The organism is Capilliphycus salinus ALCB114379, assembly GCF_047276495.1.
Taxonomy (GTDB): domain Bacteria; phylum Cyanobacteriota; class Cyanobacteriia; order Cyanobacteriales; family Microcoleaceae; genus Capilliphycus; species Capilliphycus salinus.
Window position 1 is genome coordinate 3,271,347 of record NZ_CP178543.1, and the last position, 114,923, is coordinate 3,386,269.

At 42.6% G+C, this 114,923-nt stretch carries 121 protein-coding genes and 2 pseudogenes (2 of these 123 cut by a window edge); 60 read left to right on the forward strand and 63 right to left on the reverse strand.

The features are described 5' to 3' along the window. On the forward strand, positions 1-1,269 hold the 3' portion of the coding sequence (locus ACL6C3_RS13475) for an AAA family ATPase (protein WP_413168321.1). The gene continues 240 nt to the left of window position 1, outside the view; only the last 1,269 of its 1,509 coding nucleotides appear in the window; its start codon lies off the left edge, out of view; it ends in the stop codon at positions 1,267-1,269. Beyond that, positions 1,239-1,739 (forward strand): ATP-binding domain-containing protein, encoded by a 501-nt coding sequence (locus tag ACL6C3_RS13480; RefSeq protein WP_413167691.1) that lies wholly within the window; start codon positions 1,239-1,241, stop codon positions 1,737-1,739. Before ACL6C3_RS13475 ends, ACL6C3_RS13480 begins: the two co-directional genes overlap by 31 nt. A gap of 384 nt (positions 1,740-2,123) precedes the next feature. Here the strand turns inward: ACL6C3_RS13480 and ACL6C3_RS13485 are convergent, their stop codons facing one another. Together ACL6C3_RS13485 and ACL6C3_RS13490 are read right to left on the reverse strand one after the other, a co-directional pair. Next, on the reverse strand, positions 2,124-2,294 hold the full coding sequence (locus ACL6C3_RS13485) for a hypothetical protein (protein ID WP_413167693.1): 171 nt from the start codon (positions 2,292-2,294) through the stop codon (positions 2,124-2,126). 2 nt (positions 2,295-2,296) lie between these two features. After that, positions 2,297-2,845 (reverse strand): hypothetical protein, encoded by a 549-nt coding sequence (locus ACL6C3_RS13490; protein WP_413167694.1) that lies wholly within the window; start codon positions 2,843-2,845, stop codon positions 2,297-2,299. A gap of 543 nt (positions 2,846-3,388) precedes the next feature. Between ACL6C3_RS13490 and ACL6C3_RS13495 the strand changes: the two genes are divergently transcribed. After that, the gene (locus ACL6C3_RS13495) at positions 3,389-3,943 is read left to right on the forward strand and encodes an HNH endonuclease domain-containing protein (protein ID WP_413167695.1); all 555 of its coding nucleotides are present in this window, start codon (positions 3,389-3,391) and stop codon (positions 3,941-3,943) included. Between the two features lie 28 nt (positions 3,944-3,971). On the opposite strand, the gene ACL6C3_RS13500 is transcribed toward ACL6C3_RS13495, so the two are convergent. Next, positions 3,972-4,307, reverse strand: a complete 336-nt coding sequence (locus ACL6C3_RS13500) for a hypothetical protein (protein ID WP_413167696.1) — start codon at positions 4,305-4,307, stop codon at positions 3,972-3,974. A gap of 27 nt (positions 4,308-4,334) precedes the next feature. Then, positions 4,335-4,595 (reverse strand): hypothetical protein, encoded by a 261-nt coding sequence (locus ACL6C3_RS13505; RefSeq protein WP_413167697.1) that lies wholly within the window; start codon positions 4,593-4,595, stop codon positions 4,335-4,337. Positions 4,596-4,678: 83 nt separating this feature from the next. Here ACL6C3_RS13505 and ACL6C3_RS13510 point away from each other — a divergent pair, with 83 nt between their 5' ends. Beyond that, positions 4,679-4,819, forward strand: a complete 141-nt coding sequence (locus ACL6C3_RS13510; RefSeq protein ID WP_413167698.1) for a hypothetical protein — start codon at positions 4,679-4,681, stop codon at positions 4,817-4,819. 448 nt (positions 4,820-5,267) lie between these two features. Here ACL6C3_RS13510 and ACL6C3_RS13515 read toward each other — a convergent pair whose 3' ends face one another. The 5 genes from ACL6C3_RS13515 to ACL6C3_RS13535 form a co-directional block, all read right to left on the reverse strand. Beyond that, positions 5,268-5,555 (reverse strand): hypothetical protein, encoded by a 288-nt coding sequence (locus tag ACL6C3_RS13515; protein WP_413167699.1) that lies wholly within the window; start codon positions 5,553-5,555, stop codon positions 5,268-5,270. Between the two features lie 281 nt (positions 5,556-5,836). Further along, positions 5,837-6,292: a signal peptidase I gene (gene lepB / locus ACL6C3_RS13520; protein WP_413167700.1), complete on the reverse strand. Its 456-nt coding sequence runs from the start codon at positions 6,290-6,292 to the stop codon at positions 5,837-5,839. 54 nt (positions 6,293-6,346) lie between these two features. Continuing rightward, a complete protein-coding gene (locus ACL6C3_RS13525) occupies positions 6,347-6,871 on the reverse strand; it encodes a hypothetical protein (protein ID WP_413167702.1) in 525 nt (174 codons plus the stop codon). Positions 6,872-7,003: 132 nt separating this feature from the next. Beyond that, the gene (locus ACL6C3_RS13530) at positions 7,004-7,339 is read right to left on the reverse strand and encodes a hypothetical protein (protein WP_413167703.1); all 336 of its coding nucleotides are present in this window, start codon (positions 7,337-7,339) and stop codon (positions 7,004-7,006) included. Positions 7,340-7,624: 285 nt separating this feature from the next. After that, positions 7,625-7,951 (reverse strand): hypothetical protein, encoded by a 327-nt coding sequence (locus ACL6C3_RS13535; RefSeq protein ID WP_413167704.1) that lies wholly within the window; start codon positions 7,949-7,951, stop codon positions 7,625-7,627. Positions 7,952-8,322: 371 nt separating this feature from the next. On the opposite strand from ACL6C3_RS13535, the gene ACL6C3_RS13540 reads away from it, so the two are divergent. From ACL6C3_RS13540 to ACL6C3_RS13555, 4 genes are all read left to right on the forward strand, one after another. Continuing rightward, the gene (locus tag ACL6C3_RS13540; protein WP_413167705.1) at positions 8,323-8,538 is read left to right on the forward strand and encodes a hypothetical protein; all 216 of its coding nucleotides are present in this window, start codon (positions 8,323-8,325) and stop codon (positions 8,536-8,538) included. Positions 8,539-8,601: 63 nt separating this feature from the next. Beyond that, positions 8,602-8,751 carry a hypothetical protein gene (locus ACL6C3_RS13545; protein ID WP_413167706.1) on the forward strand — a complete coding sequence of 50 codons (150 nt, stop codon included), beginning with the start codon at positions 8,602-8,604 and terminating at the stop codon, positions 8,749-8,751. 68 nt (positions 8,752-8,819) lie between these two features. Beyond that, the gene (locus ACL6C3_RS13550; protein ID WP_413167708.1) at positions 8,820-9,302 is read left to right on the forward strand and encodes a GUN4 domain-containing protein; all 483 of its coding nucleotides are present in this window, start codon (positions 8,820-8,822) and stop codon (positions 9,300-9,302) included. 124 nt (positions 9,303-9,426) lie between these two features. Further along, positions 9,427-9,651 carry a hypothetical protein gene (locus tag ACL6C3_RS13555; RefSeq protein ID WP_413167710.1) on the forward strand — a complete coding sequence of 75 codons (225 nt, stop codon included), beginning with the start codon at positions 9,427-9,429 and terminating at the stop codon, positions 9,649-9,651. A 181-nt stretch (positions 9,652-9,832) separates the two neighbouring features. Here the strand turns inward: ACL6C3_RS13555 and ACL6C3_RS13560 are convergent, their stop codons facing one another. The 8 genes from ACL6C3_RS13560 to ACL6C3_RS13595 all read right to left on the reverse strand — a co-directional run bounded on the left by ACL6C3_RS13560 (position 9,833) and on the right by ACL6C3_RS13595 (position 19,462). Next, positions 9,833-10,279 carry an Hsp20/alpha crystallin family protein gene (locus ACL6C3_RS13560; RefSeq protein ID WP_413167712.1) on the reverse strand — a complete coding sequence of 149 codons (447 nt, stop codon included), beginning with the start codon at positions 10,277-10,279 and terminating at the stop codon, positions 9,833-9,835. Between the two features lie 216 nt (positions 10,280-10,495). Next, positions 10,496-11,287: a calcium-binding protein gene (locus tag ACL6C3_RS13565; protein ID WP_413167714.1), complete on the reverse strand. Its 792-nt coding sequence runs from the start codon at positions 11,285-11,287 to the stop codon at positions 10,496-10,498. Positions 11,288-11,654: 367 nt separating this feature from the next. Next, positions 11,655-15,674 (reverse strand): Calx-beta domain-containing protein, encoded by a 4,020-nt coding sequence (locus ACL6C3_RS13570; protein WP_413167715.1) that lies wholly within the window; start codon positions 15,672-15,674, stop codon positions 11,655-11,657. 62 nt (positions 15,675-15,736) lie between these two features. Beyond that, positions 15,737-16,846: an FG-GAP repeat protein gene (locus ACL6C3_RS13575; RefSeq protein WP_413167716.1), complete on the reverse strand. Its 1,110-nt coding sequence runs from the start codon at positions 16,844-16,846 to the stop codon at positions 15,737-15,739. A gap of 68 nt (positions 16,847-16,914) precedes the next feature. After that, positions 16,915-17,175 (reverse strand): transposase, encoded by a 261-nt coding sequence (locus tag ACL6C3_RS13580; protein WP_413167717.1) that lies wholly within the window; start codon positions 17,173-17,175, stop codon positions 16,915-16,917. 35 nt (positions 17,176-17,210) lie between these two features. After that, positions 17,211-17,381 (reverse strand): hypothetical protein, encoded by a 171-nt coding sequence (locus ACL6C3_RS13585; RefSeq protein ID WP_413167718.1) that lies wholly within the window; start codon positions 17,379-17,381, stop codon positions 17,211-17,213. 217 nt (positions 17,382-17,598) lie between these two features. After that, complete coding sequence (locus ACL6C3_RS13590; RefSeq protein WP_413167719.1) at positions 17,599-18,813, reverse strand: CPBP family intramembrane glutamic endopeptidase; 1,215 nt, start codon at positions 18,811-18,813, stop codon at positions 17,599-17,601. A gap of 496 nt (positions 18,814-19,309) precedes the next feature. Further along, positions 19,310-19,462: a hypothetical protein gene (locus tag ACL6C3_RS13595; RefSeq protein WP_413167721.1), complete on the reverse strand. Its 153-nt coding sequence runs from the start codon at positions 19,460-19,462 to the stop codon at positions 19,310-19,312. A 47-nt stretch (positions 19,463-19,509) separates the two neighbouring features. Here ACL6C3_RS13595 and ACL6C3_RS13600 point away from each other — a divergent pair, with 47 nt between their 5' ends. After that, positions 19,510-19,935 carry a DUF6932 family protein gene (locus ACL6C3_RS13600; RefSeq protein ID WP_413167722.1) on the forward strand — a complete coding sequence of 142 codons (426 nt, stop codon included), beginning with the start codon at positions 19,510-19,512 and terminating at the stop codon, positions 19,933-19,935. Positions 19,936-20,004: 69 nt separating this feature from the next. Beyond that, on the forward strand, positions 20,005-20,508 hold the full coding sequence (locus ACL6C3_RS13605) for a DNA-binding protein (RefSeq protein ID WP_413167724.1): 504 nt from the start codon (positions 20,005-20,007) through the stop codon (positions 20,506-20,508). 151 nt (positions 20,509-20,659) lie between these two features. On the opposite strand, the gene ACL6C3_RS13610 is transcribed toward ACL6C3_RS13605, so the two are convergent. The 3 genes from ACL6C3_RS13610 to ACL6C3_RS13620 form a co-directional block, all read right to left on the reverse strand. Continuing rightward, positions 20,660-21,256 (reverse strand): DUF6940 family protein, encoded by a 597-nt coding sequence (locus tag ACL6C3_RS13610; RefSeq protein WP_413167725.1) that lies wholly within the window; start codon positions 21,254-21,256, stop codon positions 20,660-20,662. A 94-nt stretch (positions 21,257-21,350) separates the two neighbouring features. Then, entirely contained in the window at positions 21,351-22,040 is a 690-nt protein-coding gene (locus ACL6C3_RS13615; protein ID WP_413167726.1) for a histidine phosphatase family protein, read from the reverse strand. Positions 22,041-22,123: 83 nt separating this feature from the next. Beyond that, positions 22,124-23,509 carry a cytochrome P450 gene (locus tag ACL6C3_RS13620; protein WP_413167728.1) on the reverse strand — a complete coding sequence of 462 codons (1,386 nt, stop codon included), beginning with the start codon at positions 23,507-23,509 and terminating at the stop codon, positions 22,124-22,126. A gap of 186 nt (positions 23,510-23,695) precedes the next feature. Here ACL6C3_RS13620 and ACL6C3_RS13625 point away from each other — a divergent pair, with 186 nt between their 5' ends. The 7 genes from ACL6C3_RS13625 (at position 23,696) to ACL6C3_RS13655 (ending at position 31,122) form a co-directional block, all read left to right on the forward strand. After that, a complete protein-coding gene (locus ACL6C3_RS13625) occupies positions 23,696-24,460 on the forward strand; it encodes a hypothetical protein (protein WP_413167729.1) in 765 nt (254 codons plus the stop codon). After that, the gene (locus ACL6C3_RS13630; RefSeq protein ID WP_413167730.1) at positions 24,438-25,295 is read left to right on the forward strand and encodes a hypothetical protein; all 858 of its coding nucleotides are present in this window, start codon (positions 24,438-24,440) and stop codon (positions 25,293-25,295) included. Before ACL6C3_RS13625 ends, ACL6C3_RS13630 begins: the two co-directional genes overlap by 23 nt. 262 nt (positions 25,296-25,557) lie before the next feature. Further along, the gene (locus ACL6C3_RS13635; protein ID WP_413167731.1) at positions 25,558-25,689 is read left to right on the forward strand and encodes a hypothetical protein; all 132 of its coding nucleotides are present in this window, start codon (positions 25,558-25,560) and stop codon (positions 25,687-25,689) included. A gap of 401 nt (positions 25,690-26,090) precedes the next feature. Then, complete coding sequence (locus ACL6C3_RS13640; RefSeq protein WP_413167732.1) at positions 26,091-28,619, forward strand: GTPase; 2,529 nt, start codon at positions 26,091-26,093, stop codon at positions 28,617-28,619. A 12-nt stretch (positions 28,620-28,631) separates the two neighbouring features. After that, on the forward strand, positions 28,632-29,594 hold the full coding sequence (locus ACL6C3_RS13645; RefSeq protein WP_413165976.1) for a GTPase: 963 nt from the start codon (positions 28,632-28,634) through the stop codon (positions 29,592-29,594). A 3-nt stretch (positions 29,595-29,597) separates the two neighbouring features. Further along, complete coding sequence (locus ACL6C3_RS13650; protein WP_413165977.1) at positions 29,598-30,398, forward strand: LeoA/HP0731 family dynamin-like GTPase; 801 nt, start codon at positions 29,598-29,600, stop codon at positions 30,396-30,398. Positions 30,399-30,456: 58 nt separating this feature from the next. After that, a complete protein-coding gene (locus tag ACL6C3_RS13655) occupies positions 30,457-31,122 on the forward strand; it encodes a hypothetical protein (RefSeq protein WP_413167733.1) in 666 nt (221 codons plus the stop codon). A gap of 138 nt (positions 31,123-31,260) precedes the next feature. Here ACL6C3_RS13655 and ACL6C3_RS13660 read toward each other — a convergent pair whose 3' ends face one another. After that, on the reverse strand, positions 31,261-31,572 hold the full coding sequence (locus ACL6C3_RS13660) for a nucleotide pyrophosphohydrolase (protein WP_413167734.1): 312 nt from the start codon (positions 31,570-31,572) through the stop codon (positions 31,261-31,263). Between the two features lie 185 nt (positions 31,573-31,757). Here ACL6C3_RS13660 and ACL6C3_RS13665 point away from each other — a divergent pair, with 185 nt between their 5' ends. From ACL6C3_RS13665 to ACL6C3_RS13690, 6 genes and pseudogenes are all read left to right on the forward strand, one after another. After that, positions 31,758-32,222, forward strand: coding sequence for a hypothetical protein (locus ACL6C3_RS13665; protein ID WP_413167735.1), 465 nt, complete (start codon positions 31,758-31,760; stop codon positions 32,220-32,222). Between the two features lies 1 nt (position 32,223). Next, a complete protein-coding gene (locus ACL6C3_RS13670) occupies positions 32,224-33,075 on the forward strand; it encodes an RNA-guided endonuclease InsQ/TnpB family protein (RefSeq protein ID WP_413167736.1) in 852 nt (283 codons plus the stop codon). Between the two features lie 624 nt (positions 33,076-33,699). After that, positions 33,700-35,487: pseudogene (gene ltrA, locus ACL6C3_RS13675) on the forward strand (group II intron reverse transcriptase/maturase). Between the two features lie 98 nt (positions 35,488-35,585). Next, positions 35,586-36,036, forward strand: a pseudogene (locus ACL6C3_RS13680) (RNA-guided endonuclease InsQ/TnpB family protein); the annotation flags it as partial. Positions 36,037-36,063: 27 nt separating this feature from the next. Further along, complete coding sequence (locus ACL6C3_RS13685) at positions 36,064-36,204, forward strand: hypothetical protein (RefSeq protein WP_413167737.1); 141 nt, start codon at positions 36,064-36,066, stop codon at positions 36,202-36,204. A 100-nt stretch (positions 36,205-36,304) separates the two neighbouring features. Further along, entirely contained in the window at positions 36,305-37,465 is a 1,161-nt protein-coding gene (locus tag ACL6C3_RS13690; RefSeq protein WP_413167738.1) for a hypothetical protein, read from the forward strand. On the opposite strand, the gene ACL6C3_RS13695 is transcribed toward ACL6C3_RS13690, so the two are convergent. The 17 genes from ACL6C3_RS13695 to ACL6C3_RS13775 all read right to left on the reverse strand — a co-directional run bounded on the left by ACL6C3_RS13695 (position 37,421) and on the right by ACL6C3_RS13775 (position 49,532). Then, on the reverse strand, positions 37,421-37,999 hold the full coding sequence (locus ACL6C3_RS13695; protein WP_413167739.1) for a DUF6884 domain-containing protein: 579 nt from the start codon (positions 37,997-37,999) through the stop codon (positions 37,421-37,423). The two genes, ACL6C3_RS13690 and ACL6C3_RS13695, sit on opposite strands and share 45 nt — an antisense overlap. A 281-nt stretch (positions 38,000-38,280) precedes the next feature. Next, positions 38,281-38,670 (reverse strand): 6-pyruvoyl trahydropterin synthase family protein, encoded by a 390-nt coding sequence (locus tag ACL6C3_RS13700; RefSeq protein WP_413167740.1) that lies wholly within the window; start codon positions 38,668-38,670, stop codon positions 38,281-38,283. Between the two features lie 751 nt (positions 38,671-39,421). Beyond that, entirely contained in the window at positions 39,422-40,669 is a 1,248-nt protein-coding gene (locus ACL6C3_RS13705; RefSeq protein WP_413167741.1) for a hypothetical protein, read from the reverse strand. A gap of 34 nt (positions 40,670-40,703) precedes the next feature. Then, positions 40,704-42,698: a hypothetical protein gene (locus ACL6C3_RS13710; RefSeq protein WP_413167742.1), complete on the reverse strand. Its 1,995-nt coding sequence runs from the start codon at positions 42,696-42,698 to the stop codon at positions 40,704-40,706. Positions 42,699-42,801: 103 nt separating this feature from the next. Continuing rightward, entirely contained in the window at positions 42,802-43,440 is a 639-nt protein-coding gene (locus tag ACL6C3_RS13715) for a hypothetical protein (RefSeq protein ID WP_413167743.1), read from the reverse strand. Positions 43,441-43,585: 145 nt separating this feature from the next. Further along, a complete protein-coding gene (locus ACL6C3_RS13720) occupies positions 43,586-45,124 on the reverse strand; it encodes an ATP-binding protein (protein WP_413167744.1) in 1,539 nt (512 codons plus the stop codon). Beyond that, a complete protein-coding gene (locus tag ACL6C3_RS13725; RefSeq protein ID WP_413167746.1) occupies positions 45,112-45,402 on the reverse strand; it encodes a hypothetical protein in 291 nt (96 codons plus the stop codon). The genes ACL6C3_RS13720 and ACL6C3_RS13725 overlap by 13 nt, the downstream gene beginning before the upstream one ends. Positions 45,403-45,668: 266 nt before the next feature. After that, positions 45,669-46,208: a hypothetical protein gene (locus ACL6C3_RS13730; protein WP_413167747.1), complete on the reverse strand. Its 540-nt coding sequence runs from the start codon at positions 46,206-46,208 to the stop codon at positions 45,669-45,671. 353 nt (positions 46,209-46,561) lie between these two features. Continuing rightward, positions 46,562-46,723, reverse strand: a complete 162-nt coding sequence (locus tag ACL6C3_RS13735) for a hypothetical protein (protein ID WP_413167748.1) — start codon at positions 46,721-46,723, stop codon at positions 46,562-46,564. A 52-nt stretch (positions 46,724-46,775) separates the two neighbouring features. Further along, positions 46,776-47,231, reverse strand: a complete 456-nt coding sequence (locus tag ACL6C3_RS13740; protein WP_413167749.1) for a hypothetical protein — start codon at positions 47,229-47,231, stop codon at positions 46,776-46,778. A 31-nt stretch (positions 47,232-47,262) separates the two neighbouring features. Beyond that, a complete protein-coding gene (locus ACL6C3_RS13745) occupies positions 47,263-47,517 on the reverse strand; it encodes a hypothetical protein (protein WP_413167750.1) in 255 nt (84 codons plus the stop codon). 99 nt (positions 47,518-47,616) lie between these two features. Next, positions 47,617-47,811, reverse strand: a complete 195-nt coding sequence (locus ACL6C3_RS13750; RefSeq protein WP_413167751.1) for a hypothetical protein — start codon at positions 47,809-47,811, stop codon at positions 47,617-47,619. After that, on the reverse strand, positions 47,808-47,933 hold the full coding sequence (locus ACL6C3_RS13755; protein ID WP_413167752.1) for a hypothetical protein: 126 nt from the start codon (positions 47,931-47,933) through the stop codon (positions 47,808-47,810). The genes ACL6C3_RS13750 and ACL6C3_RS13755 overlap by 4 nt, the downstream gene beginning before the upstream one ends. A gap of 133 nt (positions 47,934-48,066) precedes the next feature. Beyond that, positions 48,067-48,222, reverse strand: coding sequence for a hypothetical protein (locus ACL6C3_RS13760; protein ID WP_413167753.1), 156 nt, complete (start codon positions 48,220-48,222; stop codon positions 48,067-48,069). Continuing rightward, the gene (locus ACL6C3_RS13765; protein WP_413167754.1) at positions 48,219-48,536 is read right to left on the reverse strand and encodes a hypothetical protein; all 318 of its coding nucleotides are present in this window, start codon (positions 48,534-48,536) and stop codon (positions 48,219-48,221) included. Before ACL6C3_RS13765 ends, ACL6C3_RS13760 begins: the two co-directional genes overlap by 4 nt. Positions 48,537-48,901: 365 nt before the next feature. Continuing rightward, on the reverse strand, positions 48,902-49,306 hold the full coding sequence (locus ACL6C3_RS13770) for a hypothetical protein (protein WP_413167755.1): 405 nt from the start codon (positions 49,304-49,306) through the stop codon (positions 48,902-48,904). Beyond that, positions 49,254-49,532 (reverse strand): hypothetical protein, encoded by a 279-nt coding sequence (locus ACL6C3_RS13775; RefSeq protein WP_413167756.1) that lies wholly within the window; start codon positions 49,530-49,532, stop codon positions 49,254-49,256. The genes ACL6C3_RS13770 and ACL6C3_RS13775 overlap by 53 nt, the downstream gene beginning before the upstream one ends. 348 nt (positions 49,533-49,880) lie before the next feature. Between ACL6C3_RS13775 and ACL6C3_RS13780 the strand changes: the two genes are divergently transcribed. Together ACL6C3_RS13780 and ACL6C3_RS13785 are read left to right on the forward strand one after the other, a co-directional pair. Further along, positions 49,881-50,267, forward strand: a complete 387-nt coding sequence (locus ACL6C3_RS13780; RefSeq protein WP_413167757.1) for a hypothetical protein — start codon at positions 49,881-49,883, stop codon at positions 50,265-50,267. Further along, positions 50,242-50,934, forward strand: coding sequence for a hypothetical protein (locus tag ACL6C3_RS13785; protein WP_413167758.1), 693 nt, complete (start codon positions 50,242-50,244; stop codon positions 50,932-50,934). The genes ACL6C3_RS13780 and ACL6C3_RS13785 overlap by 26 nt, the downstream gene beginning before the upstream one ends. 299 nt (positions 50,935-51,233) lie before the next feature. On the opposite strand, the gene ACL6C3_RS13790 is transcribed toward ACL6C3_RS13785, so the two are convergent. Continuing rightward, positions 51,234-51,428 (reverse strand): helix-turn-helix domain-containing protein, encoded by a 195-nt coding sequence (locus tag ACL6C3_RS13790; protein WP_413167759.1) that lies wholly within the window; start codon positions 51,426-51,428, stop codon positions 51,234-51,236. Positions 51,429-52,519: 1,091 nt separating this feature from the next. Here ACL6C3_RS13790 and ACL6C3_RS13795 point away from each other — a divergent pair. The 5 genes from ACL6C3_RS13795 to ACL6C3_RS13815 all read left to right on the forward strand — a co-directional run bounded on the left by ACL6C3_RS13795 (position 52,520) and on the right by ACL6C3_RS13815 (position 56,554). Next, on the forward strand, positions 52,520-53,401 hold the full coding sequence (locus tag ACL6C3_RS13795) for a hypothetical protein (protein WP_413167760.1): 882 nt from the start codon (positions 52,520-52,522) through the stop codon (positions 53,399-53,401). A gap of 342 nt (positions 53,402-53,743) precedes the next feature. Then, complete coding sequence (locus tag ACL6C3_RS13800; RefSeq protein WP_413167761.1) at positions 53,744-53,977, forward strand: hypothetical protein; 234 nt, start codon at positions 53,744-53,746, stop codon at positions 53,975-53,977. Next, positions 53,943-54,983: an AAA family ATPase gene (locus ACL6C3_RS13805; protein ID WP_413167762.1), complete on the forward strand. Its 1,041-nt coding sequence runs from the start codon at positions 53,943-53,945 to the stop codon at positions 54,981-54,983. Before ACL6C3_RS13800 ends, ACL6C3_RS13805 begins: the two co-directional genes overlap by 35 nt. A 175-nt stretch (positions 54,984-55,158) precedes the next feature. After that, positions 55,159-55,992, forward strand: a complete 834-nt coding sequence (locus ACL6C3_RS13810) for a hypothetical protein (RefSeq protein ID WP_413167763.1) — start codon at positions 55,159-55,161, stop codon at positions 55,990-55,992. Next, on the forward strand, positions 55,982-56,554 hold the full coding sequence (locus tag ACL6C3_RS13815; RefSeq protein ID WP_413167764.1) for a vWA domain-containing protein: 573 nt from the start codon (positions 55,982-55,984) through the stop codon (positions 56,552-56,554). Before ACL6C3_RS13810 ends, ACL6C3_RS13815 begins: the two co-directional genes overlap by 11 nt. A 344-nt stretch (positions 56,555-56,898) precedes the next feature. Here ACL6C3_RS13815 and ACL6C3_RS13820 read toward each other — a convergent pair whose 3' ends face one another. After that, positions 56,899-57,177 (reverse strand): helix-turn-helix domain-containing protein, encoded by a 279-nt coding sequence (locus ACL6C3_RS13820; RefSeq protein WP_413167765.1) that lies wholly within the window; start codon positions 57,175-57,177, stop codon positions 56,899-56,901. Between the two features lie 177 nt (positions 57,178-57,354). Between ACL6C3_RS13820 and ACL6C3_RS13825 the strand changes: the two genes are divergently transcribed. From ACL6C3_RS13825 to ACL6C3_RS13885, 13 genes are all read left to right on the forward strand, one after another. After that, the gene (locus ACL6C3_RS13825) at positions 57,355-57,561 is read left to right on the forward strand and encodes a hypothetical protein (RefSeq protein ID WP_413167766.1); all 207 of its coding nucleotides are present in this window, start codon (positions 57,355-57,357) and stop codon (positions 57,559-57,561) included. 322 nt (positions 57,562-57,883) lie between these two features. Further along, positions 57,884-58,147 carry a hypothetical protein gene (locus ACL6C3_RS13830; RefSeq protein ID WP_413167767.1) on the forward strand — a complete coding sequence of 88 codons (264 nt, stop codon included), beginning with the start codon at positions 57,884-57,886 and terminating at the stop codon, positions 58,145-58,147. Between the two features lie 88 nt (positions 58,148-58,235). Continuing rightward, on the forward strand, positions 58,236-58,385 hold the full coding sequence (locus tag ACL6C3_RS13835; RefSeq protein WP_413167768.1) for a hypothetical protein: 150 nt from the start codon (positions 58,236-58,238) through the stop codon (positions 58,383-58,385). A gap of 62 nt (positions 58,386-58,447) precedes the next feature. After that, on the forward strand, positions 58,448-58,684 hold the full coding sequence (locus ACL6C3_RS13840; RefSeq protein ID WP_413167769.1) for a hypothetical protein: 237 nt from the start codon (positions 58,448-58,450) through the stop codon (positions 58,682-58,684). Positions 58,685-58,778: 94 nt separating this feature from the next. Continuing rightward, on the forward strand, positions 58,779-59,033 hold the full coding sequence (locus ACL6C3_RS13845; protein ID WP_413167770.1) for a WGR domain-containing protein: 255 nt from the start codon (positions 58,779-58,781) through the stop codon (positions 59,031-59,033). Positions 59,034-59,342: 309 nt separating this feature from the next. Beyond that, the gene (locus ACL6C3_RS13850; RefSeq protein WP_413167772.1) at positions 59,343-59,801 is read left to right on the forward strand and encodes a hypothetical protein; all 459 of its coding nucleotides are present in this window, start codon (positions 59,343-59,345) and stop codon (positions 59,799-59,801) included. A gap of 187 nt (positions 59,802-59,988) precedes the next feature. Beyond that, positions 59,989-60,414, forward strand: coding sequence for a hypothetical protein (locus ACL6C3_RS13855; protein ID WP_413167773.1), 426 nt, complete (start codon positions 59,989-59,991; stop codon positions 60,412-60,414). A 335-nt stretch (positions 60,415-60,749) separates the two neighbouring features. Beyond that, the gene (locus tag ACL6C3_RS13860) at positions 60,750-61,172 is read left to right on the forward strand and encodes a hypothetical protein (RefSeq protein ID WP_413167774.1); all 423 of its coding nucleotides are present in this window, start codon (positions 60,750-60,752) and stop codon (positions 61,170-61,172) included. Positions 61,173-61,302: 130 nt separating this feature from the next. Next, on the forward strand, positions 61,303-61,632 hold the full coding sequence (locus ACL6C3_RS13865) for a hypothetical protein (protein ID WP_413167775.1): 330 nt from the start codon (positions 61,303-61,305) through the stop codon (positions 61,630-61,632). Between the two features lie 356 nt (positions 61,633-61,988). Next, complete coding sequence (locus ACL6C3_RS13870; protein WP_413167776.1) at positions 61,989-66,566, forward strand: CHC2 zinc finger domain-containing protein; 4,578 nt, start codon at positions 61,989-61,991, stop codon at positions 66,564-66,566. A gap of 562 nt (positions 66,567-67,128) precedes the next feature. Continuing rightward, complete coding sequence (locus ACL6C3_RS13875; RefSeq protein ID WP_413167777.1) at positions 67,129-68,031, forward strand: DEAD/DEAH box helicase; 903 nt, start codon at positions 67,129-67,131, stop codon at positions 68,029-68,031. After that, positions 68,009-68,668, forward strand: coding sequence for a DEAD/DEAH box helicase (locus ACL6C3_RS13880; protein ID WP_413167778.1), 660 nt, complete (start codon positions 68,009-68,011; stop codon positions 68,666-68,668). Before ACL6C3_RS13875 ends, ACL6C3_RS13880 begins: the two co-directional genes overlap by 23 nt. Positions 68,669-68,699: 31 nt before the next feature. After that, positions 68,700-69,041: a hypothetical protein gene (locus tag ACL6C3_RS13885; protein WP_413167779.1), complete on the forward strand. Its 342-nt coding sequence runs from the start codon at positions 68,700-68,702 to the stop codon at positions 69,039-69,041. Between the two features lie 158 nt (positions 69,042-69,199). Here ACL6C3_RS13885 and ACL6C3_RS13890 read toward each other — a convergent pair whose 3' ends face one another. Continuing rightward, positions 69,200-70,759 carry a tetratricopeptide repeat protein gene (locus ACL6C3_RS13890; protein ID WP_413167780.1) on the reverse strand — a complete coding sequence of 520 codons (1,560 nt, stop codon included), beginning with the start codon at positions 70,757-70,759 and terminating at the stop codon, positions 69,200-69,202. A 68-nt stretch (positions 70,760-70,827) separates the two neighbouring features. Between ACL6C3_RS13890 and ACL6C3_RS13895 the strand changes: the two genes are divergently transcribed. Continuing rightward, on the forward strand, positions 70,828-71,439 hold the full coding sequence (locus ACL6C3_RS13895) for a hypothetical protein (protein ID WP_413167781.1): 612 nt from the start codon (positions 70,828-70,830) through the stop codon (positions 71,437-71,439). Between the two features lie 991 nt (positions 71,440-72,430). Here ACL6C3_RS13895 and ACL6C3_RS13900 read toward each other — a convergent pair. Next, positions 72,431-73,219 (reverse strand): hypothetical protein, encoded by a 789-nt coding sequence (locus ACL6C3_RS13900; protein ID WP_413167782.1) that lies wholly within the window; start codon positions 73,217-73,219, stop codon positions 72,431-72,433. A 190-nt stretch (positions 73,220-73,409) separates the two neighbouring features. Next, positions 73,410-73,973: a hypothetical protein gene (locus ACL6C3_RS13905; protein WP_413167783.1), complete on the reverse strand. Its 564-nt coding sequence runs from the start codon at positions 73,971-73,973 to the stop codon at positions 73,410-73,412. A gap of 212 nt (positions 73,974-74,185) precedes the next feature. Between ACL6C3_RS13905 and ACL6C3_RS13910 the strand changes: the two genes are divergently transcribed. Beyond that, positions 74,186-77,731, forward strand: coding sequence for an NB-ARC domain-containing protein (locus ACL6C3_RS13910; protein ID WP_413167784.1), 3,546 nt, complete (start codon positions 74,186-74,188; stop codon positions 77,729-77,731). Between the two features lie 293 nt (positions 77,732-78,024). Here the strand turns inward: ACL6C3_RS13910 and ACL6C3_RS13915 are convergent, their stop codons facing one another. Both ACL6C3_RS13915 and ACL6C3_RS13920 read right to left on the reverse strand, forming a co-directional pair. Beyond that, positions 78,025-78,267, reverse strand: a complete 243-nt coding sequence (locus ACL6C3_RS13915; protein WP_413167785.1) for a hypothetical protein — start codon at positions 78,265-78,267, stop codon at positions 78,025-78,027. Between the two features lie 132 nt (positions 78,268-78,399). Beyond that, positions 78,400-78,762 (reverse strand): hypothetical protein, encoded by a 363-nt coding sequence (locus ACL6C3_RS13920; protein ID WP_413167786.1) that lies wholly within the window; start codon positions 78,760-78,762, stop codon positions 78,400-78,402. A gap of 460 nt (positions 78,763-79,222) precedes the next feature. Between ACL6C3_RS13920 and ACL6C3_RS13925 the strand changes: the two genes are divergently transcribed. The 6 genes from ACL6C3_RS13925 (at position 79,223) to ACL6C3_RS13950 (ending at position 89,997) form a co-directional block, all read left to right on the forward strand. Continuing rightward, entirely contained in the window at positions 79,223-80,947 is a 1,725-nt protein-coding gene (locus ACL6C3_RS13925; protein WP_413167787.1) for a hypothetical protein, read from the forward strand. A gap of 46 nt (positions 80,948-80,993) precedes the next feature. Beyond that, positions 80,994-81,203, forward strand: a complete 210-nt coding sequence (locus ACL6C3_RS13930; protein WP_413167788.1) for a hypothetical protein — start codon at positions 80,994-80,996, stop codon at positions 81,201-81,203. 139 nt (positions 81,204-81,342) lie between these two features. Next, positions 81,343-82,053: a tyrosine-type recombinase/integrase gene (locus tag ACL6C3_RS13935; RefSeq protein ID WP_413167790.1), complete on the forward strand. Its 711-nt coding sequence runs from the start codon at positions 81,343-81,345 to the stop codon at positions 82,051-82,053. Between the two features lie 182 nt (positions 82,054-82,235). Next, positions 82,236-83,396 (forward strand): metallophosphoesterase family protein, encoded by a 1,161-nt coding sequence (locus ACL6C3_RS13940; RefSeq protein WP_413167791.1) that lies wholly within the window; start codon positions 82,236-82,238, stop codon positions 83,394-83,396. Positions 83,397-83,402: 6 nt separating this feature from the next. Continuing rightward, positions 83,403-85,970, forward strand: coding sequence for an AAA family ATPase (locus tag ACL6C3_RS13945; protein ID WP_413167792.1), 2,568 nt, complete (start codon positions 83,403-83,405; stop codon positions 85,968-85,970). A gap of 334 nt (positions 85,971-86,304) precedes the next feature. Further along, positions 86,305-89,997 (forward strand): WD40 repeat domain-containing protein, encoded by a 3,693-nt coding sequence (locus ACL6C3_RS13950; RefSeq protein ID WP_413167794.1) that lies wholly within the window; start codon positions 86,305-86,307, stop codon positions 89,995-89,997. A 31-nt stretch (positions 89,998-90,028) separates the two neighbouring features. On the opposite strand, the gene ACL6C3_RS13955 is transcribed toward ACL6C3_RS13950, so the two are convergent. After that, positions 90,029-90,994: a hypothetical protein gene (locus tag ACL6C3_RS13955; RefSeq protein ID WP_413167795.1), complete on the reverse strand. Its 966-nt coding sequence runs from the start codon at positions 90,992-90,994 to the stop codon at positions 90,029-90,031. 245 nt (positions 90,995-91,239) lie between these two features. Further along, complete coding sequence (locus ACL6C3_RS13960) at positions 91,240-91,536, reverse strand: hypothetical protein (protein ID WP_413167796.1); 297 nt, start codon at positions 91,534-91,536, stop codon at positions 91,240-91,242. Positions 91,537-91,788: 252 nt separating this feature from the next. Between ACL6C3_RS13960 and ACL6C3_RS13965 the strand changes: the two genes are divergently transcribed. Continuing rightward, positions 91,789-92,889 carry a CHAT domain-containing protein gene (locus ACL6C3_RS13965; protein ID WP_413167797.1) on the forward strand — a complete coding sequence of 367 codons (1,101 nt, stop codon included), beginning with the start codon at positions 91,789-91,791 and terminating at the stop codon, positions 92,887-92,889. Positions 92,890-93,010: 121 nt separating this feature from the next. Here ACL6C3_RS13965 and ACL6C3_RS13970 read toward each other — a convergent pair whose 3' ends face one another. Beyond that, positions 93,011-93,907, reverse strand: coding sequence for a C39 family peptidase (locus ACL6C3_RS13970; RefSeq protein ID WP_413167798.1), 897 nt, complete (start codon positions 93,905-93,907; stop codon positions 93,011-93,013). Between the two features lie 527 nt (positions 93,908-94,434). Here ACL6C3_RS13970 and ACL6C3_RS13975 point away from each other — a divergent pair. Beyond that, entirely contained in the window at positions 94,435-94,812 is a 378-nt protein-coding gene (locus tag ACL6C3_RS13975; protein ID WP_413167799.1) for a hypothetical protein, read from the forward strand. A gap of 17 nt (positions 94,813-94,829) precedes the next feature. Here the strand turns inward: ACL6C3_RS13975 and topA are convergent, their stop codons facing one another. From topA to ACL6C3_RS14010, 7 genes are all read right to left on the reverse strand, one after another. Continuing rightward, positions 94,830-96,776, reverse strand: a complete 1,947-nt coding sequence (gene topA / locus ACL6C3_RS13980) for a type I DNA topoisomerase (RefSeq protein ID WP_413167800.1) — start codon at positions 96,774-96,776, stop codon at positions 94,830-94,832. Positions 96,777-96,912: 136 nt separating this feature from the next. Next, positions 96,913-97,233 (reverse strand): hypothetical protein, encoded by a 321-nt coding sequence (locus tag ACL6C3_RS13985; RefSeq protein WP_413167802.1) that lies wholly within the window; start codon positions 97,231-97,233, stop codon positions 96,913-96,915. Between the two features lie 134 nt (positions 97,234-97,367). Continuing rightward, complete coding sequence (locus tag ACL6C3_RS13990) at positions 97,368-97,799, reverse strand: hypothetical protein (RefSeq protein WP_413167803.1); 432 nt, start codon at positions 97,797-97,799, stop codon at positions 97,368-97,370. 546 nt (positions 97,800-98,345) lie between these two features. After that, on the reverse strand, positions 98,346-100,313 hold the full coding sequence (locus tag ACL6C3_RS13995) for an ATP-binding protein (protein ID WP_413167805.1): 1,968 nt from the start codon (positions 100,311-100,313) through the stop codon (positions 98,346-98,348). 37 nt (positions 100,314-100,350) lie between these two features. After that, positions 100,351-100,563: a PAS domain-containing protein gene (locus tag ACL6C3_RS14000; RefSeq protein ID WP_413167806.1), complete on the reverse strand. Its 213-nt coding sequence runs from the start codon at positions 100,561-100,563 to the stop codon at positions 100,351-100,353. Beyond that, positions 100,475-101,401 carry a DAHL domain-containing protein gene (locus ACL6C3_RS14005; RefSeq protein WP_413167807.1) on the reverse strand — a complete coding sequence of 309 codons (927 nt, stop codon included), beginning with the start codon at positions 101,399-101,401 and terminating at the stop codon, positions 100,475-100,477. Before ACL6C3_RS14005 ends, ACL6C3_RS14000 begins: the two co-directional genes overlap by 89 nt. An 18-nt stretch (positions 101,402-101,419) precedes the next feature. Next, positions 101,420-102,478 (reverse strand): cytochrome-c peroxidase, encoded by a 1,059-nt coding sequence (locus ACL6C3_RS14010; protein ID WP_413167808.1) that lies wholly within the window; start codon positions 102,476-102,478, stop codon positions 101,420-101,422. 260 nt (positions 102,479-102,738) lie between these two features. On the opposite strand from ACL6C3_RS14010, the gene ACL6C3_RS14015 reads away from it, so the two are divergent. The 3 genes from ACL6C3_RS14015 to ACL6C3_RS14025 all read left to right on the forward strand — a co-directional run bounded on the left by ACL6C3_RS14015 (position 102,739) and on the right by ACL6C3_RS14025 (position 105,176). Further along, positions 102,739-103,845, forward strand: coding sequence for a response regulator (locus ACL6C3_RS14015; protein ID WP_413167809.1), 1,107 nt, complete (start codon positions 102,739-102,741; stop codon positions 103,843-103,845). Between the two features lie 69 nt (positions 103,846-103,914). Further along, complete coding sequence (locus ACL6C3_RS14020) at positions 103,915-104,586, forward strand: response regulator (RefSeq protein ID WP_413167810.1); 672 nt, start codon at positions 103,915-103,917, stop codon at positions 104,584-104,586. Between the two features lie 356 nt (positions 104,587-104,942). After that, complete coding sequence (locus ACL6C3_RS14025; protein WP_413167811.1) at positions 104,943-105,176, forward strand: DUF4278 domain-containing protein; 234 nt, start codon at positions 104,943-104,945, stop codon at positions 105,174-105,176. A gap of 194 nt (positions 105,177-105,370) precedes the next feature. Here ACL6C3_RS14025 and ACL6C3_RS14030 read toward each other — a convergent pair whose 3' ends face one another. Continuing rightward, positions 105,371-105,625 (reverse strand): hypothetical protein, encoded by a 255-nt coding sequence (locus ACL6C3_RS14030; RefSeq protein WP_413167812.1) that lies wholly within the window; start codon positions 105,623-105,625, stop codon positions 105,371-105,373. Between the two features lie 126 nt (positions 105,626-105,751). Between ACL6C3_RS14030 and ACL6C3_RS14035 the strand changes: the two genes are divergently transcribed. Continuing rightward, positions 105,752-106,066: a hypothetical protein gene (locus tag ACL6C3_RS14035; protein ID WP_413167813.1), complete on the forward strand. Its 315-nt coding sequence runs from the start codon at positions 105,752-105,754 to the stop codon at positions 106,064-106,066. Positions 106,067-106,581: 515 nt separating this feature from the next. Here the strand turns inward: ACL6C3_RS14035 and ACL6C3_RS14040 are convergent. Then, positions 106,582-107,400 carry a hypothetical protein gene (locus tag ACL6C3_RS14040; RefSeq protein ID WP_413167814.1) on the reverse strand — a complete coding sequence of 273 codons (819 nt, stop codon included), beginning with the start codon at positions 107,398-107,400 and terminating at the stop codon, positions 106,582-106,584. Between the two features lie 628 nt (positions 107,401-108,028). Between ACL6C3_RS14040 and ACL6C3_RS14045 the strand changes: the two genes are divergently transcribed. Next, positions 108,029-109,057, forward strand: a complete 1,029-nt coding sequence (locus tag ACL6C3_RS14045) for a calcium-binding protein (RefSeq protein WP_413167815.1) — start codon at positions 108,029-108,031, stop codon at positions 109,055-109,057. Positions 109,058-109,071: 14 nt separating this feature from the next. Here ACL6C3_RS14045 and ACL6C3_RS14050 read toward each other — a convergent pair whose 3' ends face one another. Then, on the reverse strand, positions 109,072-109,239 hold the full coding sequence (locus ACL6C3_RS14050; protein ID WP_413167816.1) for a hypothetical protein: 168 nt from the start codon (positions 109,237-109,239) through the stop codon (positions 109,072-109,074). A 600-nt stretch (positions 109,240-109,839) separates the two neighbouring features. Between ACL6C3_RS14050 and ACL6C3_RS14055 the strand changes: the two genes are divergently transcribed. Further along, the gene (locus ACL6C3_RS14055) at positions 109,840-109,992 is read left to right on the forward strand and encodes a hypothetical protein (protein WP_413167817.1); all 153 of its coding nucleotides are present in this window, start codon (positions 109,840-109,842) and stop codon (positions 109,990-109,992) included. A 62-nt stretch (positions 109,993-110,054) separates the two neighbouring features. On the opposite strand, the gene ACL6C3_RS14060 is transcribed toward ACL6C3_RS14055, so the two are convergent. From ACL6C3_RS14060 to ACL6C3_RS14080, 5 genes are all read right to left on the reverse strand, one after another. Beyond that, complete coding sequence (locus tag ACL6C3_RS14060; RefSeq protein ID WP_413167818.1) at positions 110,055-112,205, reverse strand: S8 family peptidase; 2,151 nt, start codon at positions 112,203-112,205, stop codon at positions 110,055-110,057. An 84-nt stretch (positions 112,206-112,289) separates the two neighbouring features. Next, entirely contained in the window at positions 112,290-112,448 is a 159-nt protein-coding gene (locus tag ACL6C3_RS14065) for a hypothetical protein (RefSeq protein WP_413167819.1), read from the reverse strand. Positions 112,449-112,481: 33 nt separating this feature from the next. Further along, positions 112,482-113,702: an RNA-guided endonuclease InsQ/TnpB family protein gene (locus ACL6C3_RS14070; RefSeq protein WP_413168322.1), complete on the reverse strand. Its 1,221-nt coding sequence runs from the start codon at positions 113,700-113,702 to the stop codon at positions 112,482-112,484. Positions 113,703-113,788: 86 nt separating this feature from the next. Then, entirely contained in the window at positions 113,789-113,989 is a 201-nt protein-coding gene (locus tag ACL6C3_RS14075) for a DUF5615 family PIN-like protein (RefSeq protein WP_413167820.1), read from the reverse strand. Next, a complete protein-coding gene (locus ACL6C3_RS14080; RefSeq protein ID WP_413167821.1) occupies positions 113,970-114,200 on the reverse strand; it encodes a DUF433 domain-containing protein in 231 nt (76 codons plus the stop codon). Before ACL6C3_RS14080 ends, ACL6C3_RS14075 begins: the two co-directional genes overlap by 20 nt. Before the next feature lie 200 nt (positions 114,201-114,400). Here ACL6C3_RS14080 and ACL6C3_RS14085 point away from each other — a divergent pair, with 200 nt between their 5' ends. Then, on the forward strand, positions 114,401-114,923 hold the 5' portion of the coding sequence (locus ACL6C3_RS14085; protein WP_413167822.1) for a CHAT domain-containing protein. 2,654 nt of this gene lie beyond the right edge of the window; only the first 523 of its 3,177 coding nucleotides appear in the window; it begins with the start codon at positions 114,401-114,403; the stop codon falls past the right edge of the window.

Consider the following 114,923-nt stretch of genomic DNA (forward strand, 5'->3'; position numbering starts at 1 on the left):
TACAAATTAGCCGAGGATATTTATGGCATCGGTTTTATCTCTGCCGATACAATTGCTCGAAATGTCGGTATTTCCCCTTGGTCAAAATTTCGCTACAAAGCCGGAATTCTCCATACTTTAACTCAAGCGACCGCCGATGGACATTGTTTTCTGCCCTTAAGTGAACTGGTCGAACAGGCGGAGAAACTGCTGACCAAAGACGGACACGAAGCCGAAGCCTCACCCATCTTAAAAGTCGTTGCCGAGATGCAAGCCGATGTGGATGTGATTGGCAATGGGGAAGCCATTTATAAACCGAGCATCTTTCATACCGAGCAGAACTTGGCGCAACTGCTCAAACAACGGTTAAGCCAGACCGTTCAAGGCGATATTCCCCGTGTGAAAAACTGGATAGAACGCTTCACCCAAAGCCGGAAAATTCAGCTATCGGACCAACAACGGCAGGCGGTAGAAAAAGCGGCGTACTCGAAAATTCTGATTTTGACGGGCGGCCCGGGCTGCGGTAAAACCTTCACCACCGCCACGATTGTTGAACTGTGGAAAGCGATGGGCAAAACGATTCTCTTGGGGGCACCCACCGGACGGGCGGCTCAACGGTTGGGGGAGATGACGAAACTTCCGGCAAAAACCCTGCACCGATTGTTGGAATTTGACCCCAAAACAATGGATTTTTCACGCGGTAGGGATCATCCCCTCGACTGCGATGCGCTCATAGTTGATGAAACTTCGATGCTGGACATTTTTCTGGCTTACTCGTTGGTGAAAGCCCTGCCGGACGGGGCTTCACTTCTGCTGATCGGCGATAGCGACGGGCTTCCTAGTGTGGGGCACCGAAGCGTTCTCAAAGACTTGATCGATTCGGGTCAAATCCCCGTAGTCAAGCTAACCCAAGTGTTTCGGCAGGCAACTCAAAGCGCAATTGTCAAGGGCGCCCACCAAATTAACCGGGGGCAGTTCCCCCAACTCGAACCGATTTCCAATTCCCCTCAAACCGACTGCTTGTGGCACGGCGGAGGAACTCAACCGGAGCATGGGGTTCAAGCAATATGCGATTTGGTCGAACAGTTTATCCCCCGTCTGGGTTTTATTCCCACTTCGGACTTGCAAGTGCTTTGTCCGATGACGAGAGGATTGTTGGGAACCCGCAACCTCAATAGAGTTTTGCAAGAACTGATTAATCCTCCCTCACCCCATAAAAATGAGGTGGTTCGGGGCGCGAGTATTTTTCGTGAAGGCGATTGCCTGACGGCACGCTCCGCGAACGCGTAATTCAACTAACGAACGATTATAAACGGGAAGTCTTTAACGGGGATTTGGGAATTATTCAAAGTATTGATACCACCGAACAAGAAATGGTGGTTGGTATTGGCGATCGCATTGTCACCTACGACTACGCCGACTTAAATGAGATTGCTTTGGCTTGGAGTATTTCAATTCATAAGAGCCAGGGTAGCGAATATCCGGTGGTAATTCTTCCTCTGTTTATGCAGCACTATAGCAATGCTGAATCGGAACCTGCTCTATACCAGATTGACCAGGGCGAAGAAATTGGCAATTGTGGTTGGAAGCGCTTAAAGCCATATCCATTGCTGTTCGCAACGAAGGTCAGCGACGTTATACGAAACTGCAAGAGAAACTTGTTGAACTTCGGTGCGGGAAGGAATACTGGGCAGAATAGCCCAATGTTTGGAGATCAACAAGGCTCGTTCCGGGCTATAGCACTACGCGCTAGGCAATAGGCAACAGGTGAAGCAGTGTGGTGAGTTTTCGATCGCGGTGTCAGTTTCTGTCCCACCAAAGTAGCGTAGCTTGCTTCTGCGTAGCAGTACCCGGAGGGTCTTGGTGGTTTCCATCAAGGAGCAACTGCTGTAAAGCCTACGGCATAGCTCCGCGTACCGCGCAGCGTCTCCACAAGAGATACCCGAAGGGCAACAGCAGACTCTGAAAGCGGTGCGACCCTGCTGCAAAGCAGCGCAGCTAAGGAATGCGTACCAAGAGAGGATTCTAGGATTTAGAAATATCCTAACCCAATTTTGTACTGCTATAGTTCTGGTTTCTTTCCACTGCTTAATTCCCCGCAAGGGGATTGAAACTTTGATGTGTTTCGCTTGGTCAATAGGCATTTAAGCGTCAGTTAATCTGTCCAGAATGCTTTGAGGATTAAGCCGTTGGGCGTTGGGTTTCTTTTTCTGCAATCGGCAATAGTTAGCAAGAAATCCGTACTCAATAGAAGTTAAATAAGAATCAATCAAACCCTGATGCAATGTTTGAATTACGGAGATCATAATTTTCATAGCTAGTTCTCCTGATACTGTTCGATAATCCGTTTCAAATCTTCTTCAAGTTGGGGAGAATATTTGAGCTTCTCAATTTGCTTAACTAAATTTTCAATTGAATGCTTGAATCTAAATTTCTCCAAGTTTTTTTCATTTTCAAATACCATCAAGTTATCTTCACCATAGCCCCAATTATAATTATGGCAAGAAACCGTAAACTTATCTTTATCAATCCAACAGGAAGTGCGAGAACGTTTGGTAATCTCAGCCTGATGTAAATCAAAAATTTGACCATTCTTAATGCGAGCAACTATAACGGAATCGCCAATATTACAACATTTGTATTGAGTCTCGTTGTCATTATTTTCGATTTCAAGAACTGAGGCTTTTCCTTTAGCCGATAAAAATTTGTAATTTCTATCCAATGCGTTCAATCCACCGGAATAGGTCTTCCATTTTGCTGCATCTTCGAGTAATGTTGAGGCTGGAAGTAAAAACTTTTTCCCCAAGCTCGATACCCACACAGCATACCAGGTCTCATTTTCAGTTTGAACTTGAATAACGTACATGAGCGTTGTCCCTTGCCAAGCGTTTTTGTTTATGTTAAAAACCAAAATCTCCTTATAATTTATGAAACTTGCTGTTTAACATTTCGGCAGTAAACCCATCCATATAGGGAATCGGAAGACCCAGAAGAATATACTCAATAAAGTTCGACTGATGCTCCTCATCCCAAGAAACATTTTGATATTCATTACTAAAGTATTGTAGTCAACCCGTTTTTGGTTTTCTCGAATCTGTTCTTCTGCTCAATCAACTTGTGAGTTCATCGCTGTCTCCTGATAATAAGTATTGTTCCCAGTTTTGATCAAATATTAACTAGCTTTCTCTTTAAACCTTTGCTGATGCCATGCCAGAGCATCAAGTCTGGGATAATAATTTTCTCGGCTAGGTAAAAAAATCTGTTGACCTTGAAAGGCTATCATCGATACAATATTGGGAGAATCTTCATAGAGAGTATTTGCTATCTCAATTTTATAATCATCATTAATGGTAAACCAACCGATAAATGTTTAATTATTTCATCCCAGTTGTGGAAAACATTCCAAAAAATGTTTCTGTCGATAGAGGAACTTTGCATCCATGAATGGGCTTTGTTCAGTGAACGGGTTGAACAGGAAAACCAACAGAAAGTTCACCGAGGCATGATTGATCAACTCCTCACCAACCGACCCGACAAGCGTAGACCGTTGACTTGGGAACGCAATCATGTAGACTTGCTGCTGATGGAGGATAAAGAATTCATTTGCCCCTGGACGGAAAAGCGCATCACAAAAGGTACAAAGTACGACCTCGACCACCTATTACCTCTATCCCTCTACCCCATCAACGAACTATGGAATCTTGTTCCAGCCGACCCCGATTTCAACTCTCACAAAAAACGCGATCGCCTACCCCAACCGGAGAAGCTACAACAGGCAAAACCTCATCTAGAACTGGCTTACCGTCAATATGGCACGTCTGAATCCCTAAAAACTGCGCTGAAAAGTGATGCTGCACTGAGGTTTTCCACACTATCGGGAGAGGTGTTCTCGACTGCTCTCGCCAATGCTGTGGTGAACTTAATTGATATCGTCGGTGAGTCTCGTAATATTGCCCGTTTCTAAAGGTTAAGAGCTTCATTTTTGAAAAGTATTAGACAAGCCCTTGTTCTTTAAGGAATTTTGTAACTTCATCTCTGCTAGAGAAGGTTTTCTTTAACTTTTTGACTTGTCCTCCCTTTGAGAGAGGATGTGCTTTTGGGATGGGGATGATCGCTACTACTCTGCCGTCAGCGTAACAAGCTAGTTTAATATTTCTGCCTGTAAAACTAAGCCCTTGTTCTTTGAGAAACTTTGTAACTTCATCTCTACTAGAGAAGGTTTTCTTTAACTTTTTAAATTTTCCTCCCTTTGAGAGAGGATGTGTTTTTGGGATGGGGATGATCGCTACTACCCTACCGTCAGCGTAACAAGCTAGTGTAATGCCCATAACTTTAGCTCATTTGCGTTCAACTTTTTAGTTTATATCAACCGAGTCAAAACTATGAGTATCATGGCTAGTTACTTGCAACTCATTATGGGAAGTCTCCTCACAATTAAAGTTAAGTGAGTCTATCATCATATACAGCACTGAATCAGTAGAATTGTATTTATACCCTGAAATTGCTCTGATAATTTTAACAGGAATTCCTAAAATCCAAAGGATACATCTCAATACAAATGAAGCTATAAAAATAATGAGAGCCAATTCTAAAAGACCGACAAGCAAGCTTTCCATAATTTGATTCCTCTTAAAACAGAACTAAGACTATTCCTAACACTGCTAATAGTCCAGGAATTGCAGCTAGGATGAAGTAAAAGTTGGTTTTTATTGCCAGTCCGATGGCACCCAACCAATCTAGACCCTGGAAAAATAGCGGTGCGATGAAAATTGGAATGAAGAAGAATGACATCAGCGAAGCGCAAATTATCCCTCTCCAAAACCATCCAGATGATTTGTAAACCCAGAGGTGAGTTTTCCAGATAATGAACCCTGTAATGAGCAACGCTAGAGCATTAAGAATGAGTTCAGCCATGATTAGTTACTCGAATGAGAGAAGTGGATGCTATTCCTGGTTCAACCATAAGCCGAATAACCTTAGATATCTACGGGAGAATTACGGAACTTTAAGAATTTTCTAGGCAGCAGAAATTAAAGGACTCTCGGTAGAATTACTGAGCCAACCGCCCAACCCTCGATAGGCTATGACTTTTGTTCAGTTGTTGAATAAATAATTACCCATTATTTAAGAAATCATTTTTTATTGAAAGCATTTCATTTCTCAATCCAGATATTCAGACTGGAAGCTCAGTTAACGAGATATAATCCCCAAACTCCTATCTTTGTCCAGGGATTACTTTGAAAGTATTTTCTGAAGCAATGAGCAACACTTAACCCACGATATTAAAATCAAGCATCACAGCCACTATTAGAACTGCCGCTATCACAAGCACTACTAAAACTGCCGCCATCACAGCCACTATTAAAACTGCTGCTGCTATCACAGCTACTATTAGAACTACCGCTATCACCGCTATTATCAAAATTTATGCCAGCATTAAAATTACTACTAGCATTAAAATTACTGCCACTATCAACGCTACTAATGCTACTTCTTGAGCGACGGGTTTGAGATTTTCCTTGTTGATTGCCACCTAAAACAATAGATGCAAGGCTAATAAAGACAATTGCAGTCAATATAAACCAACCCATGAAGCTATACCTCTAACGTTCTGTTAAGGGCTACACTGTAGGATTTTGAAATTACGGAATCTAAGGCTTGAGTATAGAGCGTCAGCACCTATTCAGGTTTGTTCTCTGTTCTGCGGGAATTGCAAGAATGCGATCGCCGAAAGCGCAGTGGCGGAACCAATCACAATCAACACTGTTAACTGAGATGCGTGTTAGAACAATCAAATTAAATATCTGCTACATCTGGTTTATTGTTGTGCTACTAAAGTTATTAACTCCAAATTGATTTATTCAATAACTCCAATTCTGTTAGGAGGCCAAAATATTTTAGTGGCTTTGCCAATAATACGGTCTTTAGGTAAAAAGCCCCAATAATGACTGTCATAAGAATTATTTCGGTTATCTCCAAGTATAAAATACGAATTGGCGGGTATCTGTTCAGATCCCCAATTATACAGTGGACGTTCAGCAATGTAGTCGTCTTCTTGTAAAGGTTGATTATTAACGTAAACTCGACCCGCTTTGACCTCTAAGTTTTCTCCAGGTAATCCAATAATACGTTTAATAAAAGTGCTTTCAGATTGTAATTGATCTTCCGATAAATCAAAAAGAATAATGTCTTTTCGTTGAGGCTCTTGAAAGCGATAAACGAACTTATTGACCAATAAGCGATCATTGATTTCCAAAGTGGGTAGCATGGCACCCGATGGTATATAACGGGCTTCAAAAAATTTTCTGGGCAAGGCTGCAAGAAGATCAATGAGTAATAAAATCAGGCAGACTTTGACGATTATTTTTTAGGATTTTTTCCGACGAGTTGGTGAATGAATATAAGCATGGTACAAGCAGAAATAAGATAAACCCCGACCCACTGGAAAAAAAAGGGGGAAATACTTGGCTAAGACTTCACCACCAAAAACAGCAATAAAAAATAAAAGAGCAAATCCCCATTGACCTTGATAAGCCTGTCCCAAACCGGGAATTAATCTTGAGAGAAATACGGCTAGCCAGGGGTCTTTGTTCGTTTTTCGTTGCCTTTCAAATTCAAAACTATTAAATTTTTTTGTGGTGCGATAAGCATCAAATAAACTCCAGATCTGAAGTAGAAGATATCCAACGAGTAACTGCAATCCCAGCCGTATACTGCCTGTTGAACTTAGAATCAACCACACACCTACACCCACAAGGATAAACGCTATAGAAATTAGCATCCAGCCAACTTTTATCCCACCCGCATAAATGTGACCGATTCCAGGAAATATCGTTGATCCAATAACTGCCAGCCAAGGCTCTTTACCCGTTACAGATATTTGACGTGTCATGCTTTAATTCCTCAATTATTTCACTTACGCCCCAAAACTGTAAAAATTAGTTTTAGCTACGTCCAAATATACTCCAAAGTCAAGATGCTCGCGAACTACACCCAATAACCCATAATTTTTGCTCTAAACCACCTACCCAAACGGTTTACCCCAAAACTTCCAACACTCTTTATTAAACGGCGACTTCCACCGTTGAATCAACGCTTGCTCTAACTGTTGTCGTGCCTTGCGGTCAATGGGAGTATCCCACCAAAAGCCGATACCCACACAGGTTTTAATCTGGCATTGGTAGTTCAAAGCCAGGTAATTTTCAATATATCCCCGACAGTCATGCACCCCAGACCAACGTTCCTTCGGGGTTTGTTTTGTTTCCCCAACGTAGAGCAGCAAGGGCAGGGCAGAGTCAATCACGAAATAGAGACAAGTGCGATTGCGCTTCAGCGCACTGGCGAAGCCAATCGCCATCATCCGGCCTGGTGAAAAATTCTGGATGCTCCAGTCTCAGGGTGAATGGGTTAATTTCTTCGGGGTCGCAGTGGTTTAACTCCAAAGCAAACAAACTCATCTGTTGGGGAGGGGGACTGTTGAGAATGGTTTGTTGATGGTTAAATATTTTAGACTTCCAATCAATGAACGTTTGACTGTCCATCGTTAATCGGGATTGTTGAGATTTGAATATTGGTTGGGAGGGTTGATTGAATAGGTCAAGTTGTTTCATTTGATGAGTTTTTATAAGATTGATAATCTAGAGATTTATTCCAATACATCACCCACAAGCTGATACAATCTCATGCTCGGATGTTGCGTCAGTTCCCATTTTGCCCCGGCTTGAGTTGGAGATGGACTCACACCGAATCGATACAGAAACATGGGTTCTTCCCGTAAGACTGCCATCAACGTATAGCCTTGAATATCCCAATTTCCCACGTCAAAGATGAGATGAGCTTTGCCGCAATAGTTTTCTTCGATGAACCCTTCCATTAGCCATTTGATGAGTGCTTCGGTTTGTTCGGCAGAGAGGGTATTTTCCCCATAGGTTTGCAGTTCGAGTTTATTAGACTTGGGCTTCAGAGATGACATAGCCCAAACATGGTATTTCTGATTCTGTGCATTTTCTATACTCACAAATTAAACGATTATACTGTCTTTAAAGTCTAGGCAAATTATTCTTAGCAAAGTCAATAAAATCCTTAGCCATTTGACACCCATCAGTTTAAAGCTTATCATACCCACTAATTCACTGTTATAGAATTTTTGAATACCAGACTATTCCTAGATTAGACTTTAACCCCCAAACCAACTACAGCTTTTATGCGAATGACGAAAATTAAGTCAGGATTTCCAGAACATCTACTTATTCCCGGAGGGTCTGTCCCTAATTTGTGCGACTTGCCACAAAGCCAAATAGATGTTAAACCAAACGAAAGCTCAATTATTGAAGCCTTAGACCTATGAATGAAAAAATCCGCATTCGATTAAAATCCTACGACCACACTGTTGCTAACGATGAAGTGGAAATTGTAGAAACCTTTGAAGCTGCTGAAGTCTCCACTCTAGGAAATAGATCACCGATTGCAGTTGTTACTAATTTGACTTCTGGAACCGGAGAAGTCTTGAGTGAATTTCCAGCATTTTATGACAGCAGCTTCCAGCAGACTTGGTTTTAAAACCTCAAAGCTAAAACAAAACTTGTCAATCCCTAGTAAACTTATTCAGTCAATATTAAGACAATGGAATCAGTTGCATACATTATTATCTACAACAACAATCTCTCTGGAGTTCAGATCTTACAGGACTTTGAGACTTACGGACTACAACTGGGGTTTAACGGTTCTCAACTCGGACTCTGCATTAAATTAAGAAAGGGGAAAGATTTCTGATCTGTTAGCAAATTGAATTTGAAACTGATAGCTTTAAAAATTACAAATCGGAATCAATAACAAAATTTATGATTAACTACAACCTCCTAGAAGAACTTCTCAGTACCGCCAAATGGAAGGAAGCAGATGGTGAAACATTACGATTGATGCAAGAAATTGTAGGCAAAGACGAGAGGGCTTACTTAGATATCGAGAGTCTTGAAAACTTTCCTTGTAACCACCTTCGTATGATTGACAAACTCTGGACAATACATAGTCATGGAAACTTTGGCTTCTCTAAGCAAAAGCAAATTTATCAACGTTTGGGGGGAAGCTCTGAATATAATGAGAAGATTTGGAATACTTTTGGTGATAGCATGGGCTGGAGAAAATCAGGAAAATGGTTAGAGTACAATCAATGTTGGCACACTCAACCACCGCTTGCATTATTTTGTCGGGTTAGCATTGATATCGAAGGGTGGGATATATTGAGGGAATGGTTTTGCAAAGGCAAAGAGTCTGCAATGTTATTTTCTGCTCTCATATCAAGGTTGAGCAACTGTGGCTTATAAACCAGTTGAATTAGCTCTAGCTTGCAATCCTGAAACCAGCTTCCAGCAGACTTGGTTTTAAAACCTCAAAGCTCACACAAAACTTGCCAATCCCTAGTAAACTTATTCAATCAATATTAAGACAATGGAATCAGTTGCATACATTATTATCTACAACAACAATCTCTCTGGAGTTCAGATCTTACAGAACTTCGAGGCTTACGGAACGAGTCTTGAGAATACCGAATCAAGCACTAAAACGGGTTCATTATCCGCTCCGGGTGGAACGATAACGTTAGGACAGTCTTCAAGTTCGGATTCGGACTCTATATTCTTTCCAAGCGATGATAATTTTTCATTGGGTTCCTAGATGAATAGAAGGGTTTTTGTTTTGCGGGAATATATTGAAATCGCATAAGCTCTTACTCAACAGAGAGAGGTTTCAATAGAGACGAAAAAGTTTGATTTCTAACTCGCTATAACAAGACCCTTAACACAAAAAAGCCCCGGCATTACCGAGGCTCTCATTTTATTGAGAAGTTTTAAAGTTATTAATTTGCTTCACCCAGTTGAGGTTGTTCAACATTCGTTAGACTTACTTTCACTACACGGTTAACAGTTTCGGGTGCTTTGGGCATCGTGACCGTCAATACACTATCGGCGTAGTCTGCTTTAACTTCAGTGTGGGCAATAGCTTCCGGCAGATTAATCACCCGGCGAAACTCACCCGATGGGAATTCCGAGTAAAGATATTTGTGGCCTTCATCTAGTTCGGGACGGTTGGTTTTACCGGAGATGGCGATCGCTTTCTTAGCCGCTTCAATGTTCAGTGCTTCGCTATCCAAACCGGGGAGGAATGCTCTGAGAACGTAGCTGTCGGGAGTTTCTTGCAGTTCAATCGCCGGAGTCCAACGGGATGTTACAGGGGAGTTGAAAACACGGTCAAATTCACGCTGCATTCTTTCCATTTCGGCAAAGGGGTTGTAAGCTAACATCATATTAATTGCTCTCCTTGAAGTGTCGAATAAATGATTAACTATTGATTACATTCACTATGATGCAACAGCAATTTAGCAGGTGGAATTGGAGAGAACCGTACAGCAATAGATTATTTTCCTCACCCTCAAAAACCGTTGATCAAATGCAGAAAACCGAACACTTGATTAGGGCAAACTAGAATTAGAGACTTTGACTCCTAGTTGGTTTGCGATGAATTAAACTGTAATAAAGCTAGATTGAAGTTGTTCGGGAGTGGTATTCTCAACAACTGCAATCATTGTACCTGTGGAAGCCTCTCGAATTAAGGTTCCAGATACCGGACGATTTAATCCTGAGAAGATTGAACCTAAACTTGGATCGAGTAGATTCAGCAAATCTTCAAAAGCTTGATTTCCATCAAAGCTGAATGTAATTGGAACATTTTGGATTTCTTCTAAAGCAATGTTGTTAGGGGTTAATCCTCCAGTTAAACCCAATTGATCAACTCCGACTAAAAAATTGACGATTAGATCGGCACTATTAATATTTAAAACGTTAGGTTCAGCTTGAAGTAAATATAGCTTGCGGTCAGTATCAGTGATTGGTAGATTTCTTCCTACGATATAATCTCGCCCTAAATCTCCCGATAACGTATCATTTCCGCCTCCCTCTCCTGCAATGAAATCACTTCCTTGACCACCAAAAAGTTGGTTGTTTCCTGCACTCCCAATGACCCAATCATTATCCAAGTTACCCAACACAAGACCATTACCTGCGCCACTACCTAAGAAATCTTTTCCTTGACCTCCATAGATCGTGTCATCTCCTCCAAAACCGCCAACAATAAAGTCTTCTCCTTGATTGCCAAAAATCAAGTCATTTGAGAATGAACCTGTAACAGTGTCATCTCCTTCTAACATAAAAATGCCGCCTGGAAAATCTGTCGTTTGCTGAGAGGTGATCAACGCATTTTCAGAACTAGCATCACCAATTAAACGTAATGTAGATATATCGGATGTTAAAACCATTATAGAATTCTCCTGTTTGAATAGAGTGGCAATTGATGCTCACTTTTCTCTATCTGTCACAACACAGAAAATTATGCAATTTCTTTGAACTACCCTTCAATCAAAGCTTTCTTGAGATATCCCGTGGAATTCTTACATTGATTACTATCCTTGACTTCTTGGAAGAAAGCGATCGCCAAATGTTTCAAGAGTCACAAAGGTTTTTAAAAAAAATAATTAAAATACTAATGATTAAAATACCATTGTGAATTAACAGATTTATTTGTTTTGAAAGAAGAATTAAACAATAAAACCCCAATAGATTGCTAGAGTAATTTTTGGGGCTTCATTTGTTGTGATTTGATTGATAATTGCAGATCCACAATACCTATACAAAACTGAAAGACTGCTCATCCAAATCGGAAGAAGAAATTCCCTCTATGACTGCAATTAAATCTTCCTGGCCATTAGCTTGATAAAACAACGCTGTACTGCCACCAGGCTGGTTATCAAAGCGGTAGTCTTCAAGATTACCTTTTAACTGAATCATATCCTGAGTGACCTCGAAATCACGAATCACAGCATAATCATCAAATCCTGAACTGACCTCATCCTTGTAATAAGATTGGATGCTATCCCCTAAGACATAAATATCAGCATCTTCACCACCGATTAAGGTATCAATTTCATCAAGACCTGCACTAGATGTATTAGAGTCAACACCCACTAGAGTGTCATTTCCTCTGTCACCATAGAGGATATCGCTTCCTCGACCTCCTACAAGAGAATCATTGTCTTTGCCACCATAGAGAGTATCTTCACCTTCTCCTCCAAGAATTTGGTCAGCACCCTGATTACCGTTATGCCAATCATTTCCTAAGTCACCATAAAGAACATCCGAATTGGTATTTCCAACTAAAGTGTCATCTTCTTTCCCACCAAACAGTAAGTCATTATCTTCACCACCATCTAGTAAATCTCTACCTGGGTTGCCATACAGTACATCATTACCCGCTCCTCCCAAAAGATTATCTTCACCACCCAAACCAAATATAGTGTCGTTTCCTAAAAAGCCATCAAGAGTTTCACGACTATCCGTGCCAATTAATTCATCATCGTTGTCGCTAGGGTTAATAATTGTATCCGAATCAGAAGGCTGCTCAGGTTCGGAGTTTATGATTGTAAAATTAGTATTTTGATCGTTGGCTGCATCACCTAAAATATCCTCATCAAGTATAGTAAAAATAATCTCTTCATTGGAAATCGAAGCCGAGCCAGAAACCTTAGTGAGCTTAACCCCAAATGTTTCACTCTCCTCAATTTCTTCATCTGGAGTGATAGGAATATCAACTATTTTTATACTTTCATCTGGTGCGAAAGTAACCTCAATAGAAGAAAAACCGTTAAGAAAATCAGATGCCTGAGCCGGATTACTGCCAGCAGGTACAACCTCTACCTGAATCGAGTCTCTCTCACTTAAGCTACCAAAACGTTCAAGTGTGAGTGTGAGTGTTGATTCAAAATTAGGATCGCCCTCAATCACAGTTAAATCATCTGCAATAATTGGCACAGTGATGGTACTATCGTTATCAACAATATTAATTCCTGCCGATTTTTCAATTGAACCATCACTAAACGTGCTACCAGAAATGACTGTGAGATCTAAGTATATAAGTTCGTTCCCTTCAACATCTGCATCATCCAGTATCTCTACAGCAATTTGACCTGAAGTTTCACCCTCGGCAATCACAAGCTGACCTGTCATCTCAACAAAGTCATCACCTGCATCTGCATTATTTGAGCGGGTTGTAAAGTCAATGACTACATCTTCAGGCGCGGCATCGGATAAATTGATGGTGAATATGGCTTGATTTGAATCGGAATCTCCCTCGGTGATGGATATTGCAGTTTCAGTCAAAGATAAAGTAGGCGTTACTGCTAAAGTATCAGCGCTGAATCGAACATCACTAAATTCAATGAACTCTACATTCAACAAAGTAATGTCAGACCCAATATTAATAATGTTTCCAGTTTTTGAAATCTCACCCACTTCCGCTTGATCCATGTTGATCTCAACGGTATCAATACCTGCACCCCCATCAACCAGATTAATTCTACCAGAAAGGATAAAACGGTCATTTCCCCCGTTGCCGATTAAGGTATTATTGCCATCTCCACCATCGATAATATTATCAAGATCATTACCAATAATCCTTTCACTTTCTGGAGAGCCAACAAAATCAGCTTGATTGACACTAAAGATGGTAAGAACTTCTGTTCCCTCATCTGTTTGTTGGGTCACTTGTTCCTGGCCTGTTGTAATTTTGTAACTCAAAGAAGCGGTAGGAGTACCGTTATTGAACACCACATCAAAAACGATTTCATTTTCTGCGGTGCGTGTCACTTCTAATCCATCAAGGGTTCCTTCAAACCGAAGCCCCAAGGTATCTTCGATCAGTTCTTCCGGCGTAATGGTATCGACGATGTTGCCAGCGAGTTTAACATCAATACGTTCGATAGTATTTCGGTCGATTGTTGCTGCGGTAAATGCGTCGTCCAAATCTGAGGGATCAGAAAGGAACTCGGCAGAATCCGAATCTATAATATTCAGATTATTAATATCAACGCTACCAATTCCAAAGGCGCGAACATCAGCAACAGATTGGAGATCTGCTGCATTGTCTCTAAAATTACTTCCTCCTGTTGTCGGATCTCCATCGGATAAGAAGTAAGCAATATTGGATGTACCTGATACTCCTAATTCAGAAAAAAATTCGGTGGCTTCGGCAAGGGCTGCATTAAAGTTGGTCGAACCACCAGCACTCAAGTCTTGAATAGAAGCAATGGTTTCATCGGGATCTAACGGACCCAACAAAGATGCACTCGAAGAGAACGGTATGACAGCAAAACGACTATTATTAGCAACACCCCGATCAATCAAGGAATTCGTCAACGTGATATAGGCATTTTGAGCTTCTCGAAGCGGTCTTCCCCTAACACTGCCAGATACATCAATAATGTAAGCAAAATTAAAGAGAGTGTCCAGTTCAGAACCGAGTGTTAGAGTATAGTCCACGTCGCCATCGAACATCCAGGCTGGGGATTCTACCGTAATGCTTCCAATTTTGTTGTTTTGGCTATCGAGGATATCGACTTCAGGCGTGATTTCCGGTCCGTCCTTTAATTTTGTATCATCGTTAGGGTCAACCTGAAGCGGAACAAAGAATAAATTATTATCATCGTCCCGACCATCTTTATCACTATCAACAAATTCAAAAACCCCAAACTCAATATCTTGAGTGGTATCCGTACCATCAGCCCCGCTACCACCAGTATGCTCAAACTCAAAAGCTTGCTGGGTTGGATCGGTAATATTAAAACTGTAGTTGGTAAAAAGATCGGAGAAAAGTGCCTGATCAACCCCATCACCCCCCTCTAAGCGGTCATTCGCGCCACCTCCAAATATCCTATCATCGCCGCCCCGGCCAATAATACGTTCTTTTCGATAAGATCCTCTAATCGTATCGTTGCCACTATTATCTAAACCCAGAAAGGAGAAAAAGCTAGAATCTGAGCCAATAATGGCATTTTCTGGCAAATCATTGGCGTTTGTTGTTCCAGAGTCAGCTTCCATCTGGGCAACAATCATGTCATAAATATCTGTTGTGATCAGAACACCACTGTTTCTTTTGCCAAGTATAAAATCTATAAAAGAATCACCGGAACTGATTACACCTTGAGTATGTACACCCAGAACCCGAGGAATACTGTCTCCCTCTAAGGTATGCCAAACACCGCTTCCACTTTGACCTCCAAAAGTATCAACATCAGAGGAGTAAAAAAAGCGCCTGCCGCTTGTGTCCTCAATCTCTCCTGGAGAATCTGCTGTTCCTGGTGAGCGAACCAAATCACGTCCTCGAACTCCGCTGTTGCCAGGTATATTACTCTCAACGTTGTCACCTGGATAGCCTCCTGTATCAATTGTCAGACCTTCTGCGGACTCAGGATTAACAAACGCAATTAGACCCACGACATTATTTGCAGTCAGTGGAGCATCGCTTGTTGTAAATAGTGCAATGTCATCTTCTGGTTGTTCTGTATTACGGTAACTCGCTAGGAAATTTACACTTGTGACATTCGCAGGAGGATCGTTGGGGTTTCCAATATCCCTGGAGTTCAACGCATTTTCGTTAACGCTGATTGTCGTGCGTAGCTGGTTTGCCGTCTGATTATTTTGAGTGTCGTAAACATTGTGACCTGCGGTTATTATATGGTTTGGGCTTATTGTGATTCCAGTACCATACCCTGGGCCGATAGGGGTTTGAATATCCACAGTTGTGACTGTAGAAAATGGAAATACTCCAAATGTTGTAATAACTTGCCGACTATCAAGACCAATAACAGTCATTTCTTCAGTACCCCCTGATCCTTAATAAATTAGTAGATGACAACAAATTAATAACAGTAAACTTATTGGATACCTTGCTCGATACAGACCTGGTTGCCAGAGGTAGACTCTTGAACACTAATCAAAGTGTTGTCATGAACTTGAGCCGGATAAATCCCCTTGCGTTGGTCAACCAAACGAGGTGTCGCCTCCACACTGAGGTCAAACAGATCTAATTGGGCGGGTTGTTCACCATCACCTGACTGGCTACGTGTTACTGCTAAGAAATTATTATCTAAAGAAAGATCACCAAAACTGTTAACAACAGTAGTAGAACTGTCTTTAATAGTCAATATCAGCGTTTTTGAATCTGTTGTATAAGCGCCGACCGATCCAACCCCACTAACCACAGCAAATTTATCGGAAATTGCAACAGCACTGCCAATACGGACATCTGGAATTGTTAAGCGTTGGGGCAAGCTATCAGATTTTTGCAAGTTGAATAGCCAAGCTGCCCCCGTATCATCAAACGGCGCACCCACTAAAAGTAGATTATTGCTAATTGCAACATCCACACCAAAATGTTGAGCGGAAGAGTCTGTCGGGGGTGTAATTCTTTTTAAGTTGTCCCCAATTAGACCAACTAAGCCCATCCAAATGCCAGGTTTCACTTCACGTTTAATACCAAAAGCAATCTGACCATTATCTACAGAAACAGAGAAACCTGCAATTTCTCCTTCAGCAAGCGTATCAACGCGCTGTACTTCAGTCTCCTTGCCAAGTACAACTTTATACACACCTCCAGAAAATGATACTTCTAATTGGTTTGTCCACTGAAAAGCTTCAGTGTTAGCCGCTTTATGTTGTTCTAAATATGCACCAATAACTAGCATATCTTCATCTATAGCTAGGTCATATCCAAAACCCGCTCTAACTTTCTTAGCAGTAGAACCTTTGGGCGGAAGAATTTCGCGTATTCTTGACCAGTCACCTTTGGTGTCACGGTGATAGAGAACAACACGATTAGCTTCAGGATCGCCAACAGCTAAATAATCTTTGTTAAGGGCTAATGAGTAGCCAAATGATATGGTATCACCTAGTTCAGACTCTAGGCATTTTGGTGACCAGGTTAGAGTAATCATTAGAAACCCCCCTCCTATAATGGCAAAAGGTATTAATAAAAATTGTTTCATAATTTGCCGATTTGCCGCGAATTTAGTAAATAACAAAACTATTCTATTAGCCAGAGTATATAGCAAACCTAAATGAATTGTGAAAACGCATCATAGTTTTTAAAATCAGGAAGATTAAACAGTTTTAAATCAGCAAAAAGCTTAAATAAACGCTTGACAATTGCAAAACGCTTCCCAAAGCGATAAAGCCTTCTCAGCAAAGTTTTTAGCTGTAGCCAAATGGCTTCTACTGGATTTTCTTGAGGGGAATAAGGAGCAAATCTACAACAAGTTATTTTCCATTGAGCAGATGTCCACTCATAATTATGTTGATTTAAAAAGTCTTTCATTACTTGTCCCCTATGATAACTAGCTCCATCCCAAATTAATAAAATTCTGGCTTCTCTCTTGAACTTAAATAGCCATTTTTTCCTTTATACGCTGATTTTAATGCTTCTACTCCTCCCCGATTAAAGGCTATATACCACTTGCTAATAAATCCCAATGACACTGATAGAATTTGCTGTATTTTTTCATACCGATATTTTTCTAGCACCAATTTGACCGCCAATGCTCTCTTCAGTTCTTGAGTTTTTGGATTCCCTTTAATATACTCTTCGAGAATCTTTATGGAATCTTCAGCTTCGCCTCGAATCTATCGTTGTCATTTTTACCTCTTGTCTAGTTTGATGATATTATTTTACTAAACCTCAGACTGTTTTTTTCATAAATCATTTAGAATCGCTATACAATCATTTATCCCTTCTCAATCGTTACTCCGTTTCAAGAATTTTAGCCGACTTAGCATAATAAGGAATAGTTACATTATTTTTAGGAAAGTTTTTGTAGATAAAATAAATTAGAAAAGGAGCAGAAACAGCTACTAGAAAAAATCTTTGACTTAACAAAGGCTGAATCAAATCTTGATATTTTTCAACGGAAATAAACGCATCCCTTTCATTTATTGGTGTGGTTAAAAAATGGATTGCATTTAAAATTACAACCAGAGTGTTATAGAAAAGATGAACCAAAATTGGAGTCATTAAATTGTGAGTTTTAAAGTACAAAATTGATAAAATTATCCCGATAACAAATAAAGAAATAATGTCGAATCGAAAATGAATAATGGCAAAGAATAACGATGAAGCTATAATACCTGTTTTGATTCCCCATTTCATCGCCCATTTTTGCAAAATTATTCCTCGAAACAATAATTCTTCTAGCAGAGGAGCCAATAAGATAACTGAAAAACTCCACAAGATCATCTCTAAAATATTAGTATAATTTTTTTGGTTCAGAAAAGATTCTACATATTTTGGAAAAATAAACGATAGCTGATATAACATTAAAGAATTTAAGCCCCGAAACAAAGCATACATCATAATACTGATGATTAAAACTAATTTCAAATTAATTGAATTATGAAACCCGATAATTTTATTAAAATCAAATCTTAATTCTTTCATTTTGGCCAACAAAACCAATCCCCAAGCCAACTGAATAAATAGTTCAGAGGAGTTTCCTATCAAAAGAGATTCTTGTAAAGTATTGAAAGAAAACAAAATTTCCAAGAAAAAATAGATTAACAAAGACATTCCCAAAAATATAAATAATGATATTTCGGGAATATTGATTCGCTCAAAAAGTTTATTTTCTAAGTTCTCAGATTGAACAGAAAATTGCTCAAGCCGAGAAGGGATAAAAAAGAAAATAGGTAAAATCAACAAACTTAATATTCCTAACCATCCCCAGTTAGAAGAATAACCTTTACTTTTGATATAGAGACAACATCCTTTAATGAAAAATATATATCCGATCAAACACGAAATGAAAACGAATAAACTCAAAACTAAACTTACAACAGAATCAGAACTATCTGATAATTCAGGATATATTTCTATTAGAAATCCAAAGCTTGCTAAAGGAATTAACTTTAATCCGACTCCTAACAAAATTTTATCGAGAGCTTTTTCTTTTAAACTTTTCATAGATTAACCTTAAAAATCGAGTGGATTGGTTAGAAAGTTATTCCGGGTGAATGGAACATCTAACTTCTCTATCAGTTAAAGATGTCAATTTTATGAATTTTGAAGAAAAATTTTTTGTTGACCTTTCACCCGTTAGACAACCCTAGACCGCTACAATCCATAACAGATAAGGATGGAAGCTTCCAAGCGCAGAACAGCAAAGGAAAATGGAGTCAAGGGGAGTCCAACCTCCGCTATGGTAACACCTAAAATGCCAACGGAACTAAACCCTGAATGATTGCTTGTGGGGTCAAGCCGAGATATTTGCTAAAAACAGATTTTGTCAATCACTGTAAGTAAGCTTTGAAAACCGGATTTGGTATTAAAAGGTCGCTTCTCAACAGATTTTGACAGACTCCCCCAGATGAATCGCGGGGGAAGTCTAGGGTCGCACCTGCAAAGCCAGAAAATCCGGTCTTGACTGCGGATTATTCTCATCAATCGACATGAGATTCGTTTAATGTTCTGAATAAATCCAATCCCAAGCAGCGACGGTTTTTTCTCCAATTAAACTATTGACAGTTTCTCCACCTTCTAAAATTAATCGAATATTAACATTGCGATTAGGTGAATCCACTAAAGCTTGAGCGAGTTGAACTGTAACGGCCAAGGTATTATTATATCTTTCCCCCGTTCAGGTAGGGGTAGAGAACAGATATGGTAAAGTTAAAAGGGACTGCAATTAATTTCTACTGTGGATGTGAGGACGTGATTCCGGAGTTTGATGAGAATGGAAATCTACCCCCAGGAGTGCATTTTTGTGAGTGGGAGGAGTTTGTAGAGCGATTTGGAACCAACGATCTAAGATTGCGTTTAATGAGCGGACTGCGAAAAGCAATGGAACAACTTAAAATCGCAGGTTGCCGAACAATTTACATCGACGGTAGCTTTGTTACCATTAAACCCGACCCCGGAGATTTTGATGCTTGTTGGGATACCGAAGATGTGGATATAAACTATCTTAGAAGTCAAGCCCCTAAATTGCTCAATTGTTATGATCGCGCCGGACAAAAAGCTCAATATAAAGGTGAACTTTTTCCCTCAGAGCAACAAGCGCGGAAACTACGGAATGGATTCTTTTGAATTATTTCAGCGAGATCGTCAGCAAAATATAAAAGGTATCATTGCAATTGATTTAGTGAGGTGGAACCCATGATCAAAACTCAACAAGAGTATCAATTTACCCGGCAACTGGTGAAAGAGTTTGAGCAATCAATCGCGGCACTCGAACAGGATGAAACTCGCCGAAGTCATGACCCCAATGGATGGGAACTGATGAAAGTTTCATTATTGAGCCAGCTTGAGAAATTAAAATCAGAAGTCGCCGAATATTATAGCCTTATTTCTTACGATAGCTTTACCCCGATTGTATTAACACTTTCGGAGATTGAGAATCTACCCCAAATCTTAGTCAAAGCTAGAATGGCAGCCAAATTAAGCCCGAAAGAATTGGCGGACTTGGCCGGGTTGACGGAAGAAAAAATTAAACACTACGAAGATAATGATTACGAAGATGCGAGTTTTTTAGAGGTAAAATTTGTAATGAATGCCCTGGATATCCAAGTTCAAAAAGGAGAGTTTTTGGTTCCTTTAGATACGTTGAGAAGAACGCCCGTCACTCAAAATGAATTGTTGTCATCCAGTCATTCGAGTTGAGAGCAAGCCTGTTAACCTTCGTTTAATTAATGAATTAAATTTCCTTCTTTCAGTGTTCCTTTGGGTTTAAATACTCTTAGGAATTTTCATAAACTGAGTAAATATTTTCATACCACAGGGTTTGGGTTTGATTATTGATGCTTTGAGCCGATCAAATTGTGAGATACTTTAGAGTAGAATCAAAACGAACGTGCATCCACCGAACACCGTGACCGTGCGTGTTGCACCAAATTGAATCCCCTTGTTCAATCGCTTTGTCAGCAATTTCTTCAACTTTTTTCCACAAAGCCTGTTGCAAATCAACAGAAGCCCAACGACAAAAAGCAGCAATATGACCATAATTTCCTGTGGCTTTGGGTATCACTAACAACGCATCGCCGGACAAATTGGAGAATGTCGTCACCTGTTCGTGGGGTTTTAACTTCTGAAGATATTCTTGATAGGGTTCGGGATTAGCCGAGCCAAAAGAGGAAGGAATTAATATGGCGAAAAAAGGATGAGTTCTGGTAAAATGGGAATGAATCGGAACGGGTTGCCAAAGAAAGTCGAAGGGAATATTTGCCCAAGTTTGGTTCCACAGTTGTCGAAAATCAGCTTGAGTTGATAACCCGGTTGCGATCGCCGACCAAGAAAAAGGGCGGTGGTGGGAATCAACAAACCGAACAACCACCGTATTCCGTTGCCCAATTCCCAGGGGAACTTGATGGGCAGTTGCATGATTAATATTGCCATCCGAACCAAGTTTCATCAATATATCCGTTGTTAGAACTCTTGAGAGTTTAACAAATTAAATTTAAGAGCCAATTAAATTCCCGGAATTTCTAAACGGTGGAGCTTGAATTCTACAAGCCTTCAATCTGTCCCACAATTTCCAACTCTCCTTGAGAATTGGCTTTGACGACAACGCTATCAGCTTGGGACAGACCCACCCCGGTGAGCGCTTGAATATTCGCCCAATGGGACACCATAATTAAGACTCCAGAGGTGTTTTGATGGTTCACGATTTGCTGACGAGTTTGGGCAATTTGTTCGGTTTCATTGGTGCGATCCTCAAAAGTTGAATTCAAGGCGGGAAATTGCTCAACTTCCCCTAAATTCAACAGTTCTGCCGTCTCCAAACAACGACAATATTGACTCGATAAAACCTGATGAATAGGAATTTGGCGTGCGCGAAAGATTTGACCGATGCGAGTCGCCTGTTCTCGACCCGCTTGTGAAAGGTTGCGTTGGGTCGCACAATTATCGAGTTCAAATCCCGGCGGGTCGCCCGTTCCCGCAACGGTTTGAGCGTGACGCATTGCAACGACGTACCCCCTTCCTTGTCGCATCTGTTCCCAAATATCCGTTTCGGTTGGGGTTGACGAAGTTTCTGGCTTTGGTAACGGTGTGGGTTCAGATGCGGGAGTTCTGGCAATTGGGGAAGAGACTTCGCTTAAGCGGCTCAAATCACGGTGAGAATTGTCGGATGTGCAACCCATTGCCATCACACCACTCAATCCTATTAATAAAAAAAATCGGCGGATGGATTTCATCTCGGTTATGGTTTGGATTGTTGTTACGCTGACAATGTGGCTGATTGTTTGCGATTTGAAGTTTAGACCGAAGACCCCCGCAATCAGCGAAAACCTCTCACAACCAAAGGAACTCCATTGGAGGGAGCAAGCGTACCGCCCCGACGCATGGGTTTAATCGGTTGATGACTCGCCAATTCTAAATTGTACTTAGATAAAATTGAAGCGAGAACCAACTTCATTTCCAACATTGCCAAAGCATAACCCAAACACAGCCTCACCCCGCCCCCAAACGGAAGAAACTCGTAAGGACTATATTGGCGTTGCAAAAATCTTTCGGGTTGGAATTGTTGGGAATTCGGATACAAATCTTCTCGGTGATGGGTCGAATAAATACAGGGAACGAACGTTGTCCCAGCCGGAAATTTACGACCCATTATTTCTAAATCCTGGTTGGAAATTCGGGCAAAAGCAATCGGTACAATGGGATAAAGTCGCAAGGTTTCCTGACAAACTGCCGTCAAATAGGGGAGGCGAGAAATCTCAATGGGGTTGGGATTTTTACCCAAACTCTCAATTTCTTGAGTCAGTTTTTCTTTAAGATCGGGATATTTTTCCAGCCAATAAAATGCCCAAGCCAAACTCGTTGCGGTGGTTTCGTGTCCGGCGACTAACAGCGTCATCAATTCATCTTTTAACTGTTCATCGCTCATGGGTTGACCGTCTTCATCGGTGACTTCCAGCATTAAACTGAGGATATCGTCACCCCGTTTTTCCGGGTGAGTTCGTCTGTCTTCGATTTCAGCTTGCAGCAAGTCGTAAATTTTTTGTCGGGTTCGGATAAAATTCCCCCAAGGACTCCAAGCTCCCCAATCAATTTGTAGAAATTTTAAGAAAATAAAACTTGAACGCAGTGGAGAGGCTAGCAAATCCAACCAATCGGCAAGAAGTGAGCGAAATTGTTCGCATTTTTCCCCTTCATTAAATCCAAATACGGTTTGCATAATCACCTTAAGGGTAATTTCTTGCATGACATTTCTAGCAATAAAGGATTGATTAATTTGCCAGCGCGAAGTCACCGTTTCGGTAATTTGACAAATGGATTCGGCGTAGGATTTAACTTTCTCTCCATGAAAGGGGGGCATGAGTAATTTTCGCTCTCTTTTGTGACGGGAACCATCCATTAAAATTAAAGAGCGATCGCCCAAAATCGGACGGGCTAAATCGTTGGTTTTTCCCACCTCAAAAGATTGGGCATCGGCGTTGAAAATTTCTTGAATTCCTCGGGGATTGGCAATAAATATTAAGGGAGGGAGTCCAACTAGCCTCAGCGTAAACATATCTCCGTACCGCCCGACGCATTCTTCGAGGTATTCAAAGGGTCGAACGAGCCAATTAATAAACTGAAATAAAGCCGGAGCTTTCGGCCCAGACGGTCGCCAATTTTTGTCTCTGCTAACACTTGCGGGTTCTATTCTGGCTCTGCTCATCGGAAATACTCCTATGCTCTCTTAATTATATCTATTATGCCGTCTAAATTGGATCTATCACTAAAGTTCCGTTTTTAGCAAGTCGCCCGAATAGGGGAGTTCAAAAATGCGACTGGGCAATTTCATTAAAGTTTGCTCAAATTGGGGGTGTTTCTCATCCTAAATTGGATGACAAAGGAGTTTAATATGCTGAGAATTTTGTTGTGGATCATTGTTGCTTTATTCACCTTTTCGACAGTGAGTTTCTCGACTTCTGCACCCGCAAGTGCAGCCCTTTTAAATGACGCTCAAGAACTGGCTTGGGCTTCTCATCGAGACATTACCAGTGCCAAGTTTTCCCAATATTTTGACCAATATCGCAATCAAGGCTATCTGATGACGGATATCGATGCCTATCCCATTTCCGGTAATCTTCGTTATTCGATGATTTGGAGGGAAAATACCGACACGCGGGGTTGGGCCGAACACCGTGACTTGACTTCAGAACAGTACGGTGCCAAATGGCGAGAATATAGCGATAAAGGCTATCGACCCTTCGATATTGAAGCCTATCTCGTCAACGGACAAATGCGCTATGCCGGGATTTGGGTTGAGAATAAAGAAAACCTGCGCTGGTCGTCAAAACGCAACCTCGATAGTGAAGCCTACGGAAAGTTTTTTCAAGAGCAAAGTTCCAACGGTTTCCGTTTAGTTGATGTCGAGGTTTATCCGACAAATAACGGTCTTCGTTATGCGGCGATTTGGTTAGAAAACCGCGATGGTATAAGCTGGGCGCAACTGCGGGGCATGGATCGCAATAAGTATCAACAAGAAGTCAACGAAAGGGGGAGTAAAGGATTTCACGTCGTTGATTTTGAGTCCTATCAAACCCCCAATGGTCAGCGTTACGCCGCCATCTGGGAAAAAGACGGTTCTCCGAAGCGCGTGGGTGGTGCGTTCGGACCGTACTGAAACTCAATTTGCCAATCTTTGGCAAGAATACCGCGACGAGGGTTATCGTTTAGTTGATTTTGAACATTATCCCACTGCCAATGGCGATCGCTATGCGGGCGTTTGGGCCGAAAACACCGCTCCGAACAATTCCTCCAATCCTCCTCGCCCCAACCCGGATTCACCCGACCCCGACTCTTTCCCGACTTTACCGGCCTACATCAAATTAACGTCGGGGACGCTAGGAAGCCAGAATTACCGCATTTTAGTCGATTTTAGCCGTACCATTGAAGGTCAGCCGGAAATTACATTGCCGACCCAGTTTCTTCCCCAATTGCCCACATACGATGGGGAAGTTCTATTCCCCGACAATTTTTGTGGTTTACAAGTGATGAGGGCTTCGCGATTTTTATGGTTGGATACTGCCAACAACGTTGTTGATGAGCATCCCTACAATTTTATCCCCGAGTCCCAATCTTTAAAAGATATCGAGAATGGAGAGACTTTCTATCTCGGGGGAATTAACTTCACCGGGCCAATTGGAGCTTGCAATGATGGCTCTGGAACTTGGAGCTTTCCATTTCCGCTAACCAAGGAAGGTAAAAATCCTTTTGCCAATCTTAAATTGGTCATCGAACTTGAAGGCGATTCAAAAATCGAGTTTCTCAATTACAATTTTTCTAAACAGCCCCTGAAAGCCGATAAAATCTTCAAAGAAATATCCTTGGATAAAATTCTGAAGCAGCTTCAAGAACAGTTTGATGATAGCAACAGCAAGAAGCGTTTAGAAAACTTTGAGGATTTTGTGGAAGAAGTTTGTGAAGCCTCTCCGGAGAAATGTCCCTATTTTCCCTAAATGGGTCGGGAAATTTTAAGCACCGATTTCGACGGCTTTTCTACCAAGATTGAGGTCGAGTTAAAAACTTAAGAATGCGATCGCTTCAACTCGGGGATCTGATTGAATCTCCGGGTTGAATTTTCACATCAATTAAAGATAGGCTAAAGTAAGCTGAAAAAATATAATAAATCCGATGGATGCCATTCGTTCTTGGCTGTATGTGGGGAAATATCGAGACACTTTGAATGGGGACTAGCTTGCGGCTCAACAAATCGGGGCAATGCTTCAGTTGGCCGAAGCGGTCGTTCATCCCCAAATCACTTCTGTTTACTTACCCGTAGAAGATGGCGTACCTTTGCTCAACTATTTGAGGGATTTTGGGTTGTGGACAATTGCCGATTATTTATGTTAATTATCTCAATTTTTTTTGATTTGTGTTGAGGATTAATTATTCAACTGATGTCTGTGATTCATAGCCCATCGTGAATTGAGGCTTGGACTCGGTGTTCCTACGGAAAATCGTCGAATTTTTTATGCTTTTTAAATTCTCAAAGTTCCGTAATTACCCCGTTTGAAGTCTGGAATTTTCAATTTAAGCTAAATGTAGAGACTTAGAAAAACTTAATACCCTCCCCATCTAGGAGACAACACTATGAGCTTGGGTAAGGCACATTATAGCCGTCTCAACACTGAGATGGCTATAACTCAGACGGAAATTTTTGCAGGTATCGCATTAACAGGTATTGCTGGGGGTGGCTACCTTGCCGACTGCGACTTCAACCTATTGGCTACTTTAATAAGAGGTTAGGCAAGATGCAAACGACATTCAAAAAGACCGAAAAAGCCACCAACAACGATTCTAACGCGATAAATTATCCCTTTTTATTGGTAACGCACATGGTTTGTGCTGACCAACAAATTCACAGCGAAGAATCAAAAGCGCTTCACGAACTGGCGACTCAAATTGAAGTCGGACAGCGAACCCTGGAGGAAATGGAAAAGATTCTCGCCCAAGATGATGATCAATTATCTGTAGAAGAAATTGCGAGGCGAATACCCAGCAGTCAAAAAAATGAGGCAATGTGTCAAATTTTAGCGATTGCTTATGTAGACGGGTTTTGTTCGGTTTTAGAACGGAAGATGGCCGAACGAATTGCACAGATTTGGAACTGGCCGAAAGGAGAAATACAGAAACAAATTGAAGAAGCCGGAGCCTTTTCTGATACGGGATTTCTTGATGAATCTAATCAACAAAAACTTTCTGTTAGTGCGCGTTTACTTCAGAAAGCCGATTCGATTTTATCCCAGGCTTTGGTTAATAAATTAGCCAATTTAACGGGAGCAGAACAAAAAGTCGAGCAACTGCGGCGAGAAATTTTGTTATCGGGGCCAGAATATGATGAAGCAATTCGTCAGTGTGCCGTTGTTGCTAAGGAAGATTACCAATTTTCAGAATTAGCCCTGAAAAGTGCGGGTTCAACACTTCGCTCTTTAGGAAAAAATCTGCAAGAGTCGATTATAGAAATCAAATCAAAAACTAACAGTAAAGGTCAAGCAAACACGGCTCAAGACGTTGCAAAACAACTCGAATTAACTCAAAAATCGCTCTCGGCTGAAATTATCAAAGAAATTGAGGATGTGCGGGAATCCCTCCGTTCAAAAGAACGCGCTCTCAATCACTTTAGCATTGCCTTTATGGGCAGAACGAAAGCGGGAAAAAGCACACTTCACGCCATTGTTACTAACGATGGATGGGAGGCGATAGGAGTTGGAAAACAGCGAACGACTCGTTACAACCGAGTTTATGAATGGAAAAATATTCGGATTATTGACACGCCTGGGATTGGCGCTCCCGATGGAAAAAGTGATGAAGAAATAGCAGAAAGTGTGATTGAGGAGTCGGACGTTATCTGTTATGTGGTGACAAACGACAGCATTCAAGCAACAGAATTTGAGTTTTTACATCTGCTGAAAAAGAAAGCAAAACCGCTCATTGTTCTTTTGAATGTTAAGAAAAATCTGCGCGATCCGCGTCGATTAGAACATTTTCTAAAGAATCCCGATAAAGCTTTTGAAATGGAAGGTCAAAGCGGTTTGGGCGGACATATTGAACGCATTCGCCGCTATGCAAAAGAGCATTATGCAAACGATTACTTTCCCATTGTTCCGGTGATGCTTTTGGCGGCTCAACTTTCCCGCGAACCCGAACATGAAAATCGCAAAGAGGAATTATTCAAAGCCAGTCGAATGCAAGATTTTTTAGATTCTATTCGCGAGTCTTTGATTCAATACGGAACTATTCGGCGATCGCAAACTCTACTCGGTTCGACTGTCGGCGCCATTAATACCCCCTATGACTGGGTTGCGGGACAAGCTCAAATTTATGGACAATTAGCAGAAACAATTCAAAGCAAACAGGAGGAAATCAGAAAGAAAATTGAGATCGCATTCAAAGATAGCCGCAGCAACTTACAAATAGAAATCGAAACGATATTTCAAGAGGCGATTAATGCTGTTCCATCGTTTGCTGAGGAACATTGGAATTCAAACGAGTTGGGATTGAAACTTGGTTGGGAGAAAACATTAAACTCTCTCAATTTTGAACAGCGTTTAAAGTCTGCTTTTCAGGAAGCGGGTGAACACTTTAAGCGTGAAGTTCAAGAGGTCTTAGAAGAAATCGGCCATGAATTACAGTTAGTTGCTGAACTCGGCGGTGGTAACTTTAAGTTTACACAGCAAGATTCTTGGGATATTCAACATATCCTGCGAATTGGAGGAATTATTTTAGGGATAGCTGGAACGATTATTGCATTTACGAACCCTATTGGGATAGTTGTAGGAATTGTTGCTGGCGTTGTCGGGAATTTTACTGGTTTATTCAAATCCAAAGATCAGAAACGTCGTGAGGCGGCTCACAAAATTTCAGAGGATTTGTACGAGCAACTGAATACCCAAAAACAGGAAACGCTGGAAAAAGCCCGAAGTGAATTTTTGAATTCCTGTGCTTCTGTAATTATGAATATCGAATCCTATTTCAAGGAACTCGCTTCTGGGCTAGAAAGTTTTTCTTTGACACTGGAGGAAGCACAGAAAAAATTCTCGGGATTTACTAACTATCTTAACCGTTTTTATGCCAAGCGAATTCTTGATTGGAGTCAGGAAAAATATGAACCCTTAACTGAAGAAGGAGCCAGAAAAACAGTTGCTAAGGTTGAACGGAAGTTCGGACACAAAATGACAATTATCACTCGCTCTGAACTCACCATCAAAAAATCAATGGATGAACTGAAAAAGGTTCTTCAAGAAGACATTTCAATTCAATCTCACAAATCTGTTAAATAGGAGAAACAAGCCATGACTGCAAATAATCAGGATTTCCTCGCCGCCAAAATTGGTTCAGCATTCAAAAAAAATCTCGTTAGTTTTGATAAGCTACTAGAACAGGAAAATAAACCCGAACTCACAGCAATTCGTAAGAAACTGCGTGAGGAGTTAAAAATCTATCGGGAACAAGGAGCAATTGGCGTTGCTTTTGTCGGACAATATAGTGCGGGAAAATCAACAATTATCTCTGCACTGACCGGAAAACGAGATATCAAAATTGATGCGGATATCGCCACCGATAAAACCAGCACCTACAACTGGAATGGTATTCAAGTTCTTGACACGCCGGGACTCTTTACAGAACGCCAAGATCACGATGAAATTACCTACGATGCGATTAACAAAGCGGATTTATTGGTATTTTGTCTCACCTATATGCTGTTCGACTCCGTTACCGTTGAGAACTTCAAAAAGTTAGCCTATGAAAAAGGTTATCGCTGGAAAATGATGCTCGTCATCAATAAAATGTCTGATGAAGCGGGAGAAGAAGAACAGAAAATATTGAACTACCGCCACAGTCTAGCAGAAGCCTTGAAACCTTACAGCCTGGATGAATTTCCGGTTTGCTTTATCGATGCAAAAGACTACTGTGAGGGTGTTGATGAAAAGGATGATTTTCTCATGGAAATTAGCCGTTTTCAGACGTTTATTGATGCCCTCAACGAGTTTGTTAACAAACGTGCGGCATTAGCAAAATTTGATACTCCCGTCCGAATTGCACTCAGTTGTCTGGAAGAAGCACAGCTAAGTTTTACCCGCAACTCTACGAATGATTCAGCATTCCTCGAAATTTTAAATCGTTTGTCTCGTGTTGTCCGAAAAGAACGGAGTCGCATCCGAACTAAAGTTCAAAATATTGGCTTGAAAATGTCTTCAGAAATTGCTAAAGAAGGTTATGTTCTGGCTTCAGCAGTCGGAAATGAAGACATATAAATTTTGAATAAACAGGCTGAAATAAACGTTCAGAAACATTACGAAAAAGCCGAAACAGACCTGCAATCTGTAATTAATGCTGCGGTTGAGGATATACGCCAGGAAGTCGAACAAGTTTTTGAGAGCGACTTGGTTAAAGCCTTTGTTGCTTGTGTCGATAAAAACATAAATATATCGGCTAATAAGACCGCAGCTTCCGCGAATACAGAACAACTTCAAGTGCAACTCGGACTACTAACTATAATTGGAAACACAGCAGGAGCAAAAATAGGATCAGAAATAACAAAACTAGCAACTCGTGGCTTTGTTAAAACAGCAATGAAACAAGGATTGTTACGTCCTGGGGATGTAGTTGGAAGCGGATTACATATAGCTGTTGTTGGAGTTGGCAAGTTGGTAGGATTTAAGTTTAAATTGGGGCAAGCAGTAGGTATTGCTAAAAATATTGGTAACGCAGCTAAGTTTATAGGGCCAGCAATGGCTGTTGTTTCAGTTGGAGCGGATTTGTTGACCATGCACCAAGAAAATGAGCGTCAAAAGGAAATGGCAAATATTCGCCAAGATATTACCAGCCAATTTCAGAAAATTGGTAAAGACTTAGAGGCGCAAATCAGTATACAGCTTAGTGAATTTGAACAACAAACTTACGACGAAATTGATCAACAAATCTCAGTTGCTCGTCGCAGTGAAGAAGAATCTATCGCCGCTTCTAATACTTGGATGAAAGAACTGATGAACATTCGGGAGAAGTTTGAGTTAATTCTCAAATACATCACAAAAGCTACAGAAAAACCTGTGGCTTAAAACCGAAATCATTCATTTCTCAACCCGATTCAACTTGAAAATTACCGGAGCAAAAACAATGTCTTCAAATCAAACGCCCGAAAACCAACCCAGAAAAAAACGTGCGGCAGCTTTGGTTGGAAATCTCGCCAAAAGAGGAACCCAAGCCGCTAAAAATTTAGCCCAAAACGAAGAAGTCAGAAAGATTGCAGTAGAGGCTTTTACAACCGTTACTCAGACACAAACTGAACCCCCCAAACCAACGACAACAGAAATCCCCCCCGAAAAAACCGAGGTAGAATTATCAGCAATACCCCCTCAAACCCCGACATCACCCGCCGTCAATCCGTTGGCAGAAACAACCGCTAAAGTTGCCACGAATATCGGCAACCGACCTATTACAAAATCGGTGGTTCAAGCTGCTAAAACATTATCGCAGAATGAAGAAATCCGAAGTGTTGCGACAGAGTTTGTCGGGAACGTTAAACAAAATAATACCGAAACTGGAGAGAAACAAACCCGTCGAGAAGTTTTGAGAAAATCAGCCGTTCAAGCTACAAAATCCTTTGCTCAAACCGAAACCTTCAAAACCGCCAAATCTAAAGCCATTCATTCGGCTAGTCAAAAGAGCCAAAAACTCGGTGTAAATTTAGCCGGAAAATTTGCTCGAAAGATGATTGTTCCAATGACTATCTTAATTTTACTTATCCTTACTGTTATTGTCGGATGGTTAATCTATTTTTGAACTGATTGAATAACCAATTACTTAACTGTAGAGTTGGGGTGAAATTGTGAGCCGCTCTCCACAGGAGAGCGGAATTAGCAAAGCTCCATCGGTAGCCGCAGTCAGAAACTGAAGTTCTCCCCAGTTTTAAAAAGTTACTCATCGATATCGATCTCGGGTCGAATACTTTTTCATAACTTGTTCAAAGGCATCCTGTAAATCAATCTGATGGGAGTTAGCCAAACAGATAACTGCAAATAAAATATCGGCTAATTCATCAGAAAGTTCCTGAGCGGGTTCACTCTCTTTCTTCTTTTTCGGTCCGTACAAGTGATTGAGCAACCGAGCCGTCTCTCCCACCTCCTCTACCAAGCGAGCTAACATCTCATGGGGACTCCAGTATCCTTTTCCCGTTTCAACCACCCACTGATCAACCTGTTTCTGAATCTCCTTCAGAGTGCGATCGCTCATGCCGAACTCTTCCCCCGATCTCCTAACTAACGGTAAGATTTTAATAGAAAAAGCGAAAAGGAGGAAAGCTTACGTCCAAGCTGTCGAGTATTTTTAAGGGGTTTGAGTCCAGTCTGCGGTTTGGCCAGGAGCGCAACCAGGATCTTTACCGCCAGCACCTAGACGTAATTCAAGAACTCTATCACTTGCTGCTCAAGGATTTAGTCAAACCCTGGAACCCTCAATTTTCAACGCAGCCGAAGCTCATTCGTTTGCGCGACCAAATTCGAGATTTTTTTGGACGGGACGAAATTCACTTCGTTGCCGTCGATGGAACTTGTAAAGCCGAGGAAACCAGCGAATTTTTATTGTTTTATGCGGGAGCTTACGGAGCTAGAGGTTCGCTAGACCTTAAGGGAACACCCCCCACCCTGCGGTATCATAAATGGTCGCTGGAGCAGGATGTTTCCGTTGTGGCTCAAGTTCCCATTCCCTACGCCGAACTTGAAGATGTACTTGACGAAGCAAGAGATCCCTTCGCCGTTAGCGATTTGGAGAAAACAAATCTGGCGGGATTACCGAAATTGAGCGGAAAGCCCCGTCTTGAAAAGACGGGGATGGATAGTGAAAAAAGAGAATGTTATCCGCTACTTTTTGTAGTAAGATTATAGCATGATAGTTAGAGAAGCCAAGTTATTAAACGGTTCCAAGTCTCAATATGCAAGACTTGATGAAGCTATAAGGACTGCTCAGTTCATTAGAAACAAGGCAGTTAGACTATGGCGAGATGAACGAGATGTAGATAAATCTCGAATTTCTCGTCTGTGTAAAGAGTTAGCAAAAGAATTTCCTTTTGCTAAAAAACTTAACTCAATGGCACGTCAAGCTTCCGGTGAAAGAGCTTGGAACTCAATATCTAGCTTCTATCGTCGCTCTCGTGAGGGTAGCCCGAAAAAGGGTTATCCTCAGTTCAAAAAACACTGTCGTTCGGTTGAGTACAAAACGACAGGCTGGAAACTGTCAACTGACCGGAAATCAATTGAATTCACCGATGGTTTTAAGGCGGGGAAATTTTCTCTATTCTGTAATAAAGAAGTTCGAGAAGATTTATTCACATTAAAAATCAATCGGGTTAGAGTTGTCAGGAGAGCCGATGGTTATTCTGGTCAATTTTGCTTTGATGCAAATCGCTCCGAGGTCGGAAGCTACACCGGAAATGTTGTGGGTTTAGATCTAGGTTTGAACTTCTTCTACAAAGACACCAACGACAATGCAGTTATCTATCCGAAGTATTTGAGAAGGGCAGAAAAGCGAATTAGAAAGCTACAGCGACGACTATCTAGAAAGTTTGTCAAGGGAGCTAAACCCCAATCAAACAACTACCATAAAGCAAGGAAAAGGCTTGGCATCGCACATTTGAAAGTTCAACGCCAACGTAAAGACTGGGCTGTGAAATTAGCTCGGTGCGTAGTGACATCTAAGTGCGATTCGTTCAGTCGAAACCTGCTCCTAGCAGGGGGATGACTAGCCTCTGAGGGGTAACCGATAAGGTAGAGTTCGCACTTTAATCCCCTTCAGATGACAACTCTATGACCTTATAGGTGAGTGTTAGTATCCTAGAACGCACAAGTCCTATCGCCTAGGCACGAGGTCGAAAGCATATTCCCAAGGGTAGCGACTAGCCATCAATCTCTTAAGCGGGAATAGAAGCGGAAAGTGGAGGGCAACCTGTGTCCAAAGCCCGTGAGCAAGTCTTCACGGAGAGCGTAAGCAAAGGATATGTCTGAATCATCGTAAGGATTAACCAGTGAAATCAGGTTGTGACACTGGGAGACCTAAAAAGGCAAAGTTAAAGGTGACGATAGGATTTGGACCGAATCGTTAAAGTGCTACCCCAAAACTCGGTGAAGAGTATCCCTCCTAAAGAGACAAACCAAAGGTCATAGGGAACGAAGTAACTCCCTCGTTTACTCTCAGTCAAGGTCGATTGGCTGAGTAGTCAGCTAAGACGCAACCATCTACTTCCATTAGGTAGGTAACAGGGGAGCAAGATTGAGTCAGAAGCAAACGCTCTCCGTAACAGGAGAGATACGCAGACGGACTCACGGTAAAACGGAAGGTAAAGCTACAAGTAGCAATGTATAAGTTATGAACACGGAATCAAAACCGATGTATAAATGGGGCGACATAAACTGGCGAAAGTTGGAGCGTGTTGTCTATAAGTTGCAAAAGCGGATTTACCGAGCGTCTCAACGTGGTGATGTCAAAACAGTTCGCAGACTCCAGAAACTGTTAGTTAAGTCTTGGTCGGCTAAGGCTTTAGCGGTGCGTAGAGTAACTCAGGACAATCAAGGCAAAAAGACGGCAGGAGTGGATGGGGTTAAATCCTTGTCCCCAGAAGCACGTATGAAGCTCGTAAACAATCTCAAACTGGGTACAAAGGTTAAACCTACCCGAAGGGTTTGGATACCCAAACCTAATAGGGAGCAACGACCTTTAGGAATACCTACCATGTATGACCGTGCGCTCCAAGCGTTAGTAAAGTTAGCCTTAGAACCTGAATGGGAAGCTATATTTGAGCCAAATTCCTACGGGTTTAGACCGGGGCGGTCAGCCCATGATGCCATTGAAGCCATCTTCAATGCGATCAAACAAAAACCCAAATTCGTGCTTGATACGGATATCTCCAAATGTTTCGACCGTATCAACCACAAACGGCTCCTCGAAAAACTTAACACCTTCCCCACTTTTCGGAAACAAATTCGAGCGTGGCTTAACGCGGGTGTTATGGATGGTAAGGAGTTCTCGCCAACATCTGAGGGTACACCTCAAGGTGGGGTTCTTTCTCCATTACTGGCTAACATTGCCCTACATGGTCTAGAAAGCGAAATCAAGGCAATTGCCCATACCTTCGATATGAAAGACCTCAGAGGACGGCAACGAAGCAGGACACAGAAACAAGATTCTGTAAACGTCATTCGTTATGCAGACGACTTCGTGGTTCTACACTAAGACATAACCGTTGTCCAAAGATGTAATAAGGTCGTATCCATATGGCTGGCAGATATGGGGTTGGAACTCAAAGCAAGTAAGACGAGACTCGCTCACACCCTTGAAAACTATGAAAACCAAAAAGCAGGATTTGATTTCCTAGGCTTTAATATCCGCCAATATAAGGTGGGTAAATATACATCAGGAAGGGATACAAAAGGGCGATTACTCGGTTTTAAAACACTCATCACCCCAAGTAAAGAAAGTCAGGAAAGGCACTACCGAAGGATATGTGAGGAAATAGAGAAACTTAAGGGACAGTCCCAAGCTGTCTTGATAAGCAAACTTAACCCTATCATCCGAGGATGGTGTAACTACTTTTCGACAGGAGTAAGCAAGAGAATCTTTACGAAACTCTCGTATCTGACCTCTTGGAAACTCTGGAAATGGGGGGTAAAACGACATCAAAATAAAGGAAGGAAATGGATTAGCTCCAAATACTTCCGAACCATAGGTGGAGATAATTGGACGTTTGCCACGTCTCGTGAAGGGTCGAACCCTATGGTGCTGATGAAGCATTCACAGACAGCAATCGTCCGTCATGTCAAAGTCAAGGGGGATAAAAGCCCTTACGACGGCGACTTAATCTATTGGAGTTCAAGACGAGGCACACACCCTGAGATGCCTAAGCCAACAGCATCGTTGCTCAAAAAGCAGAAAGGGAAATGCGCTCACTGCGGTCTGTTTTTCCGAGATGGAGACCTGATAGAAGTTGACCATATCATTCCTAAGTCACGAGGCGGAAAGAATTAATATAAGAATAATCAACTGCTCCATCGACATTGCCATGATGAAAAATCCAGAACGGATGGAAGCTACTCTAAGGGAGTTTCCATTATCCCAGAGAATTACCGATGGGAGAACGATATGTTGGTGACGTGCTGATGACAACAGCCGTTTTATTGAGGAGCGGTATGAGGTGAAAGTCTCACGTACCGTTTTGAAGAGCAGTGGAGGGGGTGACCTCTTCACTGACTTTAATCGATGTCGTGGTGTACGAAGACCTGAAAATACAGAACATGGTCAAGAACCATCATTTGGCTAAGTCAATTTCCGATGCGGGTTGGTATCAATTCACTCAATGGTTAGACTATTTTGGGAAAGTTTGGGACAAAGCAGTAGTTTCTGTCAGTCCAAATTTCACGTCTCAAGATTGTTCTAACTGTGGTTTTCGAGTGAAAAAATCGCTTTCTACCCGGACTCATAAATGCCCAAGATGTCAAACAGAAATCTGTCGGGATACTAATGCGGCACTTAACATTCTGAAAAAGGGCATGAGCATTTTAGGGGCTGAGTATAACAACAGTACCCAAGGGCATTGGGAAACTGCTGATTTAATATCAGGAACGCGAGGGCGTGACTTCCATCTCTGTTAATGAGGAGAAATCCGAGTTAATAAGTGGTGTCACTGAACCAAGAATTAGCAATAGCTAAGAATCCTCTTCGTTTACGGAGAGGAGTATGTCAAACACCCTTCTGATGCAATTATCGGAAGTTTATTTAGCCTACGATACCGTAACGAGTAGCCGCACCGATGCGCCCAATTTTGTACTTTTAGATCAATCCATTTCCTCTAGAGGGAGGCTTTCCCCAAGCGTATAAGTTTCGGTATACCCTACGGTTTTGTAACTTAAGCCGGGAATTATACATATTCTCAAGCTATGCGTAAAATCATCTTTAGCATTATGATTCTTTTCAGAAAATGACACAAATTCTATTTCCTAAATCCGCTAATGCACAAGGTTATGCTTTCGAGGATTTGATCCATCGGATTTTGCCAGATTATGGTTATCATATACTTTTACCTTCTGGATGGTATCACTACCAAGGTTGGTATCAATTAGATGGGGTCATAGAGTCTAATCAAGAAAGATGGCTTTTAGAAATCAAGTTTACTCAAACTCCCCTAACCCCCAAGACTGTTAATTTAAAGCGACGTATAGAAGCAATGCAAGCTTCTGATTGCACGGGAATTTTATATGTTTCTCTGGTTTCGGTATCAAAAGATTTAGAAAATGAACACAAAAATCTTCAAGTTCCTTTTCATAACATAGTATGGGAAGAATTACAACCGCTCATTCCGAGGAGTCAGACAAATTTAATCACATCAATTTTAGATGAAATTGAATATAATTTTAATGAAAATTCTTTTGAAGGGGCTGGATATAAACTCATTACACCCCAACTGCAATTACAGAATCATCCATTGCTTCAAGAATTTTATGTTGTTCCCGATCATATAGAAATATGGATTAAACGAATTCCTTTATTAAGTCAATACGAACAATCCATTGCTCCGAGCATATACAAAATTACAGAAAGTGGAATTGAACCCTACTATAATCAATATCTTTCTATAGATGAAGCCTGGAAGATTCAAGATGCCTTGAGTGGATACTCATCTAGAGTTTTAACAGCCATTGAACACACCTTGATAGCTCTTGCAAAAATTAGGCAAGGTACAGTTAAAGAAATACAAGTTGCACTTCCAGATGGTGTAACTACAGGTGTGAGCGGTGTCCGTTCAAGTCTTTCTAACTTAGTTCTTTGGGCGTTAACGACTCGGCATTTAGTTAATAAAAATACGATTTATGAAATTACTCCTCTAGGCTATGCTGTGATTGCTAGAGGTAGTCTTGATTATAGTTTGTTTGGTAAGATACTTGAAGAATGGACTCCCTATAAATATTTATTGAAATTCTTAAATTTGAAATATTACTCTCTTAATCCAGTTGAGATTATAGATTTTTTTAGAGGACAGTATAAACCGTTTTTACCTTATGCTAAAAGTTTATTTAATCCGAATAAAGTTGATGGTTTAATTCATATTTATAGGAAACTTAGCGGTAATAATAGAGGATGAAGCTTGAGGCAACCCCAACGGTAGCTCTAGCTGCACAGATTCTTCTGGAGTATTGGCGCCTTCACCCACCTTATTAATAATCTCCTCAAAATACTCTGGTACAGAAGTTACCCTCTCCAACAGTTGCGGTGTTTCCTTGGCAACTTCGGCAAACTGCTTAAACAAAAAACCCTTCAACCCAACCAACCCATAACTATAGCGTTTCGCTTCCGCATTGGAAAGCTGTAAAATAAATGTTTTAGCCTTCAACTCTTGAATGTAAGGCAGACTACCCTTAGAAGCCAAAAAAATAAACGTCTGCGATGGTTCGGTTTTTACCGGAAGAGACAGCGCCCGAAGATAATTTTCCCCCAATAAGAAAAATACCAAGTCATAAGATTCAACGATCTTTTCAAACTCCTCATGTATCTTTAAAACTTCCGCCCATTCATCGATCTCACGACCCTTCATGGTGTTAAAAGTTACTTCATAGGGAGCAATTGCCCTTTGTTCTGAAATCAGCCCATAACCGGCTGATAAAATAACAACATCCACAACCTCGAAACCGAGAGCCTTCCGCAACCCGACAACTCCCTCCATCAACCGCAAGTGTTGCGCTCCCGTATACATCTGGGCGGCCCGGACACATAAACTCGTTCAGTTCCCTTTCCCGTTGAACAAGGCGCGAGCTATCCCGAAAGTCTTCTAATATAAGTTGATTTGGGGCGTGTACTTGCTTTTCCCCGGTACAGGAAGTCACAACTAGGGTACGGGGTCTAGACATGGGGTTCTCCTTGAAAATTACTGAATCGCTCACCAATTGCGGGTATCTCGCACTAACTATCTTCGTACTCTACCCAAGAACTAGGTGTTTCCCAGACACAAATCTTTAACTTTACGTCTTTGGGAATCCGTTTTTTTGTCTCATCGTAAATAAACTTAGCAATCACCTCAGCCGTTGTATAGTATTCGGGAGGTAAGACTTCGTTGAGAATGCAATGATCCAGTCCACCTTTGCTAACATCCTGTTTAGCCCAGCGCAAACTTTTAAAATCGGCAACCATTACCGGATGGGGACAATGTTCGGAAGGATACAACTTCTCTGAAGTGGCTTCAACCTTGACTTTGTAGGTATGTCCGTGCATCCGACCGCAAGGCCCTTGATAGTCTCTGATGTAGTGGGCGCTGTCAAAGGTAAATTCTGTTGTTAGTTTCCATTGGGGCATCTGTACCAGTAATTTTTGGACGAACTCAGACGTATACTATACCGTAAAAATCAAAAAAACTTGAGTATACTGATGAGGTAGTAACCCCAATAAGAGCCTTACAGACTCTCAGAAGTACCCACAGGCATAGAGAATTTCCCGATGTGGAACCGACTAAGTGGCTCTAATTGAAGGAAGTAAGCTGTTACACATTTTAATTTTAATTGCATGAGGGCATACCCTGACACCTGAGACTTGATACTGCTCAAGAATTATAGAGTATTTTCTGCTGCAATTTAACTTTGGTGCGTACTTTAACTTCTGCCTCGACAAAAGGGCTATATACTTCAAGATTTGAATTGATCGCTTCTGTCAATATCTTCGGGTGCATCATACTCGTCAAGAACTCTATCTAGAAAACAATCAGGTCTTCTTCCCGTTTGCTACAAGTTTAATCTAACTAAGTTGATAAATATGTTTTTCTAAACACCCAAGATGTAGAGAAGCTAGAGTCAATCGCAACTTTTAGTTTAAAGTAAATTTATTGAATGCCGCTTTTAATTTCTGTGCAGTTTTTATGAGGTTGGGTAGCGCTTGTCAGGGATAAAGTTGGCGATCCCGCTTCATCCGATTGAACAAATCAGGGTTCTGGATATGAAAGCGGCTTGCTTACAGCAGAGGTCGAGCTTAAAGCGGAGCGTATTTGAAACGTATCGGGTCGCATTGCTCAATGTATGCGATCGCACTCCGGTACGTCTTGATATGCAAATCTCTAACTTCCAATTCCCCGCATAATCGCTTGTAAGTATTCAACTTGCTGAGGTGAAATATTATCTTGGGGACGTTCATCGTGGGAAGTTTTCGGAGTTTCCAACGCCAATACTTCAACTTCTTCGAGAGACAATTGCTTAATTTCATCGAAGGGACGTTCCAAACCGTTGGCGAAATAAACGTTCAATCCCCATCCATAATCGGAAACCCGCTCAATTAAACTGTTGCGCTTTTCTTTCCCCCAATTTTCACCAACCCACGTCCACCAATAATCCCGACTCATCGCACCAGAGATATTTTGTTCGACCTTGATTCCTTCTTTGAGCGCCCGAATTAAATACCCCGTAGGATTCTTCATCCAGCCCTGTTTTAACCCCTGTTGAACGGCTTTAATTGCCCCGGTAATGTTTTCCGGGTATCGCCTCATTGCCCACTGCACCGAACCCAACTGAATCGGCTTTAAAGGCGGACGAATGGATTGATTGAGTTTTGTAATTAACTGAGCGTGGCCGGAATTTTGGGGCGGGGTGGAGGGTTGAGAATCTTCTGAAATTTCTTGAAGGGTCGGGAATTTTTTACATTCTGATAAGTCTTGGTTTTCTGAAAGTTCTTCGGGTTCTAAAAGTTCTGGGTGTTCTGAAAATTCTGGTTGTTCTAAAAATATTTCTTGTTCTTGGCTTTCCCCTCTTTCCGAAAAAATTTCTAACCCTCGAACACACACACATTTTTCTAATGGGGCTTTCTCTTGGTGTGTAAGGGAGGATTTAGAAAGGTTTGAGTAAGAGTTAAGATCCGTCTGATTTTTAACATCTACCGTCTGATATTTTAATGGGTAGCCGTCTGATTTGTCGTAGCTAGGAGTCAAAATTTCATTGTCAACTTTTTCCCGAAGTTTTGGGAAATTAATCTGGTACATCTTGCGGGTGTCGGTGGGATATCGCTTTTCATGGGGAAGCAAATTTCTACGGCGTATATAGCCATCTTGTATTAAATCTTTGAGGTGTCGCCCGATGGTATCTCGACAATAACCAAAAGCTTTCCCAATCTGTTGATAAGAAGCACAAATCCAACCCGTTTCACCTTTTGATAGGTGCGCCCGATCTAACCAGCTAAGAATGCAGGCTTTCACCTTACTGCGCCTTTTCCAAACCTCTAAAAACTCGACAAGGAGATTGGATGGATGACGCACAACTCCTAATGTTGCTGTGGTAAACTGTGCAGTTTTTGAAGTAGTAGTTAAGTGTTTCATCGGTGTTATCATTGAAAATTCTTAAACGTTCGATTTAAAAAGGAGGTAAATATAACTGATAGGCGTGAAATAATGCCCGATAAGTTTGTTGAGTATCGGGGTCAACAAAACTCACCCACCAATTACCCGGAGTGCATTCAAACTCCTGTTCAACAGTTCCCAACTGACCTGTATAAATTCCCTTGTCGTCAAACAGGATTTCCACAACGGTTCCCGGTTGCAGTTGATTGTGAATCTTTTCTTGTAGACGTTCAAAACATCCGAGTACCAGTTGGGATTGCTCTTTTAACTGTTGATATTCGCTCTCGACGCACATCAGTCTTTTTTCCAATTGCCAAAGTGGGGAGTCGGAATGATTAATCCGAATATTTTCTAATTGATTCACTTGACATTTAAGTTGCTGATTTTCCTGGAGGAGTTTATCAAGTTGACTTTGTATCTTTTCCACTCCAAGCATCCGTTTAAACGTCCATCCGGCTTCTACTTCTTGCTGCCAAATTGCTCCAAACCATTTCGTTACAGGACGCTGGGTTTCATCAATAGAAAGAATTAAGTCATCAACGACAGTCTTCTTGTCGGGAGCAATTACTCGGATGCGGTCATTGACTTGCAAATCTTCAACTTTGACCGGAACAAATTTGGGTCGGAAAATTTTTAAAAATGGCAAATCTTCTTGAGATTGTTGCTTTTGTATTTCCGCCAACTGATTCAATAATTCTGTATTTTTCTGCCGTTCGGTGATGAGTTGTTCTTGCAGATGCAGTAATTCCGAGTCAGGTGAGTGAGTCTCAGTAGTCTGAGGTTGTTGTTGAGTCAACTGTTGTTCGAGTGTTTCGATTCGATTTAATAACTCCCGATTTTTCTGCTGTTCGGCATCAAGTTGTGATTGTAGTGGGTTAAATTCTTCAGAGTCGGTAGCGGGTGAATGAGTATCAGAACTCTGAGGTTGTTGGGTTAATTCCCGTTCAAGTTGGGAAATTCTATTTAATAACTCCTGATTTTTTTGCTGTTCAGCATCAAGTTGTGATTGTAGTTGGTTAAATTCTTCGGAGTCAAGCTCGTCGTCAGGTGAGTTGGTATCAGTAGTCTGAGGTTGTTGGGTTGAATTATCGTTTGAGACTTGTTGAAGTTGGTTTAGCTGTTGTCTGAGTTGCTCTAATTGGTTTGATAATTCTGTACTTTTTTGTTGTTCGGCGCTCAGTTGTGATTGCAATTGGTGAATTTCGGAGTCAACCACTGGTGCCGGGAAAGTTGGGTTCAAATCGGGACACAGTTGTTGAATTTCTCGGTCAGCTTGTTTGATATAGTAGAGCAGCCGTTCTTGAACTTCTGGAATGGCAGTTTCATCTAACTGTCTGTGCAAATCCGACTTGTGACTTAATAGTTTAGCAAGTTGAATGATTGTTTCTGACGGTTGAGATGGGGTTGGACTTGATGAAGCAGGCGATGAAGTTGAACTTGATTCAGTTGGCGATGAAGTTGAACTTGATTCAGTTGGCGATGAAGTTGATTGAGTTGAGGACGCATTTGATGAGGGTGGTGGTGAAGTTGAGTCAGTTGAAGATGAAGTTGAGTCAGTTGGAGAATTGATATTCTGTTCCAATCGTTCTTGAGTAACGAGCGCTTTAATCGCTTTGATGCTCAATTTCTCCTCACCCGACAGAATACTTGTAACCAGTTCATCGCTTCCGCGAGACAGTGCAGCCAAAGCACCACTAGCCCATCCCATCATTTGCTCGACGTGTTCCGGTAGTCGTTCAGCCAGTTCCACAATTTTTAGCCAGTGGCGAATTTGGGTTTCTGCATCGGGGAAATAATGGGTCAACCACGCCTTAAATTGTCTGGCACTCATCTGTTCTCGTATCGGGTTAATCTGACGGGCCAGTTCCAAAGCCTCAGCGTTAAATTTCTTCAGACAGACGCGAATGCTCGAAACGAGAGAGGAGGCTTGAGTTTGCAAAGCTGAGGGAATGTCACCGTAGTCAAAATGGGATTGGAATTCTGTGGGTGAAAATGTTACAGTAGTCATAGTATAAAATAGTTTTTTTTTGGCTGGCGACAGCCTTTTTTTGTGTGCAATTTTCAAAGTAAGAGAAGTGACTCTCCGGCTGAGATAGCCAGAAAGAGAGTCGTTATTTTTGGCATCCCCACAGACCATTCATGTACCAGTTTGTTGGGTCGCAATCTTTTTTAGAGTTCCGAGATTTTGTTGGAGACATCCATTGACTTGACCAATGTTTTTCGGGTGTTTGTGGCGGAGGGTTTAAATAGGTTTTCGGTTCCAGACAGGCGTTCCCTTTTCCGGCAGACAAGCACTCATTAATTCTTTTCTCATAGTGAGGAGCTAACGCGGAGGCTTGCCTCTGAAAATACTCTCTATCCAGGCAAGGATTTACTGAGGAATTTTGGGCATTTCCGCCGTGATATTCGCATAACTTCACTGCAAACTTCTCCATGAGGTTTTGAGGTTGTATGCTAGAGTTTTCAAGTGTTTGAATGCGCCGCTCAAGGCGGTCGATTTCGAGAGCAATCTCGGAAGGATTTAGATTGGATTTTTCCAGAAAGTCTTGAGGGTTTGAAGATTTTTGCATTGTAACACTATTTTTTGAATTTGTGTCGTTCAAATTAATAGAATTATCCGGCTGATCCGGAAATAATACCGTCCAAATAAACAACCCAGCGAGGGCGGACATTCCCACACCAGCAAGAGTTAATCGAGTCTTGGTAATCAGTTGATTTTGCTTGGGGTCTGCATAGTTAAAATTGGTCATAGTGTAATGCCTCAATTAATGAATTTTTTCACAATAATAAAAGGGGGGTTGTGACTTGTGACTGACAAAATGGAGAGAGGGGGTAAAAGCTAAAATTTCAATTCTGTGACCTTGAAGGCACAGGGGTCACAGCGTATTATGCGGGTCACGGCTCGTTTTGTGACTTCGGGTTGTGACCGAATGCTACAAAGCAAATTTTACCCAGACTATCCGCCTCTATCTTTTTTCCTAAACCCCGATTTTCTAGCTCGGTAAAGATGCCAACAATCGCCTCAGATGAGAGATAATATTTTCTTCCTATCGGCTTTTTAGTTTGCACGTCTCTAACAGTAATTTTTCCCTCTTGTTGGGCGTACTCTAAAACCAAATTCAGCAAGTCTTCCAGAGAGATATTAGGAGGATTATGCTCATCTTCAGGCGGTTTAGCTAGGTCAATCTTTCGGGCTGTATCGCTTTTTGGAGTCCCCTTTCTGTTTTCTTCTGAAGGTTTGGTTTTCTCCTCACAGTCGGCATTGTTTTGATGATCGGATGTCAGATTTGAGGCTTTCCAACTGCCATCGGAGTTGAGCATAGTCCAGCTTAATTGATTAATTTTATGCTGATATTTGGGTTGATTTCCATTCTTTTTAAACTGGGAATGATGGGCATGAGTGGGATGGTCTACAATCTCATCTACCCCATCGGCGACAATGGCGGGATAGCCCGGATGATTGAGAATATACGCTTTCCTGGGGTCGCTTTTCTCCCAGAAGTTTGAGACGTGTTTCTGTGCGGATTTACACAACTTAATCACGGCAAAACTGGTTCTCACCTCCGCAGAAATGTCAATATCGTCGGCGTTGGGGGAGTGGGAAATGCCGAGAAATAACATATCCCGCTTCCTCCCCTCCGTTGACAACCTCGACAGCGCATCCCCGACTCTTTTGGGATTTACAAATCGCTTTTTGCAGGATAATAATTCATCGGTGATAACGAGGACTTTTCGACCATTTGGCAATCCCAATCGCTTGCGTTCGTGTCTGGCATCGAGTTCTTTCAGCAACGATGCGATCGCCAACTCAATCTCCTCTATTCTGGAAATGGCTTGTAGTCCGGCTTCCGCCCACTGGTCGTTGAAATGGGGGTCGAGAACGATGATTTCTGCGGGTGCGCTTTCAGTTAACATCCCCGCCATTTCCACCGCCGAACTGGTCTTTCCCGCCCCCGAATTCCCGGTGATCAGGATTCCAGTGGCTTCATCAACTAAATACCGTTTGAGGTCAAATTTGGCTGGCTGAGGTGATGTTTCTTGAGGTAACGCCTGCCGAATAGTTCTCCCCTCCAGATAGGCGTTCATTTCCTCTATCCGGGACGTTTCCCGATAATATTGCACCGTCGCCAAGCGGTCTGCGAAATCGTCTTCCTCCTGCAATTCTTCAAGCTTCAAATAGGGTTCGACCTTTCTCAACCAATGCCCCAGTCCAATTGCGGTTGCAGATCCGGCGATCGCCACAATTGACCCAATCCCCTGAACCCAGTTGTGCCAGGTCGAGTATTTGTTGGGGAGACAGGGGGGAATGATCCAGCAGGAAAGACTGACAACCAAAGCGCCCCCGCAGAAGAAATTGATAATCCCCGTTCCCTGGCTGGCAATTCGCCTTTTGAGGTTGAAATTGTAACTAAGTTGTTCGTTCAAAAACGCCATAAAATTACCCCCAAGATGACGGCTATAAAAGCAGAAATTAAGAAATAATGCCACTGGCTAACCGTCCATTTCAAAGCACTGGCGATGGGGTCATCTCCCAACCATCCCCCCAATTGAAGCAGAGTAAAACTGATAAAAAAGAATCGGCTCAAACCCAGTCCAAAACCCCCGAGGGTTGCCAGAAAACTGGCAAAGGTTCCCAGCGACGCAAACAGTAAAAATTGACCCGCTAAAATTCCGAGATTTGCCATACTTAAATGAGTTTGTAGTGTTTGCAATCGTTACACAATTTCATCCGTTTTTTTTCCTTCAACTGTGGATATTACTAATGAAATAGATTTAATCCGTTACCCAATTTTATCCGTTTCTTCCCCTTTAATGGGGGATGTTACTAAGGTCAGAGATTGAATCCGTTACCCAATTTCATCCGTTTCTTTCCCTTCAACGGGGGATGTTACTAAGGTCAGAGATTGAATCCGTTACCAATTTCATCCGTTTCTTTCCCTTCAACGGGGGATATTATTAAGGTCAGAGATTTAATCCGTTACCCCTCGCCCCTCAACATCGCCAATCGCTGTTTAACCTTAGATTTAATTTGATTAACCTGATGAGTTTTGGCTTCATCCAATCCCTGCAAACTTGCCTCCCTTCTTGCATAATTGGGCCTTAAAGCGTGCAAAGTTGCGGCAAATTTGGAAGTCGCACCCTGCTTGGTATCTTCGTTTTTTGCCAAGGTTTCTTGATAGCCGTAATGGGCGACGTGAACTCGGGTATCGCTGGTATCAATTGATTCGAGATGTTTGTATGCCTTTTCGCTATGGTATGCCCCTTTCTTTTTCTCCTTCGCCAATTGACCCAGGGCGACCTCTTCTTCTGCGGTAAAATACCGAGGGCTTTCCAGCACTGGAACTGTGCGAATCGATTCAAAACTACCAGGGTTTGAAGGGCGGGGAACGCGAGAATTGGTGGGTCGTAAAGCGGTGGAAATGCTGATATTGTGTCCCCCATTTTCTATGGCACCCCCGCTTGAATTGGTGATGGATGAACTGTTATCGTTGCCGAATAATGTGCCAAAAATGCCCATGATTAATCCCTACCAAAGTCTGATATTTTCCAAAGTCAAAGATGCCGTCCACGCCCAGCCGAGAAACCCACTACAAAATCGGATAATTGGGGAGAGTACGAACCGCGCAAATAGCAGAATTAATCGCTTAGTTAATCTGACCACATGACGGGCTGAAATCAGTAAAACCATCCCGCAAGCCAAACTCAAAAGAACCGCTTCCCTTTGGGCTATCTTCCGCCAATTAAACCGGGCTAAATACCAGTTTATTGCTCGGTTCTTTCCCGTTAGTTTTCCATCAAATAATCTGCACATAAAAGAGAAGAATTGAATGGGGTTAGATTGGGGATATTTCACCCCGTTTTCTAGCTTTATTAACCTTTGAGATACCAGCGAAAAACAGAAAGATAACAATTTATCAGGAACAGTAAGAAGGCTTTTTTCAAACCCACATATTCCACTGCCACCCCTTTTCTTAAGGCTTGCACCCGGAGAATTTCTGATGCGACGATTTTTTGGATTTCTGCGATGTTCATGTTTCCTCTTTTGGTGGGGTTAGTTGTCGATATAGTTTCCTCATTTTGGGGTTTAATCTTCTACAAAATCCAGGCCATAATATGGACTTCCCGAGTCGTAATAATCACTTCTGGGCATCCATCCGGTATGCTCGTTATGTCCCCAGATTTGTTCATCATCATCATCATCCTCATAATCATCATCCAAGTCTTCGTTACCGGGGTAGGAGAAATTCTTGTGAAGAAAACCCAATCTTTCCAAGGCGAGACTTGCATATTCGGGTTCGCTATCATCGCATTCGACTAAAAGTTTTTCGCCAATTTTGTTTCTGGCACTCAGTTCTTGAACAGCCATAATATCGTCGTACCATTCGTCATAATATTCTTGCCTTTCCCGTTCAAATTCCTCATCGAAAAAATCTTCATCATCTTCCCAAGAATTGCTATTAGGTGTATATTCGTCTTGGGGAACAATATTCAGGGTATAGACGGGCTTCAATCCCAGAAATTTTCTGATTCCATTGAACATGATTTATTCCTCCCGTGTGGGTTTAGATGGGTTAAAAAGAACTGGAAATTGCGGAGAGCAAGTTGAGAAGATTTCCCACCGATAAATCTTTAATAGACTGTTTGATTTGTGGATGAAGACTTGAGGAGGTATGCGGAAGTTGTTTGGAGATTTCTACAATTAATGAGTATTTGCCTTCTTCCGATAAGTTTTGCAAGAATGAACCGCAAATTCCTTCAATGTTGGTAATAGCTTGCTGTTCTTTTGCACTTGTTGATGAAATCCAGTAGCCTAATGGTTTGGTCATCGTTTTTACTCCGGTAAATTAACGTTTTTGCACGAATGGAGAATTAAATAAACCCCCTTTTGTGTAATCAATATCGTGGATTTACGCTTATACATCCTGTCAGGTTCCGGCTCTTTGTTCTTGTTCAATTTTTTCGGCAATTTGCGTAAATTCCCTGTAAGTAATGGGGTAATGTCCCCCGCTCCTAAATTCAATTAGATATGTTTCATCATCATCAGCTTGGGGAACAATGCAGGAAATTGCATCGGTATTGATGATAAATTGCCGTTCGTCAATATCTACCTTGATAATCATTTGGTCTTTTTATCCTTATTTTTGTCGGGATAATACTCCGGGGGATATAAGCCCAAATTGTAGAGTTCTTTGGGGTCGGTTGTTCCGTAAGTGTCGGTTCCGTTGACAGTTTTCTTTTTCATTAGATGATTTCCTTTTTGACTTGGTTTCGGATAATAAAGAAACGGATACTAAGAGGAAGAACGGATTAAGTTATCTGTAAGACAGCATAAATCTGGACTATTCGCAGTCAAGTTAATCCGTTAAATCCGCTCTCTATCTGTTTTCAATTATTTCTTCGAGCTTTCCCATATCTTCAACCGTTATAACGCCAATCTGTTGGAAAAAGGTATGGTTCGCAATTCCCGCAAGTATATGGGAAAGTTCGGCCAAATCCTGCTGTAATTGCTGAATTTTTTCTTCGGGGTTCATGCTGTTATCGTCTCCGGTTGTTTCAGTTGGTTTGCCGTCTCAATAATTAGGTCTAAAATCTCTAACCTGTTGAGTTTTTGAAGGGACTCTGCCAGCTTAAAAATCTTTTCTTCGTACTCAATAAAGCAAAAATCTTCGAGGTCGATTAGAGAATCCGTTAGCTCGTGCGATTCAAAATGTGATGACTTGGTTTTTGCCGTTGCTGCCAGCCCCAAAAGTAGGGTATAGCGTTGGTTTTCGGTCAGGTTCTCCATCAGATTATCCCGTTGAATATTGTGTGCGGTGCGTCGTAATCCGGGGTAATATTTTTGCACTTTTCTCGCAGAAATTGAAAGGCTTTCAATCCAATCTCTGCCGCTTCTACAAGTCCATCGCCGAATCCTTTAAATAACCAAATTGACAGGAAAATTGCGATGATTAAACCCCAATATCCCAGGCGGAATAGAAATTTAAGAAGGGGTTGGTAATTGATGGGTCGGTTATGGCGGAAAAACTTGGGCATAGTGCGCTCCTTCCATTCATCAAAAGATTCCAGAAAAAACGGGGGAAAATAGAGGGTTGAATCTGAAAGCCTTTTTGGGCGCGGCGGTTGCTATAATGGCTTTCAGAAAGTTAAAATCAATGCTTTTTGTGTAGAGTAAGATCGCCAGCGTAAAAACTAGGCGATCCTTTTTGCTTTTTAGCCCTCGGAACCGGACAGCATTTTGACATGGGTTAGCGGCTGTCCAGAGAGTAAAAAAGCGGCATCCTCAAGGGTAAATTCGTAGGATTGTAACGCCTCCAACTGGGTATTTAAGTTTTCGATAAGTCCGCCGCTTTCCTGTAAGCCTTCGCCGAATTTGCGGAGGGTTTCGCTTTCGACCAATCGCAGCATTTGCTTGGATTTTAAGTCGCTCGTTAACCCCACCAATTCCCGTTCGGTTTCGTTCAATCCCATCGCATCTGCAATGGAAGTCCGGCGATGTTCTGAGGAGGTTTTTGACGAGTTTTGTTGGGGACGTTCCGTTGCTTTTTTCCCGTTCCCGTTCCCATTAGGCGACTGATTCATCGCATCTTTGATTGCTTGTTTGTCCGTGCTGTTCACGATTAATTTCCTCCAATAATTTACGAATGTTTGTGATGGCGAAATAACGAGACGTTTTGTGCTGAAGTTGGCGGAATTCCCACCAAATCTCTAAGATGTCGCGAGGATATCCCCCTTGACCTGTTACCTGTTTGGGGATTAAACCCAGTGCTTGCAGAACTGACTGATCGCGCTTTCGAGTTGCGTTTGAGAATCCTAGCCAGCTCTCTAGCTCTCGGGTCGTCATCCAGTAAATTGTCTCCGGGAGAACCTCTGACAGTCTCTTTGTGACCTGTCTGTAAGCTGAGTGCATCACTGGGTTCTCAACGGCTCACTGATGGTGAAATAAAAAAGCCATATAAGCGCGATCGCTTATCTGCCACACTTAAATACCCGTTCAGGGTGGTGGTATCAGTGCTGGGCGTTGGCTAAGTCCGATAATTGCCACTTCGTTAACCAATGAGTATGATAGTAGCAAAAGGTTATGCAAAGTGCAACACCTTTTTACAAAGTTATGCAAAGTATGGCATGAAGCACTATGATTCAGAGGTTGCAAAAGTGTAAACTTGAGAGTGTAGATATATTTGAGGTTGCCTTGCCAAGCAAAAAAAGAAGGATCTCTGTAGAAGTAGAAGGAATCGAAGAAATTCTCGAAGACATAGCTCAGAGAACAGCTATCGGCTCTCTTAGTAAGGTTTGTCGATGGTTGCTTGATGAGATTCTAGAAACTAAGGGCTATGTGACTTTACCAAAGGAAAGGATGAAAATCCCCGAGCAGGGGAACAGACCTGTTACAAATGAAATTAAGTCTAAAGAAGCCTCTGTTAGTGAGAATTTTATTAGAAAACTTCTGGCGGATGAACTGACTTTAGCCGATCTCAATCGGACAGCAAAAGCCTTAAAGGTTCATCCATCTGAACTTCAAAAAATAAAGAAATGCGATAACGGCTCCAATCATGTCCAGTCTTCTCAAACTTGCTAATGCGATCGGATGGGATTACGGATCTAACTTTTTACGGGTTCGAGATGAAGCTGAATGTGATGCCATTCTGGGATTTTTCAGCAATCAACTCGCAGAGACAGCTTACAAGTCTGCCAGAGATTTTTGGATTATTTGGGGATTATCGCCCGATGAAAGGTTCCCTATTCCCCCAGATCAATTTGCGTTTATCAAGGAAAGTACAGGAGGAAGTCTAATGACACAAACTACCACCGATTTATACGGGATTACTATAGCTTCTCTTGACCTAGATGAAACTTTACTCAGACTTTTTTTTGATGAGTTTCTGCCCAATCCTGATAAGAAATTAGCACTGATCCGAAACAGTGACAAGCGACAAGTTGCGATTTCAGCCGGGACAATGGCGAATGTGTTAAGGCCCGGAATAAGTCGGGCGGATGTCGTCAAGCGAGTCGTTTGGGATTACGGTTACTGGCCGGATATTGAAGAAATCGATACAGAAATGAGGTTGCTAACACCCAATAATCCAGATAGCTCTGTAATTGCTCAACTGAGAATGCACGATACCTGTGGTGGAAACTGGAGACTTTCAAAATCCAAAGTCAGGTTAATTCAGGACTCATCTGGTGTCCTTTACCGCTTTAGTGAGAGTCTGGAAGTGGAGAAATGCCCCTCACCTATTAGTTAGGCAATGGCTAATCTTATCAAAACTTTTGCTTCTAACATCATTTTTTTTCTAATGTCCACGAGGATAAGAGTTTAAATGCACCAGAATAAAACTCCGAAACTATAGTTATTAATGCTGACTTCTAGCTCAAGCTATAAGTCTTTCAGGTTACTTATCCATGATCAGATATTCCCTGGTATTAATACCGGGGACCGCAAAACGATTCAAATCTTCTCAAAGCCTCGTGCAACTTTGACAACAAGACACTGATAGCTCCCGATCTCTACTATCAGTAGATTAACTTTAAAAATGGAGTCAAGTCACCCTTCATTTTTTACAGGCTTGAGAATAAACAATTCGCCTATTTCACACTGAAAATACTTACATAACTTTTCTACAGTTTCCACATCAATCCGTTTGAACTTATTCCCGAAAAGCTGGTTAATGGTTGTGGGACTGAGTTCAAGTTCTCTAGCCAATTGGCGTTGCGAAAGATGTGGATCACGCTCTGCCATCAAAACCGCCAATTTACAAAACACCTTTCTATCCTCCATAGTCTCTAAACAACATATCACTAATTTAGTGCATTTTTACAGGTAGCTGTAATAAAAATAAGTTTAATAGCAATAAGGCAACAGGTAGTTGGTATGGCAGTGCAGGGACAGCACTTGCTTATGCCTAGTCTTGCCATAAGTTTGATCTATTGGACAGATCTGCATATTGGTTCTGTGTTTACTCTATATCCTCTCATCCTACCAGTATCTTATATCACCCCTCATCGCCCTTTTGTTACAGCTAAATGTAACATTATATGCTTATAATTTATTTTTTTACCACTTAAGTTTAACATTATTACAGTATGCTGATACATTAATCTGTGAAAGCACAGAACGAATCTGTTATATGGCAACCCAAGAGATACCAAAAGGGAAAACCCTAATAGGATGCCAAGCCTATCCCTGGGAGCGTTGAAGCCAGCGAGCGTAGACGTGAGAGGAATCAAATTTCTTGGCAAGCCAAATGACCGGGCCACTCGCCAAAGTACACCCGGTCAATAGTCCACTTACAACAAAGCAAACCAAAACTATGTTAACTGAACTCAAAACACGACGACTGGAACTGCCAGTATTCGCAGTCCAAACTTCTACATCCCCATCTCTACCCTCGGAAAACTTCAAAGGATGGGATGCGTTTGCCCAAGATGTGTATATCTTTGAAGTCAGCATTAAATATGGGGCGAGACAAACCCTGGCATTGGACGATGCCGACCTGGGAATCCCCGAAGCGGTTCGGGAAAAACTCAAAATTAAATCAGACCGAATCAAGGGCAACAAACGGGTAACATTTTCCCGCGAAAAGCAACTCGCCAAAGGACGGTTAGAAGCAATCCGCGATCGCATTGAAAAGCTAACCGTCGTGTTTGAATTGGGGCGAATCATCCACCAGGACAATATCGCCGAAGCAATGGAGTGCTTTGAAGAACTCCAAACTGAAGCCCAGTCGGAATCCGAAAATTTGGCTGTCCTCTACCCCCAGGAAAAACAAAGCTTTCTCGACGATATCGAAGACATTCTCAATTCTAGGGGGATTTCCCAAACCGACATTGATGCGGCACGGTCGGTTTACGAGGCGCAATATCCCAGTCCGGGGGAACTGTCAGACATCCGGGTGGAGGTGCGGCGATCCCCCCAAAATTCCCTCCCACCGGGAATACCTGGAAAAACGGGCCAACTACGCCCAACAACTCAAGCAGGCTGAACTTGACAAAGCCGAAGCGCAGCGCATCAAAGCCGAAGCCGAACTGTTCGAGCGAGGATATCTTGCCCAACAGCAGGCGATCGCCACCGGACTGACAATGGCGGCAAACACCAGTTGGGAGAAACTGGCCTCGGTGCTGCAACGGTTTGGGGAAATTCAAGGTACACCCAACGGCAAGCAAGCCCCCGGACTGGAAACAGCTATTAAAGAACTCAAAGTGGTAGCCAAATTCAATCCCCAGTTGGACGGGTTGCTCGAAGAAATTGACGCTTTGGATCGGGCTTTTCGGGAAGGGTCAGAGGATGCCCCAGGCAAATTGCAGGAATTTCACAACCACCTCCGTTCCCTCCGGGTCAGTCACGGTACCGATGGCTTCGAGCAGGTTTGGAAGGTACTCGACGGCGATCGCAAACTCAAAGAATTCCTCGCCAAACTGGAGGAAATTGACCCGGAAACCCTCGCCCCATCAGAAATTCAAGATATCGAAGCGCAACAGGCACAACTGATCTCCATGTTCAGGGGCAAATGCAAGGCTCTGAAAAAAGCCATGACCCAATTTAACCGGGACTATCAGAAAGCTACCGGACGAAGCATAAAGGTTGCCCAGAGCGAAACGGATACCGAAGCCGAACCCGAACCCGTAGAAGCCGAAACCCCTTCTTCTGCTGAAGTCGAACTCGAAAACATCATCACCACCGCAGCAGTAGGTGATGAGTCGGTGGGATTTTAGAACGAAGGCAGAAGGTTGCTCGAAGCCAGATGGCAGAGGGCAGAAGGCAGAAGGTTTGGATTGTTGAGGATCTGAAAAAAAGCCTCTCCTTAACAATAGTCTTTCTTCACTAGAAAAAGAATTTGAAGCCCTTTGGGTTAGGTCGAAAGGGTACATATCATCCCCCTGCTACCTGCCCTCAATCAACCCTCTGCCTTCGCTCAAACCTCTGCTACCTGCCCTCGCTCAACCATCTGCCTTCGCACAACCCTCTGCCCTCTGCCATCTGCCATCTGCCATCTGCCTTCGCTCAACCATCTGCCATCTGCCTTCGATTTCCATTTGCATCAAGGAGAAATCACCATGACCGCCACACAGCCCAAAACGGATCAAACCTCACAAACGCTACAAAAACGCTTTGACAAGCTGCGAGACGAACTTAACGCCAAATTCTTGGAACGGGAAAACATGATTGACGGGGTGTTAGCCTGTCTGCTCTCAAGGCATCACGGATGCTTATTCGGCCCTCCTGGGGTTGCCAAATCCGCCATCATTCGGTTGGGTGGTCGGAACATTCAGCAACGCTCGGTATTTTGAAACCCAGTTACATGAAGGTTCCGTACCCGACCTGCTCATTGGAAATATCTCAGTAAAGGAATTAACAATCAATGACAAGTTAATTCGCAACTACAAAGGTAAATTGCCCGATGTGGAAGTCGCATACATAGATGAAGTTTTCAATGCCAATTCAGTGACACTGCACAGTTTACATTCCATCCTCAACGAACGCATCTTTGACTCTGGCGATGGAATTGTTAAAGTCCCCCTAATTTCCCTATTCGGTGCGGCAAATATCGCGCCCAAAGATAACAACCTGCAAGCGTTTGCCGACCGATTCCTCTACAAACCCTGGCTGCAAGATCTTCAAAAAGAATCCAACACCCTCAAACAAATCCACCGGGAAATTAATGGTAGCGACCCCAAAATTACCACGACCTTCACCCTAGCCGAATTAGAGGAAGCGCAGCGACAAATAAAAGCGATCGCATTTCCCCAACCAACGGTCGAAGCTTTAGCCAAGATTGTCCATCTTCTCAAAGCCCAGAAAGGTATCATCATCAGCACCCGCAAAGTTCGCTGGTTGGTGGGATTTTTGAAAGCGATCGCCTGGATTCGGGGAGAGCATAGCGTAAGCCGTCACCTGTTGCCAGAATTTTTACCCGACTGCTGTTGGCTGAAAAACTATGACTCAGAAACTCACGACATTGAGGAGGTTGCCCACCTGGTTTGTCCCGAACCCGCAAGCGTTGCTAAAGAAATGACGAGCAAACTCGAAGGTGAATTAAGCAAGTTTACCGCCTTAATCGAAGAATGGAAACAATGCAAAAGATCCAATAATCACACCCAGGCGCAACAAAAATCTTCCCAAATCGACAATCAATCGCGGGTTCTGTCGGGTCAGTTTGCCAACGTCATCCAAGCCATTGAAGATTTGCGTTCGACCGCAAGTAAAGGGTCTGTCCTCTCTCTTAACGCCCAACTCAAGAAGCTTCAGGGAATGAGAGATGAATTTGACCTTCTGTTTGAGCAAGCCTGCCGTTAGAAGTCAGAAATCAGAAGTCAGAAGTATAGAGTTAACCAGACCTAACGAAGCTTTATTAATTCGAGTTAACCTTAACTTCACACTTCAAACTTCAAACTTCTGACTTCATAACGACCACCCCCAACTTCTCAACACCAACATAAACTGCACAGATTACGTTTTTTGATTTGTACTCATGTTTACCTTTAATCCCCTGGTTTATCAACAGGACGAGTTATCCAAAATCTTCTGGCAACGGTACGCGATCGCCAATACCGAAGCGACCAACACCGTTCTCGACGACCCCATAAAGGACTGGGACACTTTCACCCTAGAAGTGTTTCAAAGGCTTTACAACGACCCGCACCCGCCCCGGCTTGACCCGATTCTGCCCGAACACAAGTGGGCGACGGTTTTGCACCAACACTTTCAAGACCAGCCCGATTTCACGATTCTGACCCAAAAGTGTTTCAACGACGTTGCAGCATCGGGAATTGCCACGATGACCATTGCCAACCATCTCAAGCACCACATTCCCAAACCCTCCTCACCCCTAAAAGATGTTGAGTCGATCAGACATCAAGCAAGGCAAAAACAAACGCAACTCCAACAAACCACAGACCCCAAGTCGCTTGAACAACTTACCCAACAATTTGAGGAACTCAAGCAACAAGGCTTTGAAGCGATCGCACAGGCTCAAGCTTACGCCGAACAACTGGGTTCGGAAGTTTATCTGATGATGGGTCAAGGTGTCGAAGAAGCGATTCTCCTGCGGAGACGCTTCGCGAACGCGACTGTTGAGGAACTCCAACGGGCAATGACCGCTTTGGGATACGGTACGGGTGTTAGCCAACCGCAGTTTATTCCAATCGAAGACAAGATTAAATTGGCAAAACTGCTGACTCAAAATCCATTACTCAGGGAAATCGCGGATTTGGCGGGTCGATGGTTGGATACGGCACGAAAGTCGCGGAGGTCTTCAGACCAGCAACAGATGCGGGAACATCAAAGGCTTGGAATTGGGGGATGATTTAACAAGGGTTACACCTTATGAACTGACTCAACTTGCCGTACCCGAACTGCGGGGTTTGTTTTACCACAACTATCTACAGCGAAGTCTTTTGCAGTACCGATGTGAATATGAAACTAACAAATCCAAGGGGGCGATGGCGCTGTGTGTGGATAACTCCGGCAGCATGAGCGGTCAACGGGAACTTCTGGCTAAAGCCTTGAGCGCCGCCCTCTATCAGTTTTGTCGGGAGGATAATCGGCATTTCCAGGTTATTCACTTTTCCCATGCGGTGACAAGGGTTTATGACTTTCCCCCCGATTGTCCCCATCCCCAAAAACTACTGGAAAATTTGCTTTCTCGGTTTGACGGGGGCGGGACTAATTTTGTTGCCCCCATTCAGAAAGCAGTTGAGACGATTTGTACCCATCCGGGAGATTTGAAGGGCGCTGATATTATCTTCATCTCCGATGGCGATTGTTGGGTGGGTGTCGATTTTGTTGAGTGGTTTGGCAAAAAACGGTCCTGTGTTGGGCATCGATTGTTATGGGCTGTTGGTGGCTGGGTCTACTCACAGTCTTGAGCAGTTATGCGATCGCGTCTGGAAGGTCAACCCGCAAAATCCCCATCAACAACTTCAGGAGTTGTTTGTCTAAATTACCTCAACTGCACAGTTTTTGTTCTGTATGAATATTGTCTGGAGCTAGGCTGTCAATAAGGCAATTCTCAATGGGACGTTAATCTACTGGCTCGTACTCCCAAATCTCGTAGCTGGATTGATCGGAAGCAACGTTCACCGCACGGTAAGCCACACCACACTTGTCCCTTGTCCATTGCTGAAAATATTTCTCTCCCTTCTCCCTAGCACGCTTGACCGAAGTATCAGAACGCAAACCCAACAACTGTTTCAACTCTCGCAGAGTGATTCTAGATGGTCGCGCTCCTTGTGTGGGTTTGACGGTGGGTTTTTGGGGGATAAGTGTAGGTTCTGCCGATTTTTTTTGACCTAAGATCCCAATAAATTAGCTCCCCCGGTTGGCAGTCGAAGGCTTCACAAATCTTTGCAAGAACATCTCCACCGGGAACATAGGTCGGGTCATTGTTGAGGTCATAGGCAGTGCGCTGTGCAAGTCCCGTCTTTTTCCAGAAAGCATACACGGTAAGACTCCGTTCTTGGAGAAATTCCTGAATCCGATTTTTCAGCATGGTGCTAAGTGGCGCAATCAATTCAACTCAATGATATCACTTCAAAAATATTATCATTATCCTGTTGACAACAATAGTGTGCTGTGGTGATAATATTAGGTAAAGGCAAAAAAACATCCCCTCAACAGCTATTTGCAGCCAACGAGGGGACAAAAAAACACATTAGATTCATTAACCATGACACAAGCAACTGACCTCAATCAACTGTCAACCGAACAGTTGAGGGAACGCCACCACCAACTCGAAAACCAACTCGTTCAAATGAGGGCGGATATCGAGCGCTTAAACACCGAACTTTTGCAGCAACGGGAAACCTACCTGAATATTCAATCTCAAATTCTAGGAGAATCGGTCATAATTTACTCAATGTCTCCACTGAATTAGGGAGAGATGTAGACAGAAAAGCGACTTTTAATTATAATAGTTTCAAGGGGTAATAAAAGCCGCTTCAATGCCTCAAAATATCCCGCAGCTTTTTGGTCTAATCGGTCATCATACACATCCTAAATAATCCTCCAAGCCTTTAACTAGCTTGAAAGGGAAACACCGAGAGAGCCACTCGAAAATGTTGGAGTAGATGCCCGTATTGCTTGCATCTAAACCCCCAATATACGAGTCGCCACACCAATCAAACCAAAACAAACCAAAACAAACTAAAACCAATCAAACCCAACACCTGAAATCGACACAAAGGAAGGAAAGGAAAATGTTTGAATTTGATGTCAATCAAGACTTGCAATCCATTGTTACCTCCCACGATGCCCAAATTCTTTCTCACGATTTGGGACGCACCGTTCGCCCGGAAGAAATTGTCACATTCTATCGCGATGGCAACGATTTCTACTGGCATCTCCTCGGACTCAATTTCGTTCGCATGACATCGTTACAATACCAACAATATTGTGAATATTTGGCGGAATATGAGGCGGAATTGGCAGGGGAACTCGCCCCCGTTTCTGCGGTGATTTAGACCGCAATTCCCATATCATTTTGTAATTAATTGGGGTCTAATTGACCCCACCCCCACACACAAACTTAGTAATAAAGGAAGCACCACCATGATTCGCATGACCTACATTAATCTTGCCGATATCGTTTTCAATGAATCCAAATTTGAGCGTCCGAGTTCCAGCCAAATTAAGGCTTTAGCCGACAGTATCCGCGTCTGTTGGGGGGCTGATTTACCCGATCCATCGTTGAGCAGATAGATGGCGTTCACACCACTTTTCGGTTGATTGACAACCCCGATAATTATTGGAAGTATTTGGCGGTGGAAAAAGCTTTTGAAATGAATCGCCGTCACGACTTAATTAACTGCTTTGTGATCAGCCCAAAGTCGGGGAAATTAGGCTACGAACACGCTTATCCAAAGGGATTGATTGAGCGGCAACTGCGTCTTCTCACGTCCGAACTGGATAACAATAATTCTCGGACTCGTTTGAATGCAATGCAGTTGGAGATTGACAGGTTGCAGGCGAGTTTAAACAGCTTACGTTCATCTCTCTAAAGCGTTGAAAAACGACGGTTTCTAAGGGTGCATCTCTACCCACAAAACTTCTTCGTAAAATCGACACATTTCTGATCTATTGGGAGGCACAAAAATGAATGCCACAATCACAACAATTCGCAAAGTTACCTTAAATTTCTTTGACCCAAGCTGCAACAGTAATAAAGTTTGGATTGGTACTGTTACCTCAGACGGGAAGTTCATTGCCGAATGGGGGCGGGTACTCGAAGGCAGTCATCGGCAGTCGAAAACCAAACAGTTTCCCTCTATTTCCCAAGCTGAAAACGAACTGGATAAAAAGATAGCTGAAAAGCTCGGCCTTTGGCTATCGATACACCGAAACCGTTGACGAAGGAGCATCGGTAATTCCGGCTCAAACTGATTTAAAACTCATAGCAACCGAGCAGATTAAGGGCGCGAAAACTTGCAAGACTACGGGGGATTTAGTCGAGTATCTCGTCTTAGAAAACATTCGCGGCTATTTGTGATGTAACCTCCATCAAATATAACTCCCAATCGGGTCAGTTCCGCACTCCTTTGGGGGTGTTAAACGGGCGTGCAATTGCAACGGCTCGAAACTTGCTCAACCGCATTTATCAACGCCATTCAGAAGATTTAGTTACCGAGTATTTTCGCTTGGTTCCTAAAGACAACGGAGATGAAAATTCCTTCGGCTACTCAACTGTTAACCACCCGCGCCGAAATCCAAGAACAATCTGGAATTTTAGACGCGCTCCAAGCAGTAATTTCAGCCTCGCTCCCAACATCCGAGAAAGTATTTGAATGCTCTTTAACCAAAGTTCCCGCTTCCACATCAGAAGGGCGCTCAAAATTCCGCAAAATTCGTAAACTTTTCGAGTCTACAAAAAACCCCCACCACCAAGCTTACAACTATCACATTCGTAGAGTTTATCAGGTGGATATGCCCATGCAAAATGCCGCTTATGACAAAAAAGCGTGCGCTATCGGTAACGTTAAACCTCATTGGCACGGCACTTCAACCGCCAATTTATTAAGCATACTCAAAGGAGGCTTAATTATCCCCACGCGACTCTTGCAATGGTCGAATGTTTGGACACGGCATTTATGGTTCCGAATGTTCTACAAAAGCACTTAATTATTCGGTAGGAAGTTGGGCGGGAAAAAAATGCGTGCCTAGTATTTGCTTTGCTTTGTGACTTTGCAATGGGGCGGGAATATAAACCGACTCGTTCTGACCGTAATTTTCCAGTTCGTGGCTATCACAGCACTTATGTTTCTCCCGGTTGTGCGGGAGTCATAAACCCGCGAAAGCATCGTTTACGATGTTGCTCAAGTCCGAATCAATTATTTGGTGGAATTTGAGTCGGGAATCGACTCAACCGCACGCACCGGATTTTAAATCCGGTGAACGGTTGAGTATTAATTATACAGGGAAAGTTTTACAGTTATCACCAATTAATAGTTTTGGATACTGTAACACTTTCTCTGGTTTGCAAACGATTGATCAGATCTACTTCACCCGAATAATGAACAACAGAGAACTTGAACGAATACTCACCAAAATTGAAGTCCTAACCTTCAATCTTCCCGAAGAATGGAAAGAAAAGTTTAAGCCGATTCTTGCAGAATGTCAACAAGATTTGACGGCAAGAATTTTGATTGAACGACACAACAACAAAGACTCGGAGTTCCTGATCCGATTTTCAGACCCTACGAAATCAAGAACGGAAAAAGCACCTGATATCTAACCCATTTTTGCCGATAATACACACATCAACCTCAAGGTTTAGAGGGGTGAGATACGGGAAATATTAAGGTTGAAACGGGGAGCTTTAAGTGATAACATAACGGCAGTAGCCTTTCGCAAAAAAACTCCCCGCAACATTCGAGTCCGAGTCAATTCGTATGAGGGTAATCAGAAAGAAAAATGCAACCCGAATCTTTTCAGATTTCTTCCCCCACTCAAATACATTTACATCAAACCAATGCAGATAACCGTTTGCATTTTGTTAAAAATAGCACGGCAATTCCATACTGAGTTGCCTTCGCAACCATAGAATTGTAAATTCAGGACGGGTTCAAAATGCCAGCAATTAGCTTTTCAGTATTCAAAGATAAGTTGCTCTCGCAAACCAAAACTCAAACGATTCGCCGAAGAAGAAAGTATCCAATTCAAGTGGGCGACCGACTCCAAATCTATTGGAAACAGCGCAAACTCCGGTCTTGGTGGTTTCCATCAAGGAGGAAGTTTGCAAGAGAGAGAAGTTCAACAGATTCCGAGAAGCTATTCGATGCCGAATGTACCCGAGTTCAACCGATTGTTATTAACTCCAGAAAGTGGCTGATTTATGTTAATGAGTTGAAGATTACCCAAGAAGAAATGAGAACTTTAGCCTTGTCGGATGGGTTTGAAACACTGGATGCTTTCTTTAAGTTTTTTAGTCGGAATTATGGCGACTTGTTCGAGGGAGATTTGATTCATTTCAAGAGGATAGAATCGGAATAAAAATAGCAGGAGTTGCATCGGAAAACCGAGAATTTTTGCTCTCCACCCCTACCGACGCGAGTTTTAAATTCATTGCAGCATTCCCATTAAATTCAGCGTACTCGCGGGTCGCTCCCGTCCAAGATTAATTATGAATTCACAGAAACTATCCGAACAAATTCTTGAGCGCATCCGGCAGATTGACGAAAAAATCATTGAACTTCAATCCCGATTATCTTCTGAGGGTTTTAAGCCGGAACAAACCCAACTGCATCTTTGCTTTCTTAAAGGCAGGAGAAGGGGATTGATGGAATCTTTGAAGCTCTTGAATGAAACTTGGGGGACTTCTAACGAAACGGGCTTAAAACCCTATTTAAAGCGTCTGGGCAGAACCCCCGAAGAACAACTTGCACTGAATCAACCTGCGATGGACTGGTGCGAAGAACGATTGAATGCTCTCAAATCCAAAGAGCGCAAATAATAGTTCCTTGAAACTCTATAAGGTCAATTCTGGAATTCCATAATTCCGAAGCTATACCTTCAAAATTTAGTCCGAATTGATTGGATGAAAAATCACGATAATCACCCTATAAAACAATAGATTCTCGAATATTGAGCCGAGAGTTCGGCTACGAACAAAAAAATAGGGGTCACTCGTTTAAACCGAGTCAATCTCCCCCCAAAACAAAAATACACATATAACAAAAACTTAACAGGCTTGGGGATTCAATGGCTAGATGCCACGCCGACCCCTAACAGCTTGAAAGTCAAGTCAAACCCGGAGATTGAGCCGCTTAGACCAGTGACTCCGTGCTGTAAAAGTCATGGAGTTGAAACATGGTTCAACACAAACGATCCTACCACATTGATCAATCCGTCAACAAGACCTCTTCAAAAATTGATTCAACCTATCCCAGTTGCCCCCTTGATGCGATCTCAATCATCTGGACATTTAAGATTCCCCACCAGTTCATCGACAAGCGAAAGAAGCGAAAACCCCGAAAAGAGTTAACCAAAGGCGACCTCAATTCGACCGCTCGGGATTCGGGTAAATGGCTTCTGGAGATGGACGGCCATCAATTCGTGATTCTCCCGACTGGAATTGATTGTTACGGGGGATTCTGTTACGCCCGATGCGTTGATTGTCCCGACATTGGGATTCAGATGTTCTGGCTCAGTTCGCTTTGGGCGGATGGTCTGATGGCGACGGATGTACTCGGATTCTCGCTCAAACCTTGCTTACTACTGAGTGATGACCCGCAAGTGAGAGCGGCCGCAAGGCAGAAGACCCCAGGCGAACAACTGGCTGAACAGGGTGAATATCTCGAAGGAGGTATCGGAGTGATGAACACCTCAATCATTGATAAAGCAAATGAAATTAGCGATCGCGTGCGGCTTTCCGACGTGGTTGAAAGTTACGGGGTGAGCTTATCCGGCAGCGGCTCAGAATTAAAAGGTTTGTGTCCGTTCCACGCTGAATCCACCCCCAGTTTTAGCGTTAACGACTCAAAGGGTGTTTACCACTGCTTTGGGTGCGGTGTCGGAGGGGATATCGTCAAGTTCGTTCGGGAGATTAATGGGGGTATCGGTTTTGCAGAAGCCGTCCACCAACTCTCGGGTGAGTCGAACCCCGACGGTGCGATCGCACCCAAGCGGGAGCGGGTTAAGCAAGAATCCCCCAAGTGCAACCCCTTACCTGTAGAAGCACGGCACAACTCACACAAGAAATTAATAAAAGCTTTCGGTCTGGCTTCGTGGCGATCGCATCACCTGATAGAAGATCGGCGGTTAACTTCTGACGAGGTGAGATGGTGCGCCGAGCAAGGATTTATTTTTGATTGGGAGCCGGGAACGGCAATCACCGGAGTAAGTCGGCAGTTGGCAGGGGTAAACCCTTGGGACGGTCAACTTGTCGGTGAGGTTGGGATGGCGATCGCCGCAATGAATCCCACAGGCCAAGCGACCGGATATCAAATCAAACCAGACAACCCGAAAAAAGCCAAGTATGTTTGGGCGAGTTCAAGTTGGTTGGGAAATTCGATCCATCTGCCAAATGGTGATACTCCGATTTTCACCTGGAAACATCCAGAGGCGACAAAGATAGTTGAGGTGTGGCTGTGTGAAGGTGCCTTAAAATCGCTTCTGGTAGCTCTGAGGCTGTGGCGAGATGGCATTCATCATATTGCAGTAATCGGAACACCTACGAGTGCAAAATACCCCCTTGAAACGTTCAAGCAATACTTAGCTCAACTCAATCCGCAAATCGTCCGACTGTTTCCCGATGCCGGAGTTGGCAATAATCCCGGAGTCAAAGCAGGCAACCTGCAAACTATAGCCCAGGTGTCCGAATTCGGGTTTGAGATTGTAGTCGGTTGGTGGGGTCAGTTTGAGAAGACACCAAAAAATGACATTGACGACATTGCCGACTGGAATCAAATTCAATATCTGTCACCTGACCAGTTCAAGATCGAGTTAGGGATTGATGAGGAACATACACATCAGCCTAAGCAATGCTCAGACAAAATCATCTCAAAAGAGCGGTGGGATGAAAAATTTGGAATTCCAAGAAAATTTGAGAAGTTTGCCGATCTTCTGGCTAACCGAGTTAAGAAGTTTACCCAAAAAACGGGATTTGGGAAACCGGAACCCGAATCGCCAATCACCCTGGTAAACCCAAACTTATCCTCTAAAAACAACTTCTTAACCTATGTACCGGGCGAGTTACCCACTGTTTTGGAGTGGGCCGAGTTGGGTTATCCCGATATTAGAGTAAATGGCGATGACATTGAGTTTGCTGGCGAGGCGATCGCACTTGGATATAAACACATCCTTAACGCCAAACCCGCAGGCAGTGGAAAATCTTACACCACCGGACAGTTTACCTTAAACAACTTAGGCTTAACTATGACCGTTGATGAAAATGGTTTAGAAATCGAGAGCAAAAAACCCCGAATCTTCTATCTTGATAAAAACTATCGCAACCCGTCAACAGAAACAATTGAGGAGAACTTCATCCCACTTCCGGCCCGTCATGCGGGGTTAAGTTATGATTACTCGCGTAAAACCTCACTCGGAAAACCCTATTTAATCCAAACACCCGCCGGAAAAAACCCGGATATCGAACGCAGTTGTCGGGATGCAGAATCCTTCATCTATTCCAACACCAAAGGTAGACCGATATTCGGAGGAAAAAACACCCCGCTCTGCGAAACTTGCCCGGATTATACCGATGGAGAAAAAGTTGTTTGTCCATTGTTGGTCGGCAAACAATCTGTCTTGAACGAAGATCCAAATATCTCGGCAGATTTGAAGACAATGCCCCGCCCCCGTTCAACCGATATCGGGATTGTTGAGGAAGCGTTAGATAGTCTTAACCCGACCGAAACGGTGACAGTTTCTCAGCGCGAAATCCTTGAAACTATCGGTAGGCTGGCAACAAAAGATGAGAAATTACTGACGGTGATTCGCCATATTCTTAGCAACATTCTCGCAGAAATAGAGAATTTCAACCCCGAAAATAAACGTTATGGTGCCGCTCACTCCGAGGTGGTTAATAGCGTTCTTTTTGAGGGCATAGATACATCTTCGGCGAGTATCGTGAATCCAAATGCACTCCTCAAGCTACAAGCAGAACTTGCCAAACAAAAGCTAGAAGATATAATCTGGGCAGTTTACAACTCGGATTTCATCAAAGCCGAATCAGCTTGGGGTAATCCGGTTTGGGAAACTTCCTTTGAAGGTGGCAATTTCAACCGAGAAGTTAATAGGTTCATCGGTTGGAAGTGGGCAGCCCCCACCCTCCAAGAATTCATTGATGAATGCGATCGCGTTATCAAATCATTTAAAGTAGACTCCCTGGCGACTCCCGAAGAACGATTAAACGCTCTCAAAAATCAGCTTTTACCCGATTGGGTTTCACCCTTGCTCAAGGTCGTTTGTGGCGATCGCAAACACAGTCTGAGGCTTGATGGTCGGCACCTTACAATTACATCGCCCAACCGCCGCCACGAACAAACTGTTAAAGGTTTTCAAACAACTTTCTATCTCGATGCAACGGCAACAACTGAAGACTTGGCAATGGCTATCAATCTCAAACCCAAAGATATTTCTCGGGAGTTGGAAGGGCTTAATTCCGAGTTGGCGATTCTCCTTCGGAGACGCTACGCGAACGCCAAACAACTCAATAGCTTTGCCTCAAAGTTTGACCCCGAAACAGTTGAACAACGGCAAAAAACTGTTAACGAGATTGAAGCGAAGATCGATTCTTTACGCCGAACCCATGCCCAACAGCATATTTTAAAGGTTGTCGGCGAGGAAGTTTCTTATAAGAACCTCAAAATAACCGTTGTAAGCGGTGTTGGCAAGTGCGGCCATCAAAGGTTCAGTAAGGGTAACAAAGGCAAGCTCAACACCGATAGTGAGTTCGCCCTTGGCAACCGGATCGTTAACCTCGTAAAAGCGATCGCCAAGCTGAACGAAGGTAAAAATGTCGCGCTGTTTGACCACAAAGCTTTCACCGATAATGACAGCAAAACCGTTAACCCAGTTTATCTGGAACTCGAAAAACAAGGGTTAATTCATCAAATGGCCGCTCACTTCCGCGACTCACGGGGAATTAACAGACTCACTGATACAGAAGTGCTGATTCCCGTCGGACGGGCGATCGCCAATTTAGGGGACTTAGCTTCCCAATGGCAGGCGATGACGGGTCAGATTGTTAATCCGACCGATCTTTTTGGCGAGTATGGGGCTTGGGTAAAACGGAAAGTTGTAAGTGAGGATATTCAAGAGATCGCCAGACTCAGAGCCAACCGCAGACCTTCGGAACAGTTAGAGGCATTTTTGATTGGTGAATATTCCGAGGCTGACCTCAATGCGATCGCTCACTATTTCACAGGCGCCACCATTGAACAAGTCGAAGCTTATGATTTATGTCCCTCATCGGCTAGAAAGGGAACCCAAACTGAGCGGGGTATATTCGAGGCTGTCTGGAATGTCGTTCAAAATGGAGTTAAGGCAACAACTACCCAAGTCGCTCTTGCCGTCGGGGTTTCTCGGAGTCGGGTCAGCCATGTCGTCAATGACCTGCTGCCGTTCGGTTTTAGGCAATTGGTCAAACTGTGCGAAATGCTATATTTAGCTCTCAATAGCAAAACGCACACTTTTGATGATCTAAATCTGACTGACTCGGAACTCTGGGCCGCCCGTGAATTTCTACCCGCAGTAGTGGGCGATCTTCTCAATGGTGATACCACTCCCGAAGAAGTCGCCGAAGATGCAATCGCTATCGCCCAACACTATGGCTCAAGGACATTTGAGAAGATTCTAGCGGCAACACCCCTACAAACTTTACTCAAACTCTTCGGCTCCATTCTCCCTTTACTCCCATTGGATGACTTGAATGCAATAGAATAGCGTAGGACTTTCGCATACGGAAATAGATTTTTATAAGGAAAAATGGATGGGTTGCTCTGTAGAAAGCATAAGTCCATGTGTTTTTGAATAAACGCGCATCCGTTCTGACCCTCACTATTGGTTTCTAATTCGTTCACAAAAACCCCTCAATCCAACCCGACTTCACGAGAAATTGCTACCGTCAATTTTCTGTAAACTACACGATTTTTATTTTAATTTCATAAACTTCGTGCGTTCTGGAGTTCATCGAACAATTGCAATCGATGTTGATAACTGCACAGTTAGTTATTTTGGGGAAGAAAAAATGCTAAAATTCTACGAACGACACCTCACTAAAAATTTGAACCGACCCCCATATATACTTGGAAATGGTAGCAATCTGGGGCGTTATCTTTCCGGAATTACTCCCAACTGAATGGGGTTTAATCCCGTTGATTAATCGCCGGGAGATGTGGCTCAAAGTTCGGAGGCTGCAAGCAGAAAAATACAACCCTATTCTGTGGCTATAAACTCAAATTTTGTGGTAATATGGTTTTAATTCCATAGCATTTATCACTTCACAATGCGGCTCTACAAGTATCAAAAAAATATGGTGGAAGCCACCCATCAAAACCTTACCAACGGCATCGGGCGACAACTGCTGACTTTGGCAACCGGAGGCGGAAAAACTATCGTTGCGGCCGACCTCATCAACACCTTTTCTGGACTGGATAAATTTACCTTATTTATTGTTCACCGAACGAGCTTAATCCAGCAAACCCTTGATAAATTTGCCGCAATTAAATTAATGGTGAGCGGTTGCAGCGGGAATCATTATCCCGATATTTTATCGTCTTGTGTGGTGGCAACTTGGCAATCTTTGAAACTTACGGGTCAACCCCGAAAGGGATTGATTCAAAAACCAGATGGGCGGTGGGTATTTTGGTTTAATTCGACTCAATACAAACCCATTGACGTGTTAATTTTGGATGAAGCCCATCAAACCACTTACGTTGACAAACTGCAAGCTTTAATTCCCAAGCACAGGCAATTTATTCGCCGGACTGAAGACTGGATGCACCCCAAGAAGGAATATTGGTTTTATGAACAAAATTCTCCAAGAGAAGCCGATTCTATAATTACCATTGGACTAACTGCAACGCCCTGGCGGTTGAAATCAAAAGAATTTCTCTCGGATTATTTTGATGAGCAAGTTTTAGGAGCAACCGTTTATGAACTGCAACTAAAAAAGCGATTATCACCCGCTCAATACAAATCCATTGACCCGCCCACTTCTCTGGCTGCGTTACGAATTCGGATGGGAGATTATATCGAAGCAGAAATGGAAAGCGCCTACTGTACTCCTGCGGCGTTGGAGAAGTTTATTACCGCTTATCTCGAACACGCCTCCACCAGACAATCCATCGTTTTCTGTTCAACTTGCGCGCCCCGCCCGTTCGGTGGTGAAAGAACTCCAAAAAGTTAAGATTTCAACCGAGATCGTAATCGCTCAGACTGGGTACCCGGATCGCTGTGAAATCTTCGATAAATTTTCCCAACGGGAAGTTAACTGTCTGGTTTCGGTGTCGGCTTTGAGTGAGGGTTTTGATTCTCCCATTGCCGATTGTATCGTGCTTTGCCGTCCCACGAAGTCCAAGGCGTTGGCGATTCAGATGGTGGGTCGGGGTTTGCGATACCATCAAGAGAAAACCGATTGTTTGGTACTCGACTTTGCTGGCATTCTCCGCAACTTTGGGGCGGTTGAGGATTTGGGGCGGGAAGCTTATTCGATGTGGCCTGCCGAGACAACTTTGGTTAATGATAAATTTGTCGCTTTCGATGAGCAAAATACTCACGCCGATGGCACTTACCAGATTCTCTGTCCGGAATGCGATAAGGCAATTAATTCTACCGCTTGGAAATGTCCTTACTGCGGTCATCAACTCAGAAATCCAGAAGAAAATATTGAATTACCCTCTCTGGAGAGTTATGTTCCGTTGGTTTTACAGGATAAAGCTGCCGTTTTTCAAGAGTTATTGAGGGAAGCGTTTCGCACGTCACGACATCCCGAGAGCGAGTTTCTGGCGCTTTGGAGAACTTTATCACAACGAAAAACCGGATAACCAATGGTATTACGGGGCAATTTCTAAAGATTTGGCTATTGAATATTGGAAATATTTATCCCAAACGTTGGATTCGCAGGCGAGGGCGAAATCCTATTTTTGTAAGGTGTTCGGTATCCCTTTTTCAGAATTTGAGTCTTCGGGTTTGCGGAATTTGGTGGAGGTTAAAGCCAAACCGAAGGACGATAGAGAGTTTATCCGCCAACACTGGGCAAAAATTGATGAGATTGAGCGGGTTCGCAAGGGGCCGGGCATCACCAAACGGGAATTAAATGCCCTGATTCGAGAGCGGTTTAATGGCAAGTCCATCAATTTTTTATCGATAGATGAATTGGAAGCGTTAATTGATTGGCTGAAATCTAAAACGGCTTGAGTAGACGATTGGCTTCGCTCGGAATACACTTATTTTTTCCTATCTAACCCGTTTTTTTACCTAGCACTTAATAAACGAGGATGGCATTACGCCAGTAACGCTGCACCGGAAAACATCAGCCAAGAGGCCGTTTTCAACGCCGTGATTATCGATTTATATCAACTATTAATTTTTCGGGTGGGGGCGAAGGTTGGATCTAATGCCTGAACTTGGTGGAGACAGTACAATGAGGCATCGGGTTTGTTGAGATGATGGTAACATAGTCCCAAGTTGTAGAGTGTGTTGGGCTGGAGTCCGTACAGTTTGAGGGACTGTTGAAAGTACCAGGAAGCGGTGTGATAGTCTTGCAGTTTGATTAATAGTTCGCCCAGTTGGAAGGCGAGGTCTTGGGGTTCGCCGATGGGGTAATAAGTGTCCCAAATATTTTGAATGACCTGAATGAGTTCCTGTCGTTGAGAATTGCTAGCGGATTCAATTTGTTGGGTTAAAGGGGACAGACAACCGAGGAAAATCTTTGTATCCCAACCGCTCAGTCGCAGGTAGGCAATAATTTGTTGTAAGCTGAGGCGATCGCAGTGGTATTCTATCGCTTTTTTGAGGTTGAAGAAGTCGTCGGGGCTGTTGTTGACGATCGCTTCTTGATAGGCGTGGCGAGTTTCGGCGTAGTTGGTGGGGGGATGACCGAAGAGAAAGGCTGAAATGTTGAGGCTGGTGTGGCGGTGGGGGGTGTGCAGGGTTTGACCGCCTTGATTAATTACATATTGCCCGATCGCGTGATAGTTGACCATCAGGGAGAAGCAGTTACCGTGAAATGCCATGTAGGGTTTCGGGCGATCGCGCCAATCTTCTAATTTGCTATAACCTTTATCACCGGAGATCAGGAGTAAACGGTCTTGGCTGAGGCGGCGCAGGTTATCCAGGCATTTCAGTCCGATGATGGGTAAAAGAACGGTGGTGTTGTTGAGGTGTTGTTGGTAATAATGCAGGAGTTGGTTGTAGGCGGGGTTATCGTAGTAATTGGGGGTGATGGGGCGATCGCTGTAGGTAATTTGCAGGTGGCGAACGAGGTCGGGGTCTTCGAGCTTTGGGGAGGTGAGATGGGGGGGTAGGGTGAGGCTGACGAGGCTGGCGTGGAGTTGGTTTTGTTTGAGGGTGAAGGCGTCTTGGGGGAGGCAGTCGAAAAAGTAGTTGGCGAGGACGATGAGGGGATTTTTGAGGGTGGTGTGGGTTTGGTTGGCGTGTTGGAGGTGGAGGGTTTGAGAGTTTTGGGCATCAAATTGGGCGATGTCGAGTTTGCTTTGTTGGAAGTAGGGTTGGAGGAAGGGGTGATGATGCCAGTAATGGAGGTTACTGGGGGAGAAGTCGCTGAGGATGTATTTGACGGGGAGGGGGTTGAGGGAAGTCTGGGGGAAGAATGACCAGAATTTTTTGAGGAAGTGGTAGGCGAAACGACCCGAACCCCCACCGAGTTCGAGGATGTAGATGGGATGAGTGGGATCTAGAATTAATTGCCAGTCCCGCAGGTAGCCGAGGACGACTTTGGCGTAGGCGTTGGCAATGTAGGGGTTGCTGGTAATGTAGTGGGGGACGGTGTTGTGATTCCAAGCGTTGATGCCTTGTTGGGCGAAGAAGTTGCGTTGGAGTTGCCAGAGGAGGGTTTGGGAGAGGGGTTGGTTTTGTTCGAGGGTAGGGTTTGTTTGGGTTGGGTTGTGTATCATGGTTCAAAGGAAAACAAGGAGAGTTTTTGTTTTGCTAAGAGTTAGAGAATAAATAATGGAGAAAAACAATGACTCGTCAGCCATTACTCGATCCGAATCGTTCCTACACTTTCAGCAATTATTTTGAGTTGGGATTTACGGCAGATGATTTGGTTGCTGAATTTGGTTACTCCTTTGAGCGAAAATTCCTCACTTTACCCCAATATTCTGATAAGTTAGACCGACTTGTTGATTTAAAGCAACGCATTGAAGATATACTCCCCTATGTAGATTTGGAGAATGAAGCAACCCGTCGAGAAATGATCATTGCACCTATTATTGCAGATTTAATTCACTATTCACGCGCCAAATTAAGAATAGAATATTCGATTCAAGTTAATAACCGATTGCAAGGTAAATTAGACTATTTGTTACGTTCCACAAATAATTTAATTGTCATTGAAGCCAAACAAGCGGATATTAATCGAGGATTTACTCAATTAGCGACGGAAATGATTGCTTTAGATCAATGGATGGATTCCTCACAGGCTGAAATTTTAGGGGCGGTGACGACGGGTAATGTTTGGCAATTTGGGATTTTAGATCGTCCATCGAAATTAATCTGTGAAGGCATCAATCTTTACCGAGTTACTGAAGAATTGGAAATGATAATCAGAATTTTATTAGCCAGACTTATTTGAATGAATAGGCTACTTTGGTTTTTTTTAGAGATGATTAAAACAACTCATTTTCAAGGCTAAAAATAGTTACTGTTCTGTCAGGATATCAGAGGAGTTGGCATAGACATTATGTGGCATTTGTCTCATTAATATCAGGTTCACCAATTAGAATTCCCCAACCCACCCGAAGAATTGAATCCGTAACGGCTTTTTTTACTTCACCTGAGATTCTATTAATTTCAGTTTGAACTTGCTCTGAAATACCGTTAACTGTATTATTTACAAGAGTTTGTATGCCATTAATTTCTTGTGTCGCTTGGGTAGTGATTCCATTAATTTCGTTTTTGGCTTGCTCTGTTATTTCGGTAAGTTGAATATTGAAAGTCTCTTGAATATTTTTAGTTAGGTTATTGGCATCATTATCCAGCTTGTTGATATGTTTATCAATCTTTTGATTGTATTCATTTATCTTTTAATCATATTCTTTGATTTTATTGGTATATTCTTGAATTTTTGTTGTGTATTGCTGGATATTTTTGGGATCGGGGTTATTTAGAAACGGAATTTGTTGTGCATGAATTTGTTGAATGTCGATTAGTAAGATACAAATGAGGCAACTTATAGCCATGATTGATTTTAAATTCTGTTTTGAGATTTGAATCATCTTTTTTTTTCATTCGTTATTTAACCTTTAAAAATGTGCGGTTTGCTGGTAACGTAGTGGGGGACGGTGTTGTGGTTCCAGGCGTTGATGCCTTGTTGAGCGAAGAAGCCATTTTTTAACTATGGGCTTCAATAGCGATCGCACCCACAAGCATCATTGGGTTTACGCCTAGATGAGGGAGGAGGGATCGCAGTTTTTCAAGAAGCTGAATTTAAGCGCGATCAAAATTTTCAAAAGTAGCGCACCCTACAAAATTTACGATCACGCTAAGAGCAACCTTTATATAGGTCTATAGCTAAGTAAGTTGCTACTGAGGGATCTGAATCTCATCTGGATAGGGTTAAAATGTCAAGACTTTGGGAAATAAGTTAATGAAAGTTTGGCTGGGTCAAACTTAATGTCATCAGGTTGACCAGTACCTACTTCCCTGTACTCAATATGATCGAGCCAAATTTTATGCCCAAGTACATCAATATATGGTTGCCAGACAGCCAGGGATGTACCTTTCTCAAGCGAAAAGGATAGCTTGTGGGTCTTTGATCCATAGAGTTCACTTTCAGTCAGCTTTTCCTGGAATGTTGTTGTAGTTGATGATCCTGAAATGGTTGAAGAACCTGAAATATCAGCCTCATTGACCGTAAAACTCGCACCTATTGAAAATTCGGCACTCTGAGACTTTTCAATAGTAAGCTGATGAGTATCAGATACTTTCTCAGAGAACCCTATCGTTTCCTCAAATTCAAAGTGCAATGTCTCGTCACTTGGATTAGAACGAGAAAAGATTGTTTCCCATTCTATTTTTCCGTCAATATTCTTCTGGATCTTAGGCTCAGGAAACCAAATAGTAATGTACGGATTATTATCATTTTTGCCATAGTTCTTTGCTTGGCTCTCAGTCAAGATGCTAATCTTACCTCCTCCGTATACAGCATAGTAAGTGCCATCAGGGTTAACAGCAGCACGAGTACAGGTACTTCCAGGTTCATCCTTCACTTCCACGCGCAAGGTGTAAGTTGTAGGCTTGTGTAACTCAGCCCCTTCTTCTCCTGGCTTAACTAAATGCCATGTTGCACCTAATATTATGATTTTGTACTGCAATTGAAATTTGGTACAGTTCCGAAGCTTTAAGGTCGCCATTTTCTTTGTATTCCTTCACGAGTAAAGTTTGTAGTGTCAAGCGAAAGCTGAAGTTTAACTAAGATTAGATGGATGTTTTCTATATTAAGGTTGTTTCAAGAAGTCATCCATCTAATAACTTTCCAGACATTATTGCTGATTAGTGACTCATCAGCCCCCAAATTTTTTGTCATCATGTCAACGATTTTGGCTAACCTTTGCCGGCTGCTATTTGAGCTTCTAATATTGTTACCCGCTTTTCTAATTCAATTACTCGCTGGCTGATGTTTAAGTCTTCCGATGAACTTGAGTATTGAGCCAAGGCAGGATGTAAAACTGACATTACTTTTTCCGGGTTAGATATTTCAGCCATGTGGGCAAACATCAATTGCAAGGTATTAATTCCATATTGACCGCCCAGTGATTTGTCGAAAATTGTTATATTTCCTAATACTGGAGCCTGAACAGTAATTTGGATATGTGCCGATATCAAATGATTTTGTTGATCATTTGAATAGTTAGAAACAATTACCGTTACTTTTGGGTTTTGATTAACTACGGTACTACTGTCACCTGTTATGGGTACTGGTCCGCCAGCTATGTGTCCACTTTTAATACCACTATAAGTAGCTTCATACTTGATGGCAAACTGACCTGGATCGGTTTCTATCAGCGTTAAAGTAACGGCTACTTTTTCTCGGGCAAACAAAGCACCATAAGTATGCTCATCGGTTTTAACATCAATAACTGAAGCTGCATTAAGAACTGAATTCATCTTTACTTTCTCCTTTCTAGAAGAATCGGAATATATCAAAAGTTTAGAGGGGTGTCAACAAAAAATTGATAACTTATTAAAGTCTCACGTTTTGAACTGACTACTAATAAATTAGCCAAACTATTTAATGCCGTCATTACAGAAAAATATGGAGTTGAGTAAGAAAAGTATGTTATCAAAGTAGAAAACTACTCTCCAGTGCTGCAAAATGTATGGAATTTGACAAAGCTTTGGAGGCCATCAATGGGGCCTTCTCCCGGAAAAACGATCGCCTCCTAACTGAAGTTGAAATTGCCCTCATATACGGTGCCTGGAACAACCTGACCTACGATCGCATCGCCGAACGCTCCGGCTACAGCGTCAATTATCTGCAACGAGATGTTGGCCCCAAGTTCTGGAAGCTGTTGAGCAAAGCCCTCGATCGCAAAGTCAATAAAACCACCCTTCGCGCCATACTCAGCAACCAGAAAAATCCCCTACCTCATCGCCAGCCGGAGAAAAAACAGACCATAGACTGGGGTGAAGCCCCGGATGTTAGTTACTTCCAGGGACGACAAGACGAGATTGAGCAGTTGACCCAGTGCATCACCGAGGAACGCTGTCGGTTGGTCGCAATTGTGGGACAGGGGGGCATTGGTAAAAGTTCTCTGGCGGCTAAGGTAGCGCGACAGGTGCAGGCTGACTTTGATTTCGTCATCTGGCGATCGCTCCGTAACGCCCCGTCTTTAGAAACACTGCTGGCTGAACTGGTCCCCTTGGTCTCCGCACAAAAAGACATTCAGACCAAACCAGAACGGTTGCTGTACTGGCTGCAAACCCACCGTTGTCTAGTAATCCTCGATAACCAGGAGACGTTGCTCCAGGCGGGAAAAGAGGGGGGCTATTATCAACCCCAGTTCGCCAACTACGGAGATTTGGTGCAGATGCTGGGAGAAGCCAACCATCAAAGCTGCATCCTGTTGACCAGTCGGGAGAAATCGACCAATATTGGTTTGTTAGAAAATAGCCGAGGCGCCGTGCGGTTGCTAGCTCTAAAAGGTTCCTGGGAAGCCTCCCTAGCGTTGATTGAGGCGAAGCGACTGGTGGGTACGGAAGACGAAAAACGTCGCCTGTGTAAGTTGTACCGATGCAACCCCCTGGCGTTGAAAATAGTGGGAACCTCTATCCAGAGTTTGTTTGAAGGGGAAATCGCCGCCTTCTTTGAATCGGAAACGCCCATCTTTAACGGCATTCGTCGCCTGTTAGATCAGCAGTTTGAGCGGTTATCGCCCCTGGAGCAGACCCTCATGAACTGGCTGGCTATTAACCGGGAGTGGACAGCGATCCCACCCCTGCAATCCGATATCGTCCCCGCAATTACTCGCCCCAGCTTGTTGGAAGCGCTGGAATCTCTCACCGGACGCAGCTTAATCGAAAAGCGGGTGCTGAAAGAGAAGGGTAAGTCCAGGATGGAATATACCCAACAGCCGGTGGTGATGGAGTACGTCACCAAACGCTTGATCCGGCAATTGGCGGCAGAACTGACTCAGAAAGAAACAACCAGCCTGAGACGATATGCCCTGATGAAAACGACCGTGCCTCACTACATCCGGGAAAGCCAAATTCGAGTTATTATTAATCCGCTCATTGCCCAACTGCAAGAAGGTTTTCATCACGACTCGCAACGACTGGAACAGCATCTGCGATCGCTCCTCGCCAACCTGCGGGATTCTGCTCCTATAGGACTAGACTACGGAACTGGAAACCTGATTAACCTGTGCCTGCACCTGAGTATTGACCTGACGGGTTACAACTTTTCCCACCTGACCATCCGCCACGCTGACTTGCAAGGGGCGACCCTACAACGGGTCAATTTTCAATCAGCCCAGTTTGTAGAATCCACCTTTACTGAAACCTTTGCAGGTGGAATGTGGGTCGGCTTTAGCCCTGACGGGCAGCGTTTTGCCATTGGCGATAGCAATGGTGGACTACATCTTTGGCAATTTGAACCCATGCAGCCACTAGCAGCTATCAGAGGGGAGCAGCAGAATTGGCTAATGGCGGCAGCTTGGCATCCCAATGGAACGAATCTGGCTTTTGGTGTCGATCAGACTGTCAAACTCTGGGATACCCGCACGGGGCGTTTAGTGCTGAACTTTGAAGGGAATACCCCTTGGGTCTTTGATTTAGCTTGGAGTCCTGATGGTAAATACCTCGCTTGTGGAGGGCAAGAAACGTCAATTAAAGTTTGGGACCGAACAACTGAAACCTGTTTAAAATGTTTGAGAATTGATGAGACAAATCAGCAACTTCTCTGGACTCAAGCTTTGGAATGGCTTGCTGGGGGAACTCTCCTCGCAGGAGGCTACATGGATCACACAATCAAATTTTGGAATGTAGCTTCCGGAGAATGTATTCGGGTAATTCAAGCTCACGATTACTGGATTTCCTCTTTGACGTTACACCCCAATGGTGAAATTCTGGCTAGTAGCAGCTATGACAAAACCGTCAAACTCTGGAATTGGCGAAATGGAAACTGTTTAAAAGTTATTTCTACTTCAGATGTCATTTATAAATTAGCGTGGAGTGCTGATGGTAATAAGTTGGCAGGCGGAAGCTTCGACTGCACCATTACTCTCTGGGATACTGACCTGCAATGTACGCAAATCTTGCAAGGACACCAAAATTGGGTATGGGGATTAGCTTGGAAACCTGATAGCAAGAGCTTGATCAGTGTATCCCAAGACCCAGTGTTGAAACTCTGGAATACCCAAACTGGAGACTGCATCAAAACGATAAAGGGTTATAGCAATTCTTCTAGGTCGATGAAGTGGAGCAAAGACGGTATTCACCTTTTAAGTGGCAGTACAGATCATTCGGTGCAGTTGTGGGACACTCAAACGGGAGAATGTCTCAGGCGTTTTCGAGGACATCAGAATGAAGTTTTATGTGTTGCCTGGAGTCCTGACGAAAATCGGATTGTCAGCAGTAGCGCAGATACGACTATCCGCATCTGGAATGTGCATTCTAAACAGTGCATCACGACACTGCGGGGACATCTGGGGTGTGTGCGATCGGTAGCTTGGAGCCATGATGGTAGTTATTTAATTAGTTGTGCCGATGATGAAACAGTAAAACTTTGGGATGCTATTTCTGGGCAGTGTTTGTTAACTCTGTCAGGGCATCAAAACAAAGTAAATGCTGTTGCTTGGTTCTCAAACGGTAAGCGAGTTGCCAGTGGTAGTATGGATGGTACCATTCGAGTTTGGGATTTGAATCGGGGAGTTTGCGATCGCGTGATTCAAGTGGGTCATCTAGTCCATCCCATTGCCTTCAGCCCGGATGGTAAGACTTTGGCTAGTGGCGACTTCAACAACACTGTCAACCTTTGGGATATGGCATCTGGGGAGCGGTTGAAGACCTTCCAAATTCATAGTCAGGGGAATATTTTTTCAATCTCCTGGAATGAGAGTGGCACTAAGTTGGCGAATGCCTGTAATGATTCGACGGTAATAATTTGGAACGTCAACACGGGTGAATGCGAAAACCTCATTCAAGGCAGCAACCACGGCATGGCTGTGGATTGGCATCCAACCAAAGACCTGCTGGCGATCGCCTTCCTCGAACAACCCATTCAACTTTGGGATAGACAGACTCAGAAAGTTGTGAAAACCTTGCGGAGCGATCGCCCCTACGAAGGCATGAACATTGTTGGTACAACTGGAATTTCGGAAGCACAAAAAGTGACTTTACAGGCGTTAGGAGCGATTAAAGAGTAATAGAAACAGGTGTGGTTTCTAGCCGACTCGCAACTTATCCCTCTTCTGGAAATTTAGTTTTTTAGGAGAGGGGTATGGTCATCCGTTCACTGCCTTGAAAAGGCGGCGCTTGTGGATGAACTCGATTCCCGAATGAAACTCAACCTTCATAGCCAAAGCGGTTTCCTAGACTGCCATTTTAATCGGAGTGCGATCGCTTTCTCTGAATTCATCCCCGATTCTAGAATGATTCTTCAAATTCAAGAGCCGCACTCGTAGCAACTTAACCATTATTGCCCAATCAAGCCAGTATTTTACTTGACTTCTAAAGTTGCAAGATCCTGTTTATTGTCGAGAGTGATATAGAACAATTCAAAGGCTTGATATCCCAGGATTACTCGGTCTTTTTCTGGGAGTTGACCCACAAAAACCGGAACTTCTATGCGCTGACCATCCACGAAAATTTGACCGAGGTAAATCAAGAAATTAGCTTCTCCATTTCCCGTCGGTACTCTCCTTTCTGTAGCGATGTATTGCCAACAAGACAGCTTCAACATCTTGAATGTGAATTCCCAAGATACCTGACGTGAAACCCGTATCAAATAAAGCATCGACTGGAATAAATTCACCGTCTGAAGTGATTAAATCTATTTCAAAATAAATTCCTTGCCTGGTAATTGCGCCATTAATCATTCCCGTCCCACTAATCCCGACTGATTTAACTGATAGATGCACAAGATAGTCTTCGGGAAGTAGATATGACTTCTCAAACAAACTCCCGTATAGGTCGGATCTAGAAAGTAAACCCCCGTGTCGGAATCTATGGCAATATACCAATTACAGTAATGCTTTCTTAAATGAGGTTTGATTCGTTGGAGAATGACCCAAGCTTTATCGAGTCGATGGCTGGCTTGTTGCTGACGTTGTTTTAATTCACCTTCTGAAAGGGGATTAACTTCAAACAGGTGTCCGGGTTTGGTACTTCTTGGGAGTGAGCTTGCTTTGAGCATCGTTCTTGACAACAAACCGAGTCCGGCGTGAGAGAGAAGCATTGATTATTTTCACTCATTCTACCACTATTGTGCATCTGTAGTGCAGAATTGGGCGGTTATGAGGCTTGATTTGAGCTTGGTAATACCTCGGTTTGCGGGGTAGAATTAAGTCGGTTGTAGTATCAAGTGTAATGCCAGCGCCTTTACCCGAAACAACCATCCACAAACTGAGCTTGATGACTGCTTTGGGTATCACTTACCGAGCAATTAATTTTTAAGTGCGGTCGTTGTTTTGAGAGTGTCAATAAATCATACAAACTGCACGGTTTTTATCTTAATGGAACGAGTAGCACCCACATTTTAAAATCAATTTCGTTACCAAACTTATATCGACAAGCCAACTAATTGACGAAATGATCAATATTAGTATAGAATGGGTTAAGTTCAAAGAAAATTAATTCGGGGTCGCAACACTTCCCAAACCCGACACATTAAACAAATAAATTGGAGAGGATAACCAATGACACTCTTTACTCACAGAATTCAACAATATGAAGACGAGATTGCCTCGCTCCACCAAAAGATTAACGCATTGCAATCCGAGCAAGACAAACTGAGAAAAAATGAGAATAATGCGGCATCTGCCCTAAAAATTCTTGAAGATGTCGTGCAAGAATTTGGCGATGATGGCGAAGTCATGCAAAGTCTTAAAGAAAAACTTGATGCTCTATTTGCTGTGACTACCGATGGAGAAAGCGAGATGGACAATCTTCCCTCAAATAAGTTTCAAGAGTATCATTCAACGCTTCGTTTTCAGAATCAAAATGAGGCTGATTTGTTTGCCAATGAAGCTCGAAAACGGGGGATCTGCCATAACTTCGAGTCTTTTTCGGATGGCAGTATGTATGTGTTTGGTGTGAGTGATGAAGATGCTTTGAATCGGTTGATTGATGACCAAAAATCAGCAAAAATAGACGTGCCGGAAGCAAAACCGACAGCAATTTCGAGCGCCAACTCCGAACTGCTACACGCTCATCCGATGATTTTTTTTGATGCCTACACCGATTCGATGAGGCTTTTCTTGTTCGCGAAGGATGATGCAATTGCCACTTACGAAAAAGCCAAAGAAGCGGGGTTGGCAAAACAACACGAACTCCACAAACTCAACGATACTTGGCTTTTGGTTCTCTCCCCAGTTAATCGTGATACCGCCCTCAAAATTAAGGAATTGGCACTCGAAGAATCCTCACCCAAAGCGATCGCAACCGCACCCCAAATCGCAATTGAACCCTCACCTCAACCGGAACCCGAAGCGATCGCCATTGAACCCAATTCAAACACCGAAGAATTAAGCGAACAAAAGTCATCCGTTCACCGCCTTTTTAAGGCGGTGCCTGCGGATGACTCGCTTCCCGAGTCAGATTCAACTGAATGCGAATCCGCACCCGATGAACCCGCAATCGAACCCATTAATGAGTATTGTTCTCGGTGCGGTGACTGGTTAATTATCGGTTTTAGCGAAGAGCAACTGGCAAACGCTTGGCATCACAAATTATCAGATGAAGGCTATGTGATTCGGCTTGAGTCTTTCGATGAGAAGTGGGAAGTCAGGGCAAACTTATCCACCAATCACTTCACAACCGATATTTTCAACTGCGTAGATTCCGACTTTGCACGGTTTCCCAAAGGTTATGAACCACCGCTTGAATTAAAGTTTTGCGATTCCAAATCCGCCAACCAATTTGGTGAGGAATTAATCACGGTGGGATTGGCTTCAAAATTTGATGTTACCGATGACGGCACTCTAACTATTCACGACCCCCAAGATTCACAACGAATTAGACGTTTAGTTGAAACTGAAACGCTTGAAAAGGAAAAAATCAGCGACGTTTGTTATCGACGGGGCGATGTGCTGGTCATTGGTTTTAAAACTAAAAAATTGAGGAATGAATGGAAATCATTTTTTGATGTTTGGTTGCATTCCGCTAATATTAAAGCCCAGGATTACTCCCGAATTGATGGGTTGAAAGTCTCGCTCAGTATCATCAACTACGCGGCAATTGGCGATGACGAAAAACCTTATTGGGAACGAATAAAGCAGATTGATTTTACCCAAAACCCGGAGGAAGTCGAACGGCAGCGCTCACTTGAAAGTTTGGATAAGTTTCAACAGGTTGGCGGCGAAACCCCAACCTCAAACGAACAAATCATAGATGTTACGGGAATTCCCGCAACGGTACTGTAGTCAGCAAAAATGGCATCTACTTGAACTTGTAAACGGAGAATAAATTATGACTAGAACCCCAGAACAAATTTTACAGCAAACGAATCAATTGGCGAGGGAATTTGCTCAAATTATTGGCTATGAAATCCTCAACCCGAACTTGAATTTTTGGGAAGGAACGCACCCCCGATTACAGATGTGTTGGAAAATGGCTCGTGCTGCTCAGATAGCATTAACCGATACTGACCCAGAAGATGCAATAGTCGAGTTGGATTGATTCGTTAACGCTTCAGGAGATTTAGGAAACTACCCGACCCTAAAAGTAATCCTGAATATTCCAGGTTAAATTGAAAAAAGCTTCAAGATTAGAGTTAATAGTCAACGTTTAACACTCATAGATTTTCGGAGGTATTTTAATGAATTTTCAACGCACACCCGCCCAGATAAAAGCTCAAGAGTTAGCCGTCTATCTGCGGAATGAAAACCCGGATTACAACTATTTAAGAAGTCTGTTTAAATACTTGTGTCAAGAGTTGAGGCTGCAATCTCCCTCGACCTCACAACATTCACGAGAGATAGCAATACCTACCTCAGAAGAAATTCAACGCTATTATCAAGCGGTTGAAAACAACTCAACTGTGCAGGAGAGGGTCATTCTTAAAACGTTATTGTATACAGGAATCCGTCTGGGTGAACTGATTAATATCCAATTAACAGACATCGATTTTGACTCTCACCAAATTCTCATTCGTTTGGAGCGAGGTCAAGATAGAATTGTTCTGTTTCCCGTGAATTTTAAAGACCTTTTGACAATGCAGGCTGACCGCATGAGTCAACAGCAAGCTACTTACTTATTTGAATCCCCTCAACATCAGAAGTATTGTGTTGAGCAAGTCCGATTCATCCTAAAAAGAGTCGGACAAAAATCCGGGTTAAATCCATTAATAAATCCCTACAAAATCCGCAGTTTTCTCATCAACTGGTTTCACGAAAAAGGCGTCGATAATGCTTTTATTCAATACTTTTTTGGGTTTTCAATTCAGCAGTCTTTGATATTTGACTCACCGCCAAGTCTTCAGGAGATTCAAGAAATTTACAATCGAGCGATGACCGACTTCCCCGTGTGAGAGTTTATGGGGTATTTAGGGGGTGGGGAAGGGTGTACCAATCATTCAATAAAAGGAAGCTTTTTTGATGAGAGCTTATAACTATCTTTGAAAACCACAACTAGCTATTAACCTCTTGAACACTTTTTCCAATTTGTATAGTATAATAAGAACAATTATTCACCTAAAAATTGAATAAAACCATGAAAATTATACACACTGCCGATTTACATCTGGGTCGAACAATCGGTGATGAGAAAAAGTCGAGAAATGAAGAAATCAATTACGCCCTCAATCAAATTCTAGACCGGGTAAGTTCAGGCGATATTGATGCGGTCTTGATTGCGGGGGACATCTTTGACAAAGCCAAACCGAGCAACGAATCTTTACTGGTGTTTAAAAGCTTTACGGTTGAATTAGTCCGGCTCAATACTCCCGTTGTAGCCATTGCAGGAAATCACGATTCCCCCTCTTTAATAGACACCGAAACCCAATTATGGCGTTTATTTGGCTCTCACATCATCGGAACCGAACGAACGGCAGAAAATGGCGGTTTAATCAGAATACAAACCCGATGCGGAACGGATTTAATTATTGGATTATTGCCGTTTATTCGGAATACAAAACTAACAAATCTAGGGGATATTTGGTCAGAATCTAACGGGATTTCCTATTCAAGCTATTCCGCAGAAATGCTCAAAAAAATTGATGAACTCGCTCAAGGATTTCAAGCCGATACTGTTAATATATTGATGTATCACGGCACCTTAGCAGGGGCGAAAATATCGGGAACCGAACGAGCGCACGATTCAATTGAGGTTTACAATATTCCCGGCGAACAGTTACCCGCCACCGCCCAGTATGTTGCTTTGGGTCATCTTCACATTCCGCAGCAAGTAAAAGCAACCGTTCCCGCCTATTATAGCGGTTCACTCATTCAGTGCGATTTTGGAGAAGCGGGAGAACAAAAATCTTTCAATTTAATCGAAGTCGAACCCCATAAAACCGCCACAGTTCATCAAATTCCAATTCGACAATTGAGGGAACTCAAACAAGTTCACTGTCAACTTGAAACCTTAGAAGAAGAATTAAAAAACTACTCAAATTTTGAAGGTTGGTTAAAAGTTGTCGTCAATCTCGGGGGGATTCGCTGTCCCGATTTAAACCAACGAGTTCGCTCAATTTGTCCTCATGCGGTGATTGTTGTTTCCGAGGCGATTAATCAATCCCCGCAACCCGTTGGAGTTGAAACAGAACAGTTTGATTTAATTCAAGCTTACCGAGACTATTTGGGGGAACAGCCCGAAAGTCGGGTTCAGAAATTCTCACAAATTTATCAGGAAGCGTTAGCTTTGGAGGTTTAAAATATCATGCGTCCGATTCAATTAAGTTTTGAAGGAATGACTTCATTTGCAACTCGTCAAACCCTCAATTTTGAGAAATTGAACCTCGATTTATTTGCCATAAAGGGGCTGAAAGGGGCGGGGAAATCATCGATTTTAGATGCAATCTGTCTGGTTTTATACGACAAATCTTCGAGGGGTTTAAATCCAATCTATCGCATCAGACCCGGATGCAATCAATTAAAAATTGAATTGGAATTTAGGGTTGACGGCGAACGATATCAAGTTCAACGGGTGTGGGCGAGGAAAAAAGACGCAGTTTCCAATAAACTTTCGGTCTTGCGTTATTTCAATGATGGGGAATGGGAAATTCTTGCAGATACCTATAAAGTTGTCAATGAAACAATCATCCAATTGCTGAAGCTTAAATATGACGATTTTACCCGGACTGTTGTTTTACCTCAAGGGAAGTTTGACGAGTTTTTGAATGGCAATAGCGCCAAGCGGCGCGAGTTGTTGAAAAAGTTGGCGGGGTTAGAAATTTTGGATAAAATGAAATCCATTGCCGATGAAAAAGAAGCTGAAATTGGGAACATATTAGCAGAAATTAAAGGTTCGCTATCAGTGATAATAGTAGCAGAGCCGGAGATGATTAGTAACTGGAAACAAGAACTTAAACATTATCAAGCCGAACTTCCCAAACTAAAAGAGTCTCAAAAATTAGCATCAAATCGTTTAACGTTGTTGAACAATTTAATAGAGAAACAGAATAAACTTGATATCGCTCAGAAGGATTTAAACGAGTTAAACGAGCAATTGGAGATGATTTCCCAAGCCAGAGCAAATTTAATCCGAATCGATACAGCTTCGGAAATTCATCCTCTAAAAGTTGAATTGGATGGGTATAGAAATCAACTCTTAGAGGCGAAAAAATCCACAACGGAATTAGAAACAACGCTGAAATCGGCAGAACATAAAACTCAAGAAACAGAAATAAAATTGCGGGAACTGGAATCGGGAAAACCTGACGTAAAAAGGTTGGAACTGTTAGAAGATAAACTTTCGGAGATAACAACCTTATCATCGGTTACAAATAATCGGGTTAAAGCTCAATATGAATTCAAATCTAAACAGGAGGATTGGAAAGTCATTCAAGCTGAATTGTCTCGGTTGACGTTAGAATTAGATGAGGCTCAAAAGGCGTACAGTGAAGCTTTAAAGTTCAATCAAGCCGCATTAATTCGAGAACATTTGCACGAGGGGGATTCCTGTCCCGTCTGTGGAGGGATTTATCATTCTCAAAATAATCGGGTATCCCAGAGTCAAAAAGCAGAGAACGATTTAAAATTGGCTTTAGATAAAGTAAGTGAAAACTATCGAAATGCACAAGTTCGGTATTCAATTATTCATTCAGAAATCGAAGGTTTGAGTAATATAATAGATGATTGCGAATCTCAATCAGTCGCACTGCTTGAAGAATTAAAAAATATCGAAGATTTAACAAGTTTATCTGAAGATGAACGGTTAAACAGGCTGGAAGAACTCAAAAGGGAAACCGTTAAACTGCGCCAAGCGACAAGGGATTTCAATACAAAATATATGGAATTGAATCGAATTATAGCGGATGCTAGGAACGAACAAACCACCGCTTTAACTCGTTTACAGACCAAACAAGAACAGATTCAAGAAATTGATGAAAAGCTTTGTAAATTAATCCAAGATTGGGAAGCATTGCTTGCAGAAAAAGGCTGGTCTGAAGCAGATTTTCATTCGGCTTATACTTTAATTCCACAGCGCAAACAGTTAGCAGAAAAAGTTAAAGACTTTGACACGAAACAATTAGTTCTCGCCGAACGGATTTCTAACTTAAAGTCGGACTTAGCCGATAAAAGTGTTGATGTTCAAGAGTTCGAGAATATTCGGCGTGAAGTTAATGAAATGGATAACAATATAGAAAGTGTTCGTCAGCTTATATTTAATTTGGAATCCCGGCTAAAAAAAGATGCTGAGGACAAACTGAAAAAAGGGGACTTAGAAAATAAGTTGAAACAAACTCAAGTTGAATACGATGACTATGCAACCCTGAAAAAGCACTTACAACCCGCTCAGTTTTTAACCGATATTTTGAATAAGTTTGAGGCGGAGTTGCTGCAAAATGCTTCGGTACATCTCTATAATTTAAGCGACGGTCAACCGTTCCCCGCCTTGAAAAGGCGGGGCTTGCGGTTGACTCGCTTCCCGAGTCAATTTCAGTTCCGATTGGGTGAAGGCGGTTATGAGATTATTGATAGCCATTGCGGGGATGATGTGCGACCTGTATCTTCTTTATCGGGTGGCGAAACGTTTCAGGCTTCTTTAGCGTTGGCGTTGGCTTTATCAGAACGATTTAATCGGGGACGAAATCAAGAGTTTTTGTTCATAGATGAAGGATTTTCGAGCGTCGGGGTTAATGATTTAGATCGAGTTGTTGATACTCTAATTGGGTTTAAAATGGGCGGTCAAATGATTGGTGTAATCAGTCATGTCCCCGAACTCGCCGAACGAATTGGTCGGGAAATTCAAGTGATTAAAAAAGCGATCGCTATCGGAAATTAAAATTTATTAATCTGTACCTGGGAAAACGTTCTCCCTGGTATAATTGCGGTATCCTTGACCGAACCGGGAAAACTTAGCAGCATGACAGTAGTGCTGTATACTGTTGTATTCCAAAAAGGGGGAGCTAATGTTATACTTCAAAATAATCCAGCACTAATCAAGGCGCAGGGATAGAAGCGTTGTTTCTCAACCAACTTTCCCGAGCGAGGAGAACAGTTGCCGACTTTCTCGACATTTCTTGTATAACGATGTGCGGTGCTGTGCTATTTAATCTTGAACTGAGGTTTTTCGTTTTAGATGAGTAAACTGAGGCTAATTAAAATTAGGTTTTTATATGCCAGAAGAACAAGAAGATCAAAAGATTATTCTAGAAGGAGAGCCAAGTACAGTTTTAGGAAATCCGGCAACTAATAATAACATTTATTCGGAAGATGACCGCAGTGTAACAATTAACCGGGATGCAAACAAAAGTATCATTATTCCTGGCGATCGCAATACGGCTAATATTACTATTACTAACTACTATTACCGCGAAGAAGCCCAGATACTACCTGTTGAATCTACAAATACTGCTGAAGAAAATCTTCCCTGTCCTTATCGCGGTTTGTTTCACTTTGGCCCTAATGATGCGGAGTTTTTCTTTGGACGTGAGGTATTTATACAAGAACTATTCACTACAACTCAAACCCGTAATTTTATACCCGTTTTGGGTGCATCGGGAAGCGGAAAGTCTTCATTGGTTATGGCTGGGTTAGTACCGAAACTGCAAAAAGAAGGTTATTGGAAGTTTACCCATTTCCGTCCCAGTTCAGATCCTTTTCATGCTTTGGCTGAGTCGCTCGTTCCACTTTATGAACCGGATAAAAATGCAACTGAACAAATGCGTCAAGCCCGTCAATTAGCCGAATATTTTGTTGAGGGTTCGCTTCCCCTTCAAGATGTTTTATCCCAAATTGAACGAAATTATCCCAATCATCGAATATTGTTGATTGCCGATCAATTTGAAGAACTTTATACCTTGTGTGCGGAACAGAAAACCCGCTATCGTTTTCTCGACATCTTATTAACCAGCTTTCAATTCTCTTCTTCTCAATCCCAATTTCCCCATGTGTTAGTTGCAACAATGCGAGCGGATTTTCTGGGAAATGCTTTGTCCTATCGTCGATTTGCAGATGTGTTGCAAAATGCTGATCTTAAGTTGGGGCCGATGAACCGTGAGGAACTTTCACAAGTAATTGTTAAGCCTGCTGACAAATTGGGAGTAACCTTTGAAGCGGGATTGATGGAACGAATATTAGATGATGTCGAAGATGAACCGGGAAATTTACCTTTGTTGGAGTTTGCGTTAACGGAGTTGTGGAAACGGCGAAAGGGTAAACAATTAACCCACGCAGCTTATGAAGAAATTGGTCAGGTTCAAGGCGCTTTGGCTCGTCATGCAGATGAGAATTATAGTAAGCTGAGTGCTGCTCAAAAAGAACAGGTGCAGCGAATTTTTATCCAATTAGTCCGTCCCGGTGAAGGAACCGAAGATACCCGCAGACTCGCAACAAAAGTGGAATTAGCGGATGCTAGTTGGTCTTTGGTCAAACAATTGGCAGATGCACGATTAGTTGTTACCAGTCGAAATGCGGCCAACCAAGAAACAGTAGAAGTTGTCCATGAAGCGTTAATTCGCAATTGGAGTGAACTGCGACAATGGATGGATACAGACCGCAGCTTTCGCACTTGGCAAGAGCGATTAAGAGCAGCAATGTATCAATGGGAACAAACGCAACGGGATGAAGGGGGATTGTTACGGGGTGCTGCGTTAGCGGAGGCGGAAGAGAATCTCAAACAACGCCGAGAGGATCTTAGTTCGGGGGAGCAAGAGTTTATTGAAGCTAGTTTAGCATTGCGCGATCGCCTGCTGAAAAAAGAGGAAAAACGTAGAAAGCGTCTGTTCCTAATTACTTCTATTACATCGGTCGTATTTGTTAGCTTGTCTATTGTTGCTGCATATCAATGGAGACAAGCAGAAATCGCTTTAATTAATGCTTCGACGCAATCTTCACAAGCTGATTTCAAAGTGAACCGAAATTCTTTGGACGCTTTGACTGATGCACTAGACGCGGGAGAGCGCTTGCAACGACTACCTTGGGGTAGTAAAGACCAAGAACGCCAAGCTAGTGTTCTCAGCACTTTAGCACAGTCTGTGAGTTGGGTGAGGGAGCAAAACCGTTTAGAAGGACATCAAAGAACTGTTCAGAGTGTTAGCTTTAGCCCAGATGGTCAGATGCTTGCTACAGCCAGCTACGATAACACCGTCAAGTTGTGGCGACGGGATGGAAGCCTATTCAAAACTTTAGAAGGGCATACAGAACCAGTTACGAGCGTCCGTTTTAGCCCTGATAATAAGATGATTGCCTCAGGAAGTTGGGATGGAACAGTCAGGCTTTGGGACAGCAACGGCAATTCAATAGGAGTTATTAAGGCTTACAAGGGTCATGGAGTTACGAGCATCAGTTTTAGCCCGGATGGACAGACCATCGCTTCTGCGAGTGATGACAAAACTGTAAAACTGTGGGGAATGGATGGTCAATTGCTCCATACCCTGAAGGGACATGAGAAATTTATAAGGCAGGTGAGTTTTAGTCCTAAAGGCGATCAGATTGTTACGGTTAGCGATGATAAAACCGTAAAACTCTGGAGTCCGGATGGTACCCTAATAAAAACTCTCGACAAACACTCTGACGCCGTTATGAGTGCAGATTTTAGCGGTGACGGTCAGATGTTTGCCACTGCTAGTATAGATGGAACCGTCAAGCTCTGGAGTCGAGAGGGAGAACTGATAAACACCCTTGAGCATCCTGATGTATGGAGTGTTAGCGTCAGTCAGGATGGACAAACAATTGCTTCTGGTCGTGAGGATGGAACGATAAAACTCTGGGTGCGAAATGGCAAAGATGTTAGATTACTGGATACTTGGGTGGGTCATCAGGGGGCAATTCCCAGCGTCACTTTTAGCCCAGATGGACAAATACTGGCGACGGCTAGTAACGATAGTATCACAAAGCTTTGGCAAGTAAACCGAAGTAGGTTGACTGTTTTATTTGGACATCAAAATAACGTACTTGATGCTGCGTTTAGCCCAGATGGTAAACGAATTGCTAGTGCAAGCTCTGATGGAACAGTGAAAATCTGGAGCAGAGAAGGTAAACAAATTTTAACTTTGCAAGAGCATAAAAGTGAGGTTAATGCGGTTAGCTTTAGTCCCAATGGAAACATTATTGCTAGTGGTGGCAATGACAACACAATCAAGCTTTGGAGTGTAAATGGGCAACTCCAGAGAACAATAGAAGGTCATAAATATGGGGTTAATACCGTTAGCTTTAGTAATGACAGAAACAGAATTGCCTCCGCCAGTTCGGATGGAACCGTAAAACTTTGGAGTTTAGACGGTCAAGAAATTATCACCTTAGAAGGACACAGGGGTAGAGTTTTGAGTGTAGCTTTTAGCCCCGATGGACAAACAATTGCGACTGCTGGGGATGATCGGGAAGTAAAATTATGGAGTGCTGAGGGTAAAGAACTCCAAATCCTGAAAGGACATACGAGTCCAGTTAGGTCTGTTGGTTTCAGTCCAGATGGAACAAGAATCCTCACGGCTAGTGCTGACAAGACAATTAAGCTCTGGAGACGGGATGGAACTTTAATCACAACACTGACGGAACATACTGCTGCGGTGCTTGATGCCAGCTTTAGCCCTAACGGAAAAATGATCGCCTCTGCTAGTAGTGATAAAACCATTAAGCTGTGGCAATCGGATGGAACGTTAATCACAACACTGGCGGGACACGAAGCTATCGTGCATAGTGTCAGATTTAGTTCCGACAGCAAATGGTTGGTTTCTACGGGTGCAGATCAACTTGTTTTGCTCTGGGATGTGTCAGATATGAGTTTACAGGGGTTGCAAGACAAAGGATGCAACCATATTCGCGATTACTTGCAAACCCAACCAAAAAGTTCAAAAAAACTATGTAATTGATGTAGGGCTTGCAAGTTAGCTGTAATATATTTTACTGTCTTCTCACAGCACGGTCACCAAATTTCAGCGACCCATTAGGCAAATTGTCCAAGGACAAAATACCCAATCTAGAAAAAGTATCGTTCAACTGTTGGGTTTCTTTTTGCTCTACAATCAGAACTCCTATTCTATAACTATTTGTGTCATTTTGTTCACCAACGATCACCTCTTTAAACCATGTCCCATCACTTCGGTAATCATCTATGGGAACCAAATAAAATTTACGTTGTAATGTCGCATTTACATAAGCCCACATACTTGCACCATCAGGCAAGTTCTTGAAAGTACCTGTAAATTGACAATTTCTTGAAATATTGCTTCCCTCTGAGGGTTCTACTAACTGCATTTCGGGTTGTTTAATTTGTTTTTGAAATATACAATATTCACCCTCACCCTCTGTTTTCCTATCGTCTGCGGCTGCTTTTCCCTTTTCAAATGCTTCTTGAATAATTTTTGAGTTTAGAAGGTTCCCCTTCAAAGCTTTATAAAAGCTAGAAGAAAAGGCGGCTGCTCCCTCTATCTCAATTCTATGATCTATTGCAATTACACATTGGACACCATCAGATTTTTCAAATTCAGATTTTTCAATTAATTCAGCTACTCTTTTTGAGTAACAAAAATTAAGAAGCACACAGTTAATATTCTTGGTGTTTGAGAAAAAACCAGCTAGAATATTTGGCTTTAATATATATATCTTTTCATTATCTGTGTCAGGAATTTCAATTTCACCATCTTTTGGACTTTCAGCAGCAATATGAATTATGTGAGGACTAGGTGTTGCTCCCTGAATTAGTTCACCAACACGATTGTTAGATCTAACATATTCTATCTCAACATTGAATCTACTATCATCATTCATATCCCTTTCAATTTCCCTAACTTGGTCAAGTAAGCCCTTCCCAGGGGTTAGTGTTACTAAACACAGAATTTCTTGTTTTTCCCTAGTTACTTCATTCATAGTTCTCAATTGACTCCTGTCTATGTATATGAAAATTTACGATTACACTATTGTGGCAATAAATTTACTACGGAAAATAGATGCACAGCTTACATCAGAAGGACTTTAAATTTTTGTAACTATGTGCAGTCATCCTAGCCTGCACCAAGGGTTTTGCTATATACTTCTGCTGCTTTTATATGCCCAATTATTCTCCTGATCATTGCTCTAGTTTTCACTGTTTTACGTTACTTTTGCTTTTTGGTTTATTCTTTTGGGACTGGTGTTGGACAAGGTGGTTGGCTAGGATGCTGACCACAATTTTCATCTTTACCGCCTAAAAAATCATCGACACGAATAATATACCTCTCTCCCCTTATTGTCTGCGGTGTGTTATCTAGCTTCTTACGAGCAGTGACTTCATTCTCTCTTAGCTCGACGAAATATGAAATACTCCCATTTGCTTCGGTTCTCATCTCATACTTTAGAATTTCATAGTCTGAAAAAATCTGATCTAGATCAGATTGAGTAATCCCATTGGGCAAGCCAGTTACCTTTAACATTTTAGATTCCCCTAATTGAAAAAATTTTCAACGTTTACCAAAACAGATACAACAGCAAGGTTAAAACTTACAGCTTTCTATCTTAGTATTGCCTTTCAATCAAAAGATTGCTCTAACAAATAGAAAATCATTCCGCCCTTATCTAAAGTTAGAATATCATATTTCCGATTCGTTTGTCAATATATTTGTTGGCTCAGATGTACTTAATCTGTTAAGCTGCTGATCGAACCGGATTTGATATTACATGACACCATGAAAAAGATCCTTATCCTCTCTGCCAACCCCAAAAATACAACTCATTTGCGCTTAGATGAAGAACTGCGAGAAATCAAGAATACACTGCAACTCTCTCCCAATCAAGATGATTTTAAAATCATCACTGAATCTGCGGTACGAGTGGATGATTTAACTCGCTTTTTGTCCCACCATCAACCTACAATTGTCCACTTTTCTGGACATGGTTCGGGTAGTGATGGATTGGCCCTCGAAGATCATTCTGGACAAATGAAACTGGTCAGTACACAAGCTTTAGCAAAGCTATTTGATTTATTTCAACAACAAGTTGAATGTGTTTTACTCAACGCCTGCTACAGCGAGGAACAAGCCACAGCAATTTACCAACATATTGATTGCGTTGTGGGAATGAATCGGGCGATTGGAGATCAAGCGGCGATTAAGTTTAGCATCGGATTTTATACAGCCTTGGCTGCGGGAAGGAATTATCAAGATTGTTTTCAAATGGGTTGTACCTCCATTGATTTACAAGGAATTCCTGAATTTTTAACCCCAGAGATTAAATTTAGACAACGGCGTTATCAGACCCCAGTAAACTCCGAGAAAGATAATAGTGTGAAAAATGATAATAAGAGCGGACAAGAGAGTTCGGTTTCTGTCGGGGGTCGTACCAAAGATAGTGTAATCATAATAGGCGATCGCAAAGTCGGACAAGATCGTTCAGTTGTTGTCGGTAATGATATCACTGGTGGTGCAATCATAACGGGAGACAATAATGCTACAAAAGTGCATTATCAAAAAACTAATCGTTTACCCGCACCTGCAAGCGTTAACATACAAGTAGAACTCAACGCTTTACGTGACATATTGACGAAGTTAGAAAGTTCAGACCGTCGTAAAATTGATAACGCTTTTGAAGATGCTCAGGAAGAAATCAATAAACCACAACCCGATAAAGATGAGGTTGGTCAAGCATTAGATCGAGCTTTAAACTATGCCAAAAAAGCCGAAGGGTTTGCTTCTGTGGTTGGAAAACTTCAGCCACACGTCGCTAAAACGACTGCTTGGTTAGGTGAGGATTGGCACAAACTTCTAAGCTTAGTGAATTTAACGCTTTGACGCAAATTTGCGCTCTGATTCGAGTATTTTTAGGGAGGTACTTCAGTCATAACAGTGGTGAAAGATTGTTATTAACAGTTAGTTCGTCGGGGTCGTTTCTGTAACGACTAGCTAAAAAGGATTAGGATAGAGGAAAATGACACCAACTTTCGCCATCAACATCCCAGACCGTGCGAACCTCAGCATAGCTATAGCGAACATCACCGCCACTAATATTTGCATCCGCATATCCGCCCCGATATCCCAACCATTTACCGTTGGGGTCGTTACAGATCCAAACTTTTTCTTTTTCGTCATATCCTTTGATCACAATAATATGACCGGAGTTGGTAAAATAACCGTGAATAATTACCGGATGACCCTTGGCTAAATGTTGTTTAATTTCGGTTTCAGTTGTCACATTTTTGAAAGTAGTATTCTGAAGTTTTCCCGGCCCATGTTCTTCGCCCCATTCTCGCAACAGTCGTTGAATAAATTGGGGAATGTGACGGGTTTTGGTTGCACCTGTATATCCATACTGTTGATCCCATTCTTCAGTTTTACGAAATAACACGTCTTCCAGTTGTACATCATTGTTAATCTCTTGTGCGGTGCGAGAATCAATCCCATAATATTTAAGAACCATCGCCACACAAGTCACATTACAAGCACCGTGAGGATGTTCTAAATTATTCAGTTGGGTATGATAAGGAACTTTTAAATCAACTTTTGGAGGAAGAACCGGGGGATATTGTTGACTGGGTTCTTCGCCGCGAGAAACTGCGGTTAATACAATTTCAACATCCTTACCATAACAGTAATATTGTTTGGGCGCTGTTTCAACAGAACGGGCATCAAATTCATCCAAATAAACCCGAATATATTTCCCCTGTAAATTGGGAGTGTAAGCACTAATGAAAATTTCATCTCCGGCATGATAGGTGAGAACTTCATCAAGAGATAAAAGGGAAGTTTCCAAAGGTCTAACTTTCAGCAAAGAATCCGAGATAAATCGTAACGTATACTCCAAGGTGTTCATACTTTCCCCCATAAAAACTTAGTACAAGAACTGGTTGAAACTTACTTTAACTTCTCATTTCAATCTTTAAATTTTCTACTTGACGTGAAAAAATCTGCCTTGATGAATGGTTGAGATCGGGCGATTTACAGGTTTGACTCTATAAAATATGCCATCCGTACAACTAGAAATAGCCTCAATTCAATCGGTTATTCAAATTTTTAAATGGCAAATAAAAGTTTCGACTATGGTTGTCTGCTCTCCGTAAAACAACAGTACAAGAATCTATAAAAAAACTGTACTAACCGATGGGTTAGTTTTTTACAAGCGCCAAAAGTAGAGGTGTCACCGACCCCAGGTTGAGGGTGGGGGGAACCTATTACTTTTCGCGTCCGTACTAGGCTAAACTGCTGTCTGGCAAATGTTTGGCTCAAGAACAGATAATCGGCTATTCCCCCGCCCCAAGGGAATGGGACAGGCACAGCTATCCTTGGGCTATCGGAACGGGAGAAAACCTTAAAATCATATAAAGTTGTGAGAAAAATATCGTGGCAAGCCTTCGGTTAGGAAATCCGCTTCACTTGGAAAAAGTGGCGCAAACAGTACCGTTGCACCCTCACACCCGTTCCCTACCGCCCCAATTACAACTCCAAACGGCTCAATCAACAAGGCTTGTTCTTGTCGAGTTCCCTAAATTTCTGTTTTTGGGCGATCGCAGGATTGCTTTTAGCGATCGCTTTCACGTTGCTAACCGCAAATCTGATGTGGGCGTTTGCGTTTTTTCTCACTGCACTGATAGTCAGTCCCCTTATCCCCATTCACTAGATCGCAAAACTGGCAATTGCTGCGTTGGTCAGTTTTCCGTTTCCAATGGTAATTTATTCAATGGGAGGATTACTTCTAATTTGCGGATACGTGGATACTGATTCCCTGCACAGGAGCATTAACGTTTTCTCCTTTTACTTCTAGACACTTTACTTGTAGATTTACTCTTAACCCCTGAAAGTTTAGGTTTTTTTTGTCCGGGCAACTCCCCAAATTTCGGACTCCAGAACAGGCCATTGCTTTGAAAATAAGTAACATCTTGACAGTCAGGATGACGGGATTGTGAACAGCGCAGCATCATTTTTAGTTCTCGGTTTTTCGTGTACTGATGCTTTTCCAACTTGGCATCACAAATGGGGCAAGTAAACTCCGTTAACTGCTCAGAAACGACCCGTTCTATAACTTGATTGCCCTTATTTAAGGCGGGTTGAAACACCCGTGAATTCCAATCAATCAGCCAGTTCTCCCAGTTCAATTGACCTGCGGCAATCTCGTCCAAATTGGCTTCGAGTTGAGCCGTAAAACCGGGGTCTATTACATCGGGAACAACTTTAGACAAAAGTTCATCAACTTTCAAACCCAACTCCGTAACCATCAGATTTTTCTTAGCCAGCGTGACATAAACTCTATCTAACAAAGTATTGATGATGTTGGCATAAGTTGAAGGACGGCCCACCCCAGTTTTTTCGAGCGTTTTAACCAAACTGGGTTCGGTAAATCGTTTTGGAGGCTCGGTTTGATGTTGACTCGAACGAACATTTTCTAACTCCAAGTCCTGTCCAACCGAAAATTCGGACAGCGTTTTTTCCTCTGTTAGATTGTTCCAATACTTTGCATAGCCCAACTGTACAATACGATTACCCTTCAGAATAAAATTATAGTCACTTGCCGCAATTTTAACCAGGGTTTGTTTTATCAAAGCGGGTTGACATTGAGAGGCAATTGACCGATTCCAAATCAACTCATATAATTGTAGCTCTTTCCCCTCAATTGATAAACTTAAGCGTTCGGGAGTGTCTCCAATATGAGTGGGTCGAATCGCTTCATGTCCTTCTTGTGCGGAGTTGTTGTTGCGATGTTGGGTGACAACTTCGGGTATATTCTGCAAATCATGTTGTTGTAAATAAGCCTTAACGCAAACACAAAACTCCTCGGATAAAGAGCAAGAATCCGTTCTCATATAAGTAATCAATCCAGATTCGTAGAGTTTCTGAGCGACATTCATTGTTGTTTTTGTCGTTAAATTCAGTTTGTCTCCTGCGGCTTGTTGAAGCGTGCTAGTCGTAAAGGGTGCAGGAGGAAACTTACTCACTTCCTTCTTCTCAAGATTAACAACTTGATGTAAAATATTAGCAGTTATCTCCACAACATTAGTCGCCTCTTGTTGGGAAGAAAACTGGATTTCTTGATGAGAATTGTCTACAAGTTTGCCAACCCATCCACCGACATAATGCGATCGCACTAGCCAGTAATCTTGAGGCTTAAAGTTGCTAATTTTTCGTTCTCTTTCTGCTAACAAATGGAGAGCCGCACTCTGACAACGACCTGCCGATTTTGCACCCGTTCCGGTTTTCCACAACATCGGAGATAAACTGAATCCCACCAACTTATCGAGACAGGAACGAGCCATTGCAGCGCGAACTAAATTCAGATCAATTTGTCGGGGATTATCCAAAGCACTTTGAACGGCTTTTCTAGTAATTTCGGTGAACGTTACCCGCAAAACTTCAACGCCTAGATTTTTGAGATTAAGCGCATCAAACAAGTGCCAAGAAATGAATTCTACCTCTCTATCCTCATCTGTTGCCAGTACGACCCGACTACTATTTTTAATCGCCTGAGCCAATCGATTTAAAACTTTCTGACTGTTGGGGTGGCGAGAAACATAATCACAAAATACCCGCTTTTTTTGAGTATTCAAACTAAATCCCATCCCCAACTGACCGGATTTGGATAGTTCCCGAACATGACCGTAACAGGGAATGACAACGTAATCATTCCCCGCATATTCTGCAAGCTTTTTGACCTTGCCCGGAGATTCGCAAATTAAAAGACTTTTAGACATCGTTTTCCTCACTTGATTTTGACTAAATTTCAAAAAGGGAATCTGTTAAGATTGGGAATTTAGAAACGGATAAGAAATTGATTTAACGGATTAACTTAACTGTAAAACCCATAAATCTAGGCCGATCACACATAGCTTAATCCGTTGTTCCGCGAAAGTATCTGTTTTTTATTTGAACGGGTGTGGGTGTTGGAATCGGAAAATTAAGCTTGTCTTGTGCGGTTTCTGTCTGGGAATTGGTTGAAGGGGGTTGAGGAATAATTCTTTCGGGTTCAGGTTGAGTTGGTATCGCTTGCAAACCCATTATTGCAAGAGTTTCAATTACCTCAAACGGCAATCCAACTCGTTGTGCGGCTTCCAAAAAAGGAACATTCTGACGCGCCAGGGCTAGAAACTTTTGAATCTTCCCAACAACGGGGTCTGTGAAGGTGGTGTATCCTTGTCTTAACGCAACCACATAACCCCGTTCGATATCTCGCCAATTTGCTTGTCTTCCATCAGCGAGAGTCAGTAATTGTTGAGTTTGGGTTGATTCTTCTTGAATAATGGCTATTTCAGTTGAAGTTCTAGAAGTTGGAGAAAGGGATATTTTTAGGTCAAAAGTGTAGGTGCGTTTTTCCCCGCTTTATCAACGGTAACGACAACTAAATTAGTCGGATAAACCGTTTCATTCGGATAATCTTGACGAACAGTTCCCCTTGTTGGAGTTTCAGCAACACCCTTCAACCGCAGAGGTTCAATGGTTCTCAACACAATTACAGAAGCCTGTTCACTGTCAATTGGCAGGTCAGTTGAGAAGACAATTTGATGCACGTCAGCCAGAGAGATATACTGAATGGTTTCCCCGTTGCGGAACTCAATTAAGCTTTGCCGTCCGGGGATTAAAACAACTTCAGTTGATTGTGCAATAGCAGAAGATGCAGCTACTTCGATAACTGTTGGAATTGCATAAGCTTTCCCAGTGATGAACATCAATCCACCCAAGCCAGCAATCGCACCCAAAACAACTCGATTCCACTCCATCTCACCCCCTCCCGGTTGGAACCCGAAACGTCACGAACCCATTAACAAACAGCAAAACCCTCTCGCCCCGGTCAACCTGAAAGATTTTCAACTCCTCCGGTTCGGCATCGAGTCGGGCGGTCATCCTTTCAGTCAAAGTCTCAGTCAACCCCTTAATAAAGGCAGCTTCGGGTTCTTGGCGATTTTGTTGAGAAGTAGATGTGCTGGAAAGTCCGGTGGTTTGGGTTTGAACTTGTTGTGAAGGTTGGGTAATATTATCAATGGATAATTGACAATTGATAATTGATCATTAATTAATCAGGTTTAAGACCTCTCCTTTCAAGGAGAAAAAATAAAAATTATTCCCTCCCTATCAATCCTGTTGATAATGGTCGAGGTAATTATCCATTATCCATTATCCATTATCCATTATCCATTATCCATTATTTCCTCCCGATCAATCCTGTTGATAATGGTCGAGGTAATTATCCATTATCCATTATCCATTATCCATTATCCATTATCCATTATCCATTATTAATTATCAATTATTGAATCAGCAATCCACTAATCCTTTGTTAGGGCGACAATGGCTTCAAAGCTAAAGTTTTCAACCAACCGAGTTAAATAATCAGCCAGTTCTGCGTGAGTTGAAGGAATCTCTTGAATGAGGGTGTTGACTTCCTTGCCATTAACTTTCGTTGCGGCTTGGTGAAGTTTTTCGATCCAATTCTCAGGCATAACTTGAAGATCGGCAGAAGTAATGCGTTTAACACCAACTCCAGAAGTTATTTCATTTGAGCTTTGGGAGTTGGCAAGGGTAGAATCACCATAAATGTACTCCACGCCCAAAAACTCAGCCATTTTTTCAAAAATAATTTCTGTGCGAAACGGCTTGCAAACAAAATCATCAAAACCAATATTCATCGCCAAGGTTTGCTCTTGTTTAAAAGCACTACTCGTTAGGGCAATAACCAGGGGCGCATTTTCCCCCATAGCCTTCATTTTTTGAGTGGCTTCATAGCCATCCATCACGGGCATCCGAATATCCATCCAAACCAGATGAGGCTGCCATTGTTGAGCAATCTGCAAAGCCTCCAACCCATTCTCCGCTTCCCTCAACTCAAAGCCAATAGGTTTAAGCAAATCAATTAAAAGTTGCCGACTTTCCGGCACATCTTCCACAATTAAAATTCGATAGTTAGGTTGACCGGGTTTCAAGCCAACAACGGGGCGATTTTCATGGCAGGTGGCAATCCGACTACAGGGAACGGTTTCTGCCCGGATGGAAAATTGAAACTGACTGCCCCGCCCCACCTGACTGGAAACCGCCATTTCACCTCCCATCAATTCTACAAACTTTTTACTGATGGGTAAGCCCAACCCCGTGCCTTCGTGGGCAGAATTATTTCGGGCTTGAACAAACGGTTCAAATAAACATTCTATCTCTGCGGGTTCGATGCCATGTCCGGTATCTTCGACTTCAAATTGCAACTTCAGTCGCGACTCGCCGTTATCCATCGGTTCTTTCGACAGTAGAGAGGCTCGTAGGGTGATATTGCCGGATTCGGTAAACTTAACGGCATTGCCCACCAAATTCACCAAAATCTGCCGCAGCTTGCTCTCATCGGTGCGAATATATTGGGGTAAATTCGCCGCTCTTTGTAACTGAAGTTCTAAGGCTTTTGAACTTGCCTTGAATTGGAACATCAGATAAATTCCATCCAGCAACCCGTAGAGGTCAAAATCGCCGAGATTGAGGCTAATTTTTCCCGCTTCAATTTTAGACATTTCCAAAATATCATTAATCAAACTCAACAAATGTTCGCTGCTGTGATTAATAGAATTGAGGTAGTCTTGCTGTTGGGAATTGAGGTCGCGATTGCGGATCATCAGTTGAGTAAAGCCCAGAATGACGTTTAGAGGCGTTCGCAATTCATGGCTCATGTTGGAGAGAAACTGACTCTTGGCTTGGTTGGCAATTTGAGCCTCTTGCGTTGCCCGTTCTAGATTGGCTTCAGCCTGTTTGCGAGCGCTGATATCTCGAATCATCACCAATACATCATCGGCACCCCTCGGCACAACTCTCACTTCTTCCCAGGTCGGTTCTCCAAATCGCTCCATACATTGCTCATAAATTTGGATTTCTTGGGATGCCAACGCTTGCCGAACCGCTGACCTGCGCTGCCGGACTAATTCTGGTGGCAATATATCAGACAAGTCCGCCCGTTCGATGGTTTTGGGGAGAATATAGTTTTTCCCCCGAGAGATAATATCAAAATCGGAGCGATCGCGATACATTCTTAACGTGAAGTCGGGAATGGCTTGAAACAAAGCCCTTTGGGTCGCTTCACTTTGACGCAGGGCGGATAAAGCTTGTTTGCGATCGCTGATATCTGTTACCACCTTATCCAAACAGTTTTCTGCTTTGTTGAGTTTACAAGACAATAAGACCCAACACAGGCTACCATCTTGGCGGATAAATTGAGCCTCAAAGTTGTGTACCTCTCCTGTCTGCAACACGGTTTTTAGCATTTGTTGCCGGGTCTGAGCATTTTTGTAAAAATCATTTTTATTGCTTTACCCCCACGACCGCATTGCTGTCTGCGTAACCGAGCAGGTCAACAAAATAGGAATTGGCTTCGATAACCAGGTTATCACCCAGGCGCGTCCGAAAAATGCCCACCTGGGTATTGTCAAAAATATTGCGTAGTCGAGTTTCGCTTTGTTGTAACGCCCTGGCTGCGGTTTTCAGCTTGGAGATGATAGAGATAGCGATCGCCATCACCAGCAGCGTAGACAGGACGTAGAACCACAGACGGTAAAGGTTTGCCGACCCAATTGCCTGCAGAGCAAGCAATTTCGTAAGTTTTTGCCAGTTCCATTTCCTGCTGGCGGGTAGGCTTGGTCAAAATGGTTTCAATCAGATTGTCTGTCTCGGATCGATATTTTAAAATAATCTCAGCATGGGCAAGAACATTAGAAAGATCCTCATTGGCTGAAAATCGCAATTTCTCAAGATCTGTTGTTAAGTCGGGAATCTTTTCTTCATCGGTGGAAAGGTTAAAAAGTAAGATATTTTGAAGCAGGGTATTCAACTCGGCGGCGAGTTTAGGATTGACATCCGGTTGAGTGGAAAAATCCGCGATCGCGATCGGGAAATAAGTTAGGGAGTTCCTCAGAATCGAGTGTTTTGATTTAAACTGTTGAATTAGCGTATCTTTTTCTTGCCAGAGTTGAATATTGTCCCGTACCTGTGCGATTAATTTCTGTCGGACTGAACCCGTAAAACCCGGGGGTTGTTCTAAGATATCATGTAGTTCCAGAATTTTAGCCTGATGATTGACAATCGGGTCGTAATAATCGAGCAAACCCAACCGCAGTTGGAGTACATCTTGATTGACACGAGCATCAAGTTCTTGGAGTTGTCGTAGGGCATCGAGATAGCGATTGTGTTGGGATAAATTCACCGCCTGAGATTTCATCCAAAATAACAGAAATAGCACCGTTGCCCCGGTTGGAAGAAAATAGTCTTTAAACCAGGTTTTTCCTGTTCGTCTGTTGTCGGACCTCTCAACTGCTGATTGGGTTGTCGTCGGATGCCTGAAAGTGAACCAAGCCATTGATGCCTCCTGAAAGTTCTACCGAAGGGCGTTTTCACTCAAAGAACTCTCGGGATTTTCCCCGGTCAACGTCTGTAGAAATTGGGCGATTAATTGAATATGCTCTTGAGGAATTGGACGACCCAGTTGGTATTTCACCATAATTTTAATTGCTTGTTCTAGGGTTTCTGCATTTCCATCGTGAAAATAGGGTGGGGTGAGTGCCACATTTCGCAAACTCGGAACCCGAAACATAAAGCGATCTGCCTCTTCTTGGGTGACGTTAAATCGACCAAAATCTGCTTGGGTTAGATTGCCCCGATCTGCAAAATAGTCCCCAATCACCCCAAATTTTTGAAACATATTTCCCCCCACATTTACACCTTGATGGCAGCTAACACAACCGTAGGTTTTAAATAACCGATAACCCTCTTTTTCCTGAGATGATAAAGCTTGTCGATCTCCTCGCAGATATCGGTCAAAAGCTGCATTGGGAGTTGTTAGGGTTGATTCATAGGCAACCATCGCATCAATAACATTTGCTTGAGTAATTTCTGCATCGTAAATCTTAGCGAAGGCTTGGCGATATTCAGGCACAGCTTTTAGCTTTTGAATGACATCCGGCCATCGACCGCCCATTACATTGGGTGTTTGAATTAAGGCGTTGGTATGATCGGCTAGAGTATTAAATTCCCCATCCCAATTAAACCGAAAGTTGTAGGGAACATTAAATACAGTTGGCGCATTCACCGTACCCATCGCCCCATTGACACCGACAGAATAACGTTTGTTATCCGCCCCACCTGCTTGCAAATGATGACAGCTTGCACAGGAAATTTGTCCGTCACTGGATAAACGGGAATCTTGAAATAGTTTTTTCCCCAATGCAGACTTATTGAGGTCGATTTTAATCTCAAGCGGTAGCGGTTGTATGGGTTCATCGACCGGATCGAAGGCGGAGGTCTCCTCTGTGGTTAATACCGTACTTGGAGGTGACTGGAATTGCTGCCAACCCAGTGCTGTCAAAATTGCCAGAACGACCAGGGCAACTAGATAGAATTTGCGGAGTCCATGTCGATCGCCCGGAGAACTACTCATGGCAGTTTTGTTAACTTTTGACATTATTCCATTCAGTATATCCTATGATATTGAAGCGGTCAGTACGCCAAAGGGTTACTATTTGTAATTTATCCTGCCTGATTTTTCAAAATTTTATGTTTGATGTCGTACATTTGGCTCTGGCAGCGATTTAACCGCTTTATAAAGATCAACAATCGATAGGATTGCTATCGGGGTTTTTTTTCATTTTCATCTATATTGATCTACACTAAATCTATATCAAATGGGAGGCTTCGCCCATGAATCAGTCTGAGCAGTTCTTTGGAGATATTCTGTTAGTTGATGACAACCTAGATAATTTACGGGCGTTAACGGCCTTACTGCAACAGCAAGGGTATGAAATTCGAGGAGTCCCCACCGGGTCTGCGGCTTTGATGGGAGCAGAAGCCCAACCCCCAGATCTAATTTTGCTCGATATTAATATGCCCGGAATGAATGGCTATGAGGTCTGTCGCCGCCTCAAGGAAAACCCGAAAACTCAGCACATTCCGATTATCTTTATCAGCGCTTTAGATGAAGTGTTTGATAAAGTGAAAGCCTTTACAATTGGAGGTGTAGATTATATTACAAAGCCCTTTCAAATTGAAGAAGTTTTTGCCCGAATTGACAACCAACTCGCAATTCAACGGCTTCAAACTCAGCTTCGAGACCAGAATCAACGCTTACAAATTGCCGAAGCTGAACTGAGTCGTTCCCTCGATCAAGAGCGTTTGTTGAATGAAAAAATTGCTGAAATGACCAGCGTAGAAGAACGCAATCGCATTGCTCGTGATATTCACGATTCTCTCGGACACGCCCTGGTTGGTCTCAATATTCAGTTAGAAGCGGCTATAACCTTGTGGGCGACCAACTCCGAACAAGCTTATGAATCTTTAAAAGAGGCAAAAAAACTGGGCTGCGATGCCTTGACCTCGGTTAGAACTTCTGTAGCCGACATCCGCAGCCATCTTCTTCAGGGGGAACTTCTCGAACAAGCCTTAGAAAAATTAATCCAGGAATTTCAGTCGGCAACCCAGATTGTTCCTACAGTTGATCTCGATTTATCTTTCCCGTTTCCCAACGCGGTGAATGCTGTGGTGTATCGCATCGTGCAAGAAGGATTCACTAATATCTGCAAGCACGCTGAGGCTACTGCCGTTGGGGTTAACCTGCGAACTACAGCTAACAATTTGCAATTGAGCATAGAAGACAACGGTCGGGGGTTTTGTCAGCATCACAGTCAAGCGGGCTATGGGTTACAGGGAATGCGAGAACGGGTTGCCGCATTGGGCGGAAAGCTGGAAATTCAAAGCAATTCGGGGCAGGGATGTCGTATTGTTGCTCACTTTCCCCGGCTCATGTCGTGATCGATGAATAGGAGAAATAAAGATCGTTCAGAAGATAACTTTTTCAAACCTTAGAGTGGGTATATTCTAATGATTCGTTTACTGCTTGTAGAAGATCAAGAAATCGTTCGACGGGGTTTAAAGCTATTACTCGATACCCAATCTGATGTCGAGATTGTCGGAGAAGCCGAGAACGGTCAACAGGCTATTGATCAAATGCTGATGTTAGAGTCCAAAAAACAACTACCCGATGTGATTTTGATGGATCTCAAAATGCCAATTCTAGATGGAGTAGGGGCGACCGAAGCCATCACATCCCGATTTCCAGAAACAAAAATTGTTGTATTGACAACTTTTGAAGACACTCAGTTAGTCACTCAAGCGCTCAAGTATGGTGCAAAAGGTTATCTTCTTAAAGATACTCCTTTAGAAGAGTTGATGAATGTGATCCGCTCGATCGCGAAGGGTTACACCCAATTTGGCCCGGGTATTTTGGAGAAGATTATCGCCGAACAATCTGCGAGCCAGATCCAACAAGTACCTCAAGAACTCCCTCCTGGGTTTGACCAGTTGACTTCTAAAGAAAAAGAAGTATTGAGATTAGTTGCTCAAGGGGCTAGCAATAAAGAGATTGCCTCGACTTTGTTTCTGTCTGAAGGAACGGTACGCAACCATATTTCTAACATTTTAAGACGCTTAAATCTACGCGATCGCACTCAAGCTGCAATTGTTGCAAATACCTGCATTTCTTCTTTGGAGTAAAATCAAGCTTAAGTATTTCCACTTAACGGCTCGCACTATCGAGACAGGAAGGAGCCATAGCAGCACAAACTAAATTCATATCAATTTGTCAGGGATTAGCTATCCCTTTTCTATCACTCTCCGAGTCTGCTCAATTTATAATAGACTTTTGTTTATGACATTTGTCATTGCTTAAAATGACAATGATCGGATGCTGTAAAAATAATTTTATTCTAGAGTAGAAGTGTCGAAAGAAAAAACCAGATTTGATTCAATCTAAATCCAATATATTAATTGGTTTAGCTGTTAATTCTGGATTGTAAAATAACTCTTTTGACAACTTAATTATTTTGCACATTCATTATTGAGTTGATGTCATGCAACTAACATATCGGGGTATTCCCTATCAAAAATCAGAACTTCCAACTCAGGAACCTAGCTCTGAAACGGTCTACACTTATCGTAGCGTTACTTATCAGTACAAGCCCAAAAATTTATTGAGGACAGATGCACTAAAACCGGCCATTTTTAGCTATCGTGGCGTTAAATATACAACAAAAATAAAAGGATATAGAGAGACATCTCAATCTTATTTGAGTGAAACTATTTAACTCAACGAAAGCAAAAAAAACTGCGAGGCTCAATTTATCTGTCCCCAGAACTGCGATCGCGCCCCGAATTTGACCGCAAATGGCTCGAAGTTCTCAAGCTCAAATTTCAAGAGGGCTTGACCGATAAAGCAATCGCCAAAAAAATGAACGTCAGTTTCATCAGAAGTATTATTAGAATCAGTTCAGGAATGGCTTTACTTAGACAATCCAACTAAAGGATAAACTCTATGAACTCCATCGACAGGGATAATCTTCTGTATCATCGACTCCAGCTTCATCGACGTAAACCAGCCTCTGCGGAGCATACTGACTGATATACTTGAGAAACGACCCTCTCTGTTCTTCATTTCTTTCTCTATACCCATAGGTTTTTTTCTCGTAAAACCGATGCGCTTTAAAGCTTTCCCAATGGTAATTCGACTAATTTCTTCTGGCCATCGTTCAGCCATCTCTTGTTGATTTCTACCACCATACTAACTCCTTTATTATGCCCTAACTATCCCTTTCTTTGCTATATAAGTGTTGGTCGGATTGAACTTGAGAAAATTTTTACATCCAATTATTTTTTGAAAATCATGGTAGCAAAAATACAGATTCTAGCAACTGATACCCAATTCAAACAGCTTTTTGCCTTTATTGACGGGCAGGGCTATGACCACGTAGATTTTGATTTTTTTTACCTGAAAGATTGGCATTCGATCAACTATGAGAACTGCATTCAGTGTGGGATATGTAAATTTGGCTATTATATCCACTATTGGATGGACGAAACTACAATAGAATCGGAAGTTATAGAACTGGCAACTTTTGATGAGTTTCAGATTGCTTTCAAGTCTATCGCAACCGTTGATAGATTGTTGTTTGAAAAACATCGAGAAGCGTTGGCGTAGTTAAATACCAAAGTTTGGTAGACTATTTCCCTCAAACTCCACCCGGTACTAAAAAATCCGCCATATGGGTTCATTGTCCGCTCCAGGCGTAACGATAACGTGCTTGACAGTTTTCGGGTTTGGAATCGGACTCTATGTTTCTTCGCTCGCTTCGGATTTATTGTTGGGTTTCTAGGTGATTCAATAATTGATAATGGATAATGGATAATGGATAATGGATAATCGATAATTAATAATGGATAATGGAGAATGGATAATGGATAATTGATAATGGATAATTGATAATGGATAATGGATAATGGAGAATTGATAATGGATAATGGATAATGGAGAATTGATAATGGAGAATTGATAATGGAGAATTGATAATGGATAATTGATAATGGATAATGGAGAATTACCTCGACTGATAAAAAGATTTTTGTTCTGCGCGAATAAGAGATACTGTGGAGATTCAGCCAATAAAAAAGCCCCGGCAATGGGACCATCATTTGATTTCTTGATCAGGGTAAAACCTAGTTAGAAAAACGTCGCCGCAGCATACCAGCACCAATAATCCCCAAACCGATCAGGGTTGCATTTGTTGCGGGTTCGGGGACGGCTTGGGGAATCTCGACGGAGAATTCTATGGGAACTTCACCCACCAGAATACCGCTGAGATTACTGGGATTGAACGTGCTAGTTTCGATAAAACTGGCTTCACCGCCTGCACCCTCAAATACACCCTCGCCGCCAACAATAGTAACAGTACCCCGATTGTCGGCGATGCCTTCGGTGGGGCTAAAAATATTAAAAATGGCAAAAGTATCTGATAAACCCAACAATACATTATCGGTTTCGTCACCAGAATAAATATCCGAAAACTCCGGAGTTGGTAAATCCAAATTCAAGTCATTTGGATTGGCCCGAGTAATAATCAGTTGGCTGATGGGTATCGGTTCTCCGGTTACGGGATCGGGGGCGGACTCCAATGTTATCCCCAGACTGAAGCCGCTAGAAACCAAAGTAGTTAATCCAAACGGGGGATTGGATTCTTGACTCACACCGCCGCCGGATATGAATATGAAAGAGGGGTTTTCGATTAGCGAGGGGAAATCCTCCGGTAAGGCGGCTTGAAAATCAGGCGGTAACTCGTCGAGCAGCGGCGCTATGTTAACCGATTCCGGCGGCACGACATCGGGAAAGGCAATTTCGAGGGGGACAAAGTTGAATTCGGTGTCGTAAGTGATGCTAAAGTCAAAAGTTTCTGCCGTTGCTTTGGGGATATTTAGCCCGAAACTGGCTAACATAACAATTGCAGAAATAATTCCTGTAGTGTTCGGACGGAAGCTCATTTTTACTCCTTATAAAGTCAATAGAGTTTCAACACGCCGTCTTTAAAATAACTGCACATCTCCTCATCGATCTGATTTTCCGAAAGCTTTATCAAATCTTTACAAGACTCCTTCACAAAACTGGATAAAATGTAAAGCTCCAACCCCGATTCCAACTCCTAAATTTTTATAGAAAAATGCTCTCTACCCCAACGTAAAACCCCAACAGCGAAAACACAGCCCTTCAAAAATGAGCGTGAAAGCGGGTGTTTTGTGTTGAAAGGGTTCAACTACATTTGGGGAGTATGTCAATTGAGTCACCGGCCCTAAAAATTCACCCCGACGAAAAAAACTTAAATTAGTTTATTTATTCTTAAGGTTTGGCGACAGGTTGGCATCCGTTGTAAATCTTCAGCAAATCTTAAACAACTTGACCAGAAGCTTCGAGCATCAAAACTTAAGGATTCCCCCTGCTCTTTCAATATTCCCAACTACTGTTCCAACTGTAAAATCGAGCATTGGAATATTGAAAATTATAACAAGAAATATTTGTATTAGAAGAATTTGCAAGACTTGTATGTCAGTTGGATATATGTTAATGTTAACTTAAGCACTCATCTCAGCGATTAATTAATTAGGATAAGTCTTCATGTTTACACTATTATCAACATCTTTAACGGTAACTGAGAGCCAAATTGTTGCCGATAAAATTTCCAATTTTGTCATTGCCGAAGAAGATCAACCGATTGTTCAAGATTTCGCTTCTCTCATCGAAACAGATCAACTGGTTATTGAAGATTTCGCTTCTCTCATTGAGGATGATGGATACAATTACATTTACGGTGATGAATTTGATAATACGCTGCATGGCTTAGATATTTTTGATGTAATTGTTGCCGGGGCGGGTGAGGATATTGTTTATGGACATAAAGGCGACGATAAGCTGTACGGATTTGATGGTATAGGTTTACTTGAAAATCCACCCGGCTTTCTCGATGGTAATGATACCTTATATGGAGGAGAAGGAAACGATTGGATTTATGGAAGATCGGGAACAGACTATCTTTATGGTGAGGATGGAAGAGACCACTTAGACGGGGGTATTGGAGACGATTTACTTCGGGGTGGGGATGGCAATGACAATCTTTACGGCGGAGATCTAGGAGACGATTTTTTATTCGGAGGGGATGACGATGACAACCTTTACGGAGGGTCAGGTGATGATATCCTTCGCGGCGGTAATGGCAATGATACTCTTCATGGCGGCTCTGGGGACGATCACTATGTTGAAGGTGGGCCTGGTGCTGATGTTTATCTGTTTGGGCGTGGTGATTCTTCTTTTTCTGTCAATTTTGAAGGGACAGATAATATTATTGGTGATGTCACGGGGGAAGACAAAATCGGCTTAAGAAGATCTTCGTTTGCATTTATCAATACTAACTTTGATGTAGAAAGTGGCTTCGATAAATTAAGTAAAAACCATTTTGCTGTTGTTGATAACAACTCGGAAATCGAAACCCAAAGTGCATATATTGTTTACAACTCCGTTAGTGGCTCTCTATTTTATAATCAGAACGGGAGCGTTCCGGGTTTAGGTGCAGATGGAGGACATTTTGCTAGTCTTGAACCGGAGAAACACTCAGATCTTTCTAATACAGATTTTTTAATATTTGGTTAGAATTAGAGTTTCAACTAACTCTCAACCTCAGTGTCCCTCAAACGAGGACAAGTTGCAAGAGTTTCTTGATTTTCTAACTCAATTAATAATTCATTATCGGTAATAAAATGATATTTGGTGACTTTAAAGCCTTCAAAGTTAATAATTTTAGTAATAAAATAAAGTAGAGAGTTGAATGGCATTTTATTAACAACTCATTTTTACAGCTTCAGACCGATCTATTTAATACCACAAATTTACTCGTCAGTCAACCTTGAGTAAAGAGTTTAAGCCAATTCAATTTTAAATTGAATTGGTTTATAGGATTTTTTTTATTCTTAAATTGTCATAACCACTCTAGAAGAACCAGTTTTTTTACTTGCCAAGTAGATTGACTTGTGATTCAAATAAATATTGATGTTAAACAATACCGTCACGTTGCATAATGTTGTTGTCTATAAAGAGTGTCATTGGTTATCATTTTCAATTCATTGGTTTATTGGGTCGGGTTTGGGAAGTGTTGTGACCCAGAATTGTTTTTTTTGGAACTTAACCTATTCTATATCAATATTGCTCAATAAGTCAATGTCTGGGGTTGTCGATACAGTATTTTTAAATGATTTGTAAACAGTCAGAGGGTTGAAAGCTCTGTCCAGCAAAGATGTTAAGTTTACATCCCAAATGAGTTCTATATAAGTTTGGTAACGAAATTGATTTTAAGATGTGGTGCTACCCGTTCTATTAAGATAAAAACCGTGCAGTTTGTATGATTTATTAAAACTCTCAAACCCTACAATTGCTCAATGCTTTATACTAAAGTTCCCCGATGGATTTACACGGAAGTTCCGTTACGCTCGATGCAGTTCTGGTATTTAATGGTTAGTCAAAGCGATTGCGAAGCATGGCGACCACAGCAAGCCAATCGCACTGCAATTTCTGAAAGGTATTCGGGTTGAGACTGGAAGTTTGGTACTCCAATCAAATCTTCTCAACCCCCGAAGTTTATTCGACTGAATTCTTACTTTGCCTTCCTCACCGCAGCTTCAGCATTAACTAACCCCTTCCCAAAGAAATATTGTTCGGCAGAAACAGGTTCGGGTAGGGGAAAAATCCCCGATAAACGGTCTTGTTTTAAGGTTAATCCCACACTCTTTTGCAGACGATAACGATTCATTTCCGATTGAGATAAACTTAGTGAGTTATAACTAGCTGTCTCTCCGAGGATTGAAATTAAAGAATCTCTACTCAAACGAGGATTTACCCCTCGCATTAACGCCACTACTCCCGCCACCGTTGGCGCCGAAAAAGAGGTTCCCTGCACCTGCACATACCGTCCCAACGGATCGAGCGCCACCGCCCAGGACTTCTCCGCTTCTGGGATATCCTGCCAAAATCCTTGCACCCACGTTCCCCCTGTGGTTAAAATACCGCCATCGGGATTAAGTTCAGTTTCTCCGCCCGGTGCCATCACATCCAACCGTCCGCCATAACTGCTGTAGAAAGACCGTTTTCCCTCCAAATTCGTCGCTCCCACCGAAATCACCCCCGGAATAGCCGCCGGGAAAGACACTCCATCGAGTTTCTCATTCCCCGCAGACGCGACAATAACCAACTGAGGATGGGCGTCAATAATCCGAAAAACCTGATCGGCTAAAGCTTGATGGGGTAATACACTCCCCAAACTTAAGTTAATCACATCCACATCCCGTTCTGCTGCATAACCGATCGCCTCAATTAAACGAGCGGGGTTAATTTCCCCACCCAACCCAAACACCCGCACGGGTAACAATTTCGCTTTTGGGGCGACGCCCACCGCTCCCTGTCCGGCTTCCGGTTGGGCGAGAATGACTCCCGCAGACCAAGTACCGTGAAATTCTGACGCAATTTGACGGCGAATGCGATCGCGGACTTGCTCGGCAATTTCCGATTCTGATAAGCTAGAATTATGCCGCTTCAAAGAGTTGGCTAAACGTCCGTATTTTTCCAATAATTCCTCATCGGTGAGTTGAAAGGTACTTTGAAAGTGAGGTCGTATCAATTCGAGTTCGGCTTGGCTAATGCGGGTATCGGGGTCGCCCGGAACACAGCGTTTTGAGCGTTCAGAACAGGCCGCTGTTTTGCCGGTAAAATCCCAACCGTGGGTTTCTCCGGGGAGGGGGTTAGAAAGGTTAGAAACGGTGTATAAGTTCTCAACTAAGTCGGGATGATCCCACTGAATTAAACTATCCAATACCGCCACCACAACGCCTTCTCCGCCGTTGCTGTGCTTCCAGGCTTCCGTCGCCCGAATATCGGTGCGGGTGCGATAGCGACCCCGTTGGGCGGTGCTGTTGAGGTGCCAAGCGAGGGGTAACAGTTGACTTTGGTATTCGGCTTCTATTTTGGGAAGGGAAGCGATCGCCTCTTCCAAACGATTTCTATTCGTTGAAGGGGTCAAGTTAGAAGCAATATCTTCAACAGTATAACTGAGGGATTGAACAAAGTTTGGTGTGGCGGACTGGACTCCGGAAATACGGGCGAGTTGGTTGGCAACGTTGAGAATTTCGGTTCCCTGTTGAGTTTGAGAACGGATGAGATAATTGTTCGGTGCAAATTGTAGGGGTCGGATAATTTCTAGGTTGTAGCGGTTGAGTAAAGATTGAATGTTTCGGGTGGAAAAATCGGGGTCAAAACTGACTAAAATTTCGTTGGGAAGAATAACAGTTTGAGACTTTTCTTGTGAGTTTTGAGTGAGAGAAAGTACGGGTAAGGTATTCTCAACGTAGGACTGTTGACGAATTTGTTGGCTGAGAGTGTCGGGGCTGTTGGGGGGAACGGTGACAATGGCGTAACGTTCTCCGAGGGGTTGTACGTCTATTTTGACGGTGGGTGTACTGCTTCCCCGACTGCGAGAACCGCTACCGGAATTTTCTAGGTCTTGCTGAAGTTGCAAATAGAGGGGAATATTGGGGGTGTAACTGCGACTGCGTGAGGTGGAGGGTGGGGTTTCGCGGAAGGAAACGGCGATCGCATCGGGTCGTAAATTGAGGGGAATAGGTTGACCGTAAAAGGTGTAGTATAATTCGGTGTTGGCTTGGGCGGTAACGGTTTGGGAATTGAGGATATTGGGTACAATTGCAGCAGTCAGAAAGTATCCGGTTAGGGTCAGGCTAGAGAGTAACCGCTTCATTATTTTAGATCTCCTTGAATGTTCGGTCACTGACTCATATTTTTTGGGGTGTCGGACATATGCAGTGGGTTGAATGATTGACTGCTATTGACCGACCTCAATCACTTGACCGGGAGAAATCTGAGCTAAAATATTACGAACGTCTGGTATCAATGGAATTAAATTCGGAAGACGATTGCTAGAGGCGACCATTACAATTACTGCAACGCTGGATAATTGTAAGTTTTGTTGATACTTTGACATCCTCTCCATCGTTTACGGCGGAGATTCCAAACCTCACGATTTGGGTTTCCTCTTTCTACAAGTTGACTTACTTAATTGGGTTTCCCCATTCAAGCAGAGATCAGGCTCTCCGGAGGCGTTAATTTCCGTCTGCCCGACGGTATTTGCCAACTGTTTAAGTGCGGATTTGAGAATGTTTTTTGCTGCATTTTCGTCCCGGTCACTCATGTATCCGCAGCGGGAACATTTATGAGTTCTCGTGCTGAGAGTTTTTACAACTTTCTCACCACAATTTGAGCATTTTTGAGAAGTATATGCGGGTTCAACAGCAATAACTGGAACGCCATAAATTCTCCCAAAATACTCAAGCCATTCTCTGAATTTGTACCAAGCGGCATCGCTAATTGATTTGGCTAGATGATGGTTTTTAACCATGTTGCGAATCCGTAGGTTTTCAACCGCTACCAAGTCGTTAGACTGTATGACGTGTTGAGCTAATTTACAAACCCAATCATTACGCCTGCGTGAAACCTTGAGATGCGCTCTACCTAATAGATTCCTTGCTTTTTTACGATTTTGACTTCCTTTTTGAGTTCTCGATAATCGCCGTTGTAGCTTTTTAAGCTTGCGTTCATCCTTTCTCAAAAACCGAGGATTGTCTATCTGATTCCCAGAACAATCAGTGTAGAAATAATTTAAACCGACATCTAACCCTGTTTGTTTTTCTGTGAGTTCTTTTTTTTCCTCCCGTTCGTGGTCTATCAGAAATTGTGCATAATACCCGTCATGCCTTCTAATCACTCTAACCCGTTTAATTTGTTGGATTTGATAGAAGTGCAGGTTTCGACTTCCCCAAAGTTTAAATGTACCCGCTTGAAACTTGTCAGTGAAGGCTAAATAGCGCCTATCATCAGATAGTTTCCAACCTGATGTCTTGTACTCAACAGAAGCCCGAACTTGGTATTTTTTAAACCTTGGAAACCCCTTCTTACCTGGTATTTTTTGCCGACAATTCCGATAGAATCGTTCAATTGATGCCCATGCTCTCTCTGCGTGTGCTTGTCGTGCCATTGAGTTTAATTTGGACACCCAAGGAAACTCCCGATTGTCAGACAGTACCTTGCAGTGCTTATAGGCATCGTTGCGGCTTTTGACTTGACCATCTAACCATGCTCTGAAGACGCTGTTACGAACAAATCGGCCTGTCCGAATGGCTTCATCTAGCCTTCGATACTGGCTCTGTGTTCCTTTCAGTTTCATCTCGTAGATTAACATGATTATCGTCGTCGCTTGCGATAAGGACAAGTCTATCAGAACGCGGGGGAGTTTTGCAATCCCCTTCTCGCTATCCATCCCCGCCCTTAAACGACCTTGCTCTCCACTCGTCTCGGTAAATTTTGATCGGTTGTGAGTAAGATTGTAAAACCATTCTCAGCCATTAATTGAAGTAACTCACCATTCTTTGTACCTGACCAACCCATTTCAGTAACCGTTTGGATTTCATAGTCAGAAAGTTCGCGTTTCAAGGGTCGCGGAACACATTCATCCAACAGAATTTTCATGGGTGGTTAACATTTCTTGGGCGAGTTCGAGAAGTGCGATCGCTTGGGTCGGATTAACGCTGGGAAAATGGTCGAGAAATTCGTTGAGTGAATCTCCGGCTTTTAGGTAATCCAACAAAGTTTTAATCGGAACGCGAGTCCCCACAAAAACAGGGGTTCCACCGAGAATATCGGGATCTTTATCAATTACTTGAGAAATTGGTAGTATCATTACTCAATAGCCACTGCTAACCCTTTTAACTTTTGATTTCTGGGGGATAGAATGCTAGTATTGTATCATCTCATCAGCCAACGGCGATCGCACAACAACTATTCAACCCCCGACCGTTGAACCCGACCCCAACGTGTTGCATATGCTCAATATCCCTCAAAATAGGTTATGGGTAGGAAACGGATTTGAGGAAACGGTCAATGTTCATCCCCTCTCAACTTTCGCTGAAACGGCTTGCGGCTTGCTGTGGAGTGGTGAGTTTGTTGGTTGCTGCGCCTGTAACGGTTATCGCTGAGGAGTCTTCAAATCATCAAGTTTTGTTAGCTCAACAGTCGGATGAGTTGGAAGAAGCAATGGGACTTTTTGACGAAGCAATTCAGCTTGCCAATGAAGGTAAATACAGTGATGCTATTCTTTTAGTCGAGCGTTCTATAGAGATTGTCAAGACCGCTCAGGGTTCGCAATATCATAAACCTCTAATACTTCATCCATTAATTGATTTTCTGGATGAGTTGCACTACTACCAAGCACGTGAGGATGGTGTTGAACCTCTTTTCAAATGTTCTCCATCTCTTTTAGAGCAAATGAGAGAAATACATATTAATCATATGTTTGCTATTCGCCTCAGCCACTTAGCAGAACAGCACAAAAATCAAGGAAGTTACGGCAAGGCTGAAATACTTCTCAAATGTTCTCTAGCTATACTAGATGAGGTACTGGTAG

Excerpts from the sequence above, each read along its gene's own strand:
- ACL6C3_RS13685 (WP_413167737.1), top strand. The coding sequence starts at position 36,064 with ATGTCAAACACCCTTCTGATGCAATTATCGGAAGTTTATTTAGCCTAC.
- ACL6C3_RS13950 (WP_413167794.1), top strand. The coding sequence starts at position 86,305 with ATGCCAGAAGAACAAGAAGATCAAAAGATTATTCTAGAAGGAGAGCCA.
- ACL6C3_RS13580 (WP_413167717.1), bottom strand. The coding sequence starts at position 17,175 with ATGAAAGACTTTTTAAATCAACATAATTATGAGTGGACATCTGCTCAA.
- ACL6C3_RS13740 (WP_413167749.1), bottom strand. The coding sequence starts at position 47,231 with ATGTTCAATGGAATCAGAAAATTTCTGGGATTGAAGCCCGTCTATACC.
- ACL6C3_RS13795 (WP_413167760.1), top strand. The coding sequence starts at position 52,520 with ATGCGGCACGGTCGGTTTACGAGGCGCAATATCCCAGTCCGGGGGAAC.
- ACL6C3_RS13625 (WP_413167729.1), top strand. The coding sequence starts at position 23,696 with ATGCTGAGAATTTTGTTGTGGATCATTGTTGCTTTATTCACCTTTTCG.
- ACL6C3_RS13995 (WP_413167805.1), bottom strand. The coding sequence starts at position 100,313 with ATGCTAAAAACCGTGTTGCAGACAGGAGAGGTACACAACTTTGAGGCT.
- ACL6C3_RS13640 (WP_413167732.1), top strand. The coding sequence starts at position 26,091 with ATGCAAACGACATTCAAAAAGACCGAAAAAGCCACCAACAACGATTCT.
- ACL6C3_RS13855 (WP_413167773.1), top strand. The coding sequence starts at position 59,989 with ATGTTGCTCAAGTCCGAATCAATTATTTGGTGGAATTTGAGTCGGGAA.
- ACL6C3_RS13760 (WP_413167753.1), bottom strand. The coding sequence starts at position 48,222 with ATGAACCCCGAAGAAAAAATTCAGCAATTACAGCAGGATTTGGCCGAA.
- ACL6C3_RS13565 (WP_413167714.1), bottom strand. The coding sequence starts at position 11,287 with ATGGTTTTAACATCCGATATATCTACATTACGTTTAATTGGTGATGCT.
- ACL6C3_RS13560 (WP_413167712.1), bottom strand. The coding sequence starts at position 10,279 with ATGATGTTAGCTTACAACCCCTTTGCCGAAATGGAAAGAATGCAGCGT.
- ACL6C3_RS13730 (WP_413167747.1), bottom strand. The coding sequence starts at position 46,208 with ATGGGCATTTTTGGCACATTATTCGGCAACGATAACAGTTCATCCATC.
- ACL6C3_RS13810 (WP_413167763.1), top strand. The coding sequence starts at position 55,159 with ATGTTTACCTTTAATCCCCTGGTTTATCAACAGGACGAGTTATCCAAA.
- ACL6C3_RS13875 (WP_413167777.1), top strand. The coding sequence starts at position 67,129 with ATGCGGCTCTACAAGTATCAAAAAAATATGGTGGAAGCCACCCATCAA.
- ACL6C3_RS14040 (WP_413167814.1), bottom strand. The coding sequence starts at position 107,400 with ATGAGCTTCCGTCCGAACACTACAGGAATTATTTCTGCAATTGTTATG.
- ACL6C3_RS13635 (WP_413167731.1), top strand. The coding sequence starts at position 25,558 with ATGCTTCAGTTGGCCGAAGCGGTCGTTCATCCCCAAATCACTTCTGTT.
- ACL6C3_RS13600 (WP_413167722.1), top strand. The coding sequence starts at position 19,510 with ATGGTAAAGTTAAAAGGGACTGCAATTAATTTCTACTGTGGATGTGAG.
- ACL6C3_RS14065 (WP_413167819.1), bottom strand. The coding sequence starts at position 112,448 with ATGTCAAAGTATCAACAAAACTTACAATTATCCAGCGTTGCAGTAATT.
- ACL6C3_RS13570 (WP_413167715.1), bottom strand. The coding sequence starts at position 15,674 with ATGACTGTTATTGGTCTTGATAGTCGGCAAGTTATTACAACATTTGGA.
- ACL6C3_RS14050 (WP_413167816.1), bottom strand. The coding sequence starts at position 109,239 with ATGCCATTCAACTCTCTACTTTATTTTATTACTAAAATTATTAACTTT.
- ACL6C3_RS13590 (WP_413167719.1), bottom strand. The coding sequence starts at position 18,813 with ATGAAAAGTTTAAAAGAAAAAGCTCTCGATAAAATTTTGTTAGGAGTC.
- ACL6C3_RS13935 (WP_413167790.1), top strand. The coding sequence starts at position 81,343 with ATGAATTTTCAACGCACACCCGCCCAGATAAAAGCTCAAGAGTTAGCC.
- ACL6C3_RS13745 (WP_413167750.1), bottom strand. The coding sequence starts at position 47,517 with ATGACCAAACCATTAGGCTACTGGATTTCATCAACAAGTGCAAAAGAA.
- ACL6C3_RS13910 (WP_413167784.1), top strand. The coding sequence starts at position 74,186 with ATGGAATTTGACAAAGCTTTGGAGGCCATCAATGGGGCCTTCTCCCGG.
- ACL6C3_RS13735 (WP_413167748.1), bottom strand. The coding sequence starts at position 46,723 with ATGAACATCGCAGAAATCCAAAAAATCGTCGCATCAGAAATTCTCCGG.
- ACL6C3_RS13490 (WP_413167694.1), bottom strand. The coding sequence starts at position 2,845 with ATGTACGTTATTCAAGTTCAAACTGAAAATGAGACCTGGTATGCTGTG.
- ACL6C3_RS14070 (WP_413168322.1), bottom strand. The coding sequence starts at position 113,702 with ATGTTAATCTACGAGATGAAACTGAAAGGAACACAGAGCCAGTATCGA.
- ACL6C3_RS13540 (WP_413167705.1), top strand. The coding sequence starts at position 8,323 with ATGAATGAAAAAATCCGCATTCGATTAAAATCCTACGACCACACTGTT.
- ACL6C3_RS13610 (WP_413167725.1), bottom strand. The coding sequence starts at position 21,256 with ATGAAACTTGGTTCGGATGGCAATATTAATCATGCAACTGCCCATCAA.
- ACL6C3_RS13500 (WP_413167696.1), bottom strand. The coding sequence starts at position 4,307 with ATGGGCATTACACTAGCTTGTTACGCTGACGGTAGGGTAGTAGCGATC.
- ACL6C3_RS13555 (WP_413167710.1), top strand. The coding sequence starts at position 9,427 with ATGGAATCAGTTGCATACATTATTATCTACAACAACAATCTCTCTGGA.
- ACL6C3_RS13890 (WP_413167780.1), bottom strand. The coding sequence starts at position 70,759 with ATGATACACAACCCAACCCAAACAAACCCTACCCTCGAACAAAACCAA.
- ACL6C3_RS13755 (WP_413167752.1), bottom strand. The coding sequence starts at position 47,933 with ATGAAAAAGAAAACTGTCAACGGAACCGACACTTACGGAACAACCGAC.
- ACL6C3_RS13800 (WP_413167761.1), top strand. The coding sequence starts at position 53,744 with ATGACCGCCACACAGCCCAAAACGGATCAAACCTCACAAACGCTACAA.
- ACL6C3_RS13825 (WP_413167766.1), top strand. The coding sequence starts at position 57,355 with ATGACACAAGCAACTGACCTCAATCAACTGTCAACCGAACAGTTGAGG.
- ACL6C3_RS13705 (WP_413167741.1), bottom strand. The coding sequence starts at position 40,669 with ATGAAACACTTAACTACTACTTCAAAAACTGCACAGTTTACCACAGCA.
- ACL6C3_RS13660 (WP_413167734.1), bottom strand. The coding sequence starts at position 31,572 with ATGAGCGATCGCACTCTGAAGGAGATTCAGAAACAGGTTGATCAGTGG.
- ACL6C3_RS13505 (WP_413167697.1), bottom strand. The coding sequence starts at position 4,595 with ATGGAAAGCTTGCTTGTCGGTCTTTTAGAATTGGCTCTCATTATTTTT.
- ACL6C3_RS13835 (WP_413167768.1), top strand. The coding sequence starts at position 58,236 with ATGATTCGCATGACCTACATTAATCTTGCCGATATCGTTTTCAATGAA.
- ACL6C3_RS13925 (WP_413167787.1), top strand. The coding sequence starts at position 79,223 with ATGACACTCTTTACTCACAGAATTCAACAATATGAAGACGAGATTGCC.
- ACL6C3_RS13930 (WP_413167788.1), top strand. The coding sequence starts at position 80,994 with ATGACTAGAACCCCAGAACAAATTTTACAGCAAACGAATCAATTGGCG.
- ACL6C3_RS13710 (WP_413167742.1), bottom strand. The coding sequence starts at position 42,698 with ATGACTACTGTAACATTTTCACCCACAGAATTCCAATCCCATTTTGAC.
- ACL6C3_RS13620 (WP_413167728.1), bottom strand. The coding sequence starts at position 23,509 with ATGAGCAGAGCCAGAATAGAACCCGCAAGTGTTAGCAGAGACAAAAAT.
- ACL6C3_RS14080 (WP_413167821.1), bottom strand. The coding sequence starts at position 114,200 with ATGATACTACCAATTTCTCAAGTAATTGATAAAGATCCCGATATTCTC.
- ACL6C3_RS14025 (WP_413167811.1), top strand. The coding sequence starts at position 104,943 with ATGCAACTAACATATCGGGGTATTCCCTATCAAAAATCAGAACTTCCA.
- ACL6C3_RS13820 (WP_413167765.1), bottom strand. The coding sequence starts at position 57,177 with ATGCTGAAAAATCGGATTCAGGAATTTCTCCAAGAACGGAGTCTTACC.
- ACL6C3_RS13915 (WP_413167785.1), bottom strand. The coding sequence starts at position 78,267 with ATGTTGAAGCTGTCTTGTTGGCAATACATCGCTACAGAAAGGAGAGTA.
- ACL6C3_RS13970 (WP_413167798.1), bottom strand. The coding sequence starts at position 93,907 with ATGAACACCTTGGAGTATACGTTACGATTTATCTCGGATTCTTTGCTG.
- ACL6C3_RS13535 (WP_413167704.1), bottom strand. The coding sequence starts at position 7,951 with ATGTCATCTCTGAAGCCCAAGTCTAATAAACTCGAACTGCAAACCTAT.
- ACL6C3_RS13485 (WP_413167693.1), bottom strand. The coding sequence starts at position 2,294 with ATGAAAATTATGATCTCCGTAATTCAAACATTGCATCAGGGTTTGATT.
- ACL6C3_RS13955 (WP_413167795.1), bottom strand. The coding sequence starts at position 90,994 with ATGAATGAAGTAACTAGGGAAAAACAAGAAATTCTGTGTTTAGTAACA.
- ACL6C3_RS13550 (WP_413167708.1), top strand. The coding sequence starts at position 8,820 with ATGATTAACTACAACCTCCTAGAAGAACTTCTCAGTACCGCCAAATGG.
- ACL6C3_RS13895 (WP_413167781.1), top strand. The coding sequence starts at position 70,828 with ATGACTCGTCAGCCATTACTCGATCCGAATCGTTCCTACACTTTCAGC.
- ACL6C3_RS13670 (WP_413167736.1), top strand. The coding sequence starts at position 32,224 with ATGATAGTTAGAGAAGCCAAGTTATTAAACGGTTCCAAGTCTCAATAT.
- ACL6C3_RS13945 (WP_413167792.1), top strand. The coding sequence starts at position 83,403 with ATGCGTCCGATTCAATTAAGTTTTGAAGGAATGACTTCATTTGCAACT.
- ACL6C3_RS14020 (WP_413167810.1), top strand. The coding sequence starts at position 103,915 with ATGATTCGTTTACTGCTTGTAGAAGATCAAGAAATCGTTCGACGGGGT.
- ACL6C3_RS14000 (WP_413167806.1), bottom strand. The coding sequence starts at position 100,563 with ATGGCGATCGCTATCTCTATCATCTCCAAGCTGAAAACCGCAGCCAGG.
- ACL6C3_RS13495 (WP_413167695.1), top strand. The coding sequence starts at position 3,389 with ATGTTTCTGTCGATAGAGGAACTTTGCATCCATGAATGGGCTTTGTTC.
- ACL6C3_RS13790 (WP_413167759.1), bottom strand. The coding sequence starts at position 51,428 with ATGGCAGAGCGTGATCCACATCTTTCGCAACGCCAATTGGCTAGAGAA.
- ACL6C3_RS14060 (WP_413167818.1), bottom strand. The coding sequence starts at position 112,205 with ATGAAGCGGTTACTCTCTAGCCTGACCCTAACCGGATACTTTCTGACT.
- ACL6C3_RS13530 (WP_413167703.1), bottom strand. The coding sequence starts at position 7,339 with ATGATGGCGATTGGCTTCGCCAGTGCGCTGAAGCGCAATCGCACTTGT.
- ACL6C3_RS13960 (WP_413167796.1), bottom strand. The coding sequence starts at position 91,536 with ATGTTAAAGGTAACTGGCTTGCCCAATGGGATTACTCAATCTGATCTA.
- ACL6C3_RS13845 (WP_413167770.1), top strand. The coding sequence starts at position 58,779 with ATGAATGCCACAATCACAACAATTCGCAAAGTTACCTTAAATTTCTTT.
- ACL6C3_RS14015 (WP_413167809.1), top strand. The coding sequence starts at position 102,739 with ATGAATCAGTCTGAGCAGTTCTTTGGAGATATTCTGTTAGTTGATGAC.
- ACL6C3_RS13990 (WP_413167803.1), bottom strand. The coding sequence starts at position 97,799 with ATGGAGTGGAATCGAGTTGTTTTGGGTGCGATTGCTGGCTTGGGTGGA.
- ACL6C3_RS13965 (WP_413167797.1), top strand. The coding sequence starts at position 91,789 with ATGAAAAAGATCCTTATCCTCTCTGCCAACCCCAAAAATACAACTCAT.
- ACL6C3_RS13690 (WP_413167738.1), top strand. The coding sequence starts at position 36,305 with ATGACACAAATTCTATTTCCTAAATCCGCTAATGCACAAGGTTATGCT.
- ACL6C3_RS14045 (WP_413167815.1), top strand. The coding sequence starts at position 108,029 with ATGTTTACACTATTATCAACATCTTTAACGGTAACTGAGAGCCAAATT.
- ACL6C3_RS14005 (WP_413167807.1), bottom strand. The coding sequence starts at position 101,401 with ATGGCTTGGTTCACTTTCAGGCATCCGACGACAACCCAATCAGCAGTT.
- ACL6C3_RS13720 (WP_413167744.1), bottom strand. The coding sequence starts at position 45,124 with ATGGCGTTTTTGAACGAACAACTTAGTTACAATTTCAACCTCAAAAGG.
- ACL6C3_RS14035 (WP_413167813.1), top strand. The coding sequence starts at position 105,752 with ATGGTAGCAAAAATACAGATTCTAGCAACTGATACCCAATTCAAACAG.
- ACL6C3_RS13830 (WP_413167767.1), top strand. The coding sequence starts at position 57,884 with ATGTTTGAATTTGATGTCAATCAAGACTTGCAATCCATTGTTACCTCC.
- ACL6C3_RS13615 (WP_413167726.1), bottom strand. The coding sequence starts at position 22,040 with ATGAAATCCATCCGCCGATTTTTTTTATTAATAGGATTGAGTGGTGTG.
- ACL6C3_RS13940 (WP_413167791.1), top strand. The coding sequence starts at position 82,236 with ATGAAAATTATACACACTGCCGATTTACATCTGGGTCGAACAATCGGT.
- ACL6C3_RS14010 (WP_413167808.1), bottom strand. The coding sequence starts at position 102,478 with ATGAGTAGTTCTCCGGGCGATCGACATGGACTCCGCAAATTCTATCTA.
- ACL6C3_RS13655 (WP_413167733.1), top strand. The coding sequence starts at position 30,457 with ATGTCTTCAAATCAAACGCCCGAAAACCAACCCAGAAAAAAACGTGCG.
- ACL6C3_RS13860 (WP_413167774.1), top strand. The coding sequence starts at position 60,750 with ATGCCAGCAATTAGCTTTTCAGTATTCAAAGATAAGTTGCTCTCGCAA.
- ACL6C3_RS13785 (WP_413167758.1), top strand. The coding sequence starts at position 50,242 with ATGTCCAGTCTTCTCAAACTTGCTAATGCGATCGGATGGGATTACGGA.
- ACL6C3_RS14075 (WP_413167820.1), bottom strand. The coding sequence starts at position 113,989 with ATGAAAATTCTGTTGGATGAATGTGTTCCGCGACCCTTGAAACGCGAA.
- ACL6C3_RS13865 (WP_413167775.1), top strand. The coding sequence starts at position 61,303 with ATGAATTCACAGAAACTATCCGAACAAATTCTTGAGCGCATCCGGCAG.
- ACL6C3_RS13775 (WP_413167756.1), bottom strand. The coding sequence starts at position 49,532 with ATGACGACCCGAGAGCTAGAGAGCTGGCTAGGATTCTCAAACGCAACT.
- ACL6C3_RS13575 (WP_413167716.1), bottom strand. The coding sequence starts at position 16,846 with ATGAAACAATTTTTATTAATACCTTTTGCCATTATAGGAGGGGGGTTT.
- ACL6C3_RS13525 (WP_413167702.1), bottom strand. The coding sequence starts at position 6,871 with ATGACACGTCAAATATCTGTAACGGGTAAAGAGCCTTGGCTGGCAGTT.
- ACL6C3_RS13920 (WP_413167786.1), bottom strand. The coding sequence starts at position 78,762 with ATGCTTCTCTCTCACGCCGGACTCGGTTTGTTGTCAAGAACGATGCTC.
- ACL6C3_RS14055 (WP_413167817.1), top strand. The coding sequence starts at position 109,840 with ATGCTTTATACTAAAGTTCCCCGATGGATTTACACGGAAGTTCCGTTA.
- ACL6C3_RS13715 (WP_413167743.1), bottom strand. The coding sequence starts at position 43,440 with ATGACCAATTTTAACTATGCAGACCCCAAGCAAAATCAACTGATTACC.
- ACL6C3_RS13700 (WP_413167740.1), bottom strand. The coding sequence starts at position 38,670 with ATGCCCCAATGGAAACTAACAACAGAATTTACCTTTGACAGCGCCCAC.
- ACL6C3_RS13645 (WP_413165976.1), top strand. The coding sequence starts at position 28,632 with ATGACTGCAAATAATCAGGATTTCCTCGCCGCCAAAATTGGTTCAGCA.
- ACL6C3_RS14030 (WP_413167812.1), bottom strand. The coding sequence starts at position 105,625 with ATGGCTGAACGATGGCCAGAAGAAATTAGTCGAATTACCATTGGGAAA.
- ACL6C3_RS13850 (WP_413167772.1), top strand. The coding sequence starts at position 59,343 with ATGAAAATTCCTTCGGCTACTCAACTGTTAACCACCCGCGCCGAAATC.
- ACL6C3_RS13870 (WP_413167776.1), top strand. The coding sequence starts at position 61,989 with ATGGTTCAACACAAACGATCCTACCACATTGATCAATCCGTCAACAAG.
- ACL6C3_RS13900 (WP_413167782.1), bottom strand. The coding sequence starts at position 73,219 with ATGGCGACCTTAAAGCTTCGGAACTGTACCAAATTTCAATTGCAGTAC.
- ACL6C3_RS13750 (WP_413167751.1), bottom strand. The coding sequence starts at position 47,811 with ATGATTATCAAGGTAGATATTGACGAACGGCAATTTATCATCAATACC.
- ACL6C3_RS13605 (WP_413167724.1), top strand. The coding sequence starts at position 20,005 with ATGATCAAAACTCAACAAGAGTATCAATTTACCCGGCAACTGGTGAAA.
- ACL6C3_RS13905 (WP_413167783.1), bottom strand. The coding sequence starts at position 73,973 with ATGAATTCAGTTCTTAATGCAGCTTCAGTTATTGATGTTAAAACCGAT.
- topA (WP_413167800.1), bottom strand. The coding sequence starts at position 96,776 with ATGTCTAAAAGTCTTTTAATTTGCGAATCTCCGGGCAAGGTCAAAAAG.
- ACL6C3_RS13545 (WP_413167706.1), top strand. The coding sequence starts at position 8,602 with ATGGAATCAGTTGCATACATTATTATCTACAACAACAATCTCTCTGGA.